97 protein-coding genes, 1 tRNA gene and 1 riboswitch (1 of these 99 running past the window's edge) are annotated in these 115,343 nt (G+C 64.9%); of the genes, 58 read left to right on the top strand and 40 right to left on the bottom strand.

The window, feature by feature from the left end:
• Positions 1-454, bottom strand: the beginning of a protein-coding gene (locus M3I56_RS05765) for an MFS transporter (RefSeq protein ID WP_254352930.1). 950 nt of this gene lie to the left of the window's left edge; 454 of the gene's 1,404 nt are visible here — the first part of the coding sequence; it begins with the start codon at positions 452-454; its stop codon lies beyond the left edge, outside the window.
• A 630-nt stretch (positions 455-1,084) separates the two neighbouring features.
• On the opposite strand from M3I56_RS05765, the gene M3I56_RS05760 reads away from it, so the two are divergent.
• The 3 genes from M3I56_RS05760 (at position 1,085) to M3I56_RS05750 (ending at position 3,125) form a co-directional block, all read left to right on the top strand.
• Entirely contained in the window at positions 1,085-1,651 is a 567-nt protein-coding gene (locus M3I56_RS05760) for an acyloxyacyl hydrolase (protein ID WP_254352929.1), read from the top strand.
• Between the two features lie 108 nt (positions 1,652-1,759).
• Entirely contained in the window at positions 1,760-2,080 is a 321-nt protein-coding gene (locus M3I56_RS05755; RefSeq protein ID WP_254352928.1) for a DUF190 domain-containing protein, read from the top strand.
• 184 nt (positions 2,081-2,264) lie between these two features.
• Positions 2,265-3,125, top strand: coding sequence for a 3-hydroxybutyryl-CoA dehydrogenase (locus M3I56_RS05750; protein ID WP_254352927.1), 861 nt, complete (start codon positions 2,265-2,267; stop codon positions 3,123-3,125).
• Positions 3,126-3,141: 16 nt separating this feature from the next.
• Here the strand turns inward: M3I56_RS05750 and M3I56_RS05745 are convergent, their stop codons facing one another.
• Together M3I56_RS05745 and M3I56_RS05740 are read right to left on the bottom strand one after the other, a co-directional pair.
• Positions 3,142-4,242 (bottom strand): aldose epimerase family protein, encoded by a 1,101-nt coding sequence (locus tag M3I56_RS05745; RefSeq protein WP_254352926.1) that lies wholly within the window; start codon positions 4,240-4,242, stop codon positions 3,142-3,144.
• A 59-nt stretch (positions 4,243-4,301) separates the two neighbouring features.
• Positions 4,302-5,513 (bottom strand): DNA-binding transcriptional regulator, encoded by a 1,212-nt coding sequence (locus tag M3I56_RS05740; protein ID WP_254352925.1) that lies wholly within the window; start codon positions 5,511-5,513, stop codon positions 4,302-4,304.
• Positions 5,514-5,823: 310 nt separating this feature from the next.
• Here M3I56_RS05740 and xylA point away from each other — a divergent pair, with 310 nt between their 5' ends.
• From xylA to M3I56_RS05715, 5 genes are all read left to right on the top strand, one after another.
• Entirely contained in the window at positions 5,824-7,146 is a 1,323-nt protein-coding gene (gene xylA, locus M3I56_RS05735; RefSeq protein WP_254352924.1) for a xylose isomerase, read from the top strand.
• A 102-nt stretch (positions 7,147-7,248) separates the two neighbouring features.
• Positions 7,249-8,739 (top strand): xylulokinase, encoded by a 1,491-nt coding sequence (xylB, locus tag M3I56_RS05730; protein WP_254352923.1) that lies wholly within the window; start codon positions 7,249-7,251, stop codon positions 8,737-8,739.
• A 195-nt stretch (positions 8,740-8,934) separates the two neighbouring features.
• The gene (xylF, locus tag M3I56_RS05725) at positions 8,935-9,963 is read left to right on the top strand and encodes a D-xylose ABC transporter substrate-binding protein (RefSeq protein WP_254352922.1); all 1,029 of its coding nucleotides are present in this window, start codon (positions 8,935-8,937) and stop codon (positions 9,961-9,963) included.
• A gap of 80 nt (positions 9,964-10,043) precedes the next feature.
• Positions 10,044-11,597: a D-xylose ABC transporter ATP-binding protein gene (gene xylG, locus M3I56_RS05720; protein ID WP_254352921.1), complete on the top strand. Its 1,554-nt coding sequence runs from the start codon at positions 10,044-10,046 to the stop codon at positions 11,595-11,597.
• Positions 11,594-12,793 (top strand): sugar ABC transporter permease, encoded by a 1,200-nt coding sequence (locus tag M3I56_RS05715; protein WP_028204236.1) that lies wholly within the window; start codon positions 11,594-11,596, stop codon positions 12,791-12,793. Before xylG ends, M3I56_RS05715 begins: the two co-directional genes overlap by 4 nt.
• A gap of 295 nt (positions 12,794-13,088) precedes the next feature.
• On the opposite strand, the gene M3I56_RS05710 is transcribed toward M3I56_RS05715, so the two are convergent.
• The gene (locus M3I56_RS05710; protein WP_154677939.1) at positions 13,089-13,283 is read right to left on the bottom strand and encodes a hypothetical protein; all 195 of its coding nucleotides are present in this window, start codon (positions 13,281-13,283) and stop codon (positions 13,089-13,091) included.
• Here M3I56_RS05710 and M3I56_RS05705 point away from each other — a divergent pair.
• On the top strand, positions 13,282-16,134 hold the full coding sequence (locus tag M3I56_RS05705; RefSeq protein WP_254352920.1) for an ATP-dependent Clp protease ATP-binding subunit: 2,853 nt from the start codon (positions 13,282-13,284) through the stop codon (positions 16,132-16,134). The two genes, M3I56_RS05710 and M3I56_RS05705, sit on opposite strands and share 2 nt — an antisense overlap.
• Positions 16,135-16,210: 76 nt before the next feature.
• Here the strand turns inward: M3I56_RS05705 and M3I56_RS05700 are convergent, their stop codons facing one another.
• Together M3I56_RS05700 and M3I56_RS05695 are read right to left on the bottom strand one after the other, a co-directional pair.
• Entirely contained in the window at positions 16,211-18,502 is a 2,292-nt protein-coding gene (locus M3I56_RS05700; protein WP_254352919.1) for an ATP-dependent DNA helicase, read from the bottom strand.
• The gene (locus M3I56_RS05695; protein WP_254352918.1) at positions 18,499-20,232 is read right to left on the bottom strand and encodes a VRR-NUC domain-containing protein; all 1,734 of its coding nucleotides are present in this window, start codon (positions 20,230-20,232) and stop codon (positions 18,499-18,501) included. The genes M3I56_RS05700 and M3I56_RS05695 overlap by 4 nt, the downstream gene beginning before the upstream one ends.
• Before the next feature lie 120 nt (positions 20,233-20,352).
• On the opposite strand from M3I56_RS05695, the gene M3I56_RS05690 reads away from it, so the two are divergent.
• Entirely contained in the window at positions 20,353-20,931 is a 579-nt protein-coding gene (locus M3I56_RS05690) for a hypothetical protein (RefSeq protein ID WP_254352917.1), read from the top strand.
• A 129-nt stretch (positions 20,932-21,060) separates the two neighbouring features.
• Here M3I56_RS05690 and M3I56_RS05685 read toward each other — a convergent pair whose 3' ends face one another.
• Complete coding sequence (locus M3I56_RS05685; RefSeq protein WP_309249131.1) at positions 21,061-21,333, bottom strand: DUF3443 family protein; 273 nt, start codon at positions 21,331-21,333, stop codon at positions 21,061-21,063.
• A gap of 364 nt (positions 21,334-21,697) precedes the next feature.
• On the opposite strand from M3I56_RS05685, the gene bamC reads away from it, so the two are divergent.
• Positions 21,698-22,942: an outer membrane protein assembly factor BamC gene (gene bamC, locus M3I56_RS05680; RefSeq protein ID WP_254352915.1), complete on the top strand. Its 1,245-nt coding sequence runs from the start codon at positions 21,698-21,700 to the stop codon at positions 22,940-22,942.
• Between the two features lie 115 nt (positions 22,943-23,057).
• On the opposite strand, the gene M3I56_RS05675 is transcribed toward bamC, so the two are convergent.
• From M3I56_RS05675 to M3I56_RS05655, 5 genes are all read right to left on the bottom strand, one after another.
• Positions 23,058-24,656, bottom strand: a complete 1,599-nt coding sequence (locus M3I56_RS05675) for an L-lactate permease (RefSeq protein ID WP_254352914.1) — start codon at positions 24,654-24,656, stop codon at positions 23,058-23,060.
• Positions 24,657-24,888: 232 nt separating this feature from the next.
• On the bottom strand, positions 24,889-25,101 hold the full coding sequence (locus M3I56_RS05670) for a hypothetical protein (RefSeq protein ID WP_254352913.1): 213 nt from the start codon (positions 25,099-25,101) through the stop codon (positions 24,889-24,891).
• 503 nt (positions 25,102-25,604) lie between these two features.
• A complete protein-coding gene (locus M3I56_RS05665; protein WP_254352912.1) occupies positions 25,605-25,826 on the bottom strand; it encodes a glycine zipper 2TM domain-containing protein in 222 nt (73 codons plus the stop codon).
• A 210-nt stretch (positions 25,827-26,036) separates the two neighbouring features.
• Positions 26,037-27,968 (bottom strand): phosphomethylpyrimidine synthase ThiC, encoded by a 1,932-nt coding sequence (gene thiC / locus M3I56_RS05660; protein WP_254352911.1) that lies wholly within the window; start codon positions 27,966-27,968, stop codon positions 26,037-26,039.
• 102 nt (positions 27,969-28,070) lie between these two features.
• Positions 28,071-28,200, bottom strand: a riboswitch (TPP riboswitch).
• Positions 28,201-28,287: 87 nt separating this feature from the next.
• The gene (locus M3I56_RS05655; protein ID WP_028204226.1) at positions 28,288-28,695 is read right to left on the bottom strand and encodes a GreA/GreB family elongation factor; all 408 of its coding nucleotides are present in this window, start codon (positions 28,693-28,695) and stop codon (positions 28,288-28,290) included.
• A 784-nt stretch (positions 28,696-29,479) separates the two neighbouring features.
• On the opposite strand from M3I56_RS05655, the gene M3I56_RS05650 reads away from it, so the two are divergent.
• Complete coding sequence (locus M3I56_RS05650) at positions 29,480-30,364, top strand: EamA family transporter (protein ID WP_254352953.1); 885 nt, start codon at positions 29,480-29,482, stop codon at positions 30,362-30,364.
• Between the two features lie 192 nt (positions 30,365-30,556).
• On the opposite strand, the gene M3I56_RS05645 is transcribed toward M3I56_RS05650, so the two are convergent.
• A complete protein-coding gene (locus M3I56_RS05645; RefSeq protein WP_042264962.1) occupies positions 30,557-30,694 on the bottom strand; it encodes an entericidin A/B family lipoprotein in 138 nt (45 codons plus the stop codon).
• Between the two features lie 174 nt (positions 30,695-30,868).
• Here M3I56_RS05645 and M3I56_RS05640 point away from each other — a divergent pair, with 174 nt between their 5' ends.
• Positions 30,869-31,030 (top strand): DUF1328 family protein, encoded by a 162-nt coding sequence (locus tag M3I56_RS05640; RefSeq protein ID WP_028204224.1) that lies wholly within the window; start codon positions 30,869-30,871, stop codon positions 31,028-31,030.
• 56 nt (positions 31,031-31,086) lie between these two features.
• Complete coding sequence (locus tag M3I56_RS05635) at positions 31,087-31,629, top strand: bacterioferritin (RefSeq protein WP_028204223.1); 543 nt, start codon at positions 31,087-31,089, stop codon at positions 31,627-31,629.
• Between the two features lie 16 nt (positions 31,630-31,645).
• Here M3I56_RS05635 and M3I56_RS05630 read toward each other — a convergent pair whose 3' ends face one another.
• From M3I56_RS05630 to M3I56_RS05600, 7 genes are all read right to left on the bottom strand, one after another.
• On the bottom strand, positions 31,646-32,860 hold the full coding sequence (locus tag M3I56_RS05630) for an MFS transporter (RefSeq protein ID WP_254352910.1): 1,215 nt from the start codon (positions 32,858-32,860) through the stop codon (positions 31,646-31,648).
• A gap of 113 nt (positions 32,861-32,973) precedes the next feature.
• A complete protein-coding gene (locus M3I56_RS05625) occupies positions 32,974-33,801 on the bottom strand; it encodes a phosphodiesterase (protein ID WP_254352909.1) in 828 nt (275 codons plus the stop codon).
• A 22-nt stretch (positions 33,802-33,823) separates the two neighbouring features.
• A complete protein-coding gene (locus tag M3I56_RS05620; RefSeq protein WP_254352908.1) occupies positions 33,824-34,864 on the bottom strand; it encodes an ABC transporter ATP-binding protein in 1,041 nt (346 codons plus the stop codon).
• Positions 34,861-35,763 carry an ABC transporter permease gene (locus M3I56_RS05615; RefSeq protein WP_254341272.1) on the bottom strand — a complete coding sequence of 301 codons (903 nt, stop codon included), beginning with the start codon at positions 35,761-35,763 and terminating at the stop codon, positions 34,861-34,863. Before M3I56_RS05615 ends, M3I56_RS05620 begins: the two co-directional genes overlap by 4 nt.
• Positions 35,764-35,833: 70 nt before the next feature.
• Complete coding sequence (locus M3I56_RS05610; protein ID WP_254352907.1) at positions 35,834-36,658, bottom strand: ABC transporter permease; 825 nt, start codon at positions 36,656-36,658, stop codon at positions 35,834-35,836.
• Positions 36,659-36,678: 20 nt separating this feature from the next.
• The gene (locus tag M3I56_RS05605; protein WP_375541683.1) at positions 36,679-37,722 is read right to left on the bottom strand and encodes an ABC transporter substrate-binding protein; all 1,044 of its coding nucleotides are present in this window, start codon (positions 37,720-37,722) and stop codon (positions 36,679-36,681) included.
• 196 nt (positions 37,723-37,918) lie between these two features.
• Positions 37,919-38,986: a LacI family DNA-binding transcriptional regulator gene (locus M3I56_RS05600; protein WP_254352906.1), complete on the bottom strand. Its 1,068-nt coding sequence runs from the start codon at positions 38,984-38,986 to the stop codon at positions 37,919-37,921.
• A 670-nt stretch (positions 38,987-39,656) separates the two neighbouring features.
• On the opposite strand from M3I56_RS05600, the gene M3I56_RS05595 reads away from it, so the two are divergent.
• The 12 genes from M3I56_RS05595 to M3I56_RS05540 all read left to right on the top strand — a co-directional run bounded on the left by M3I56_RS05595 (position 39,657) and on the right by M3I56_RS05540 (position 53,962).
• The gene (locus M3I56_RS05595) at positions 39,657-40,868 is read left to right on the top strand and encodes an integrase arm-type DNA-binding domain-containing protein (protein ID WP_254352905.1); all 1,212 of its coding nucleotides are present in this window, start codon (positions 39,657-39,659) and stop codon (positions 40,866-40,868) included.
• A 251-nt stretch (positions 40,869-41,119) separates the two neighbouring features.
• A complete protein-coding gene (locus M3I56_RS05590) occupies positions 41,120-41,332 on the top strand; it encodes an AlpA family transcriptional regulator (protein ID WP_254352904.1) in 213 nt (70 codons plus the stop codon).
• Positions 41,333-41,335: 3 nt separating this feature from the next.
• Positions 41,336-42,157, top strand: a complete 822-nt coding sequence (locus tag M3I56_RS05585; protein ID WP_254352903.1) for a hypothetical protein — start codon at positions 41,336-41,338, stop codon at positions 42,155-42,157.
• Positions 42,158-42,305: 148 nt separating this feature from the next.
• On the top strand, positions 42,306-42,500 hold the full coding sequence (locus M3I56_RS05580; protein ID WP_254352902.1) for an AlpA family transcriptional regulator: 195 nt from the start codon (positions 42,306-42,308) through the stop codon (positions 42,498-42,500).
• Positions 42,497-43,066, top strand: coding sequence for a hypothetical protein (locus tag M3I56_RS05575; protein WP_254352901.1), 570 nt, complete (start codon positions 42,497-42,499; stop codon positions 43,064-43,066). Before M3I56_RS05580 ends, M3I56_RS05575 begins: the two co-directional genes overlap by 4 nt.
• A gap of 6 nt (positions 43,067-43,072) precedes the next feature.
• Complete coding sequence (locus tag M3I56_RS05570) at positions 43,073-43,534, top strand: hypothetical protein (RefSeq protein WP_254352900.1); 462 nt, start codon at positions 43,073-43,075, stop codon at positions 43,532-43,534.
• Positions 43,535-43,606: 72 nt separating this feature from the next.
• The gene (locus M3I56_RS05565; RefSeq protein WP_254352899.1) at positions 43,607-46,114 is read left to right on the top strand and encodes a phage/plasmid primase, P4 family; all 2,508 of its coding nucleotides are present in this window, start codon (positions 43,607-43,609) and stop codon (positions 46,112-46,114) included.
• A gap of 718 nt (positions 46,115-46,832) precedes the next feature.
• Complete coding sequence (locus M3I56_RS05560; RefSeq protein ID WP_254352898.1) at positions 46,833-47,423, top strand: recombinase family protein; 591 nt, start codon at positions 46,833-46,835, stop codon at positions 47,421-47,423.
• 384 nt (positions 47,424-47,807) lie between these two features.
• Positions 47,808-49,619, top strand: a complete 1,812-nt coding sequence (locus M3I56_RS05555) for a hypothetical protein (protein ID WP_254352897.1) — start codon at positions 47,808-47,810, stop codon at positions 49,617-49,619.
• Positions 49,620-49,649: 30 nt separating this feature from the next.
• Positions 49,650-50,276: a hypothetical protein gene (locus M3I56_RS05550; protein WP_254352896.1), complete on the top strand. Its 627-nt coding sequence runs from the start codon at positions 49,650-49,652 to the stop codon at positions 50,274-50,276.
• 129 nt (positions 50,277-50,405) lie between these two features.
• Positions 50,406-51,890: a hypothetical protein gene (locus M3I56_RS05545; RefSeq protein WP_254352895.1), complete on the top strand. Its 1,485-nt coding sequence runs from the start codon at positions 50,406-50,408 to the stop codon at positions 51,888-51,890.
• Positions 51,890-53,962 (top strand): hypothetical protein, encoded by a 2,073-nt coding sequence (locus tag M3I56_RS05540; RefSeq protein ID WP_254352894.1) that lies wholly within the window; start codon positions 51,890-51,892, stop codon positions 53,960-53,962. Before M3I56_RS05545 ends, M3I56_RS05540 begins: the two co-directional genes overlap by 1 nt.
• 125 nt (positions 53,963-54,087) lie before the next feature.
• Here M3I56_RS05540 and M3I56_RS05535 read toward each other — a convergent pair whose 3' ends face one another.
• The 6 genes from M3I56_RS05535 to M3I56_RS05510 all read right to left on the bottom strand — a co-directional run bounded on the left by M3I56_RS05535 (position 54,088) and on the right by M3I56_RS05510 (position 59,038).
• Positions 54,088-55,359 carry a site-specific integrase gene (locus M3I56_RS05535; protein ID WP_254352893.1) on the bottom strand — a complete coding sequence of 424 codons (1,272 nt, stop codon included), beginning with the start codon at positions 55,357-55,359 and terminating at the stop codon, positions 54,088-54,090.
• 362 nt (positions 55,360-55,721) lie between these two features.
• Entirely contained in the window at positions 55,722-56,015 is a 294-nt protein-coding gene (locus M3I56_RS05530) for a hypothetical protein (protein ID WP_254352892.1), read from the bottom strand.
• Positions 56,008-56,181, bottom strand: coding sequence for a hypothetical protein (locus M3I56_RS05525; RefSeq protein ID WP_254352891.1), 174 nt, complete (start codon positions 56,179-56,181; stop codon positions 56,008-56,010). Before M3I56_RS05525 ends, M3I56_RS05530 begins: the two co-directional genes overlap by 8 nt.
• Before the next feature lie 334 nt (positions 56,182-56,515).
• Positions 56,516-57,526 carry a serine protease gene (locus tag M3I56_RS05520; protein WP_254352890.1) on the bottom strand — a complete coding sequence of 337 codons (1,011 nt, stop codon included), beginning with the start codon at positions 57,524-57,526 and terminating at the stop codon, positions 56,516-56,518.
• Between the two features lie 634 nt (positions 57,527-58,160).
• Positions 58,161-58,433: a hypothetical protein gene (locus M3I56_RS05515; RefSeq protein ID WP_028204216.1), complete on the bottom strand. Its 273-nt coding sequence runs from the start codon at positions 58,431-58,433 to the stop codon at positions 58,161-58,163.
• A 356-nt stretch (positions 58,434-58,789) separates the two neighbouring features.
• On the bottom strand, positions 58,790-59,038 hold the full coding sequence (locus tag M3I56_RS05510; RefSeq protein ID WP_042264780.1) for a hypothetical protein: 249 nt from the start codon (positions 59,036-59,038) through the stop codon (positions 58,790-58,792).
• Between the two features lie 433 nt (positions 59,039-59,471).
• Between M3I56_RS05510 and M3I56_RS05505 the strand changes: the two genes are divergently transcribed.
• From M3I56_RS05505 to M3I56_RS05485, 5 genes are all read left to right on the top strand, one after another.
• The gene (locus M3I56_RS05505; RefSeq protein ID WP_254352889.1) at positions 59,472-60,086 is read left to right on the top strand and encodes a glutathione S-transferase family protein; all 615 of its coding nucleotides are present in this window, start codon (positions 59,472-59,474) and stop codon (positions 60,084-60,086) included.
• Positions 60,087-60,325: 239 nt separating this feature from the next.
• Positions 60,326-60,535, top strand: coding sequence for a hypothetical protein (locus tag M3I56_RS05500; protein ID WP_254352888.1), 210 nt, complete (start codon positions 60,326-60,328; stop codon positions 60,533-60,535).
• Positions 60,536-60,875: 340 nt separating this feature from the next.
• A complete protein-coding gene (locus M3I56_RS05495) occupies positions 60,876-62,279 on the top strand; it encodes an FAD-containing oxidoreductase (protein ID WP_254352887.1) in 1,404 nt (467 codons plus the stop codon).
• A 10-nt stretch (positions 62,280-62,289) separates the two neighbouring features.
• Positions 62,290-62,664 carry a cupin domain-containing protein gene (locus M3I56_RS05490; RefSeq protein ID WP_254352886.1) on the top strand — a complete coding sequence of 125 codons (375 nt, stop codon included), beginning with the start codon at positions 62,290-62,292 and terminating at the stop codon, positions 62,662-62,664.
• A gap of 41 nt (positions 62,665-62,705) precedes the next feature.
• Positions 62,706-63,194: a metallophosphoesterase family protein gene (locus M3I56_RS05485; protein WP_254352885.1), complete on the top strand. Its 489-nt coding sequence runs from the start codon at positions 62,706-62,708 to the stop codon at positions 63,192-63,194.
• 68 nt (positions 63,195-63,262) lie between these two features.
• Here M3I56_RS05485 and proP read toward each other — a convergent pair whose 3' ends face one another.
• The 3 genes from proP to argA form a co-directional block, all read right to left on the bottom strand.
• Positions 63,263-64,720 (bottom strand): glycine betaine/L-proline transporter ProP, encoded by a 1,458-nt coding sequence (proP, locus tag M3I56_RS05480; RefSeq protein ID WP_375541681.1) that lies wholly within the window; start codon positions 64,718-64,720, stop codon positions 63,263-63,265.
• Positions 64,721-65,374: 654 nt separating this feature from the next.
• Complete coding sequence (locus M3I56_RS05475; protein WP_028204208.1) at positions 65,375-65,650, bottom strand: oxidative damage protection protein; 276 nt, start codon at positions 65,648-65,650, stop codon at positions 65,375-65,377.
• Positions 65,651-65,692: 42 nt separating this feature from the next.
• On the bottom strand, positions 65,693-67,084 hold the full coding sequence (argA, locus tag M3I56_RS05470) for an amino-acid N-acetyltransferase (RefSeq protein ID WP_254352883.1): 1,392 nt from the start codon (positions 67,082-67,084) through the stop codon (positions 65,693-65,695).
• A 23-nt stretch (positions 67,085-67,107) separates the two neighbouring features.
• On the opposite strand from argA, the gene hrpA reads away from it, so the two are divergent.
• From hrpA to M3I56_RS05445, 5 genes are all read left to right on the top strand, one after another.
• On the top strand, positions 67,108-71,682 hold the full coding sequence (gene hrpA / locus M3I56_RS05465; RefSeq protein WP_254352882.1) for an ATP-dependent RNA helicase HrpA: 4,575 nt from the start codon (positions 67,108-67,110) through the stop codon (positions 71,680-71,682).
• 145 nt (positions 71,683-71,827) lie between these two features.
• Positions 71,828-72,853: a beta-propeller fold lactonase family protein gene (locus M3I56_RS05460; protein WP_254352881.1), complete on the top strand. Its 1,026-nt coding sequence runs from the start codon at positions 71,828-71,830 to the stop codon at positions 72,851-72,853.
• A 17-nt stretch (positions 72,854-72,870) separates the two neighbouring features.
• Positions 72,871-73,929, top strand: a complete 1,059-nt coding sequence (locus M3I56_RS05455; RefSeq protein WP_254352880.1) for a sterol desaturase family protein — start codon at positions 72,871-72,873, stop codon at positions 73,927-73,929.
• A gap of 138 nt (positions 73,930-74,067) precedes the next feature.
• Positions 74,068-74,901: an EI24 domain-containing protein gene (locus M3I56_RS05450; protein WP_254352879.1), complete on the top strand. Its 834-nt coding sequence runs from the start codon at positions 74,068-74,070 to the stop codon at positions 74,899-74,901.
• Between the two features lie 34 nt (positions 74,902-74,935).
• On the top strand, positions 74,936-75,745 hold the full coding sequence (locus M3I56_RS05445; RefSeq protein ID WP_254352878.1) for a molybdopterin-binding protein: 810 nt from the start codon (positions 74,936-74,938) through the stop codon (positions 75,743-75,745).
• 154 nt (positions 75,746-75,899) lie between these two features.
• Here M3I56_RS05445 and M3I56_RS05440 read toward each other — a convergent pair whose 3' ends face one another.
• Complete coding sequence (locus M3I56_RS05440; RefSeq protein WP_254352877.1) at positions 75,900-76,364, bottom strand: rhodanese-like domain-containing protein; 465 nt, start codon at positions 76,362-76,364, stop codon at positions 75,900-75,902.
• A 465-nt stretch (positions 76,365-76,829) separates the two neighbouring features.
• Here M3I56_RS05440 and glnA point away from each other — a divergent pair, with 465 nt between their 5' ends.
• The 4 genes from glnA to M3I56_RS05420 all read left to right on the top strand — a co-directional run bounded on the left by glnA (position 76,830) and on the right by M3I56_RS05420 (position 83,471).
• The gene (gene glnA, locus M3I56_RS05435; RefSeq protein ID WP_254352876.1) at positions 76,830-78,245 is read left to right on the top strand and encodes a type I glutamate--ammonia ligase; all 1,416 of its coding nucleotides are present in this window, start codon (positions 76,830-76,832) and stop codon (positions 78,243-78,245) included.
• Positions 78,246-78,476: 231 nt separating this feature from the next.
• Complete coding sequence (gene glnL, locus M3I56_RS05430; protein ID WP_254341201.1) at positions 78,477-79,619, top strand: nitrogen regulation protein NR(II); 1,143 nt, start codon at positions 78,477-78,479, stop codon at positions 79,617-79,619.
• 66 nt (positions 79,620-79,685) lie between these two features.
• A complete protein-coding gene (gene ntrC, locus M3I56_RS05425) occupies positions 79,686-81,260 on the top strand; it encodes a nitrogen regulation protein NR(I) (RefSeq protein ID WP_254341203.1) in 1,575 nt (524 codons plus the stop codon).
• Between the two features lie 117 nt (positions 81,261-81,377).
• Positions 81,378-83,471 (top strand): prolyl oligopeptidase family protein, encoded by a 2,094-nt coding sequence (locus M3I56_RS05420; protein WP_254352875.1) that lies wholly within the window; start codon positions 81,378-81,380, stop codon positions 83,469-83,471.
• 9 nt (positions 83,472-83,480) lie between these two features.
• On the opposite strand, the gene xth is transcribed toward M3I56_RS05420, so the two are convergent.
• Together xth and M3I56_RS05410 are read right to left on the bottom strand one after the other, a co-directional pair.
• Positions 83,481-84,266, bottom strand: coding sequence for an exodeoxyribonuclease III (xth, locus tag M3I56_RS05415; RefSeq protein WP_254341206.1), 786 nt, complete (start codon positions 84,264-84,266; stop codon positions 83,481-83,483).
• An 83-nt stretch (positions 84,267-84,349) separates the two neighbouring features.
• Positions 84,350-85,078, bottom strand: a complete 729-nt coding sequence (locus tag M3I56_RS05410; RefSeq protein ID WP_254352874.1) for an SDR family oxidoreductase — start codon at positions 85,076-85,078, stop codon at positions 84,350-84,352.
• A gap of 100 nt (positions 85,079-85,178) precedes the next feature.
• Between M3I56_RS05410 and M3I56_RS05405 the strand changes: the two genes are divergently transcribed.
• Positions 85,179-85,799, top strand: coding sequence for a 2-hydroxychromene-2-carboxylate isomerase (locus tag M3I56_RS05405; protein ID WP_254352873.1), 621 nt, complete (start codon positions 85,179-85,181; stop codon positions 85,797-85,799).
• A gap of 64 nt (positions 85,800-85,863) precedes the next feature.
• Here M3I56_RS05405 and M3I56_RS05400 read toward each other — a convergent pair whose 3' ends face one another.
• Complete coding sequence (locus tag M3I56_RS05400; RefSeq protein WP_254352872.1) at positions 85,864-86,865, bottom strand: nitronate monooxygenase family protein; 1,002 nt, start codon at positions 86,863-86,865, stop codon at positions 85,864-85,866.
• A gap of 188 nt (positions 86,866-87,053) precedes the next feature.
• On the opposite strand from M3I56_RS05400, the gene M3I56_RS05395 reads away from it, so the two are divergent.
• Together M3I56_RS05395 and M3I56_RS05390 are read left to right on the top strand one after the other, a co-directional pair.
• Positions 87,054-87,596, top strand: a complete 543-nt coding sequence (locus M3I56_RS05395) for a PadR family transcriptional regulator (protein ID WP_254352871.1) — start codon at positions 87,054-87,056, stop codon at positions 87,594-87,596.
• Positions 87,597-87,734: 138 nt separating this feature from the next.
• A tRNA-Met gene (locus M3I56_RS05390) sits at positions 87,735-87,811 on the top strand.
• Between the two features lie 95 nt (positions 87,812-87,906).
• Here M3I56_RS05390 and M3I56_RS05385 read toward each other — a convergent pair.
• Positions 87,907-88,614 (bottom strand): aspartate/glutamate racemase family protein, encoded by a 708-nt coding sequence (locus M3I56_RS05385; RefSeq protein WP_254352870.1) that lies wholly within the window; start codon positions 88,612-88,614, stop codon positions 87,907-87,909.
• Positions 88,615-88,951: 337 nt separating this feature from the next.
• Between M3I56_RS05385 and dinB the strand changes: the two genes are divergently transcribed.
• Both dinB and M3I56_RS05375 read left to right on the top strand, forming a co-directional pair.
• On the top strand, positions 88,952-89,995 hold the full coding sequence (gene dinB, locus M3I56_RS05380; protein ID WP_375541680.1) for a DNA polymerase IV: 1,044 nt from the start codon (positions 88,952-88,954) through the stop codon (positions 89,993-89,995).
• A gap of 113 nt (positions 89,996-90,108) precedes the next feature.
• The gene (locus M3I56_RS05375; protein ID WP_254352868.1) at positions 90,109-91,395 is read left to right on the top strand and encodes an amidohydrolase family protein; all 1,287 of its coding nucleotides are present in this window, start codon (positions 90,109-90,111) and stop codon (positions 91,393-91,395) included.
• A gap of 81 nt (positions 91,396-91,476) precedes the next feature.
• Here M3I56_RS05375 and M3I56_RS05370 read toward each other — a convergent pair whose 3' ends face one another.
• The 4 genes from M3I56_RS05370 to fixL form a co-directional block, all read right to left on the bottom strand.
• Positions 91,477-93,576 carry a M3 family metallopeptidase gene (locus tag M3I56_RS05370; protein ID WP_254352867.1) on the bottom strand — a complete coding sequence of 700 codons (2,100 nt, stop codon included), beginning with the start codon at positions 93,574-93,576 and terminating at the stop codon, positions 91,477-91,479.
• Positions 93,577-93,821: 245 nt separating this feature from the next.
• On the bottom strand, positions 93,822-94,676 hold the full coding sequence (gene folD / locus M3I56_RS05365; protein ID WP_254352866.1) for a bifunctional methylenetetrahydrofolate dehydrogenase/methenyltetrahydrofolate cyclohydrolase FolD: 855 nt from the start codon (positions 94,674-94,676) through the stop codon (positions 93,822-93,824).
• Positions 94,677-94,900: 224 nt separating this feature from the next.
• On the bottom strand, positions 94,901-95,548 hold the full coding sequence (gene fixJ / locus M3I56_RS05360) for an oxygen response regulator transcription factor FixJ (protein WP_254315147.1): 648 nt from the start codon (positions 95,546-95,548) through the stop codon (positions 94,901-94,903).
• On the bottom strand, positions 95,545-98,058 hold the full coding sequence (gene fixL / locus M3I56_RS05355) for an oxygen sensor histidine kinase FixL (RefSeq protein WP_254352865.1): 2,514 nt from the start codon (positions 98,056-98,058) through the stop codon (positions 95,545-95,547). Before fixL ends, fixJ begins: the two co-directional genes overlap by 4 nt.
• Before the next feature lie 295 nt (positions 98,059-98,353).
• Between fixL and aceE the strand changes: the two genes are divergently transcribed.
• From aceE to lpdA, 3 genes are all read left to right on the top strand, one after another.
• A complete protein-coding gene (aceE, locus tag M3I56_RS05350; RefSeq protein WP_254352864.1) occupies positions 98,354-101,050 on the top strand; it encodes a pyruvate dehydrogenase (acetyl-transferring), homodimeric type in 2,697 nt (898 codons plus the stop codon).
• A 78-nt stretch (positions 101,051-101,128) separates the two neighbouring features.
• Positions 101,129-102,790, top strand: a complete 1,662-nt coding sequence (aceF, locus tag M3I56_RS05345) for a dihydrolipoyllysine-residue acetyltransferase (protein WP_254352863.1) — start codon at positions 101,129-101,131, stop codon at positions 102,788-102,790.
• Positions 102,791-102,885: 95 nt separating this feature from the next.
• The gene (gene lpdA, locus M3I56_RS05340) at positions 102,886-104,652 is read left to right on the top strand and encodes a dihydrolipoyl dehydrogenase (protein WP_254352862.1); all 1,767 of its coding nucleotides are present in this window, start codon (positions 102,886-102,888) and stop codon (positions 104,650-104,652) included.
• Between the two features lie 228 nt (positions 104,653-104,880).
• Here the strand turns inward: lpdA and M3I56_RS05335 are convergent, their stop codons facing one another.
• Positions 104,881-105,453, bottom strand: a complete 573-nt coding sequence (locus tag M3I56_RS05335) for a phasin family protein (protein ID WP_254352861.1) — start codon at positions 105,451-105,453, stop codon at positions 104,881-104,883.
• 713 nt (positions 105,454-106,166) lie between these two features.
• On the opposite strand from M3I56_RS05335, the gene pbpG reads away from it, so the two are divergent.
• On the top strand, positions 106,167-107,351 hold the full coding sequence (gene pbpG / locus M3I56_RS05330; RefSeq protein ID WP_254352860.1) for a D-alanyl-D-alanine endopeptidase: 1,185 nt from the start codon (positions 106,167-106,169) through the stop codon (positions 107,349-107,351).
• A 165-nt stretch (positions 107,352-107,516) separates the two neighbouring features.
• On the opposite strand, the gene M3I56_RS05325 is transcribed toward pbpG, so the two are convergent.
• Positions 107,517-108,317, bottom strand: a complete 801-nt coding sequence (locus tag M3I56_RS05325) for an IclR family transcriptional regulator (RefSeq protein ID WP_028204180.1) — start codon at positions 108,315-108,317, stop codon at positions 107,517-107,519.
• A 190-nt stretch (positions 108,318-108,507) separates the two neighbouring features.
• Here M3I56_RS05325 and M3I56_RS05320 point away from each other — a divergent pair, with 190 nt between their 5' ends.
• The 9 genes from M3I56_RS05320 (at position 108,508) to hscB (ending at position 115,341) form a co-directional block, all read left to right on the top strand.
• Positions 108,508-109,230, top strand: a complete 723-nt coding sequence (locus M3I56_RS05320) for a (Fe-S)-binding protein (RefSeq protein WP_254352859.1) — start codon at positions 108,508-108,510, stop codon at positions 109,228-109,230.
• 89 nt (positions 109,231-109,319) lie between these two features.
• Positions 109,320-110,756, top strand: a complete 1,437-nt coding sequence (locus tag M3I56_RS05315; protein WP_254352858.1) for a lactate utilization protein B — start codon at positions 109,320-109,322, stop codon at positions 110,754-110,756.
• 159 nt (positions 110,757-110,915) lie between these two features.
• Positions 110,916-111,146, top strand: a complete 231-nt coding sequence (locus M3I56_RS05310) for a hypothetical protein (protein WP_254341246.1) — start codon at positions 110,916-110,918, stop codon at positions 111,144-111,146.
• A 108-nt stretch (positions 111,147-111,254) separates the two neighbouring features.
• Positions 111,255-111,737, top strand: coding sequence for a low molecular weight protein-tyrosine-phosphatase (locus M3I56_RS05305; RefSeq protein WP_254352857.1), 483 nt, complete (start codon positions 111,255-111,257; stop codon positions 111,735-111,737).
• A gap of 154 nt (positions 111,738-111,891) precedes the next feature.
• Positions 111,892-112,425: a Fe-S cluster assembly transcriptional regulator IscR gene (gene iscR, locus M3I56_RS05300; RefSeq protein ID WP_028204175.1), complete on the top strand. Its 534-nt coding sequence runs from the start codon at positions 111,892-111,894 to the stop codon at positions 112,423-112,425.
• A gap of 80 nt (positions 112,426-112,505) precedes the next feature.
• Positions 112,506-113,729 (top strand): IscS subfamily cysteine desulfurase, encoded by a 1,224-nt coding sequence (locus M3I56_RS05295; RefSeq protein WP_254352856.1) that lies wholly within the window; start codon positions 112,506-112,508, stop codon positions 113,727-113,729.
• An 89-nt stretch (positions 113,730-113,818) separates the two neighbouring features.
• Entirely contained in the window at positions 113,819-114,223 is a 405-nt protein-coding gene (gene iscU / locus M3I56_RS05290) for a Fe-S cluster assembly scaffold IscU (RefSeq protein ID WP_254352855.1), read from the top strand.
• A 141-nt stretch (positions 114,224-114,364) separates the two neighbouring features.
• On the top strand, positions 114,365-114,688 hold the full coding sequence (gene iscA / locus M3I56_RS05285) for an iron-sulfur cluster assembly protein IscA (RefSeq protein WP_254352854.1): 324 nt from the start codon (positions 114,365-114,367) through the stop codon (positions 114,686-114,688).
• Positions 114,689-114,792: 104 nt separating this feature from the next.
• Positions 114,793-115,341 carry a Fe-S protein assembly co-chaperone HscB gene (gene hscB, locus M3I56_RS05280; protein WP_254352853.1) on the top strand — a complete coding sequence of 183 codons (549 nt, stop codon included), beginning with the start codon at positions 114,793-114,795 and terminating at the stop codon, positions 115,339-115,341.
• Positions 115,342-115,343: the final 2 nt, after the last annotated feature.

Genomic DNA, 115,343 nt, shown 5'->3' with positions numbered 1-115,343 from the left:
AGGTGAGATAGAGCAGCATGCCGGGCAGGAAGCCTGCCTCGGTCACGCCAACCAGCATGCGCAGCCAGTAGAGCGTGGTGGCGTTGGTGGCGAACATCGTTGCGGTCGAGGCGAGGCCCCACGCAATCATGATGAAGCTGATCCAGCGGCGCGCACCCACGCGTGCGAGCATGAGATTGCCAGGAATGCCGCACGCGATATAGGCGACGTAGAAGAGGGTGGTGGCGAAGCCGAACTGCGTGCTCGACAGGCCGAGATCCTTCATCATCGTCAGGCCCGCGAAGCCGATGTTGATGCGGTCGAGGAACGAGACAACGAACAGCAGGAACAGGAAGCCGAGCAAATGGCGCGAAACCTTGCGCGTGACTTGTTCAGCGGCGGCAGCACAGTTTGACTGCGCTTGCGCGGACGTTTGCGGCACGCGCGAAGCATGCCCTTTCGGGATTGGGCTCATGTGTCTCCTCCTAAGCATCGGGACGTGAGCGTGGCAAGGGTTATGACGTTGTTGTTTGCCGCGGATCACAATTCACGCGGATTATGCGAGGGGCCCACGCGCTGTCTGTCCTCAATTTGGGTACAGCGACCCAGCGCATTCCGCGATGTTCGGGAATACCCGGGTCCAAACGTCATGCCGGTTTTACGCAGAGGATTATCGGGACGGTCAGCAAACCAGAAAATCGCTATTCGCAAATTTGGATGCCCGGTAAATCGACGGTAATTGAGACGGATTCGTTAACAAGGTGAGTCCGTATTTCGTAAATTCTTCTGTAAATAATCGATCGGCACATTACCGGACTCGATTAATCGAAATTGAAAGCTGTCAGTCAGTCTTTATCAAGCCGTAGCGCCTTACAGGCGGCGGTTTGTTGGCATGCCAACGAGCGCGAGGGTTTATTCGACGCTAAACTTCGCTCTCATATGTGCGCGGGTCATTAGTGAACATTGAAGCGTGATGGTATTTGTTCTGACCACGTGACAAGCGCAGTGCATTTTGTATGGAATTTGCGCTGTTGCCGAACCTGCGCAAATCGTGGTTGTGCCCGATGTATGGCGTCATGCTGAATTGATCGAATCGGGGAAATATATGGTAAGAAGATTCGTCTGGCACGCTCATGCGGTGCGTGGGGCGCTCACCGCGCTTTGCGCCTTCGGCGCGGCCAGCGCACAAGCCGACAACACGTTCGGCGTGCAGCTCGGAGCGGGCGTAGCGGACCACGACGTGAAAAAGCTCGATCTCGGTCTCGTGTGGGATCCGGGCCTGCAGTGGTGGCACATCGGCGGGTATCACTTCACACTGGTTGGCGAGGCGCACGTCGCCTACTGGAAGCTGAACGCGCCTGATGCCGTCTACTCGCATATCTGGGAATACGGCGTGACGCCCGTTTTTCGCTTCATCAAGGACAGCGGCTGGTTCAAGCCATTCATCGAGGCGGGCGTGGGCTTTCACTTTCTCTCGCACGTCCGGCAGACGCCCGACCGCGCAACGTCGACCTCGTTCCAGTTCGTGGACATGGTGGGCGTGGGCGCGCAGTTCGGCGAGCACGGCAACTATCAGGCCGGGTTCCGTTTCCAGCATTTGTCGAATGCGGATATCAAGGAGCCGAATCCGGGTACGAACTTCAGTCAGATCTATTTCCAGTACAACTTCTAGGGCGGCAGCGGGCATCCCGGCGTGTGTCAGGCCGCGTGCTAGAATTTTTTCGCATGCCGCCTGTCGCGCGGCGCTCAATGACTGGATTTCCGACTGCATGGAGGTCCCATGCCCGCAGGCAGTCAACTCACGCTCTACACGAGCCGCAAGCAGAAGAAGGGGCACAAGTCGGCGGTCGCGTGGATCATCGACGCCGCGCGTGCCCAAGGCGTCTTCGGCATCACCGTGCTGGAAGGCTACGAAGGCCTCGATGCCCACGGAAAGATGCACGCCGCCCACTTCTTCGATCTGGCCGACGAGCCCGCCGTGGTGCTGATCGTCGCCGACGAGCCTTCCATCGATGCGCTCCTCGTCACACTCGAAGCGGGCGGCGTCGAACTCTTCTACACGCGCACGCCAATCGACTACGGCCGGCTCGGCGGCGCCTGAGAGGCAGAGTTTTCACGCTGCCGCGCAGGCACTTCGCCGCAGGCCCCCCGTCATGCGAGTTCCGGTCGACTCCCGCAACCCGTTACACTGTGGGTATTGGTGCGGTGCACCACGCGTTGCGCCGCATGACCGGCATTTTCCATAGCGACACGCCGGGGTCGCAGACAAGGAGCGAGGACGAGGCATGGCAATCGAATCGGTAGGGATCGTGGGCGCAGGCACGATGGGCAACGGCATCGCCCAGGCGGTGGCAGTGGCGGGGCTCAAGGCGGTGATGATCGATGTCACCGATGCGGCGCTCGCCAAGGGTGTCGCCACGCTCACCCATAGCCTCGAGCGACTCGTCTCGAAGGGCAAGCTCGACGCCGGCGCGCGCGACGCCGCGCTCGCACGCATCGAAACGAGCACCGACTACCCGCGACTCGTGAGCGTCGATCTCGTGATCGAGGCGGCGACCGAGAACGCCGAGCTCAAGACGCGCATTCTCAAGCAGATCGAAGCCGCGGTCCGCCCCGACGCGATCGTCGCGTCGAACACCTCGTCGATCTCGATCACGGCGCTCGCGACCACGCTCGCCGACCCGTCGCGCTTCATCGGCATGCACTTCTTCAACCCGGTGCCGATGATGCCGCTCGTCGAGGTGATCCGCGGCCTGCAGACGCGCCCGGACGTGGCGGAGTCGGTGCGCGAAATGGCGCTGCGCCTCGAGAAGACGCCGATCGCCGTGAAGAACGCGCCGGGCTTCGTGGTGAACCGCATTCTGGTGCCGATGATCAACGAAGCGTTTTTCGTGCTCGCGGAAGGCATTGCGAGCGCCGAGGAAATCGACGCCGGCATGAAGCTCGGCGCCAATCATCCGATCGGCCCGCTCGCGCTGGCGGACCTGATCGGCCTCGACGTGTGCCTTTCGGTGATGGATGTATTCCTGAAGGACTTCGGCGACTCGAAGTATCGTGCGTGCCCGCTGTTGCGCGAGATGGTCGCGGCGGGCCAGCTCGGCCGCAAGACCGGCCGCGGCGTGTATCAGTACGAGAAGGTTTCCTGAGGCAGGGCGCCCGGTTTCAGGCCAGCACGCTCACGCGGTATTGCGTGACCTGCTGATAGGTTTTGCCGGGCTGCAGTACCACTTCGTCGCAGGCGGGCGCTTCCATGTTGATCTGGTTCGGGAAGCCGCCCGCTTCGAGGCACAGCCCCGCGTAGCGCGCGCAGGTCGCGCCCCCGCGTCCCGGCTGCCCCTCCAGATAATTCCCCGTATAAAGCTGCAGACCGCGCTGGTCGGTCGAGACGGCAAGCTCGCGTCCGCTGCCCGGCTCGTAGACGCGCGCCACCGGACGCACGGGCCATCGCCCCGACGCGGCGTGCAGCGTGCCCGCCGTGCTCTCGGGCGCGCGCAGCACGTAGCAGTGGTCGAAACCGCGTGCGCGCTCGAGCTGGGCGTGCGGCCAGTCGAGCCGCGCGCCGAGCGGCGCGCCATGGCGGAAGTCGAAGGCGCTGCCCGAGACGTCGGCAATGCGCACGGGAATCAACTGCGGATCGACTTCGAGGAAGGCGTCCGCGTCGATCGTCAGCACGTGGCCCCGAATGTCCGGGCTCACCTCGCCGGAAAGGTTGAAGTAGCCGTGGCTCGTGAGATTCAGCGGCGTAGGCGCGTCGGACACGCCCTCGTATTCGAGCGTCAGCGTGCCTTCGTCGTCGAGCGTATAGCGCACCTGCACGCTCACGTTGCCCGGAAAGCCGCCGTCGCCTTCGGGCGAGTCGAGCCGCAGCACCAGCGAGCCCCGATCCTCTTCCACCTGCCACATCTGCCGATGAAAACCGTTCGCGCCGCCGTGCAGCAGATTGCCGTTCTCGTTGCGATCGAGTGGATAGTCGATGCCGTCCAGCGTGAAATGCGCACCCGCGATGCGGTTGGCCCAGCGCCCGACCAGGCCGCCCATGTACGTGGTGGCCGAGAGATAGTCCGCCGGCGTGTCGTGGCCGAGCATGATGTCCGCGAGGCGGCCGGCGCGATCGGGCGCGAGCCATGAGACGAGCGTCGCGCCGAGGTCGCTGACCGTCACCTTCATGCCCTGCGCGTTGCGCAGCGTGTAGAGCCGCACGGCGTCGCCGCCGGGCAGGGCGCCCCACGGTTCGGAGGTCAGATGGGCAGCAAGAGTGTTCATGAGGTGAAGGGAACGTATGAAGAAAGCGTGATTGTCCGGGAGGGGCCGAAGCCGCTTCATCAAGTGGACAGGCGTGGGCCCGAAGCGTTCGCGACACTGTCCTGATATTCGCGCGGCGTGCATCCCAGTTCGCGCCGGAATACGGCATACATGTACTGCAGCGATGTGAATCCGCAGCGGATCGCCACCTCCGCGCTCGAGGCGTCGCGGCTCGCGAGCATCGCCTTGGCGGCGTCGAGCTTGTGGCGCAGGATTTCCTGGTGGACCGTGCACTGCAGTTCACGCCGGAAATATTCCTCCAGCGACGAGCGCGATACGCCCACGTAGTCGGCCACCTGCTCGGTCTTGATGCCCTGGCAGGCGTACTGGCGGATGAAGTGGCGCGCACGCATGACATGCGGGCTCGACAGCGGTTCGTGCCGGGTCGATTCGAGCACATTGATGCCGACGGGCGGAACCAGAATGCGTTGGCCCGGAAAGCGTGCGCCGCGCAGCATCTGGTGCAGCAAGTGGGCGGCGGTCTTGCCCATTTCCTCCGTGCCCTGGATGACCGACGAGAGCGGAATGCGCGTGAGCGTGCGGGTGAGCGGATCGTTGTCGATGCCGATGATCGCCACCTGCTCGGGCACGGCAATGCCGTGAATCAGACACGCCTGCAACAAATGCCGCGCCCGTGCGTCGGTCACGGCGATCACGCCCACGGGCTTGGGCAGGCTATGCAGCCAGACGCTCAACTGCTCGATGGCCTGGTTCCAGGCGCTGGCGCTGGTGGCCTGGCCGCGGTAGATCGGCGCCTGTACGCCTTCTTCGCGGGCGATCGCCTCGAACGCCAGTTCGCGCTCCTGCGCCCAGCGGTTCTCCTGCGCGACGGGCAGGCTGTACATCGCGAGATTCGGCAGGCCCGCGCCGATCAGATGCGTCCACGCGAGCGAGACCAGTTTGCGGTTGTCGGTCGCGATATAGGGCACGTCGGCCGGGTAGTGGCCGGCATCTTCGAACGACGAGCCCACGGCGACCACCGGCAGCGGGCAGCCGCGCAGGGCGTCGGCCACGTCGGGGTCGTCGAAGTCGGCGATGATGCCGTCCCCGTCGAAGCGCTCGATGCCCGCCAGGCGGCAGCGGAAGTCTTCCTCGAGAAAGAGGTCCCACGCGACGCGCGTGGAGCGCAGATAGTGGCCAATCCCCGCAATGATCTCGCGGTCGTACACCTTATTCGCGTTGAAGAGCAGCGCGATGCGGTGGGGCGTCTGGGAAGCGGGGGCGCGGGTCATATCGTGTCGGCGATTGTTCGCCCGGCGCGGATCGCCGGCGGAAAACCGCCATGTCTCCAGTTCGGGCGCAGTGCGCGCCAAGGTGCACCGCGCTACGATGTCTTTGGCGCCTGCGGCGCGTCATTTTAAGCGTCCGGTTATTTTAGGCCCACATTGGGGTTCGCGGGCAGGCCGCTCGCGCCCGTCGGCAGGAAACGTTAGAGGTGTCACGCAATTTCGCAATTGCCGCGCTTTGCGCGTCGCGGGCAGTATGGCGTCACACAGAGGGATGCACGCTGCGCCGCTGCGCTGCAACAACATTGGAGACATCATGTCGTATTTCGAACATATCCCCGCCATTCGATACGAAGGCGCGCAGTCGGACAACCCGCTTGCGTACCATCACTACGACCGTACCAGGAAGGTGCTCGGCAAGACGCTCGAAGAGCATCTGCGCATTGCGGTGTGCTACTGGCATTCGTTCGTCTGGCCCGGCAACGATATCTTCGGGCAGGGCGCGTTTCACCGCCCGTGGCAGCAGCCCGGCGACGCCATGGAACGCGCGCACCAGAAGGCCGACGCGGCGTTCGAGTTTTTCTCGAAGCTAGGCACACCTTATTACACGTTCCACGACACCGATGTCGCTCCGGAAGGCAAGGACCTGAAGGACTACACGGAAAACTTCAAGCGCATGGTCGACTACCTCGGCGAGCGCCAGCAGGCGAGTGGCGTGAAGCTGCTGTGGGGCACCGCCAACCTGTTTTCGAATCCGCGCTACGCCGGCGGCGCCGCCACCAACCCCAACCCCGAAGTCTTCGCGTACGCGGCCACTCAGGTTTGTCACGCGCTCGACGCGACGCGCACGCTGGGCGGCGAGAACTACGTGCTGTGGGGCGGCCGCGAAGGCTATGACACGCTGCTCAATACCGACCTCAAGCGCGAACGCGAGCAGTTCGCACGCTTCCTTTCGATGGTGGTCGAGCACAAGCACCGCACCGGTTTCACCGGCACGCTGCTGATCGAACCGAAGCCGCAGGAGCCGACCAAGCACCAGTACGACTACGACGTTGCGACGGTGCACGGCTTCCTCACGCAATACGGTTTGCAAAACGAAATCCGCGTGAATATCGAGGCGAATCACGCGACGCTCGCTGGTCACTCGTTCCATCACGAAATCGCGACGGCGTTCGCGCTGGGCGTGTTCGGCAGCGTCGACGCGAATCGCGGCGACCCGCAAAACGGCTGGGATACGGACCAGTTCCCGAACAGCGTCGAAGAGCTGACGCTCGCGTTCTACGAGATCCTGCGCCACGGCGGCTTTACCACGGGCGGCATGAACTTCGACGCGAAGGTGCGCCGCGCGAGCAGCGATCCGGAAGACATGTTCTATGGTCACGTGGGTGCGATCGACGTGCTCGCGCTGGCGCTCGAGCGCGGTGCGGCGCTCGTGGAAAACGACCGGCTCGAGCAGTTCCGCAGTCAGCGCTATGCGGGCTGGGACAGCGAGTTTGGCCGCAAGATTCTCGCGGGCGGCTATTCGCTCTCGTCGCTCGCCGCCGACGCACTCTCGCACGGCATGAATCCGCAGCACGCGAGCGGCCACCAGGAGCGGCTCGAGAATGTCGTGAACCAGGCCATCTACGGCCAGCGCTAGCGGCGCCACGGCGCGCAAAAAAACATTAGCGCGCGCCGTCAAATTCGCAATGGCGCCGCTTGCCGTTGAAGGCAAACTGACGCAAAAAATCAGGACGGAGACATGTTCATCGGTATCGACCTCGGCACGTCGGGCGTGAAGGCGGTGCTGCTCGAGCGCGCGGGCGATGTGCTCGCCAGCGCGAGCGCGCCGCTCACCGTGAGCCGGCCGCAGCCGCGCTGGTCCGAACAGGCGCCGCAAGACTGGTGGCTTGCCACGCAGAGCGCATTGCGCGCGCTCCTCGACGAGGCGCGCGGGCGCGGCATCGAGCCGGCGCGCATCGAGGCGCTCGGCCTGACCGGCCAGATGCACGGCGCGACGCTGCTCGACGCGCAGGGCGAGGTGCTTCGTCCCGCCATTCTGTGGAACGACGGTCGTTCGGATACCGAATGTCTCGAACTGGAACGCGCGGTACCGCAGTTGCACGCCATCGCAGGCAATCTCGCGATGCCGGGCTTCACCGCGCCGAAGCTGCTGTGGGTGCGCAAGCACGAGCCGGAGATCTTCGCGCGCATCGCGCACGTACTGCTACCGAAGGACTATTTGCGCTGGCTGCTCACGGGCGTGTTGGCCACCGATCCGTCCGATGCCGCCGGCACGCTATGGCTCGATATTGCGAAGCGCGACTATAGCGACACGCTGCTTTCGGCGTGCGACCTCAGGCGCGCACAGATGCCGGACGTATTCGAAGGCAACCAGGTGACCGGCACGCTACGGCCCGAACTCGCGCGCCAATTCGGCCTGCGCGAAATTCCGGTCGTGGCGGGCGGCGGCGACAACGCAGCGGGCGCCGTGGGCGTGGGCATCGTGCGGCCCGGCGACGCGATGCTGTCGCTCGGCACTTCCGGTGTCTATTTCGCGGTCTCAGACGGCTTTCTCGCCAATCCCGATTCCGCGGTGCACAGCTTCTGCCACGCGCTGCCGCACACGTGGCACCTGATGTCTGTGATGCTCAACGCGGCCAGTTGCCTCGACTTCACGGCGCAGTTGACGGGTTACGAAAGCGTTGCCGCGTTGCTCGCCGATGCGCAAGCGAACTCGAACGCCGAGCGCGATGCGCGCCGGCCGTGGTTCTTGCCGTATTTGAGCGGCGAGCGCACGCCGCACAACAGCGTCAACGCGAAGGGCGTGTTCTACGGCATGACCCCGCAGACCTCGCGCGCCGATCTGGCCAACGCAACACTGGAAGGCGTAGGTTTCGCGCTGCTAGACGGCATGGACGCGTTGCATGCGGCGGGGCTCGTGCCGGACACGATCACCGTCATTGGCGGCGGCTCGCGCAGCGCCTGGTGGACGCAGATGCTCGCCGATATCAGCGGCCGCGCGCTGACGTTGCGCGCGGGCGGTGAAGTGGGTCCGGCGCTGGGCGCCGCACGCCTCGCGCATCTCGCACTCGAACCGGGTGCGACGCTCGACGAAGTGTGTCCACAGCCACCCGTGCTGGCAGTTCGCGAACCTGACGCCGCACGCCACGCCTGGTATCGCGAGGCGCGCCGTCCAACCTTTAGCGCGCTGTATCGCGCGCTCGAACCGGTTTTCGCCACCGGCGCCTGACTAGCGGCGCCGGCGAAGGAAAAACTGCACGGCCAGTGTAGTCGTGCAGCTGATTAGTCGTCCTACGGTTATACCGCACGCTGTGCCGTTTCGCGTGTGTTCCGCAATCACATCGGCAACAACCTGAAAACCATCGCCGCGGCGGCGACGCGTTCGCGCGCGCCCGCGCACCGGCATCAAGAGGAGTCTGGAGACATGAATTTCGCCAAACGTCGTTCGGTTCTGAGTTCGCTCGTATGCGGGGCCGTGCTCGCAAGCCTTTCGCTTGCCGCACCGCTCGCGCACGCGAGCAAGGATCATCCCGAGATCGGTTTCTGTATCGATGACCTGCGTGTCGAGCGCTGGTCGCGCGACCGCGACTACTTCGTCGCCGCCGCGGAAAAGCTGGGTGCGAAAGTATCGGTGCAGTCGGCCGACGCTAGCGAAGAACGCCAGATCTCGCAGATCGAAAACCTCATTTCGCGTGGCGTAGACGTCATCGTGATCGTGCCGTTCAACTCGAAGACGCTCGGCAATGTCGTTGCCGAAGCGAAGAAGGCGGGCATCAAGGTCGTTTCGTATGACCGCCTGATTCTCGATGCCGATATCGACGGGTACATCTCGTTCGACAACGAGAAGGTGGGCGAGCTTCAAGCGAAGGGTGTCTTCGACGCGCAGCCCAAGGGCAATTACTTCCTGCTGGGCGGCGCACCCACCGACAACAACGCGAAGATGCTGCGTGAAGGACAACTGAAGGTCCTCAAGCCTGCCATCGACCGTGGCGACATCAAGGTGGTCGGCCAGCAGTGGGTGCCGGAGTGGAGCGCTTCGACGGCGCTGCGCATCATGGAAGACGCGCTTACCGCGAACAACAACAAGATCGACGCAGTCGTCGCCTCGAACGACGGCACGGCGGGCGGCGCGATTCAGGCGCTCGCCGCGCAGCATCTCGCGGGCAAGGTGCCGGTGTCGGGCCAGGACGCAGACCTCGCGGCGGTCAAGCGCGTGGTGGCGGGCACGCAGACCATGACGGTCTACAAGCCGCTCAAGCTCATCGCGAGCGAAGCCGCGAAGCTTGCCGTCGATCTCGCGAAGGGTCAGAAGCCCGCGTACAACGCGCAGTACGACAACGGTAAGAAGAAGGTCGATACGGTGCTGCTGCAGCCAACGCTGCTCACGAAAAGCAACGTGGACGTCGTCGTGAAGGACGGCTTCTATACGCAGGCGCAACTGGCAAGCCAGTAACGCTTTTGGCCTGACGGCCCGCGCGCGCCACGAGTGTAGCCACTGCGTCGCGCGCGGGCCATCGCAGCGAGTACCAGCGTATGACCGAACCCTTGCTGACGATGCGCGGCATCGTCAAGTCCTTTGCGGGCGTGAAAGCGCTCGACGGCATCGACCTCACCGTGCGGCCCGGCGAATGCGTGGGCCTGTGCGGCGAGAACGGCGCCGGCAAATCCACGCTCATGAAAGTGCTCTCGGGTGTCTACCCGCACGGCACCTGGAGCGGCGAGATCCGATGGGAAGGCACGCCGCTCGAAGCGCAAAGCGTGCGCGACACCGAACGCGCGGGCATCGTCATCATCCATCAGGAGCTGATGCTCGTGCCTGAGCTTTCGGTGGCCGAGAACATCTTTCTCGGCAACGAAATCACGCTCCCGGGCGGCCGCATGAATTACGCGGCGATGTACCAGCGCGCGGACGAATTGCTGCGCGAGCTGAACATCGAAGCCATCAACGTGGCGCAGCCGGTGATGAATTACGGCGGCGGCCATCAACAGCTCATCGAGATCGCGAAGGCGCTGAACAAGCGCGCGAAGCTGCTGATTCTCGACGAGCCGTCGTCTTCGCTCACTGCGGCGGAAACGAAGATCCTGCTCGACATCGTGCGCGACTTGAAGCGCCGCGGCGTGGCGTGCGTCTACATCTCGCACAAGCTCGACGAGGTCGAAGCCGTGTGCGACACGGTGAGCGTGATTCGCGACGGCCGTCACGTGGCCACCGAGCCGATGGCGACGCTCACCACCGACCGCATCATCGCGATGATGGTGGGGCGTGAGATCCGCAATCTCTTTCCGCGCGAGCCGCATGACATCGGCGAGGTCGTGTTCGAGGCCCGCAACGTGACCTGCTACGACGTGACGAACCCGCGCCGCAAGCGCGTGGACGACGTCTCATTCTCGGTGCGTCGCGGCGAGATCCTGGGCGTGGCCGGGCTCGTTGGCGCGGGCCGAACGGAAACGATGCAGGCGATCTTCGGTGCGTACGCGGGCACATGCACGGCCACGGTCCTGCTCGAAGGCAAGCCGCTGAAAATCCGCTCGCCGCTCGACGCGATCAACGCGGGCATCGCCATGGTGCCCGAGGACCGCAAACGCCACGGCATCGTGCCGCAACTGGGCGTGGGCCACAACATCACGCTCTCGGTGCTGCAACGCTTTTCCCGGCACGGGCGCATCGACACGGCCGCCGAACTCGATACGATCCGCACGGAGATGCAGCGCCTTTCGGTGCGCGCGGCGAACCCCATGCTGTCGATTGCGAGCCTCTCGGGCGGCAATCAGCAGAAGGCGGTGCTCACCAAGATGCTGCTCACCGACCCGAAGGTACTGATCCTCGACGAGCCGACGCGCGGCGTGGACGTCGGCGCGAAGTACGAAATCTACAAGCTGATCTTCCAGCTGGCCAAACGCGGCGTGGCGATCGTAATGGTGTCCTCCGAACTGCCCGAAGTGCTGGGCATCAGCGACCGCGTGCTCGTGATCGGCGAAGGCGAGTTGCGCGGCGACTTCATTAACGAAGACCTCACGCAGGAAGACATCCTTGGCGCGGCGATCCAGAGCGTGCGCGCCCAACCCGATACAGCGAGTGCAGTATGACCCCCGACGTCACGACCCAGGGCGCACGCGAAGACCTGCCGCAAGGCGGTAACGGCTTCGCCATGCGCTTCCAGCAACTCTTTGCGCGCTACAAGATCCTCGCGCTGCTGCTCGCAGTGGCGGTGATCTGGCTGTTCTTTTCTGTGCTCACGCATGGCGCGTTCGTCACGCCGCGCAACGTGTCGAACCTGCTGCGGCAGATGTCGATCACCGGGATGCTCGCGTGCGGCATGGTGTTCGTCATCATCGCGGGCGAGATCGATCTTTCGGTCGGCTCGCTGCTGGGCCTGCTCGGCGGCGTCGCGGCGATTCTCGACGTCAATCGCGGCTGGCCTATCGGCGTGACCGTGCCGGTGGTGCTCGTGCTTGGCGTGCTCGTCGGACTCTTCAACGGCTGGTGGTCGACGTACCGTCGCGTACCGTCGTTCATCGTGGGTCTCGGCGGCATGCTCGCGTTTCGCGGCGTGCTGCTCGGCATCACGGGCGGCTCGACCATTGCGCCGGTGTCCGATCACTTCGTGTTTCTCGGTCAGGGCTATCTGCCGCGCGTGGCGGGCGACGTGCTCGCGCTCGCGCTGTTCGTGCTGCTCGCCGTGCTCACGGTGCGCCAACGTGCGAACCGCAGGCGCTATCAGCTGAGCGTCGTGCCGCTCTGGCAAGACGGCGTGAAGATCGTCGGTGCGGGCGCGATCCTGCTTGCCTTCGTGCTGATGCTCGACAGCTATGGCGGCATTCCGGTGCCTGTGCTGCTGCTGCTCGCGCTGCTCGGTATCTTCACATGGATCGCCACGCAAACCGTGTTCGGCCGGCGTATCTATGCGGTGGGCTCGAACCTCGAAGCCACGCGTCTTTCGGGCGTCAACACGAACCGCGTGAAGCTCGTCATCTTCGCGCTCATGGGTCTCATGTGTGCGTTCGCGGGCATCGTCAATACGGCGCGTCTCGCGGCGGGTTCGCCCTCGGCGGGCACGATGGGCGAGCTCGACGCGATCGCGGCCTGCTTTATCGGCGGCACGTCGATGCGCGGCGGTTCCGGCACCGTGTATGGCGCGCTGATCGGCGCCCTCGTGATGGCGAGCCTCGACAACGGCATGTCGATGCTCGACGTAGACGCGTATTGGCAGATGATTGTGAAGGGCGGCATTCTCGTGCTTGCCGTGTGGATCGACGTGGTGTCGGGCTCGAACCGCCGCTGAGCAACGCGTGACAGACACGATTGCAAACCTGCTGGCGCCATGAAAATCATGACCGTGTTCTTGCATCGCGCGTGACACCGCGACGTATCGCTCGCGGATGACTGCCACGCGCAGTTGCTCTCCTCGCGCGCCCCGAGCGCGCTCTCAGGGCGGGACGCATGTCCCGCCCTTTTTCTTTGCTGTGGCCGATCGAGCAGCTCGCGCTGAACGGCGCACGTTCGACGCGCCGGCGATCGTTTCCTGCCACAATCGTTCGCACCTGTGCAGGGCGGTGTACGCACGCGATGTGCGCGAGTCATTCCGCCCGCAGGGTCATCGTCAGCCACAGCACCGCTCCGTAGTGTTCCAGCGCGTGCTCGCCGATTTGTCGCTTTGCTGGTGCAACCGCTGCGAGAGCGGTCGCGTTGCACCGAATCATGCCGCGAGGTTGTGCCAGCGTTTTGCCAACTTCGGCGGCGCGATTCCGATCCTCCGGAGACAAGCCGACCATGCCCACTCTTTGCGAAATATGTAATACCCGGCCCGCAGTCGCGCGCGTGACTGTCGTGCAAAACGGGCAGCGCAAGTCCATGTCGATCTGCGACTACGACTACCGCCAACTGATGCGTCACCAAAGCATGCTCAACCCGTTCGATTCGCTGCTGGGCGGCAGCGGCCTGTCGCGCTTCTTCGGCGGACAAGGCGACGAGGACGAGCACGACGACGAGGGGCACGACCTCGCCGCCGAGGTGCCGCGCGAATCCGTCGACGCGACCGATGCGTTCAGCGAGCAGACGCTCGAAATCCTGCAGCGCGCCGCGGAAAAAGCTCATGAATTGCAACGCAATGAACTCGACACGGAACACCTCTTGTACGTGCTGGCGGACACCGATGTGTGCTCCGCACTCCTGAAGGAGTTGAAGCTCTCGCCCCAGGACATCAAAGGCTATATCGATCAGCATGCGCAAAAGGGCACGGCCTCGCCCGACGCGCCCATCGACAAGATGACGATTTCGCCGCGCCTGAAAAAAGCGTTTCAGTTCGCGTTTCAGGCATCGCGCGATCTCGGCCACTCGTACGTCGGACCCGAGCATCTGCTGATCGGCCTCGCCGCGGTGCCCGACAGCATTGCGGGCGCGCTGCTCAAGAAGTACGGCGTGACGCCGGAGGCGCTGCGCCAGAAAGTCGTGAAGGTGGTGGGCAAGGGCGCGGAAGACGGCCGTGTGGATGCGCCGACGGGCACGCCCACGCTCGACAAGTTCGGCCGCGACCTGACGGCCATGGCGCGGCAAGGCAAGCTCGATCCGGTGCTGGGCCGCGCGCAGGAAATCGAGAGCACGATCGAAGTGCTCGCGCGGCGCAAGAAGAACAACCCGGTGCTGATCGGCGAGCCGGGTGTGGGCAAGACCGCCATCGTGGAAGGGCTCGCACAGCGTATCGTCAATGGCGACGTGCCCGAGGTGCTGCGCGGCAAGCGGCTCGTGGAGGTGAACATCAATTCGATGGTCGCGGGCGCGAAATACCGCGGTGAGTTCGAGGAGCGCGCAAAGCAACTGATCGACGAGGTGACTGCAAAACACGACGAGCTGATTCTCTTCATCGACGAATTGCACACGATCGTCGGCGCGGGGCAGGGCGGCGGCGAAGGCGGGCTCGACATCGCCAATGTGCTGAAGCCCGCTCTGGCGCGCGGCGAGTTGAGTCTCATCGGCGCGACGACGCTGAACGAGTATCAAAAGTACATCGAGAAAGACGCGGCGCTCGAACGGCGCTTTCAGCCCGTGCTCGTGCCGGAGCCCACGGTCGAGCAAACCATCGTGATTCTCCGCGGCCTGCGCGACAAGCTCGAAGCCCATCATCAGGTGACCTTCGCCGACGACGCCTTCGTGGCCGCCGCCGAACTGTCGGATCGCTACATCACGTCGCGCTTTTTGCCGGACAAGGCAATCGACCTCATCGATCAGGCAGCCGCGCGCGTGCGCATCGGTTCGACCTCGCGTCCCGCCGAGATGCAGGAACTCGAAGCGGAGATTGCGCAGCTCAAGCGCGAGCAGGACTACGCGGCGTCGCGCAAGCGCTTCGACGAGGCCAAGGGTTTCGAGGAGCGCATCAACGAGAAGCAGGAAAAACTCGAAGAGCTGACCGAGGCGTGGCAGCGCAAGACGGGGTCGGAAACACTCGAAGTCACGGTGGCGTCGATTGCCGAGGTCGTGTCGCGACTCACCGGCATTCCGGTCGCGGATCTCACCCAGGAAGAGCGCCAGAAGCTGCTCAAGATGGAAGAGACGCTGCGCGAGCGCGTCGTTGGCCAGCAAGACGCCGTGGTCGCCGTGAGCGACGCCGTGCGCCTTTCGCGCGCGGGTCTCGGCCAGTCGAACCGGCCGATCGCGACCTTTCTGTTCCTCGGGCCGACCGGCGTAGGCAAGACCGAGCTTGCGAAGGCGCTGGCGGAGACCGTGTTCGGCGACGAGCAGGCCATCATCCGCATCGACATGAGCGAGTACATGGAGCGCCATGCCGTGGCGCGGCTCATTGGCGCGCCGCCAGGCTACGTGGGCTACGACGAGGGCGGTCAGCTCACTGAGCGCGTGCGGCGCCGCCCGTACAGCGTGATTCTGCTCGACGAGATCGAGAAGGCGCACGCCGACGTCTACAACGTGCTGCTGCAAGTGTTCGACGACGGGCGGCTCACCGACGGCAAAGGTCGCGTGGTCGACTTCAGCAACACGATTCTGATCGCCACGAGCAACCTGGGTGCGTCGATCATCATGGATAACCTCGAGCGCCCCGAGAAGTCGCGCCTCGACGACAAGACGATCCGTGGCGAACTCATGAAGGTGCTCAAGGGCCATTTCCGGCCCGAGTTCCTCAATCGCATCGATGAAATCATCGTGTTTCATGCGCTCTCGCGCGAGAACATCCGCTCGATCGTGCAGATCCAGCTCGAACGCGTCACGCGCACGGCGGCCGCGCAGGGCATCACGCTCTTGATGGGCCAGACGCTCGTCGATCATCTCGTGGAGGCCGGCTATCAGCCGGAGTTCGGCGCGCGCGAACTCAAGCGACAGATTCGCCAGGAAGTCGAAACGCGTCTTGCCAAAGAGATACTCGGCGACGCGCTACAGTCGGGCGATACCGTCGAGATCGGCTACGACAAGACGAACGACGAAGTCACGATCAGCAAGATTGCCGTGCCGCCCGACGTGAAGGAGAACAAGTCGGCGAAGAAGGCGAAGAAAGCGGCGGCGCCGCCGGTCGACGAAATCGCGGGTGAAATGGCGTCCGACGACATGGAAGGCGACCCACCGCCGCCGCCTCAGAAGAAGAGCGGCAGGGGCGGGGGCAGGGGGAAGCTCACTTGATCGAGTGGAGCAATAGCTGGCGCACCGCAACGCGCGCCAGCTCTTTAATGTCATGATTAATGCGCAGGAGCCCAGATTAACTGGCGGCGATACGCCACCACGTGGGCAGCAGCGCGCGTACGCCGGGCTGTGCGAAGCGGTCGTCCAGCAGATGCACGACGCCACGATCGTCCTCGGTGCGAATCACGCGCCCGGCGGCCTGCACGACCTTGCGCAGGCCCGGAATCAGGTACGTGTAGTCGAAGCCGTCGCCATAGAGCGTATCCATGCGTGCGCGCATCGCCTCGTTCACGGCGTTCACCTGCGGCATGCCAAGCGTCGCGATGAACGTGCCGATGAGGCGCGTACCGGGCAGATCGATGCCTTCGCCGAACGCGCCGCCCAGCACCGCGAAACCGATGCCGCAGCCGCCTTCCACGAAGCGCGCGACGAAGGCCTGCTGGTCCGCCTCGTCCATGGTGCGCGACTGGAGCCAGACCTCCACCTCCCGATGGCGCGCCGCAAACGCGTCGGCGGCTTGCTGCAGATAGTCGTAGCTGCTGAAAAAGCACAGATAGTTGCCTGGGCGCTCGGCATATTGCGCGGCCACGCGCCCAACCAGCGCTTCGAGCGAACGTTGGCGGTCCTTATAACGCGTCGAGATATGGCGGGCGATGTGGACTTCGAGCTGCTCGGCGCGAAACGGCGTGTCGATGTCGATACTCACCGTGTTGGCAGGCAGGCCGAGCATGTCGCTGTAGTAATGCGTGGGCGAGAGCGTCGCGGAAAAGAGCGTGATGCTGTGTGCCGTGGCGATGCGCGCACGCAGCGCATCCGCCGGCACGATGTTGCGGATCGCGAGCGTGGAACGCGGGCGGCGCGCGTTCTGATGCGCCAGTGGCGTCACGTCGAAGAGCGAATGCGTATCGAAGCGTTCGGCGATGCGCGTGAAGTGCAGGGCGTCGAAGTAGAAGCGCTCGAGTTCGGGGTCGCGCACGAGCGCGGCTTCGGCGAGCTGGTCGCCGATCGCCCCGATCACGTCGCCCAGCGCGGCGACGAGGCCTTCGGGCAAGGTCTCGCTCGCGCGCCAGGCGCCCGGCAGCACGGCGTTCTGTGCGTTCCAGTGCTTCTGCAGTCGCGCGAGCGCGCGCTTCAGTGGTGCACTCGCGGCGCGGCGCAGGGTGTCGATGCGCGTTTGCACGAGTTCCGCCGAATACATCGCGCGGGCGCGCTCGGGGAGGTTGTGGGCTTCGTCCACGAGCACGCTCGCGCGCCACTGGTTGTGCGCGGCGAGCATGAACAGCATGGCGCTCGCGTCGAACCAGTAGTTGTAGTCGCCGACGATCACGTCGCACCAGCGCGCCAGTTCCTGGCCAAGGTAGTAGGGGCACACGGCATGCTCGCTCGCCACCTCGCGCAGTGCCGCGCGATCGAGCCGCGCGCGTTCGAGCGCCGCGGCGCGCGCGGCCGGCAGACGGTCGTAAAAGCCGCGCGCAAGCGGGCATGATTCGCCATGACACGCCGCTTCGGGATGCTCACAAGACTTTTCGCGCGCAACGAGTTCGAGCACGCGCACGGGTACGTTCGTTCGTTGCGCGTCGGCGCTTGCTTCGTCTTGCGCACTTGTCAGCGTGGCCAGCGCATCGAGCGCCAACTGGCGCCCTGAGCTTTTCGCGCTCAGAAACACGACCTTGTCGATCGCCGCGCGCGGGCACGCCTTCAACTGCGGAAAGAGTGTGCCGATGGTCTTGCCGATGCCGGTGGGCGCCTGCGCGAGCAGACAGCGTCCCTGTGTCGCCGCGCGCCAGACGGCTTCGGCAAGATCGCGCTGGCCGTGCCGAAACTGCGGATGCGGCAGGCTCAGCGCGGCGAGCGCGGCGTCGCGCGCGGCGCGGTGGGCGTTTTCCTGTTCGGCCCATGCAACGAAGCGGCGGCATTGCGTTTCGAACGCGGCGCGCAATTCCGACGCGCTCGCATGCTCGACGAGCGCCGTCTCGCGCCCCGAACCGATGTCGTAGTACACGAGCGCGAGTTCGAGCGTATCGAGGCCGAGTTTTTCGCACAGGAGCGCGCCGTAGACGCGCAACTGCGCCCAGTGCAGCGCGCGCTGATTCTCGCGCATCGCATCGAGGTCGCCGCGATAGGTCTTGAATTCTTCGAGCCTGCGGCGCGCGGGGTCGTAGCCGTCGGCGCGGCCGCGCACGGTGAGCGATTCGAACGTGCCGGAGAGCGCGATCTCGGTCTCGTAGCCGGACGGGCGGCGCGCGGCGATGGCCGCGTGGCCGGCGCGGCCATCGCTGGCGTCGGGCGAGGGCGTAAAGCGCAAGTCGAGGTCGCCGCGCTTCGCGGTGAACTCGCACAGCGTGCGCACGGCGACGGTGTAGCTCATGGCGCGCGCAGCGCCTGGGCGGCGCTGTCGTTGGCTTCGTCGGGCAGGCTGGGCCAGCGCACCTGCAACACGGAAACCGGCATGCCGTGCTGCACGCAATACGCAAGCCAACGGCGCTGGTTGTCCTGCAGACGGTCGCCGGGGCCTTTCACCTCGATCAGTTCGTAGCGCCGCTCGAGCGGCGAGAAGCGCACGAGATCGGGCAGCCCCGAGCGGTTGGCAACGGGTTCGCGCAGCAGCCGCTCGAACCACAGACGTAGATGGGCGGCGGGGAAGCAGTCGAGGGCGAGCGTGAGCAGTTCGTCGCTCAGTGCGGGCCAGGCGACGAACGGTGACTGGGTGCCGGATTTTTCCGCATAGCGCCGCAGAATCGAGTCGCGGTAGGCGTGCGTTTCGAGTTCGGCGAGACAGGCTTCGAACTGCGAAGCACGGCGTGCGACGAAGTCGGCGGCGTGCAGGTCGGCGGGGCCGCGCTGGAACGGATGGAAGAACGCGCCTGGCAGCGGCGCGAACAGCGCGGGCCAGCAGAGCAGGCCGAAGAGCGCGTTGATCAGCGTGTTCTCGACATAGAACACGGGCGCTTGCGGCGTGGCGAGCGCGATGCGCGCGGCTTCCTCGACGCGCAGTGCGCGAGGCGCCGCGGGCAGCGTGAGTTCGTGCTGGGCGAACCCCGGCTCGGCGCTCGTCTTCGACTTCGCCCGCGTGCGTGCGAGACGGCCGAGCGTGCGTGCGGCGCGCTGCGCTTCCTCTTCGTTTGCGGGCGCTTCGGCAATGGTCTGTGCGAGCACCAGCGCTTCCTCGCGGCGGTTCAGTTGTTCGAGCACACGCACGCGGCGGTAGCGCGATTCAGGATGACCGCAGTCGAGATAAGCGCGCCACGCGAGTGCGGGTTCGCCCGCGCGCTCGGCGGCGAGCCCCGTGGCGTGACGCAGCTTGTCGTGGCGGGCGCGCAGCCACACATTGGCGTGCGTGCGCGCGGCCAGTGCGTCGAGCGCTTCGAGTGTTGCGGCGATGGCGGCAGCAGCGTCGAAGTTCAGGGCCTCGGCGGCGCTCTCGAGTCCGTCGCGGCAATCGCGCAGCGCCAGATACGCGTCGATGTCCTCGCGGCGCTGGAACGCGCGCGAGGCACGATCGAAGGGCACGCTTTCGTAGCGAAAGACGCCGAGGTCGGCGAGCACGAACTCCGACCAGTCCTGATGCAGGTTGCCGAAGAACATGAGGCGCAGGCGCTCGCAGAGCGGGGCGCTCGCGAACAGCAGTACGGTGTCGGGTGAGGCCGGGAACCACGCATGCCAGTCGCGCGGCTCGGGCGCGGCGGCATAGTGTGCATCGAGCGTCTCGAGCGTTGCCGCGCGCGTGGCGCGCGGTTCGGGCGCGATGCCAAGGCGCGCGGCGAGCGCCTGCAGTTCGGCTTTCGTGACGAGCGCGGCGAGCGCGTCGAGATCGAGCGCGGGCGTGTCGTCGAGCCAGCCCGCCGCGACGAGTGGTTCCGCCGCCGCGCGCGGACAGCCGATCTCGTCGTACGCGAGACGGCTCGCGCGGAAATGGGGTCCCTTGCGCATCAGCATGCGCACGAAGAGCGCGCGCGCAGCCTGCGGCAGCTGGGCGAAATCGTCGGCGAAGCGGCGCTCGGCGTCGTCGAACAGGTCGGCGCAGCGCGCATCGAGCCACGCTAGCGCACGCTCGAAGTTCGCGAGGTAGTAGAACGGATCGGGAGAGTCGGGAAGCACGCGCGGCACTGTACGGATATACAGCAGCGATGATAGCAGGGTCGCACGCGGGCGCGAGCGCCGTCAGGGATTCCCCGCCCCGTACGCTACAATTGCCGCAGCCTGAAAAACGGATGAGCGATGAACAAACGTAACGCATGCTTCGCCGGCCTCGCGGCCGCCGTCACCCTGCTCGCGGGATGCGCGGCGCAGTACCGCAACACCAGCACGTGCGAAGAGGCGATGCGTAGCCGCCTTGCCGGGACGACGCTCGGCGACCTGAAAGTCACGCATAGCGCGACGACGTATCGTGGTGCGCGCGTGGTGATCGAAGGGCGGCTCGAGAACGGCGCGGCGTCGGCCCCCGCGGCTGCCTCGGCGCCGTCGGCATCGGCGGCTTCGGCCGCATCGGCAGCGTCGTCCAACACGGCGCAGGGCGCCAACGAGGCGACCACGATCACCGCGCCGACGGTGCAGGCGGCGGCGCTGCCCGGCACGATTTCGGTTCCCACCGCTCCGGTCGCCCAGGGCGGCGCGCCGGAGGGCAAGCCGACCACGCCGGTCGCGGCGCTGGTCGCGAAACTCGGCATCAAGAAGGCCGCGGTCACGCCGGCCGCCGCGGAGTGCACCTTCAACGAGTCGGGCCTCGCGACGTTCCGCTGGCTCGCGCCGCCGAAGCTCGCGAAGACCACGCCCGACCCGAACGCCGCGAACGACTAAGGCGGGCGCACTCTGTTCGCGGTTGCGTTTCTACATCCGCTCGACATTCGCGCAACCTGCGCTCATGAAGGCCTCGCAAGAGGCCTTCGTCGTTTGTGACCGATGAGACGTTGGCGGCCGCCGGCGCGCTCAGAACGCGAAGAATGGTCTGCTTCCTGCGGGCGTGACCTGCGAGGCGATCGCCGTGAACACGCGGCGCCCGAAGAAGAACGGGAGTCCCCAGCCGAACGCGCGACCGCTGTAGCCAGCGAGATTGCCGAAGGCCCAGTTGCCGCTGGCGAGCAGCGTCGTCGAGCTCGCGACCGCGAAGGTCATGGAAGCGCCCACGCCGTCGATGCCGGCTATCGTCGCGCCGAGGCTGACAGGCGAACCCGGGCAATACCCGGGCCCGTAGCGCGTGATCGTCGAGCTCTATTGAGATTTCGAGGTGAAATTAGCGCCGGGGTCGTCCTCGCAAGCGTCTGAGGCTGGCAGGGCGGCAGAGCGCAGAGGGGCGTTTTGGCGTGGATTGGAGTTAGTGCGTTGATCCTAAAGGAAATTGACGGCGACTCAGCAGGCTTGCAGTGTCGGATCGAACTTAGATGAATGGTACGGCGAGGTCGGTTTGGGGAGTCGCGATCACGGTCCGGCGCGTGTCGCCGGGGCTGATGCGGGGCCTGGATTGCGTGCCACCCCGTGGTTTTTGCACAGCGGGCCGCCGGACCGGTAAAATGTTTGGTTGATCCACGGAAACTGGCCGTGGCGTAGCCGAAGGGATTACCCGAACATGAGTGATTTTCATCAACGTCTTGCCGCACGCGCGCTTGCGCTTCTGATGGCGGGCGGGCTGGTCGCCGGCTGCAGCTCGCCGACGCCAGGCAAGATCGATTACCGTAGTGACGCCAAGGCGAAGCAGTCGTCGCTCGCTGTGCCGCCGAACATGCTCGACGAAGCGTCCGACCAGCGCTCGCTCGCGCCGCAGGGCGGCGAGGCCTCGCTGTCCTCGCTCAAGCAGACCCAGGCCGCCGCGCCGCAGTCCGACGAGAGCCAGGTGGTCCCGCAGGTGCCGGGCATGCATATCCAGCGCGACGGCACGGAAAGCTGGCTCGTCATCGACAGCCGCGCGCCCGACCAGGTCTGGGCCCAGGTGCGCCGCTTCTGGCAGGAACAAGGCTTTCTGCTCGTGGTCGACCAGCGCGACAAGGGCGTGATGGAAACGGACTGGAACGAAACCCATCCGAAGATCAGCGACGGCCTCATCCGCAACACGCTCTCGTGGGCCACGGGCAACTCGTACGTGACCGCCGAGCGCAACAAGTACCGCACGCGCCTCGAAACGTCGCCCAGCGGCGGCACCTATGTGTTCATCAGCCAGAAGGGTCTGAGCGAACAGCTCTCGGGCACCAATAACGACACCAGCAAGTGGGTGCCGAAGCCCAACGATCCCGCGCTCGAAGCCGAGTACCTCAAGCGCCTCATGATGACGCTCGCGAACGCGAAGCCGGGCGTGCCCGACGCGCAGGTCGCGGCCGAAGCCGACGCCAAGGCCAACAGCAAGGGCACCGACGCGAAGAAGAATGCTCCGGACGCCGCTGCCGCCGCCATGGCCGCGCAGAACGTCGCTGCCGTGGGCCAGCAATCGGGCAGCGGATCGTCGAACTCGGGCGCGCAGGGCACGTCGGGCCAGTACACCTCGTCGGAACTCACGCTCGGCGAGCCGTACGACCGCGCATGGGTGCGCGTGGGCATCGCGCTCGATCGCGCGAACTTCACGGTGGACGATCGCGACCGCACGAAGGGCATCTACTATGTGCGCTACGTCGATCCGAAGGACCACAGCTCGGACGAACAGGGCTTCTGGAACCAGATCTTCCACGGCCGCAAGGAAAAGGTCGCGAAGCAGTACAAGCTCAACGTGCGCGCCGTGACCGACAACCAGACGCGCATCGCGATCGTGGACGACAGCGGCCAGATCGACGCGTCGCGCCCGGCGCAGGAGATCATGAGCCTCGTGGTCGACGAACTGCACTAAGCATCGCGCTTGAGCCGGCATTCGCTGGATTCGCTGGGCGGCCGATGTCGCAAAAGAAAACCCGCCTGCGCTTGCCTGCGCAGGCGGGTTTTTTTCATGCACGCGCTCGCCGTACTCAGTGCGGAATCATCCAGGTGAGCACGTTCTGCTGCAGCCACACGAGGATGCCGAGCAGCACCGTCAACAGGATCGAGTGCTTGAACGTCTTCGCGAACACATGACCTTCCTGGCCCTTGAGGTCCGTGGTCGCGACGCCCGTTGCGATGTTCTGCGGCGAGATCATCTTGCCCATGACGCCGCCCGACGAGTTGGTCGCCGCCATCAGGATGGGATTGAGGTTGAGCTGTTTCGCGGCCACCACCTGCAGGTTGCCGAACAGCGCGTTGCCCGAGGTGTCGCTGCCCGAGAGGAACACCGCGACCCAGCCGAGGAAGGCCGAAACGAGCGGGAAGAATGCGCCGACCGAAGCCGCCCCGAGACCCAGCGTATAGGTGAGCCCCGAATAGTTCATGAGGAACGCGAGCCCGACGATGGTCGCGACCGTGAGGATGGCAATGCGCGTCTGCACCCAGGTATCGACGATCGCGACGCCGAAATCGGCGGGCTTCAGGCGCACGACGAATGCGGTGATGATCGCCGCGACGAGAATCGCCGTGCCGGTGGCGAGCGGCTGGAAGTCCCAGATCGCGCCATAGGGCGTGTTGTAGAGCGTGATGTAGACGGCCTTGTCGAGGCCCGGCCACGGCACTTTCACCTCGCCGATCGTGAAGACCTTCGCGATGGTCCAGATGATCACGACGGCCGACACGATGATCCACGGATACCAGCCCTGCGTGCCCGACACGCTGCCGCGCGCTTCGCTCGCGCGATCGACCTTGATCGTGAAGCGCGAATCCGGGGCGGGCTTCCATACGCGCAGGAACAGGATGGTGAGGATCAGCGAGATGAGCGACGAGAGCACGTCGGTGAGGCTGTAGTTGATGAAGTTGGCGGTGACGAACTGCGTGAGGGCGAAGCTGCCGCCCGCGACGAGCAGTACCGGCCAGATGCGCAGCATGCCGCCCACGCCCGCGTAGATCGCGATGACATAGAACGGCAGCAGCAAGGCGAAAAACGGCAACTGGCGGCCGACCATCTGGCCTAGCAGATCGGCGGGCAGGTGCGTGACCGCGCCGAGCACGGTGATCGGCACGCCGAGCGCGCCGAACGCCACGGGCGCCGTGTTGAAGATAAGCGTGAAGGTCAGGGCTTCGAGCGTCGGGAAGCCGAGCATGATGAGCAGCGAGCTCGTGATGGCGATCGGCGTGCCGAAGCCGGAAATCCCTTCGAACAACGCGCCGAACGAGAAGCCAACCACGACGAGCACGATGCGCCGGTCGTTGGGCAGATTGTCGAGCAGCCACATCCGAAACGCCGCGAAGCGGCCCGAGCGCAGCGCGATGTTGTAGAGCAGGATTGCGGTGACGACGATCCACATCACCGGCCAGAGTGCGAACACCACGCCCGCGAGCACCGAGCTGATCGCGAGATTGACCGGAAACTGCCAGCCGGCGATCGCGACGACCAGACCGACCACGAGCCCCGCGAGCGAGGCTTGCCATGCGGGCCGCCGCGCCCAGCCGAGCAGGACGAGCACGGTGAGAATGGGCAGCACGGCGATCAGAAACGAAAACAGCAGCGAATTGCCGATAGGGGTCAACAGCTGGTGGAACATCACGTCTCCTTTATGCTGGTTCGTTATCGGCGCCGCAGTGCGGCAGCGTGCGCCGGGGCGCTTCGTCGGCTGTGGAGTTCAGTGCCGGGCCAGGCGGCCGAGTTAAGGCGGTGCTTCAATCCCCGCTAGCCCACTTGGAGGATAGATAACGAAACGGGAGCGTCAAGGAGGGAAAGTACGGTCCGGCACCGTTTTGCGGTGTACTTTGCCGTGTGGCTGAAGTGCGTGAGCGTCAGTGATGCCAGTGTCCGCCGCCGCCGCCCCAGTAGCCGAAGCCGAACGAGACGGCGGGCGCACCCCAGCCCCAGCCGTACGCGGGATAAGGGTAGTACGCGGGATAGGCCGCAGGGTAGGCTGCATAGGCCGGATAGGCTGGCCACGCAGGCACGGCGATCGCAACGGGAGGCGAGGGATAGAGTGGCCCCGGATACTGTGCGTCGGGCATGGCGGCCGGCGCGGGGTTCGGCGCCGTTGCACGACCGCGGCTTCCTGCTGGGTGGCCGCAACGGGCACGGTGCCGTAGTAGTAGGGCGCGTAGCCGTAGGGGGCGTAGTAGTAGCAGCCGGAAAGCGCGGGGAGCGCGCTCGCGGACGCGATCACGAACACAGACGGACGTTTCATGGCGGGCTCCGCGAATGGCGAACGGCCGCGCGGGATTATCGCCTTCAGGCCCGGGCCGTCTGATCGTTCGAGCTTACGCCGTACGAACCCGCTTTGCGTCGTGCTTCGCTTACCGAATATATTGCGTAGTCCTGCGGCTGAATGCCATCGACCCAAGCAAACGCGGCGCAGCCCGTGAGGGTCTGCGCCGCGCATCCTTCCCTGATGCACGCCTTGAATGGCGTGTTGCCTGTCGTATCGTTTCTGTTCTGTGCCGTCGCTTCGATCGTGCAACTAGTCGTGCAGCCGCATCGTCGATTCGTACTGGCGCTACCGCCTGTTTGCCACTTACTTGCCAACCTGATTGCCGATCACGCCACCCACCGCTGCGCCGCCCACGGTGGAGAGCGCATTGCCGCCAATCGCCGCGCCGGCCACGCCGCCTACGCCCGCGCCAATCACCGTATCGCGGTCGCGTGTCGACATGTTGTCGCAAGCGCCAAGACTGCCCAGCACGGCGACGAGCGTCGTCACCGTCAGGAGCGTGCGTGCACGTTTGAGCGTTTTCATTTTTCGACTCCCCACGCAGATGCGTTCGAGTGAGCGGTGAGACATGCGCTCGCGCGCACGCCGCACCTTCGATACCCTCATCCTAGCCACGCGACCCGTATCCGGGTGTGTGCGCTTGTCAGAGAGTTGTGGGAGTCGTTAGAAAATGTTTCGGCGGACGGCGTGCGCCCGCCGGGGCGAAGTAGCCCTGAGTCAGCCCGAAGTCGGCGCTTATTGGCGTTGATAGATTTCGGCGCCCTGCTTGATGAACTCGACCGCCTTCACTTCCATGCCCTTCTTCAGAGCCTCGTCGTCGCTCACGCCTTGCTTCGCAGCGAAGTCGCGCACGTCCTGGGTGATCTTCATCGAGCAGAAGTGCGGGCCGCACATCGAGCAGAAGTGCGCGACCTTGGCCGAGTCCTTCGGCAGCGTTTCGTCGTGGAATTCGCGCGCCTTGTCCGGATCGAGGCCGAGGTTGAACTGGTCTTCCCAGCGGAACTCGAAGCGCGCCTTCGACAATGCGTTGTCGCGCACCTGCGCGCCCGGATGCCCCTTCGCGAGATCGGCCGCATGCGCTGCGAGCTTGTACGTGATGATGCCTTCCTTCACGTCGTCCTTGTTCGGCAGGCCCAGGTGTTCCTTCGGCGTGACGTAGCAGAGCATGGCCGTACCAAACCAGCCGATCATCGCGGCGCCAATGCCAGAGGTGATGTGGTCGTAGCCCGGCGCGATGTCGGTGGTGAGCGGCCCGAGCGTGTAGAAGGGCGCTTCCTGGCACCAGTCGAGCTGGAGATCCATGTTCTCCTTGATGAGCTGCATCGGCACGTGGCCCGGGCCTTCGATCATCACCTGCACGTCGTGCTTCCACGCGATCTGCGTGAGCTCGCCGAGCGTCTTCAGTTCGCCGAGCTGCGCTTCGTCATTGGCGTCGTAGATCGAGCCGGGACGCAGGCCGTCGCCGAGCGAGAAGCTCACGTCGTATTCCTTCATGATTTCGCAGATCTCTTCGAAATGCTCATAAATGAAGGATTCCTTGTGATGCGCGAGGCACCACTTGGCCATGATCGAGCCGCCGCGCGAGACGATGCCCGTCATGCGGTTCGCGGTGAGCGGCACGTATTGCAGCCGCACGCCCGCGTGAATCGTGAAGTAGTCCACCCCCTGCTCAGCCTGCTCGATGAGCGTGTCGCGGAACATTTCCCACGTGAGGTCTTCGGCCTTGCCATTGACCTTTTCGAGCGCCTGGTAGATCGGCACCGTGCCGATCGGCACCGGCGAGTTGCGGATGATCCACTCGCGCGTTTCGTGAATATGCTTGCCGGTCGAGAGGTCCATGACCGTGTCGCCGCCCCAGCGGATCGCCCACGTCATCTTGTCGACTTCTTCGCCGATCGACGAGGTGACCGCCGAATTGCCGATGTTCGCGTTGATCTTCACGAGGAAGTTGCGGCCGATGATCATCGGCTCGCTTTCCGGGTGGTTGATGTTCGCGGGAATGATCGCGCGGCCGCGCGCGATTTCGTCGCGCACGAACTCGGGCGTGATTTCCTTGAGCGCGTTCTCGCCGAAGGCGGCTGCGCCGAACGCCTGGCCCGGATGCTGGCGGCCCATCATCGCGGCGAGCTTCGCGCCGTTCGGGCCGCTGGCCTTGAGACTTTCCAGATACTCGGCGCGGCGCTGGTTCTCGCGAATCGCGATGTATTCCATCTCCGGCGTGATGATGCCCTGACGTGCGTAGTGCATCTGCGTGACGTTCTTGCCGGCCTTCGCGCGGCGCGGCGTGCGGTGCAGGCCCGGGAAGCGCAGCTCGGCCGTCGCGGGGTCGGCGGCGCGCTCGCGGCCGTACTCGGAGGAAAGGCCCGGCAGCGCTTCGGTGTCGCCGCGCTTTTCGATCCAGTTCTGACGCAGCGCGGGCAAGCCTGCACGAATGTCGATCTTCGCTTCAGGGTCGGTGTACGGACCCGAGGTGTCGTAGACGTAGATCGGCGGATTCTTCTCGCCGCCGAAGCCCGTGGGCGTATCCGCCTGCGTGATCTCGCGCATCGGCACGCGGATATCGGGCTGCGAACCGGTCACGTAGATCTTGCGGGAATTGGGCAGCGGCGCGATCGCGGCTTCGTCGACGTGCGCGTTGGCGGAAATGAACTTCGGATTCGCGTTCATGCGTCTCTCTCCATGCAAAGCAAAGTGGGAACAGCGGCTTAGCAGGAGACGAGACGGAACGTGGACGGACTTCGCTGTGATGAGGTGAGGCGTTGAGCGATGTTGCGAAGTCCGGACGCTTCCCTGCGCTGGCATTATCCAGATCAGGTTCAAAGGGTATTTCTCACCCGCGAAATACGCTGCACGACTTTCGTTCGATGCGGCGCATGACGCAGGACCCCCGCGTAAGCAAGGCCAAACAATACACCGTGCTGCGACGATCTGGCAAGTGCCAACTCGCGTGCAATGTGCCAGGCGTGGTGAGTCGTGTATGCGGAACTTACAGCGTGAAATCCTTCGAGGCTTCGGGCTGAAACAGGATACGTTCGATCTTCAGCGTTTCGACCGCGCCGCCCGGCGTCGTGAAGCGCACGGCGTTGCCGCGCTTCGCGCCGAGGAGCGCGAGACCCGCGGGCGAGAACACGTTCAGGCGCCCGGCGTCGACGTTCGCCTCATGCGGATAGACGACGGTGTACGTGAGGGATGCGCCGTTGCGCTCGTCCACGAGCGTGACCTGCGAATTCATCGTCACGACGTTGGCGGCCATGTCGCGCGCCTCCACGATCACGGCGTGTTCGAGCAGCTCGTCGAGCATAGTCTGTCGCGCGGGGGAGGCGCCGGGTTCGGCGGCGCATTTTTCGAGGCGGGCAACATCGAGTTCGGTGAAGTAACGGATTTTCTTTGACATGGCAGTTCTCCTTGCGATCCAGAAAAGATTCGAGGTAGCGGTGAGGGCTGGCGGGCGAAAGCGCGCAATCGGGCGCGGGCCGCAGCGGGGCGCAACGGATCGGCCCGGAGCCCGACCGAACGGCTCCGATGGGTTGGGGGAGGCGGGTTCAGTGCGGACGCCGGGCGGCGTAGAGCGGGGCGGACAGGGACGGCAGGGCGCGCGCTCGGGTGTCGAGAGACCACGGCGTCGTTCGCTCGCGCTCTGCGCGTGAGCGCGCCGGCGCGCCGCGCGAATGGCGCGGCGGCAAGGCGGATACGGGGCGCGAAACGAGCGAAAGCATGGCGAGTGGCGTGTACGAAAACCGACTGATGAAAGTTAAACGAAAGGTTGTGTCATGCTAGCACGATCCAACCAGCGTGGCGTGACGCGGTCGGCGAACGTCGATATGGTGCGCGATCGGCCGTCCTGGCTTGCGTCGCTCCCACTGTGACGCGCACGCAACGAATCGCCGCGCATAAAGCATCCTGAAAGCCTCCGCACCGCCCGGCGTTGTTGCATAATGCGCTTCGCCCGTCCCGGGTGTCCTTCGTACCCCGTCTTTTTTCGCGTTCTTGCGCATCTGCACCATGCCGTCGAGCTTTACCCGTCCCGCCGCCTTGCCGCCGGGGCGCCGCGGTCCCCTTTCATCATACGCCGCGGTGAAATGACGATGCCTCCCCGTATGTCTTCCCGCGTGAGCACTCAATCTTTTCTCGCCGGAGCCCAGCAGGCCGCTGCCGCGCTATGGCGTTTCGCGCGCACCGTGCGGCTGCCGCAATCGCGCTCCGGGCGCGTCGCGCTCTCCCTCGCCGTCGTCTACTTCGTCTGGGGCTCGACGTATCTCGGCGTGAAGGTCGCGCTCGATTCGTTCCCGCCGCTCCTGCTCTCCGGCTTGCGCAATCTGTTCGCCGGGATCGGCCTGTTCGTCTTCGCCATGCGCCGGCGGCCCGTCATGCCTACGCTGCTCGAAGTGCGCAACGCAGGCGTGGTGGGCACGCTGCTCGTGGGCCTGTCGAGCGGCATGCTTGCCTACGGCATGCGTACCGTGGGCACCGGCAAGGCGGCCGTGATGGTCGCCACGGTGCCGCTGTTCGCGACCGTGATTTCGGCGGTCACCGGGCGGCGCGTGGCGAAGGCCGAATGGGCCGCGGTCGCGCTCGGCCTCGTCGGAATCGCCATCCTGAGCCATGGCGGCGCCGCGTCCGGGTCGGCGGGCGGCAGCCTCGCGATTCTGTGCGGCGCGCTCTTCTGGGCAATCGGCGCGCATCTGGCGGGCAAGCTCACGTTGCCGACCGATCTCTTCGTCGCGACGGCGCTGCAGATCGGCCTTGGCGGCGCCATTTCGACGGCGGTCGCGTGGATCAGCGGCGAACGCATGGGCGAGCTGCATTTCCTGCCACTCCTCGCGTTCCTCTACCTGCTGTTCATCGGCACGATGGCCGCCTATGTCGCGTATGGCTATCTGATCCGCCATACCAGCCCGCTCGTCGCGAGCAGCTGCATGTACGTGAATCCCGTGGTTGCCGTCGCGCTCGGCGCGCTGCTGCTCGGCGAGCCGGTCACGAGCGCAACCGTTGTGGCGACCGTGCTGATTCTCGGCAGCGTGGGTCTGTCGTTCCTGTTCGACGACCGCCGCCGCACTTCCTGAGTTCATCCTGACTTCGCGAGGCACCTCGCGTCAACGCCGCGTTGTGCGCGCGGCCGCTGTGCAAGTGAGGCGCACAGCGGCCGCGACTTTATGGTTCACCGGTGATCGATGCCGGCAGCGCACGTACGGGCTACGTGCGCGCTACGTGCGCGCGTTAGCCGTCACCCTGGCGCCTTTACCGTCTGCCAGACACTATTTCGCCTTTTCCGCGGAGTTCGTGAGGGCGTGGCCGCCTGCGGAAACGTCCTCGCCGGCACCCGCCATCGTGTTGCAGGCCGAGAGCGCTGCCAGCGAAGCGGTAACGAGAAAGAGGGCAATCAGGCGTTTCATGAGGAAGTCCTCCACGTAACGTATCAAGGGAAATCACTCTCCAGCATGTCCCGTGCCCGGTCATTTGTGCCGCCATGCGCCTGCGTATGTGCATGCGTCGGGTCCGCTGCTTGCGCTAGCGCTGACGCAGGCGCGACATAGCGCAGCACATCCGCCCACAATGAGGACTACGCCATGCTTCACTACGCCATCGTGTTTTTCATCATCGCGATCATTGCCGCCGTGTTCGGCTTCACGGGAATCGCTGCGGGCGCGGCCGAAATCGCCAAGATCCTGTTCTACATCTTCCTCGTGGTCTTCGTCGTCACGTTGCTGCTAGGCGTGATGCACCGATGATGCGCGCCATGCAAAGCCAACCCCACTCATGCATGCCATGTTCGAAGGAGAGTCAGATGTCGAAGACACACGCTTCGTTTGAGTTCGATCTCAAGCGCGTACGCGATGAGGCACGCCGCAATCTCGACCAGGGGCCGGTCACGCCGGACTACCCCGCGAATCGCCAGACCGTGCTCAAGCTGCTCAACGATTCGCTCGCCACGGAACTCGTGTGCGTGCTGCGTTACAAGCGGCACCATTTCATGGCGAAGGGCATCGAGTCCGAGTCGGTGGCGGCCGAGTTTCTCCAGCACGCAACCGAGGAGCAGCAGCACGCCGACATGCTCGCGGCCCGCATCGTGCAGCTAGGCGGCGAGCCCGACTTCTCGCCGGCGACGCTGGTCGAGCGCTCGCACTCGGAATACAAGGAAGGAGCCGACCTGAAGGACATGATCCGCGAGAATCTGATCGCGGAGCGCATCGCTATCGAGAGCTATCGCGCGATCATCAATTATCTCGGTCACGACGACACCACCACGCGGCGCATCTTCGAGCAGATCCTCGCAACGGAGGAAGAGCATGCCGACGACATGACCGACTTGCTGTACACGCGCAAATAGCGCTTGCCGCTAGCCCTCAGGAAGAAGTCTGCGCGCCCGCGCCCATGCGCGGGCGCGTTGCATGGTGAATCCAGCCGGCGAGCGCCGTGAATGCGATGCCCGCTCCACACACGCCGATCCAGCCGAATGCGTGCCAGGCGGTCACGCCCACAGCGGAACCGGTCGCGCCGCCAATGAAGTAGCAGACCATGAACACCGTATTCACGCGGCTGCGCGCCTCGGGGCGCAGCGCGTAGATGCGCGACTGATTCGAGATCTGCGCGGCCTGCACGCCCACGTCGAGCACGATCACGCCGATCACGAGGCCGATCAGGCTCGTGCTGGAGAAGGCGAAGATCACGAAGGCGAGCGCCATCAGCACGATCGACATCGTGATGACCGCGCGCGGCCCGCGCTTGTCGGCGGAGCGCCCCGCCATCGGCGCGGCCAGCGCGCCAGCCGCGCCGACGATGCCGAACAGGCCCGCTGCCTGTGGCCCGAGATGGAACGGCTCGCCCGCGAGCAACAGCGTGAGCACGGGCCAGAAGAGGCTGAACGCGGCGAAGAGGCACGCGCCTGTCGCCGACGCTTCACGCAGTCCGGGCAGCTCCAGCACGAGATGCCACATCGAGCCCAGCAGCTTGCCGTAGCCGAGCTTCGAGGTCGGCTGGCTCTTCGGCAGCTTCTTCACGATCACGAGCGCGAGCACGAGCAGCGCGACGATCGACGCCCCGAACACCGCGCGCCAGCCGAAGTATTGGCCGACGAAACCGGCCGCCGTACGCGCGAGCAGGATGCCGAGCAAGAGGCCGCTCATGACCGTGCCCACCGCGTGGCCGCGCGCCTCGGGCGGCGCGAGTTCCGCGGAAAACGGCACTGCCTGCTGCGCGATGGTGGCGAGGATACCGATCGCGAGGCTCGCGCCGACCAGCACGCCAAGCGATGGCGCGGTGGCCGCGACGAGCAGCGCGACGCACAGGCCGGCGGTTTGCAGCAGGATGATGCGGCGGCGGTCGTAGCGGTCGCCGAGTGGCGCGAGCAGCAGCATGCCGGCTGCGTAGCCGAGCTGGGTGCCGGCCGGCACGGCGCCGATCCACGCGGCGCCGGCTGGGAAGCTCTGGCGGAAATCGTCGAGCAGCGGCTGGTTGAAATAGATGTTCGCGACCGTGACGCCCGCGATGGTCGCGAGCAGGAGCAGCAGGCCGCGCAGCGACTGGCTTGCGCGAGCGTTTGCGGAATCAGGTGTGGACATGTGCGAATGCGGGCGGCGCCCGGTGATATGGAAGGCAGGCTTCGAGCGTGCCGATCATACCGGAGCCCGCACAATCGCGCTGGCGGTGCGGGAGCGCGCCGCCAGTCGCGCTTTCAGGCAATCAGCTCGCCCGAGGGCTCGTAGAACGGATAGGGGCCGTCGAACGTGTCCACGTAGCCATGATGCGTGACGATCCCGCCCTGCGGGTCGTAGCGATGCAGCGCGAAGGCGGGCGGCTCCAGCGTGAAGGTGGAGGGCGCGTCGGGCGCGAGGTCGAGCGTGACCTGGTGGGCCGGCGCGGGCACGGCCGCAGCGATCGTGCCGCCGAAGCGCACGAACATGGGCCGGTGCACGTGACCGCACAGCACGCGCTCGACGTTGGGGTGCTGCGCCACGAGCGCTTCGAGCGCCTGCGCGGCGCTGTCGTCGAGCCGCATCGCATCCATATGGCCGATGCCGCAGTCGAACGGCGGGTGATGCAGCGCAACGATCACGGGCTTGCCGCGCGCCGCGTCGAGCTGCTGCGCGAGCCACGCGAGGCGCGCTTCGCAGAGCGTGCCCGCGCTTTGCCCCGGCTGCATGGAGTCGAGCGCTATCACGCGTAGCGCGCCGAGGTCGACGGCGTACTGGATGAACTCGCCGCCTTCGCGCAGTTCAGGCCGCTCGGCAAACACTTCGCGCAGCGGCTCGCGCGCGTCGTGGTTGCCGATCAAGAGCCAGTACGGAATGTCGAGCGTGTCAAGCAGCGTTTTCAGGTGCCGGTATTCCTCGATCGAGCCGTGGTCGACGAGGTCGCCGGTCATGAGCACCGCGTCGGGGCGCGGCGTGAGCGCGTTCAACCGTGCGATGGTGCGTGCGAGGCTCGCGGCCGTATCGACGCGGCGATAGGCGAGCGCGCCAGGTGGCTTGATGTGCAGGTCGCTGATCTGGGCGAGCAGCATGGTAGTCCTCATTTTGTAAGAATTACGCGAGCGCGATGAGCGCTTCGGGGGCGATCGAAATGCCGACCGGTGTGCCGCGTGCCAGCTCGACGCGGCCCGCCACGTCGACGAGCAGGGCATCGGGCGCCGCGCCGCCGATCGTCAGACGCGTGCGCTCGCCGAGAAAGGTCGCCTGCTCGATCACGCCGCGTAGTTGCGCGCCGACAGGGTCGGCGAGCGTGGCGTCTTCGGGGCGGAAATACAGTTCGGCGGCTCCGGTGGTCTGGGGCGCGCTGGCCGGCACGGCGCCGCCGCTCGTGCGCAGCATGCCGCCTTGCCATTCTCCGGCGATCCGGTTGAGCGTGCCGACGAATTGCGCGACTGCACGGCTCGCAGGCTGGAAGTAGATCTCGCGCGGCGTGCCGATCTGCTCGATGCGGCCCGCGCTCATCACGACGATGCGGTCGCCCAGCTCCATCGCCTCGGCCTGATCGTGCGTGACGTAGACCGTCGTCACGCCCAGCTCGCGCAAGAGCACGTTCATCTCGCTACGCAAGGTGTCGCGCAGGCGCGCATCGAGCGCGGTGAGCGGCTCGTCCAGCAGCAATACACGCGGGCGCGGCGCCAGCGCGCGTGCGAGCGCCACGCGCTGGCGCTGGCCGCCCGAAAGCTGGTTGATGGGCTTGGCCGCGTGCGCTTCGAGACGCATCATCGCGAGCAGTTCGTCCACGCGTGCGCGCGCGTCGGCGGCGGGAACGCGCTGGATCTTCAGGCCATAGCCGATGTTGCCGCGCACATCGAGGTTCGGAAAGAGGGCATAGTTCTGGAACACCATGCCGACCTTGCGCTGCTCGATGGGCAGCGCGGTCACGTCCTCGTCGCCGAAGGCCACGCGGCCGCCGGCGTCGGGCGTTTCCAGACCCGCGATCATGCGCAGCGTGGTGGTCTTGCCGCAGCCCGAAGGGCCGAGCAGCACGAGCGTTTCGCCCGCACCGATCGCGAGATCGAGCGGTTCGAGCACGCGCGTGCCGCGAAACGTCTTTGCGCAGCGCGTGAGCGTAATCGGGATCGGTTCGAGCTTCATTCGGCATCCTTGATGTTCTTTTGCTGGCCTGCGAGGCGCTGCTTGCCAGATGGCTTTCCTGAGGAGCCAGGCACGTCCACGCCGAGCCATTGCATCGCCACGAGCAGCGGCATCGTCATGAGGAAGAAGAGGATCGTGTAGGCGCTGCCCACTTCGATGCGCAGCGACGCGTAGGTGTCCGCGAGGCCGACTGGCAGCGTTTTGGTGTCGGGCGTGTGCAACATCCACGTGAGGTTGAATTCGCCGATCGAAAGCGTGAGCACCGCGAGCGCGCCCGCCACGATGCCGGGCCGCGCATTGGGCACCACGATGGTCCTGAAGCGCTGCCAGAAGCTCGCGCCGAGGCTCGCCGCGCCTTCTTCGAGCGTGCGCAGATCCGCCGACGCGCACACGGCCGCCACGGGCCGCACCATGAACGGCAGCGTGAACACCACGTGGCCGACCACGATGAACGCCGCGCTCATGCGAAACGCGCTGAAGCCGCCGTACACCACGAGCAGGGCGAGCGCCGAAGCGAGGCCGGGCAGGGCCACGGGCAGCACGAGCAATTCCTCGATCAAACGCGAAAGGCGCGTGCGGCTGCGCGCGAGCGCATAGCCTGCGGGCACGCCGGTCACGAGCGTGATGACGAGGGTGGCGGCCGCCACTTCGAGCGAGAGGAAGACGCTCCCGTGATACTGCGTCCAGACCTGGTCGAGCCAGCGCAGCGTGAGGCCGCTGGCCACGCCGCGAAAATAATTGACGGTGAGCCCCGCGAGGATCGACATCGCCACGGGCACGACGAGAAACGCGCAGGTGGCGAGCGTGACGAGCCATTGCGCGCACGCAATCCATGCGCGCGCCGAGGGCAGCGCGAAGCGCCGCCGCGCGGCGGGCGGCTGGTCGGGCGCTTCGTGCATGTCTTGCGCCGCGGAAGCGGCGCAATTGACGGCCGAAATCATTCTGGAGTCCTCGAAAACCATAGCGTGCTCATGCCGTGGCCGCGACGGCCGCGCCCGTCACGCTGCGCGCGAGCGTGAGCACCGCCCACGTGACGAGACCGAGCACGATCGAGAGGCCGGCAGCCGTGACCATGTTCGCGTTGAGCGTGAACTCGGTATAGATCGTCATCGGCAGGACGTCGATGTCGGTGGCGAGCGTGAACGCCGTGCCGAACGCGCCCATCGCGGTCGCGAAGCAGATCGCTCCTGCGGCGACGAGGCCGGGCGCGAGCGCGGGCAGGATCACGTCGCACAGCACACGCCACGACGACGCGCCAAGCGAGCGTGCGGCCTCTTCGAGCGAGCCGTCGAGCTGGCTTGCGCATGCCATCACCGTTACGATCACGCGCGGGATCGAAAAGTACAGATAACCCACGAAGAGTCCCGCCATCGAGTACGCGAACACCCAGCGCTCGCCGGTGAGCCGCAGCGAAAGCGCGCCGATCAACCCCTGGCGGCCGGCGAGCATGATGACCATGAAGCCGACCACCACGCCCGGAAACGCCAGCGGAAACGTGAGCAACGCGACGAGCGCGCGGCGCCCCGCGAACGCGCGCCGCGCGAGCAGAAGGCCGCAGATCGTCGAGATCACGAGCGTTGCCGCGGTCACCGCGGCCGAGAGCGCGATGGTCGCGCCAAGGCTCCTCATGTAACGGCCATTCGTGAGCAGTGCGCGATAAGTTTCGACGAAGTGGCCATCGGCGCTCACCTGCACGAGCGCGATCATCGGCAACAGCCAGAATGCGAGGAACACCGCGAGCGCGGGCGCGATGAGCGCCACGCGCCAGCGCAGCGGAAAAGTGAGGTCATGCATGGAAGTGATTGGCTGGGATATCAGTGCATGATCTGCAGATAGCGCTCGCCGAACGCCTGCTGCTGCGCCGCCATCTTCGCGAAGTCCACGGGTTTTGCGCGCGCATAGTCGCTCGCGGGCAGGAACTTCGAAGCCGCTTCCGGCGAGAGCGCGCTCGCGCGCACCGGGCGCAGGTAGGCATTGGCCCAGAGCTTCTGGCCTTCGTCGGAGAGCACGAAGTCGAGCACCTTCTTGCCGTTCGCTTCGTGCGGACCGTTCTTCACGAGGCTCATCACGTAGGGCACCGAAATCGTGCCTTCCTTGGGGATCACGAACTCGACGTTCGCGTGGTCCTTGTACTTAGCGCGGTAGGCGTCGAAGTCGTAGTCGAGCAGGATCGGAATCTCACCCGAAAGCACGCGCGCGTAGGCGGTCTGCTTCGGCACGATCGGCTGGTTGGCCTTGAGCTTGCCGAACCATTCGAAAGCGGGCTGGAAGTTGTCGAGCGTGCCGCCCAACGCTAGGTTCACGGCCACCGCGCCCGCATAACCCACGAAGGCGCTCGACGGATCGAGGTAGCCGACCATGCCCTTGTACTCGGGCTTGAGAAGATCAGCCCACGAACGCGGCACCGGCTTGCCTTCGAGCGCGTCCTTGTTGACGAAGAAGCCGAGCGTGCCCGAATGGATGGCGAACCAGTAGCCTTGCGGGTCCTTCAGATCGGCGGGAATGTCGTTCCAGTGCGCGGGCTTGTACGGCGTGATCACGCCCTTGTCCTTCGCCTGGAACGCCGAAGACACGCCGAGGTAGACGACATCGGCGACCGGGCTCTTCTGCTCGGCCATCAGTTGTGCGATGGATTGGCCGGAGTTCTTGTTGTCGAACGGCACGCGAATGCCGGTCTCTTTCTGGATCGCCTGAATCTGGCTCGCCCAGTCTGCCCATTCGGGCGGGCAGTTGTAACAGATAGCGGTTTGGTCGGCCTGTGCCGCAAGTGGCGCGGCAAATCCAGCGACGAGGGCGGCGGCGCTCGCGGCGAGCGGCAGCGCACGGGAGAAGCGGGGCAAGCGGGTCACGCGCCGCACGGGCGCGGCTAGCGCGCGCAGGGCGGCGCGCGCGGGCACAAGCGAAAGCGGGCCGGCAAAGGCGAAGCGGCTGGTCACGGCAGGTCTCCAGGTCGGTTGCGAGAGCGTTCTGGTGGATGAGGGCCGCGTGCGTGCGCGGTCCGGATTATTTGGCTTGTTTGGCTGGTTCGGTTTGTTCTTCAGACGTGCCACGGACTCACGGGAGCGCGCCGCCGAGTTCGAGGTCGCGATCGATCGCGCTCCCACGCGCGCCGAGCGGCGCGTGCGCGATCGCCGCGATGGTGCCGCCCGCGCGCAAGGTGTGCGGCAGCGTATTGGCGAGCGGCCCCGCGTACTGGCCGCCGATGCGCGCCATCAGGCATTGCCACGCTTCGCGGCCGATCTCGCGGTTCGGCGTGCCGATGCTAGCAAGCGGCGGCGCGAGCAGTTCGCCCATCGCGAGGCCGTCGAAGCCGAGAATCGACATGTCCTGCGGCACGCGCAGACGGGCTCGGCGCAGTCCGCGCATCACGACCATCGCCAGCAGGTCGTTACTGCAGAAAAGGGCCGTGGGGCGCGCGGGTCCGCTCGTCAGATGCGCGAGCACCGAAGGCGCGAGTTCCTGCGCGTTGAAATCGATTTCGAGGGCTGGCGCGGGCGTGAGGCCGGCCTGCTGCATCGCGAGGGCATAGCCAGCATGGCGCTGGCGCGCGCGGTCGGAGGCGGCCAGCGTGCCGGCCAGCATGAGAATGCGGCGATGGCCGTGCGCGATGAGCATGCGCACGCCGTCGCAGGCGGCCTGGTGGTTGTCCACCGACACCGAAGGGCGGCGCTTCGTGTCGTTGTGCATCAGCACGTAGAGCGGGCCGTCCGCGTCGAGTTCGTTGAGCAGCGGGTGTGTGTCGGCGTCGGCGACGGTCAGGATCAGGCCCTCGACACGTTGCGCGCGCAACGTCTCGATCGCATGACGCTCGCGATCGGCGTCGTATTGCGTGGTCATCAGCATGAGGCGAAAGCCCTGGGCCGAGGCGAGCTCATCGATGCCCTGCAGGCACTCCGCGAACACCGGATTGGCGAGCGTGGGCAGCACCACGCCGATCAGACGCGTGCGCTCGCCGCGCAACTGGCGGCCGAGCGGGTTCGGGCGGAACTTCAGCGCGTCGATCGCTTCACGCACCCGCGCGAGCGTGATGGGGTTGACGGTGTGAGGCGCATTGATCGCGCGCGACACGGTGGCGATCGAGAATCCGGCGTGTGCGGCGACATCCTTGATGGTTGGCGTCATGCGAGCGGCCCCGGCGTCGTTTGTAAACGTTTTCGATGGGGCCGATTATGAAAAACGTGTATGACCGGCAGATGACGGATGCGGTCCCCCGTCGCGCCTTTGGGACGCGCGCCGGGCAATGGTAGAATCGCGTCCGCCCTGCCGGGGTGATGAAATTGGTAAACATAGCGGACTTAAAAAACGATTGAGTGCCCGACCGGAAACGGCCGGTGCAGAACCCCTCAAATTCGGCGAACCCCCTGGGCCTTGAAGCGCGTTGCGCGCGAGGCGCCGAGGCAACGCCGAGCCAAGCCGGCTGCCGCGCAAAGCGGCGGTCAGGAAGGTGTAGAGACTAGACGGGGGGCGCCTAAGGCCGGGCGCGGCGTGAGATACGCGGCGCTTAAGCGACGGCGAAGGCATAGTCCAGCGCACGAACGCGCGTCCATACCAGGACGCGTGGCGTCGAAAGACGTGGTGTGACGAAAATCCGCCGCCTAACGGCTTGCCGGTTCGAGTCCGGTCCCCGGCACCATGAACACTGTTCATAGCATTTCATGCCACTCCGAAACCCCGCAAAAGCGCCTGTTTTTGCGGGGTTTTTCGTTTCTGGCTGGTTCGGATCGTTTCAGAGTATTGCGAATTTTTGATGGTATATTCGTTGGTACCTGACCGAAACCTGTTGGTACCTGATATGCCGCTATCCGACACCGCCGTGCGCAACGCCAAGCCCGCCGAGAAGCCCTACAAGCTGGCGGATGGGGAGGGCATGTATTTGTTTGTGCAGCCCAACGGGGCGAAGTACTGGCGTATGGCGTACCGGCTGCACGGCAAGCAGAAGGTGCTCGCCCTCGGTGTCTATCCGGATGTGGGCCTTGCCGCCGCCCGGAAGCGACGGGGTGAGGCGCGGGAGAAGCTGGCGGCCGGCATTGACCCCAGCGAGGCCAAGAAAGTCGAAAAGCGCGTCGCGCGGCTCGCCGCGGCGAACTCCTTCAAGGCAGTCGCGCTTGGCTGGATGGACGAGCGCAAGACGATTGTGCAGATCGGACAGTACGAAAAGACATTGGCCCGCTTTGAGGCTGACGTGTTCCCCTGGCTTGGCAACCGCCCCATTACGGCGATCGACGCACCGGAGCTTCTGTCGGTGCTCAAGCGCATCGATGCGCGTGGCGCGCGGTACACCGCCCACCGCGTGCGCAGCGAGATCAGCCGCGTGTTCCGTTACGCCATCAAGGAAGGTTTCTGCAAGTCCGACCCGGCGCGGGATCTGGTCGGCGCGATTCCGGCACCGGTCGAAACGCATTTCGCAGCCATCACCGAGCCGGTCAAGGTCGGCGAGATGCTACGGGCATTCGATGGGTTTTCGGGCACGTTCGCCGTGCTGTGCGCGCTCAAGCTCTCGCCGTTGCTGTTCGTGCGCCCGGGCGAGCTACGCAAGGCTGAGTGGGCCCAGTTCGATCTCGACAAGGGGGAGTGGCGGTATCTCGCGACGAAGACGGACACGGGTCATCTCGTGCCACTGGCGGCACAGGCCGTGGCCATCCTGCGCGAGCTATACGCGCTGACGGGCGTGGGCCAGTACCTCTTCCCTGGCGCGCGCGACAAAAAGCGGCCGATGAGTGATGCCACTGTTAATGCGGCGCTGCGCCGACTCGGCTACGACACTCGCACTGAAATCACGGGCCACGGCTTTCGCGCGATGGCGCGCACGATCCTGCACGAAGAGCTCGAGCACAATCCCGAGGTGATCGAGCGTCAGCTCGCGCACTCGGTGCCTGACCGACTGGGCGACGCGTATAACCGGACACAGTTCATCAAGCAGCGCCGCGTCATGATGCAGGAGTGGGCCGACTATCTCGACAAGTTGAAGGCGGGCGCCGAGGTGCACCAGTTGCGAGCCGGCTAATCCGCCCGGTTGATTTCAGCACTTTTCAGCGATATCCACTCCGTTTCAAAATCCTTTGCGCCGTGCGAGTTGATCGCGTAGCATTCAAAGCGGGGCGCGGACCCCGTCATCAATCCGCGGCCGAGCGGCGAGCGGCTAGACTCCCGTGCGCGGTGGTACGCCAGCACCTTCACACGGCTGGGGCCCACCGGTAACGCGGCGTGGCGCCCTCATTGGTCGAGGGTAGTGTGGCGACTCGAAAGAGGTTTGCCATGCAAACACGCCGCTATCTCCGCCGACCGGACGTCGTCCAAAAAACCGGCCTCTCTGCCACCACACTTTGGCGCCTCGAGCGCGACGGGAAATTCCCCGCGCGCCGCCAGCTGTCGCCGCATTGCGTCGCCTGGGACGAAGCCGAGATCGATCACTGGCTCGAGCAGCGCGAGCGTGTTACGGGCGTCGCTGTCGCGCCTGCGGAGGCCTGAATCGTGGCTCCGCGTCTCTACGTAACGGACAACGTCATCGCGTCGGTGCGCAAGGCCCATGAGACATTTACGCACACTGTCCTCGTCTACAGTCCAGTCTCAATAAGGCCGTTCTACCTGCGCACCGACCAGCTCGACATCGAGCCTGTCCATATCTGGCTGCCCTGGAAGCGCGAAACGCTCGCCTCGCTCGAGCGCTGGCGGGCCAGGGGTGGTCTGCTCGTCTCGCGTTGCCCAGATCTCGAGGCGATCGGCTCGGCAGACGTTGTCATCTTCACAGAGAGCTCATTCGCACTCAGCAGGCTCGCTCGCGCGGTAAGCATTGCCCATGAGCACGTCGTCATCGAGCGCCCGTTCACCTGGTGCAAGCACGAAGAGACCGTCGATGTCCGCACGCCGTCTGTCGAAACGCTGCGCGCGTTGTGGGCGCATTGCCAGGGCAAGGCAATGACCGACGACGAACTGGCGCAAGCCAGCGGGATCCTCAAAACGCGGCTGCAACTCATGCGTGCGCGCCTACGGCCAGCCGAAGAGTGGCGGCTCCTTCCGCGCATTGCACCGGAATCGTCAGCGCTTCGGGCGGCATGGGACTGGATCGGCGACGGGCGCAATGCGTCGCGAAAGGCGGTCCGCCTCGCCGGGCATCAAAAAGCGGTGCAGGAGCTCGCACGTCTGGGGCATGTGGTTCTCGAGAAGCGATACGTCTATCCCGGCGTGGAGCCGAACTGGGCCGCCCTCGAGCGCAAACGGGCCGGGGCGCTGGCGAACCTCACCGCGGTGCAGGTACTTGTCAACTCGCTGCCCGGCCACTTCCTCGAAACGTGATTGCGTGATGCCGGGAAAAGAAGTGACGCTACGCGGGAACAACCCGAAACGATTTGGCCTCGCTTTGCCCATTCTGAAACGCTCTTGCGCGGGAAACGGGTCCAGTCTAGACGCTGCCTTTTCACCCGTTCACAAAGGTGCCCCGACCATGGACCCCGACCAGATCCTCCGGCCTGTTGCTGCCGCAGCCTTTCTTGGCATTGGCAAAACGACGCTGTACCGATTGGCCGCCCGCGGCCTGATCGCACCGCCAATCAAGCTCGGCGAGCGCGCAAGCGGATGGCGCCGGTCAGACCTGATTGCGTTCGTCAATGCGCGCGAGGCGCACGGAGTGCCGGCATGAACACCCTTTCGGTATCGCTCGCGGTCTACGCGCCTATAGGCAAGCTCTCTTGCCGGCTCGAACTCATGCGCGACCTGCTATTGCCTCAGGTTGTGCGCCCGGCGCCGCTCGAGCAGGGGCCGGGCGTGGCCAGGCTCATCTGGCGCGTGCACACGCTCTCCGTTCCTCCCGAAGCCGTTGCCGAGGTGATGAATGAGCATGGCGATACGCGGCGCGAACCGCTGCTCGGTGTCTGTGTGGAGATATTCGAGCTGTCCTCGAGGGACGGACGCTTTCGCAACTATCTCGCGGTACCGGCGCTGATTGGTGCTGGCGGTCCGATTCAGGACGAAGGGCGCGTTGTTACCGTCAGGGAGCCTGCCGGGTGGGGTTATTACGCCGAGGTCGCCGATGAGAACCCTGATGTGCTCCTGCGCCGTGTTCTGGCGGGCGAGCTCTACGTAGACGGGGAAGGCATCGATGACGACGAGGCGGCCGACACCCTCGATCCGGATGACGAGGACTGCAGCCCGGACGTCGACGAGCTCGTGCGCGCGGCTGGCGCATCGTTCGATCAAGGCGAGTAACCCACCATGCGCGACATCCTGCAGCGCTTCGCCGGGCTGATTGCCTCGGCGGCCTCACGCGCATACGCCTATGTCATTCCGCCTGAGGTCGAGGTTCGCACCGAGATCGACTGGCGGCATCCGCACCGGTCCATCGTGTCGGCCCCGGCAGGCACACTCGCGCTGGTCAAGGAACTGGACGATAGTCTGGCCGTCGTCGACATTTTCCTCGAGCCAGTCGCCGCGTTTGCAGTTACGCAATACCCGCAGAGAACGATACGAGTTCGCAACCCTCACGATCGCGACGTGAAGCACGGCTGGCATGTGGTCGACCCTGAGCCAATCACGGAGTCCGAGACGTTCGCGGAGGACATCGTTGCGGTCGCCCATGTGCTTCCCGACGGTTCCGCGATTTGCAACAACATCCGCTACGCGTCAATCGGCGAGATGCTCGAAAGCCGGCGCGGGCGGATCCTGACTGAGCAATAAAACGCAACAAAGAAAAGCCCGCGTCAGAGCGCGGGCTGAAATGGTTCTCGGCATACAACAGAACGGCAAACCATGGAACATAGTACTCCGATTTATTCCAATGAGCTACAGCCGTACGTCGATGCGCTCGCGCCGATCCTGATTCGCGTGCGGCGCGACGTCCACGGCGTGCGTAACACCAGTGGGAACCAGTGCAAAAAGGCTCCGCTCACCGACGAGCTGCTGCGCCAACATGTGAGCGGCGGCACGCGTCGCGGGGCTTACTTCAGTACGCCCGGATCGCCCACGGTGCAGCTTGCACTTTTCGATCTCGACTCCCACAAAGGTGAGGTGCCATGGGCCGAGATGCAGGCCGCAGCGCTCGAGGTTGTCAGGGAAGCCGAGAAGCTCGGTTTGTGCCCCATCCCGTTCCGCTCTTCGGGCGGTAGCGGCATTCACCTGCTGGTACTATGGGATTCGCCGCAGGATGCGCGCAGCGTTCGAACACGCATGCGCGAGATCCTGTCATCCGCCGGCTATGCGGACGGAACCGGAGGCGTCGCCGCTGGCCAGGTCGAGATCTTCCCGAAGCAGGATGTGTGCAGCACCTTCGGGCACATGTTTCTCCTGCCGCTTGGCGGCAAGTCGGTACCGCTCGACGCGTTCGAGCTCGAAGACATGCCGCGTGAGTACGTCCTTGGCATGGCCTGGCCCGTCAGTGAGCCAGTGCCAATCGTGCCGGCGGTAGAGCGCTCCGTGCCTGCGCTGCCCAACGTGCCGGTCAAACTGGGCCGCGTCGCTGAGTTCATCGAATGGATCCCAAATTCCGACGCATACGAACTGCCGTTCGAAAGCGGCCCGGGCGGACGCGACTATCTGTCACTCGTCATTGCCATTCATCGTTCGTGCAACGGCTCAGAAGAGGGACGCACGCTCGCACACCAGTTGGCGGCTCGCTCGGCCAAGTACGACCCGGCCGACGTGGACAAGCGTTATGACAGTGTCACGGATCGTGAAGGTGGAATCACGATAAAAACGCTCGAGGCAGCTGCACGGCACTACGGCTGGGAGCCGCCGGTTGCCGACGATTTCGAAGTGCTCGCGCGGGCTGAGGCGGCCGCGGTCGGCGGCCCGGAGAATGAAAGTCGCGCGACCGCAGTCTCACCACCGACGCAATCCTCGGGTGTCACACCGCCGCGGGCTTACCGGGCCCGCACCGAGTTCGGCAACGTGGAGCGCATGCTCGACCGGTACGGCGCGGGGCTGATGTTCGTTCCCGAGCTGCGTGCCTGGTACATCTGGACCGGGGTCTACTGGCGTGTGGCTGTCGACGTCGAGCTCGAGGCGCTCGCGAAGGAGACAATCCGCGCGCTGCCCGATGAGGCCGCCGAGATCGAAAGCGCCGAGGAACGCATTGAGTTCTTCCGGTTTTGCGCCGCCTGCCAGAAGGCCGCGATGATGTCGAACATGATCCGGCTCGCCGCATCCGATCCGCGTGTCGTTGTGCCCGTCGCCGAGCTCGACAGGCATTCGCATCTGCTCGGTTGCGCTAACGGGGTGGTCGATCTGCAAACCGGCAAGCTGCTGCCGCCCGACAAGGCGCACCGGGTCACCGTTGTCACACCGATCGCGTACGACCCGGGCGCTACTGCACCGCTGTTTGAGCAGACGGTGCGTGAGGTGTTCTTTGACGAAGCCGGCCAGATCGAATTCTTCCAGCGCCTCGTCGGGTATTCACTGATGGCTTCGCCGCGCGAGGATCTGCTCGTGATCCCCTTCGGCGCCGGCTCGAACGGGAAATCGACGGTGCTTGGCGCGATCCGCAGCGCGCTGGGTGCGCACGCGAAGTCGGCGAGCGCCGAAACGTTCCTCTCAACAAATGGGGGCAACGGGGCGGGTGGCCAGGCACGCGAGGATCTGCTGCGCCTGCGCGGCGCGCGGTTCGTCTACGTTGGCGAACCGGACGAGGGGAGCGAGCTGCGCGAAGGGCTAGTCAAATCCATGACTGGCGGCGATCCAATCCCGGCGCGCGGCATGTATGCGAAGTCGACGGTTGAGATCGTGCCGACCTGGGTTGCGTTCATGCCGACCAACCATCGGCCGATCGTGAAGGGCGACGACTACGCGATCTGGCGACGCCTGATGCTTGTGCCGTTCACACGGAACTTCGACACGGATCCGGACATCGCGAAAGATCCCGGTCGGGCCGAGCGCATCGCCGCCGAGCTGCCCGGCGTGCTCGCGTGGTGCGTGCGCGGCGCACTGGTCTATCGACAGCACGGGCTCAGGCCGACGAAGCAGGTAGCCGCCGCTCGTGAGAGCTATCGCGAGGATATGGACCTCCTAGGCGACTGGCTATCGGAGTGCTGCGAGCAGGGAGCCACGTATGCCGCAACCAACGGTGACCTGTGGATGTCGTGGCGCCATTTCGCGGAGCGTCGCGGGGAATTGCGATTTATCTCGAATTCGAGCGCGTTGTCGCGCCGACTTCAAACGCGCGGTTTTTTGCGCATTAAAGACGACTACGGAATTCGCGGGCGCGGACTTGCAGGAATTCGCGTAGTCGCAGAGGCGGATCTCGAAAGCTGCGACTTGCTGTAGGTGAGCGCGTAGATTTTTGCGGGTTCCGGGCGCGTCGGTCGGATGAGTTGCGACGATTGCGACGGAACAACCCCCATTTTGACAAACTTTCTTCGCCTATATAGACGAGAAAAGTTTATGAAAATGGGCCTCCTTTCGTCGCAATCGTCGCAAAGGCCGGAACGCGCAAAAGTTTGCAGTGAAACCGGAGCGATGCAAAACGGTGCTCTCACGCGCGTGTGCATGTAGCGTGCATGCACGGGCACACGCTCATCGGATCGCAGTTTGCGGCCTGGTGAAAAGATGGCCCGATCGGGTGTGATGGGTGGTCTAAAAATACGCACCGCGTGCCTGCGTCACCGTGGGCAGGCCGGGCCCGCGACAGTGAAACATTTCTAAACTTCTCGGCGTTGTGCCCATCCGGGCGCCGGGAAACCCCCATGAAAGCGGACGTTTTGCACATCGCTGACTCCAGCGCGCGGCTGGCGCTCAGAGAGTTCGAGCGTGCTGACGCAATGGCCCGGCAATCGGTCGCCGAGGCACGTGCCGGTGGTTGATTTCTGCCTCTTGCCTAGTACTGCTTATTCTCTTCGCCACGCTTCATCTTATTTCAGTACGTTCCGATGGGGTACACCCGTGCGAAGCGTGCGAAACCCGTCTAAATGTGTTCCATTAGGGTTGACTGTAGTTTCGGAACGCCTATAATTCGGAACATCACTTCAACGGAACGGGTCAAATCATGCGGCGGATCTACTACGGTCGGGTTTCGACGCTGGACGGTCAGACGGCGGCAAGCCAGTACGCGGACGCTGCAGCCCAGGGCATCGATCGGGATGACGTGTTCATCGACGAGGGCGTGAGCGGGTACCACGTCGCGCCGGCCGACCGCCAGCAGTGGCAGCACGTCGAGCGCGACCTGCGCAAGGGCGGTGTGCTGGTCGTGCGCTGGCTCGATCGCATCAGCCGTCGTTACGACGAGCTGCACTCGACCATGCAGCGCCTCATGTCGAAGGGCGTTCGGGTCGTGTGCACGCTCAACGGCATGGAGTTCGACGGCGCCGAGACAGACCCAACGAAGAAAGCCGTGCGTGACGCCATCCTCGCCTTCATGGCGGCCCAGGGCGAGGCGGACTACCGTAACCGCCGCGAGATGCAGGCGCGCGGCATAGAGGTCGCGAAAGCGGAGGGGCGGTACAAGGGGCGTAAGCAGGCAGTGGACTACGCCGAGGTGCGGGCGTGGAAGGCCGAGCAAGGGGCTACCGTGCGCGCCACAGCCGAGCACTTCGGGGTAGGCGTCGCCACCGTGGCACGTGCACTCGCCGAGCAGTAGGGGGCCCCGCACAGCTGCAGCTCGCGCTGGCACGGGTGTAATGTCTGCCGGGGGCGCGCTGCCCCGCGTCGCGAGCGCCGCCACCGGCGCTCCCTGCTCGACCGCTCGCGCCCCGCGACGCGCAGGCCAAACTCTGGGACCACACGGGGCCCCGACGGACGGGGGCCAAAAATTCGCAGACCGGATCTCCGAACCGCGCAGCGAAAAAACACCCAGGCCCGAACCTGCATTTTTCAACGACTTTCCGCCAATCCCGATCCACTGATCCCGCGCCCGCGTGTGCGCGTGAAGTGCGCGCGTCGCACACATACGCCACGTTCGCACACGTAAAAACCGAGGGAAACGAAAGCAGAATCAGGTGCATGACCGTGATGGGAGCTGGAAGTGCACACCACGAAAAAATTGTCCATTGCCGCATTGCTGCTGGCGCCGATGTTCGCGCTCGCGCAGAGCTATCCGTCGCCGACGTTCCACACCATGACGTTGCAGAACCCGCTGACCACCTCGAACGGCGGAACGGGCACGACAACGTCAACGGGTTCCGGATCGGTGGTGCTTTCCTCGTCGCCCACGCTGAGTACTCCTAACCTCGGTACGCCGTCGGTGGTTACACTCACGAACGGCACGGGCCTGCCAGTCTCGACGGGCGTGACGGGGCTCGGCACGGGCGTTGCCACGGGATTGTCCAACGCCGCGACCGGCACCGGCGGCCCGGTGCTCGCGACTTCGCCGACGATCGCAAGCCCGACTGTGACTGGCACGCTCAACGGCACGACCGTCTCTGCGACGTCGTTTGCGCAGAATGTCGTGCTCAACGGGACAGGCCTCGCGGGGAACTGCACGGGCACGATCCCCACCACGAATTACTGTGCCAACTATTTCCAGCTTGGCGCCGCGTCACCGTTCGACGACGCGCAGCTCACGGATCCCACTGCATTCCTGAACGGGCTCGCGATCCTGCACAACTACGGCGGACAGACGGGCGGCCGGCAAACGTTCTACGTACAGTCGACGCTGGCGCAGCCGTCCGCCGCGGGGAATTCCAACCACTACTACGTGGCCGGCGAGTTCTACGCGCAGGCGGCTTCGGGCGATGGGGGCACCGCCACCACCGGTTCGCCTGCCTCGGTCGGCGCGATCTACGCGCTAAACCCGGTCGCCGTTGCCTACGCCGGCGCCACCAATCTTCTCGAGGTCACGAGCATGGAGGCCAACATCTCCATGCATACCGGCTCGTCAGCATGGTACAAGGCGGGGCTTACCGTGACGCAGGGGCCGTCCGACCAGGTGCAGGGCTCCGTTTACGACACCGCAATCGGGCTGTCGAATCAGGCTGGCTCGCCGGGCTGGCAGGACGGCATCCTGTTCGGCCCGATGAACGGCGCGTTCCCCGTCACCTCGACCGGCTGCCTCATCTGCTCTTCGGGTTCCGCTACCGCTGCTACCGGCATCGACTTCTCGAGCCTGTCGCTCACGAATTTCCTGCATGGGCCGGGCGGCTTCTTTGTGAACGGCTCCGGTGGCATCGCGGGGAGTTCGCTGCAAACCTCGGGCCCTATCGCCGCCCGGTATTCGCAGCCGAGCATCCAGATCGGTGACACGGGATCTTCGAGTTCTTCCCTCGTGTTTGAGGACAATACGACGAACGTATGGGGGCTGGCGAACAACACATCGACGAGTCAGTTCTGCCTGAACCGGTACGTGAGCGGATCGTTCTCAGATTGTCCGATCGGTGTTGCGAACTCGACCGGTATCGTCACGTTCACAGATGGCATTGCGGGCAACACAAGCGGCAACGTGGCGACGGCCGGCAACATCGGTCAGCTTCTTACGGGCCAGACGTCGGGCACTTCGCTGACAACCGGCACGTCCACCAACGCCACCAGCATCAACCTCACGCCCGGCGACTGGGACGTGGACTGCTCTGCCGACTTTGCGCCGGGCGCCACAACGACGATCTCGAGCCTGGGCGTAAGCATCTCGACGACGTCGGCGACGTTCGGCGCGAACGGCGCGAAGTCTGTCATTGGAGGGTCGTTCACGACCGGCTTTGGCGATTCGATGGCCACGCCGGTCGTGCCGCTGAACATGTCAGCCAATACGACCGCCTACTGCGTGGTCAACGCCAGTTTCGGCACAAGCACGATGTCCGTCACCGGCACGATTCACGCGCGCAGGTCGGCCAATACGCACTGAACACGCACTACACGAACGAACGAGCGATCCATGTCGATTATCGGCAACCTTCCCGACAACCTGCAGAACGGCACGACCGCCGATGCATCGCAGGTCATGGCCGACCTGAATTTCATCGTGAATCAGGTGAATGCCAATGCCGTGCCACTCGGCACGCTGGCGGCGCCGTCCGGCACGAGCATGGCGTTCCAGCAGGCCAGTGCGCCCGCAGGATGGGTCGCGCAGACCGGCACGGCTTTTCAGGATGCATTCCTGCGCTGCAATACGCCGTCGAACTACAGCGCGACCGGTGGCTCGGTGAATGCGAGCACGCTGTTTGAAGGCCCAATCACGGGCGACGGGCACACGCTGCTTATCGCCGAAATGCCTACGCACAGCCACACGGACTCTGGCCACGGCCACGGCACCAATGAATCGCCCCACTCGCACGGGCCCGGTTCCGGCTCGGCGTTCTACACCAATGCGGCTGGCTCGGGCAACTTCGGTGGTGGTGGAACCGCAATTAATACGGTCAACTCGACCGCCGGCGCGGTGACGGGCCTGTCGATCCAGACCGGCAACGCCAACATCCAGAACAACGGCGGCGGCGGTGCCCACAGCCATACCCTGACGGCGAACTGCAAGTACGTCGACCAGATCATCGCGACCAAGTCATGAGGGTGGCGGCCTGGGAACTCGTACGGATTGACATTGAGGTGAGCTATGGCCGGACTCTCGGGACTCCCTTACTTCCTGCAGTACCAGGCGCAGGCACAGCAGCAGGCCTACCAGCGTCAGGCGCAGGCGATGCAGCTCGCGCAGTGGCAGCAGGAACAGCAGAGCCGCCAGCGCCAGCAGGCCGCGCTCGAGGCGGCAGGCAATGCGCTGCCCGCGCTGCTCGCAGGCCAAGGGCAGGCCGCGCAGATGCCGCCCCCACCGCAGACACCGAATCCCGGTCAGCCGTCGCGGCCACAAGCGCAGTCTGTGCCTCCGGGCATGATCGCTTCCCCACCCTCGATGCGTGCGCAACAGCCTGTTTCGGCCACTGGTGCCGCGGCGCCATTGCCTTCCGGCCCGATGCCGGCGCAGATCGGGATGCCACCGCTGCCCGCGTCGATGCGCATTGCGCGCGGGCAGCAGGGCATTGCGCCATTCCGGCCACTTCCGTCCGGAGGCTCGCCCGCCGAAGGCGTGGCGCCGCAGATTTCCGCACCGCCATCTGCGTCGGGGGACTCCACGCAGGCGCCCAGCGGACCGCTCACGCTGGAAAACGCCATCAAGGTGCTCAAGGATCAAGGCCTGTCTGGCGCGGATCTCATGGCCGGGCTACAGCAGTTGACCCCGGTGCTCGATGCTCAGGCGAAGGCACAGACGGCTCAGCTCGAGCAGCAGTTCAACCGCGAGATGAAGCTCTCGGATCTCCAGTATCGCTACGATGCGTTGCGCCAGCGTGCGGACGATAACGCGCTGAATCGCGCCGATCGCGAGCAGGCACATGCGGACTCGATGGCGATCCGTGGCGCGATGCTGTCGCTGCAGCGTGAAAAATTCTCGGCAAGCAACGGTGGCGGAGCGGCGCCCGCATCTGATATTGGACCCGATTCCGCGGGTAACTTGCCGCCAGCAACAGCGGTCGGCGGATACAGCGGTGATGCCATCGACGCGATGGCGCGGGCATACGCGCAAGGGAATACGGGCATCGTTTCGGGACTCGGGCGCAACAAGGCCGACCGGGATGTGCGAGCGCAGGTGATCAGTCGTGGCGCCGCATACCAGAAAGGGCAAGGCGGCGATTTTGCGTCCTCGCCGATCGAATACAAGGCGAACGCCCGCGGCGCCATCGTGAACGCCCAGCAGGCCGCGAAGGTGGATGCCGCCGCAAATGCGCTCGTGCAGCAGGGCGGCATCGGTGACCAGTATCAGGAATCCATCGACGCGCTCGACCGGACACGGGTGCCGATCGCGAATGAAGCGCAGATGGCAGCTTTGCGCGCCGCGCGGGACCCGCGCGTGGCGACTTACGACACTGCCAAAAACGGCGTGGTGTCAGAAGCTGCGCAGATCCTCGGTCGCGGGACACTCACCGTCAATTCGATGGAAGAAGCGCGCAAGGTCGTGGACGGCTGGACGACGTCTGAGCAGGCACGAGCCGGTATCGCGCAGCTTAAGCGCGAAGCCGGGACGACGGTCAAGGCGTCGCGTGCAGAAGTGAAGCGCTCGGCTGGCGGTGCAAGCAACTCCGGTGCTGGCAGCAGTGCCGGGGGCGTCGTCGATTGGGGAGACCTTAAGTAATGGACGTTCGACTTCCAGACGGCACTGTCGTCAAGAACGTGCCAGACGGCACGACCAGAGCGCAGCTCGCGACAAAGCTGCAGGCCAATGGCAGGAACGTGCCGAAGGAATGGCTGGGTCAGGACGCGGCCCCATCGAAGCCGGCCGCGCAGGCTCAGTCGCCGCAGAGCATGGCCGGCTTCGTCGCTGGGAATCTGGGCAAGGGTGTCGCGCAAACCGTCGGCCCGATCGCGGAGAAGGCGCAGGAGCTCGTCGATATGCCCGCGCGCGCATTCAATCGCGCGCTCGATTTTGTGACCGGCAACAAGGGCAAACCGTCGAGCGTTCTGCCGACAACTGCCAGCCGCATGCCTGTCGACGAGGGCGCGCTGCAGGACACGTTGAAGAAAACCGGTGTTATCGGCCCGTCGGCGGAGCCGCGTACGACCGCGCAGCGCTATGGTGCCGCCGCGCTTCAGGCGTTGCCCGCGGCCGCGCTGCCAGGAGCGGGTGAGGGCGTGCTCGGTCGCGTGCTTCCGCAGGTCGGCGGCGCGCTCGGCGGTCAGGCCGGGCAGGATCTCGGCGGCGCACCGGGGCGCTTTGTGGGCACTTTGCTCGGCGGCGGTGCTGGCGGCCTGGCGTCGACACGCCCAAGCCAGATCGCACCTCCTCCAGTCAGCGAAGCGGCGCGCGCGTCGCAGTCGTCGGGTATCCCGCTCACGCTCGGGCAGGAAACCGGAAGCGCGTCGCTGAGATTCCTCGAGAACCGACTGCGCGAGCTCTTCCCGTCAAAGGGCACCGCAAACGTGGACGAGGCGCGTCAGGTCACTGCCGGCGCGCACCGCGTGAACGAGCTGGCGGACCAGTTGAGCACGCAAAGCGTCGCGGATCCGGAGGCAATTGGCAACCGGTTGCGGACCGCCTACAACGACACTGTCGGCAAGATTGCGACGCAACGCGAAACGCAAGCTGCGACGGACTATGGTCGGGTGCGCGAGCTGGCGGGCAACAAGCCCGTGATCCGCTACTCGAACACCGTGGGCGAACTGAAAAAGATCATCGCCGAGAACAAGGACGTGCCGGCCGGCGACGCAAAGAAGATTGCGAAGCAAGCGCAAGGCATGCTGGACGCGCTCACCGAAACGGCCCCGGGCAATGCCGCATCACGGATCGTGCTCCCATCGGGACAGCCCGCGCGCATGCCGACGCCGCCGACGCCCACGGCGATGACCGGCACCGTTTCTAGTGCGATGAAAACGCGCTCGGCGTGGGGGAAAGCGGCGCAGCGCAATGGGAACGTCTTCAGCGACATCGATCCGAACGCGAATCAGCTGCTTGCGCGGCGCCTGTTCGGCGCGATCAACAAGGACTTCGATGCCGCAAGCACCGACAGCACGCCGATCGCCAAGGCGCTGCGCGACGCTAACCAGAACTACGCGAAGGCCTCGAAATCAATCGAGTTCATAGAGCAGTCGGCGCTGGGTAAGCTGCTCGGCAAGGATGTGACGGACGCCGCGTTCACGGGCGAGACCTACTCGACGAAAGCGCCCGAGCTCATCGCGCGTCGTTACCTGACGATGCAGCCCAGCCAGGCGGCGCAGGTGACAGCGATCTTGCGCGAGCACGCGCCTCAGGTCCTTCAGGACGCCAAGTCGTACGTGCTGCGCAACGGCCTCGAGCAGGCGGCGAACACCGCGCCTGGCGCATCGGGCATCTCGTTCGCGAAGTTCCGGCGCGAGATCGGCCGCGTGCAGCCGAAGCTCGAGGAGATGGGCTTCACGGCGAAGGAGATCCGCGACATCGGGGACGTGACGGACACGATGGCACGTGCGGGTGACCGCACCGGCGCGAACCCCTCGGGCACGTCGGCCGCCGGTCACCTGATCGGCACGGCGGCGATCGCGTTGGCGCACCCGGTCGCCGCAGTTGCGTCCGTCATTACGCCGTACATCGCGTCGAAAGCACTGCTCACGCAGCAGGGGCGCGACCTGCTGAGACAGGCATACGCCGTGGGCAAGCCGGCTGCGAGCAACGCTGCACTCGGTTCGCTGCGTGCGTTGTACGGGCAGGGGCTGACAGACGTCGGGCGCTGATCAGAGTTTGATGAAGATGCTGAACAGGATGATGCCGACCATCGCGAGATCGAAGTGCGTCCACATGTTCACCTCCCAGTGTTGAGACAACCTTAGCAGGCCCGGTAGCGGGAATTCTAGCGAGCCTACGCCGAGCGCAATAGCGGCTCCGGCGAACGCGCAACGATCTCGCCAACGGCTTCCACATTACCGCGCCCTGCGGGACCCTGCCCGGCGCTTGCCAAGCCGTCCTGCGCCCATATCGTGACCGCCTCAGCGTGCGGCGCGAGGTGGTCGGGCGCCAGGTGCGCGTACCGTAAAACGTTCTCGTATTTCGACCAGCCGCCCAGCTCCATCAGCCGCGGCAACGGCGTGCCGCCCTGCACGTGCCACGACGCCCACGTGTGCCGGACATCGTGGAAGCGAAAGTGCTCGATGCCGGCGCGCTCCACTGCGCGGTTCCACTGCCCGATGTCCCACTTCGCGATCGGTTCGCCCTTGCGCACAAACACAAACGTGTTGTGCTTCCCGAGCTGGCGGCGGATCACTTCGACGGCTTCGCTGTTCAGCGGCACGCCGATTGGCCGCCGTGCCTTGGCCTGGTCCGGATGAATCCATGCCCTGCGCTTCACGAGATCGACCTGCGACCATTCCAGACCCAGCAGATTCGCCTGCCGCAGCCCCGTCGCGAAGCCCAGCATCGCCACATCGCGCATCCAGTCCGATGCGATTGCGTCGAGCAACCGTTGCGCTTCCTCGCGCGTGATCCAGCGGATGCGTTTCACGTTTCCCGGAATTGCTGGCAGGCTAGGCACGCGCTCGATCCACTCCCAATCCTTGAGGGCCGTGTTGAGCATGACGCGGATCGTCGAGAGATAAAGGTTTCGTGTCGTCTTCGAAACGGGCCGAGGCTCGCGCGTGCGCTGGTTGACCGTGGGCAACGCCGTGAAAATCTCATCGCGCGTGAGCGTCTCGAGCTTCCGGCCGGCGAAGTGCTGGCGGAAGTGCCGGATGTGTAACGCCTTGTTCACGTAGCCCGGTTCCCCTGCACTCTCCTGCAGGAACCGCAACGCCGCCTCGTCGAACGCGTGCGACGGCTTTTCGCCGAATTTCGCGAAGCGCCAGAGCTCGTGTTTCAGCTTGTCGTGGAGTTCCTGCGCTTCCGGCTTGTCGGTTGTGCCAGTAGTTTGTCTAATTCTCTTGCCGCCTGGCGTGCGGACATCGATGTACCAGACGTCGGAGCCATTTCGCCTGTAGATGGGCATGGCTTGATCTCCTCTTCGGTGGGCGTCGGTTGGAGGTTCTTGCTCGGCGAGGTCGCTTCGCGCAGTTTGTCCGGCCATACCCGCCAGGCCGACCCCACCTGAAAGAAGCCGAGCTTGTCGCGGTGCTCGTAGACGGTGCGGCGGGAAAGGCAAAGCAGGTCCGCAGCTTCCTGCAGGTTGAGGGCGCGCTGGTTCATATCTGGCCTGCGAGGCGGACTCTCGGGCACTGCAGGGGTACCCGGCGGATCCCCTCCTTCAGAAGGCTCATCAGGTGCCGGCTCGGGCGTCGCGGCGCGCGTCGCAGCCCGCTTGACCGGCACCGCCTTAGCAGTTGGCAGTGTGGCGGGGCTATGTGGCTCTCCGCCTTCGTGCTGAAGGCGCTCGAGAGCGTCGGCGGCCTGCCAGTCGAGCGATTCCTCCCGGCCGCGGCTGCGCGATGCGCGATGGCGGAGGCGCCTTACTACGTCATCGAGGTCATCCATGCTGCGCCTTCCGCATCGTTGCTCCTTTCTCGGTCACTCGTCGGGGGAAGCGCGATAACGCTGCGCATCGTCGGCGCGCTCCACTTCGTAATACATGGCGACTGCGACCAGCTCAAGCGCGTCAAGCAGTCCGCTTTGCGACTTGCGGCTGAGCGCGACCGGCTCGTCGTTGCCCTCTTCGAGAATGCTGTTGTTGATGAGCCTCGCGATCGTCTCGACGGCAGAAGACGCCCGACGCAGCGTGACGGATAGCCGGTTCTTCGACTCGATTGCATGCGGATCCCAGTCGAGAATCGTGGCGACATCGGGGAAGGTTACGTCAGCCATGATGCACCTCGGCGCGTGCGAGGTCCGCCAGCTGGCGCAGCGCTTCGCCGGTCACGTCGAGCGCGTCATAGACGGTCGGCGCCGTTGCGGCTTCGTGCAGGGCTTTGCGGATGATTTCGAGGGGAAGCTGAGTGTGCTCGGAACGAGCGGATGCGTTGCGACTCATGGTTTGGACTCCTGTGTTTTACAAGAGCCCGCCGCCGCTGCTAAACGGGTGGGCAGGCACATGGCAGGGTTAGCAGACCGGAACACAGGTACCGGCAGGCGCGAGCGCCTCCCCACCATGGCCCACCCGTAAAACTGGGCGCGCAATGATACTACGGACGAAAAAATACCGCCTGGCGGCGGCGGTCTGTCCGCCTGTGTTTCGCGGGCTGCTAAACCCGGTCGCTGTTGTCTCAGCGACGATTACAGAATAGGGCCGCATTCTGCGGAGGTCAAGCCGAACACGCGATTTTCTGCGACTTGTGGACGCTGCCGCACGTGCCAGAAAATTGCGGTCACTGCTGTGAAAAATACTGCTCGACGAGTTTCTTTATCTTGCCTGCCGGCTCGACGACGCCAATGCTGCCGATATTCAGAACTTCTGCGTAGACCGGCGAAACCTCGCCGGTCTTTGGGTCGGTGACCGTTATGTCGTGATCTTGCGCCCGGATCTTGGCCCGTTCACCTGAGTCCTGGACGACGATGCCAAGGAGCGAAGCCCCGCTGCTGACCACCAGCCCGCCTTGGCGGTTGAATCCCTGTGCGAGGTGAAAAACAGGACCGCCGCTATTGCCGTTGTATACGTTTGCGTCGATCAGGAATCGCTTTCCCAACGGGTCGATTGGGTCCGTCCACGACACGATCCCGGCACGTGCGAGTGGAGTAGTCAAATACTCTTCGCCAGCAATGGCGGGATAGCCGAGCACGATGACGTTACCCCCTTGATAGAGATCATCCTGGGTAGCGAAGTCTGAGAGCAGCACTGCGTGCACGGGTTGGTATTGCGACAGATCCGGCAGGGGAACAAGCGCTATGTCGCTCCCGTCCGGCAGTGATTGCCAAAGGTTCCTGCCATTCGAAACCAGCGGCACTCTCGCTCCGAAATCCGACGCGCCGGCAGAGTCGCCATGCGGGATGCGGATGTACATCTGACTTGGCACGTAGCCGCTTTTCGGATCAAACACGACATGCTTTGCTGTGATCAAGACACCGTGCTCGCTGTCGGCCGCGACGATGACAGCAGACCCGACGGTCATGAATCTCTCATGGCCACCATCGTTTACCACCTGGCCAACAGAGACAGTCGCGCGGCGAAAATGATCGAGGTAGTCGGGAGTTGCAACGCGCGTTGTCTGATTCGCATTGCCGGCTGGTGCCGTCGGCGTTTGCGCGGTGGCGCTGCCGCAGAGTGACAGGAAAGTAAGGCAAACCCCCGCTAACCTGCGCATATCGCCCCCGTAGAAGGTAAATTGACGCATCCGCGCCACACACGCTTCACGAAATTTAGCACGGCGAATGCGGTTCATCGCGGCCCGCGCGCCATCGAGATTCTTTGTTGGTATTTTTGTTGGTATGGCGGTCGTTGCCCGACAATGAATCCAGTCAGGACAAGAGTTTCCGGGATTTATTCGAGTCCGGTCCCCGCACCAGATGTTGTTCCAGTGGTTGTTCCAGCGAATTCCGCTGGATACCGGAAACCCGCGATGACTTGACGCTTCGCGGGTTTTTTATTGGCATGGCTTAATCCGTGCGGGCACACGAAGGGATCTGGCTACGGCGAAGGGGACAGCGGCAGAGGGCGGGAAAAACCCGGAGCAGCCGCGCAAAATGGCGGCGCGAGGATCGGTCGGGCGCTGCGCCGCAATAAGGCGCTTGCGCACTCAACGATTACCGATCTTTCCGGTCAGAGGATTGATCAGCCTTGCGAATCCGAACAAGGCCGCGATGCCAAAGGGGCAGGCGATGAAGAATGCGGTCAACATGACTCGGCCCTAAACGTAACAAAATGTATCGTCAGTCTAGCGCGGTCATGCGGTTTGGGTATCGGGGTGAACGACAACAAACTATTGCGCTAACGCGAGCAATTTGGTCTGCAACAGGGCGCTAACGGGCTGCAACGCCCGGTTGACGCGGATGAGCGAGAAGACTGTGCGGCCCCCATCAGATGCAGTCGAAGATTACTTCTACTGTCTGGGACGTCACGCCGCGCAGGCCTTCGCTGTGGATCTCGACCGTGTGCAACTGCTTCTTCTGTTTTTCGCAGTAGTCTTCGGCTTCGCTGAGCCCGGCTGCGCGCACGTGGTTCCACGAGACCAGATCCCAGCGCGCGCGGCTCGTGACGGTGAGATGCCCATCCTGTCTCGAATTGACGGCCGTCACCGATGTGCACGCCGCCAGCATGCTGACTCCAAACAACAGGATGCAACCTTTCATAGATTCTCCGTGGTCCGCGAGCATTCTCGCCGCCAACCCGGGGAATTGGCAACCGGCAGCGGTGCGCTTCGGCGCGCCAGGCGTGTTTGATGCAGTGGAACGCTGCCGTGCCGTAGGGCGCCTTCACGAACGGCCGCACGCGCAGCGCGGCCTCCGAATCGATCAGTGGACCGCGTCGACTCAGCAGACGGCGTGTGAATTTACCGGTGCCAGCGCCCAGGTCGACGACCGCACCCGAGGCGAAGGCCGGGGGCGTCGCGCAGCGAGGCGTTCACTTCGGGTAGGTAATCGGGACGGCCGCGGCCAACGTGGCCCGCGCCGCGAAACGCGTCTGGCGGTCGCGGCGCGCAGGGCGCTCAGTCGTGGGCGATCAGGTCGCCGACTTGACCCTGGCCCGAAACCAGACAGGAAGAGAGGAAGTTTTCGCTCTGGGCGCTCGCGCCGCGTTCGCCGAATCCGCGCACGAGTGCTTCGGCCTTGACGAGTGCGGAGCCCTGGGCACAGGTAAGCGAGCCAGCCTCGTGAGCCTGCACACGTGTCATGGCACGATTCGCGAGGAGGAGGGCGAGGACGATGACAACACCAACATTGAATGCCTGTCTCATGATTTCGTCTCCTTGTGCATTGAGACTATCTCAGCCGTTCGGCGTCCGAATCCAGGAGTTTCCCGGCGATGCACTGCAGCACATGTGGCGCGCAAAAACCCGCTTTCATGCAGTCTGCGTAATGCTTCGACATCCTTCGCTTGCACCCCACGCGCCGCTGCGCCTTGAGCAGCGCGGCACGGTAAAAAAGCGCCCGTACGCAGGATGGGGCGCTGCGTCGCAACAATGCCGCGACGCGTCAGATCCGACGTCTGCTAACAAATGTAGCCCCGTTGTGCGGCGAGCCGGACGTGGCACATCGACACGGTGTGTTTTTGCACAACGAGCCGTCTTGGCAGGGCGCCGATCCGGTTGTGCTCAACTCGTCTTGAAATGCGCCAGGGCTTCCTGCAAGATCGACGTCCGATCCCTTTTTTCTGTGCGAGGTGAACCCATGCAGTTGATCGGCATGATGGACTCCCCCTATGTGCGCCGCGTCGCGATTTCGCTCCATGTGCTGGGGCTTGAGTTCGAGCACCGCAGCATTTCGGTATTTCGGCAGTACGACGAATTTGCTCAGATCAATCCCGTCGTGAAGGCGCCGACCTTCATCGACGACGACGGCACCCAGTTGATCGACTCGACGCTGATCCTCGACTATCTGGATCGCAAAGTGCCCGCCGCGCAGCGGCTCATGCCGGAGGAGACGCAGGAGCGGACCTTCGCGCTGCGCGTGAACGGTTTCGCGCTCGCGGCCATGGAAAAGACGGTGCAGCAGGTCTATGAGCGCCAGTTGCGCCCGGCCGAGCGCCAGCACGAGCCGTGGTTCGAGCGCGTGAACGCCCAGATGCACGCGGCCTGGGCCGTGCTCGACCAGCTCGTGGCGGGCCGCGACGGCTGGCTGTGCGCGGGCCGCATCACGCAAGCGGACATCACCGCGGCCGTCGCGTGGCGTTTCAACCAGTACATGCTGCCCGGCTGCGCTGATCCCGCCCGATATCCGGCGATCGCCGCGCTTTCCGCGCATGCCGAGACGCTGCCGGAATTCGTTGCCACGCCCCTCGACTGAAGCGCGTCCGCACGGCCGGGATTCGCGCAAAGCACCGTTTGGCGCGGTAGCGCGCAATGACCGGCCGGCACGGCGGGCGCGCCGCCGGCCCTCCGCCTCCGCACTTGCTTCGATTGTTTGCGATTTTCGACAAGTGACTTCGCGGACGGCCCATTTATCGGCGCACGCTGCATTCCTAAAATGACAACCATTGAATGACCTTGCGTCAGTAGAACGCGGGGCATGCAGCGGGAGCGGTCATGAAATCCTTTATCGAACGACAGTTGTATCAGCCGGCATTGGTCCTCCCGATGGTGGACCTGATGCAGCTGATGGTGTCGCACGACTTCAACATGGGACAAGTCGGGCTGATGATGGCGACGCGCGGCGCGCGCGCCGCCTTCCTGCGCTCGCGCGAACTCTGGAGCGCGGGCCACGGAGAATGTGCGCCCACCGATTGCGTGCACTGATCGTGTGCTGATTGCAAGCAGATGGTTCCCCAAACTCTTTAACGACTGGATCTCCAGCTACAGATCGAACGCCTGACGCAAGCGCACCCGGCGTTCGCCGATCCCCCTGACGCGCAACGGCTTCGCCCGTTTGCTGTTGTGACGTCACCCTGTGAGCCGCCTCAACGTGTGAGGCGGCTCTTTTTTTGCGCCTGCGCTCTCCATCGCAATACACGCCGATACGGACCCGATACGCTGAACCACGCTGCGCGCGGTGGCCATTCGTCGCGCGTAAGATGGCGCGATCGGCCGCCTTTCGCGACTCGCGGCTCAATTCGCGTCAACGGCAAAGGAGAGCGGCATGGCACAACGTTTCGATGCGATCGTGATCGGCACGGGGCAGAGCGGCCCGCCTCTCGCGGTGCGGCTTGGCAAGAGCGGCCGCAAGACTGCGGTGATCGAGCGCGCGTCATTCGGCGGGACCTGCGTGAACGTGGGTTGCACGCCGACCAAGGCGTATGTCGCCTGCGCGCGTGCTGCCCACGTTGCGCGCCATGCGGCGGACTTCGGCGTGCAAATCGGCAAGGGCGCGCAGCCGGGTGACGTTCGCGTCGATCTTGCGTTCGTGAAGGCTCGCAAGGAGCGCATCATCGCGGCGTCGCGCGATGGCGTCGAGCAGTGGTTGCGCCATGCGCCGAACGTCACCGTGCTCAAGGGTCACGCGCGCTTCACGGGCGCGCATACGGTGCGCGTGGCCGCGCACGACGGCGCGCAGGTCGATCTCGAAGCGCCCGAGATCTTCATCAACACGGGCACGCGCGCGCTGATTCCCGCCATTCCCGGCGTCGAAACGATCCGCTACGAAACCAATTCGACGCTGCTTGCGCTGGATGAACTGCCCGAGCATCTGGCGATCTGCGGCGGCAGCTACGTGGCGCTCGAATTCGCGCAGATGTTCCGCCGCTTCGGCAGCCGCGTGACGGTGCTCGTGCGCGGGCAGCGCGTGCTCGCGCGCGAGGACGAGGATCATTCGCGCGCGGTCCAGGACGTGCTCGCACGCGAAGGCGTGGAATTTCGCTTCGGCGCAGAGCCGCGCAGCGTCGCGCCGCTGGATGGCCAGGCGGGCGTGCGTATCGTGCTCGACAGCGGTCCGCTCGACGTTTCGCATCTGCTCTTCGCGACCGGCCGCCTGCCGAACACGGACGATCTGGGGCTGGACGCCGCGGGCATCGAGCGCGACGCCCACGGGCTCATCGCAGTGGACGGCCAGTTGCGCACGCGCGCGCAGGGCATCTGGGCGCTCGGCGACGTGAATGGCCGCGGCGCGTTCACGCACACGTCATACGACGACTATCAGATCGTCGCGGCGAATCTGCTGGACGGCAAAGTGCGCAGCGCCGACACACGTATTCCCGCCTACGCGGTGTACGTCGACCCGCCGCTCGCGCGCGTCGGCATGAGCGAGCGCGAAGTGCGCGCGCTTGGCAAACCCGCGCTCATCGCCACGATGCCGATGTCGCGCGTGGGTCGCGCGCGCGAACGCGGCGAGACGGACGGCTTCATGAAGGCCCTGGTGGACCCGCAGACGCAGCGGATTCTCGGCGCGGCGATCTTTGGCATCGAGGGCGACGAGGCGATCCACACGTTCATCGACACGATGACGGCCGACGCGCCCTATACGACGTTGCAATACGCGATGCACATCCACCCGACCGTGAGCGAGCTGGTGCCGACCTTGCTCGACGGTCTGAAACCACTTCAATGAGCGCTTTTGCATGAACGAATCGAACACGGCCGCATTCGGCAATCTCTTCGCAGGCATTCATCACGACGCCAATGATGAGCGCACCGACACGCTCGTTTCGCGCGGCGAGGTGCTGATCGAGCGCATCGTCTCCACGGGCCAGGCGAGCCCGCCGGGTTTCTGGTACGACGACGCGCGCGAGGAGTGGGTGGCGCTTCTCGCCGGCGCGGCGACGCTGGAATTCGAGGACCCGGCAGCGCCGCCGCGACGCCTGCTGCCCGGCGACTACGTGCACATCCCGGCGCACTGCCGTCATCGTGTGTCATGGACCGATCCGACCGTGCCGAGCGTGTGGCTCGCGGTCTATGTGGGCGCGGCGCCAGGGGAGGGCGACGGCGAGGCATGAGCGCGGCGATAATCGGCAGTGTTCAACCAAAAAGCAACGGCATGTCCGCGAAACATCCGCCGCTTCCGCTACGTATTGCCCTGGTTTCCGACACGCACAATCTGCTGCGTCCGGAACTGCTCGCCTTCGTCGAGGGCGCGGACGCCATCGTGCATGCGGGCGACATCTGCGATCAACGCGTGCTCGACACGCTCGCGGCCATCGCGCCGCTCACCGCCGTGCGCGGCAACAACGATCATGGCGCGTGGGCCGAGGCGTTGCCGGTGCAGACCATCGTCGCGTTGGGTGGGGTTCGGCTTGCGGTGGTCCACGAACTGCCCGATCTGCAGGGCGATCCTGCAGCCGATGGCATTGCTGTGGTCGTGAGCGGGCATTCGCACCAGCCCGCGCTCGAAACGCGCGCGGGCGTGCTGTACGTGAACCCTGGCAGCGCGGGGCCGCGCCGCTTCAAGTTGCCGATCTCGGCGGCGATGCTGACGATCGGCAGCAAGGGCGCACTGGAGGTCGAGCACGTCAATCTCGTCGAATAGCACTAAGCGAGCGCGCAAGAAAAAAGGCCAGCACGAAGCTGGCCTTTTTGCGTTTCAGCGGTGCCGTATCAGGCGCGCACGGCGTTGGCGACGGCGTATTCCTCGTCGAGTTCGCGCGCGAGACGCACCCCGCGCAGTACCGCGTGCGCTTCCGCCCTGGTGCTCACGCTCGGCGCCGAGCCCGGCAGCGGGCGGCGCGCCGTTTCATGCAGCGCCAGCACCGAAATGATGCCGATCACCGCCGCGCCCATCAGGTAGTACGCGGGCATCATGAGGTTCTGCGTGTGTTCGACGAGCCATGCCGCCACGAGCGGCGTGGTACCGCCGAACAGCGACACCGACACGTTGAAGCCGATGGCGAGCGCGCCATAGCGGATCGCGGTCGGGAACAGCGCCGGCAGCGCCGAGGGCATCACGCCCGTGAAGCACGAGAGCAGCGCGCCGAGAATCAGGAGACCGAAAAACACCGGCACGAGCGCGCCCGTCTGGATCAGCGTGAGCGACGGGATCGACAGCAGGATCAGGCCCACGCAGCCCGCGAGCATCACGGGCTTGCGGCCCACGGCGTCGGACAGGCGGCCGAACGCGAGCGTCATCGGCATCATCAGCACCATCACGATCAGCACGAGGAAGAGGCCGTGCGTCTCGTTGAAGTGCAGCGTTGCCGAGAGGTAGCTCGGCAGGTACGACAGCGCCATGTAGTCGGTCACGTTGAAGATCAGCACGAGACCCACGCAGAGCAGGAAGGGGCGCAGATGCTGCGTGAGGAGCGAATGCAGCGTGAGCTTCGGGCGCGTGTGCTCTTCGGCTTCGCGCAGTTCCGCTTCGCGCTTGAACGCGGGCGTTTCTTCGAGCTTCGTGCGGATATAGAGACCCACGAGGCCGAGCGGACCCGCGATCATGAACGGCACGCGCCAGCCCCAGTCGAGCAGCTGCTGGTGCGAGAGCGCGGCGGTCAGCACGGCAACCGTGCCCGCGCCGAACACATAGCCGATCAGCGTGCCGAACTCGAGGAAGCTGCCCATGAAGCCGCGGCGCTTGTCGGTGGCGAATTCGGCGATGAAGGTCGCCGCGCCGCCGTATTCGCCGCCGGTCGAGAAGCCCTGCACCAGGCGCGCCACGAGCAGTAGCGCGGGCGCGGCAATGCCGATCGACTTGTACGAGGGAATCAGGCCGATGGCGAAGGTGCCGCAGGCCATCATGATCATCGTCATCGCGAGCACGCGCTGGCGGCCGATGCGGTCGCCGAGCGGCCCGAACACCATGCCGCCGATCGGGCGCACGACGAACGCGGCCGCGAACGTGCCGAACGTGGCGATGAGCTGCGCCGAAGGGCTGCTCGACGGGAAGAACACCTGGCCGAGCGTGACGGCGATGTAGCTGTACACGCCGAAGTCGAACCATTCCATGGCGTTGCCGAGCGCCATGGCGCCGACGGCGCGTTTGAGGAGGCTTTTATCGACGATCGTGATGTCGTCGAGGGTAAGGTCGGTCTGGGCCGACGAGCCGGAAGTGGAAGCGGTCAAGGTCTGCATCTCCAATGACTGCGACGAACCCACGAGGGCTCGCCACGGTTGCCGGAGAGTACCGTTTCGCGATAGCGGCGACATTTCGCGCACGGCTCGCCGCGTGACGTCAGAGACGAGGGCGGGCCGATGGTGCATCGCACAAGGCGAGCGGCGCACGAAAGCAATGCTGAAGTGTCGCGAAACGACACTCGGACGAATTGTGTTTAACGTTGCGCCTGCGTGGCCGTGGAAGGGGGGCAGGACGCATGAGGACGCTGGACCGGCACGAGGTGCCTGGGGTTGCCTGGTCAAAGCGCCGCTGAAACGAAAAAGAAGCCCGCGTGGCGGAGCGTTCCTTTTGTCATATGCGCATTCGGGATAATGGCGTTTTGGGGCGCCGTGCCAAATGCAATTGATGGCTAATGCCTGTTGAACGAGGCCACATGGTAGCACGATAACGGAAGATCGCGCAAACCTCGGCATCTGCGGGGATTCGGGGCGCGGGCTGGAAGGCCCATGTGGCGGGGGATTGCGCCGTTTTGATGGAACCGTTCCGCGGCCTGGAAAGCGCATGAAGCGCATAAAAAAACCGCGCCGGGGGCGCGGTTTTTGCGGAGCATTATGCTGCGTTTGTGCGGCTCGGGGACAAATCCCGGCGCGCAACGGAAGGCCTTAGCCTTCGGTCGGCGGCACGTAGCCCGAAGCCTGGTCGGCGCCTTCGCCGAAGAAGAACTTCTCGGTCTGCTTCATCAGGTACTGGCGCGCGCGCGGATCGGCCATGTTCAGCCGGTTTTCGTTGATCAGCATGGTCTGCTGCTTGAGCCACTGCTGCCATGCCTCTTTCGAGACGTTTTCGTAGATGCGCTTGCCGAGCTCGCCCGGCAGCGGAGGAAAGTCGAGGCCTTCGGCTTCCTTGCCGAGCTTCGCGCATTGGATCATACGGGCCATGCTGTGCTTCTCCTGTAGTCGTATGTGTGGGTGGCAGCGCGCTCAGAGCTGTTTCATCAGCACGAGCGATTTGCGCTGCCAGTTATAGAGGCGGCGGCGGTCTTCGGGCAGGTCGTCCACTGTAACCTTGACGAAGCCGCGCTTCAGGAACCAGTGTTCGGTGCGCGTGGTGAGCACGAAAATGCGCGTGAGGCCGCGCGCCCGCGCGCGCTGCTCGATGCGGCGCAAGAGGCGTTCGCCGTCGCCGGAGCCCTGTGCTTCGGGCGAGACCGTGAGGCACGCCATTTCGCCGATACGCTCCTGCGAATACGCGTAAAGCGCCGCGCAGCCGAACAGCACGCCATCGTGCTCGATCACCGAGAAGTGGTCGATGTCGCGCTCGATCTGGTGACGCCCGCGCCGCACGAGCGTGCCGTCAGTTTCGAGCGGCTCGATCAGCGTGAGAATGCCGCCGACGTCGTCAGGCGTAGCTTCGCGCAGGCTTTCCAGATTCTCGTAAGAGATCATGGTGCCCACGCCGTCGTGCAGGAACAGTTCGAGCAGCAAGCCGCCGTCGAGCGCGTAGGGAATGATGTGCGCACGGCCCACGCCGCCGCGGCAGGCGCGAATGGAGTGCTTCAGATAGAAGCCTTCGTCGCCGAGCACCGTGCCGCCTTCTTGCAGCTTGTAGGCGTCGTCGAGTGACATTTCGCGGATCAGCTCGCCTTCCTCGTCGATCAGGCCTTGCGTTTCCGTGAGGAAAACGATCTTGTCGGCGCGCAGCGCGATGGCCGCCGCCGAGGCGACGTCCTCCATCGACAGATTGAACGCCTCGCCCGTGGGCGAAAAACCGAGCGGCGAGAGCAGCACGAGCTTGCGGCTCGCGAGCGAGTGGCGGATCGAATCGGCGTCGATCTTGCGCACGACGCCCGTATGCTGGAAGTCCACGCCGTCGAGAATGCCGACCGGCCGCGCTGTCACGAAGTTGCCCGACACGACGCTGATGTGCGCATGCGCCATCGGCGTGTTCGGCAGACCCTGGCTGATCGCGGCCTCGATATCGAGACGCACTTCGCCGGCGGCTTCCTTCGCGGATTCGAGCGCGCGGGCATTGGTGATGCGCATGCCATGCGAGAACTCGGATTCGACGCCGTGCAGGCTCATCTGCTCCTCGACCTGCGGGCGCGAACCGTGCACGAGTACGATCTGGATGCCCATGGCCTGCAAAAGCGCGATGTCGGCGACGAGCGCGTTGAGCAGGTTCTGGTGCACGACCTCGCCGCCGAAACCGACGACGAAAGTCTTCCCCTGGAACGCGTGGATGTAGGGCGCGACCGATCGCATCCAGTCGACGAACTGCGCGTGCTGCGCGACGAGCTGCGAAGCGGAATCCGCAGCGGCCGTGGATGCCGGCGTGCTGCCGGTGGCGGGGACGAGGTCGGTTTGGGAATTCATGCCCGGGATTATAATGCGCCCCCATGTCGAATGTACCCAAAAGACCTGCCTCGGCGCAGGGCAGCAACACCCCGGCCGGGAAGGAAACGGCGCAGGACGGCGCGAAAGCGAAAAGCGCGTCGCAGAAGTATGGCGACGGGCAAAAGCTCGCGTCGACGGACAAGCTTGGCGCGCTGGTGGGCGGCGCGCGCGTGCAGGACAAGCGCGCGGAGCAGACGCAACCGCAGACGCAGCAGCAGACGCCGCCGCGCGCGGAGCAGCGCCCGGATCAGCGCCCTGAGCAGGGAAGCGAAACGAAGGCCGCGCCGCAGTCACAATCTCCATCGCGAGGTGAACCGCGTACGGAGCGCAGCGCCGCGCAGCCGGCCAGGCCACGCGAGGTGCGCGACGATCGACGCCCGGCGCAGCGAAACGCGCCGCGAGACCGCTCCGGCGAATCGCGCGAGGCGCGCGCCGAGGCGCCGCGCAATCAACCGCCGCGCGCGCAGCAACCCCCGAAGCAGGCGAAGCCGCAGAACCCACCGAATCCGCAGCGACCCACAAAGCCGAAATCGGAACATGCGCCGCGCCCCGGCAACGAAGACGAACGTGAACGTGAACGTGATCGCGCGCCGCGCGCTGAACGCCAGGAGCGTCCGCCGCGTGCACCACGCACGAGCGTCGAGCCGAACAAGGTGCCGCCCATCACGTTCCCCGAAGCGCTGCCGGTCTCCGGCCGACGTGAGGAAATCGCGCGTGCGATTGCGCAGAATCAGGTCGTGATCGTGAGCGGCGAAACGGGCTCGGGCAAGACCACACAGTTGCCGAAGATCGCGCTCGCGCTGGGCCGCGGCCTCGGCGCGGGCGGCACGGGATTGATCGGCCATACGCAGCCGCGCCGGATCGCGGCTTCAGCCACGGCGCGACGCATCGCCGACGAACTTAATACGCCGTTCGGCGAAGTGGTCGGCTATAAGGTGCGCTTCACCGACAATCTCTCGCCGGGCGCCTCGGTCAAGCTCATGACCGACGGCATTTTGCTCGCAGAGACGCAAACCGATCCGCTGCTCAAGGCCTACGACACCATCATCATCGACGAGGCGCACGAGCGCAGCCTGAACATCGACTTCCTGCTCGGCTATCTGAAGGAGATTCTGCCGCGCCGGCCCGACCTCAAGCTGATCGTGACTTCGGCGACCATCGACGCCGATCGCTTCGCGCGCCACTTCGGCAGCGAGGAAAAGCCCGCACCGGTCATCGAGGTGAGCGGGCGGCTGTATCCCGTCGAGGTGCGCTATCGCCCGGTGCAGGAAGACAGCCCGGCGGTGAAGAACGCGCAGGGCACGACGGGTCGCGAAAAAGGCGCGAAGTCGCAACGCGATACCGATCGCGACCTGATGGAAGCGATCGTCGATGCCGTCGACGAACTCTGCCGCGAAGGCTCGGGCGACGTGCTCGTGTTCCTGCCCGGCGAGCGCGAAATCCGCGACGCGGCAGAGGCGCTGCGCAAGCATCATCCGCCGCACACGGAAATCCTGCCGCTGTTCGCGCGGCTTTCCGCGCAGGAGCAGGAACGCGTATTCAAGCCGTCGAACGCGCGCCGCATCGTGCTCGCGACCAATGTGGCCGAAACGTCGCTTACGGTGCCGGGCATCCGCTACGTGGTCGATACGGGCCTCGCGCGCGTGAAGCGCTACTCGTACCGCAACAAGGTCGAGCAGTTGCAGATCGAGTCGATTGCACAGGCGGCGGCGAGCCAGCGCGCGGGCCGTTGCGGGCGTGTCGCGGACGGCATCTGCATCCGGCTTTACGAGGAAGCGGATTTCATCGCGCGGCCGCGCTTTTCCGATCCGGAAATCCTGCGCTCGTCGCTCGCCGCCGTGATTCTGCGCATGAAGTCGCTGCATCTCACGGCGATCGAGACGTTCCCGTTCATCGAGCCGCCGCCGGGCCGCGCGATCGCCGACGGCTATCAGCTGCTCAACGAGCTCGGCGCCGTGGACGACGACAACGCGCTCACGCCGCTCGGCCGCGAACTCGCGCGCCTGCCGCTCGATCCGCGCGTGGGCCGCATGATTCTCGGCGCACGCGACGAGCAGGCGCTGCGCGAAGTGCTCATCATCGCGAGCGCGCTTTCGGTGCAGGATCCGCGCGAGCGGCCGATCGAGGCGCAGGAGCAGGCGGACCAGGCGCATCGCCGTTTTGCCGACGAGCGCTCCGAGTTTCTCCAGTGGCTCAAGATCTGGGCCTGGTTCGAAGAGGCCGTCGCGCACAAGAAGTCCAACCGGCAACTGCTCGATGCCTGCCGCGCGAATTTCCTCTCGCACCTGCGTCTGCGCGAATGGCGCGACGTGCATTCGCAATTGCTGACGGTGGTGCGCGAGCATGGCTGGCGCATCAACGAAGCGGATGCAACCTACGAGCAGATCCATCACGCGCTGCTCACGGGCCTGCTCGGCAATATCGGCCTGAAGGCCGACGACGAGCCGCATTACCTCGGCGCGCGCGGCATCAAATTCCATCTGTGGCCGGGCTCGGCGCTAGTGAAGAAGGCGGGGCGCTGGGTGGTGGCGGCCGAACTCGTCGAAACGAGCCGCCTCTACGCGCGCTGCATCGCGAAGATCGAGCCCGAGTGGCTGGAGAAGGTCGGCGCGCATTTGCTGAAGAAGTCGCTCTCCGAGCCGCATTGGGAAAAACGCGCGGCGCAGGTGAGCGCGTTCGAGCGCGGGGTGCTGTATGGCTTGACGGTGTATCAACGCCGGCGCGTGGCGTTCGGCAAGCAGGACCCGGCGCGTGCGCGCGAACTCTTTATTCGCGGCGCGTTCGTGGAAGGCGAATTCGACACGAAGCTCGCGTTCTTCGCGCACAACCGCAAGCTGCTCGCCGATATCGAGCAGCTGGAACACAAGTCGCGCCGCCAGGACGTGCTGGTCGACGATGAGCTGATCTACGGCTTTTACGATCAGGCGATTCCCGAAGGCATTTACTCGGGGGCGTCGTTCGAGCGCTGGTATCGCGACGAGGTGAGGAAGGGCGGCCAGCACGAGGACAAGCTGCGTCTTTTGTACCTCTCTCGCGACGACCTGATGCGCCACGAAGCAGCGGGCGTGACGACCGAGCTGTTCCCGAAGCGCATGACGATGTCGGGCGTGGCGATGGCGCTCACGTATCACTTCGAGCCGGGCTCGCCGCGCGACGGCGTGACGCTCGCGGTGCCGCTCTACGCGCTCAACCAGGTGGATGCGCGCCGCTGCGAATGGCTCGTGCCGGGTATGCTCAAGGAGAAGGCGCAACTGCTCCTGAAGTCGCTGCCGCAGAAGCTGCGCCGCCACTGCGTGCCGCTGCCCGAGTACGCGGCCGGCTTCGCGGAGCGCGTGGGCGGCGAGCGTTTCGGTGCGGGCGGGCTCATGGAAGCGCTGATCGCCGACGTGCGCGAGCAAAAGCAGATCGCCCTGAAGTCCGCCGACTTCAAGCTGGAGACGCTGCCCGCGCACCTCTTCATGAACTTCAAGGTGATCGACGAGCACGGTCGCCAGCTCGCGATGGGCCGCAACCTCGCGCAACTGCGCGCCGAACTCGGCGCGCAGGCGCAGCAGCAATTCCAGAAGCTTGCGAGCGCGACGGCGCTCGCCGCGCTGGAAACGCATGCGCAGGGCGGTGAGGCACCGCAGAACGCTCCGGTCGAGCGCGCCGCAAACCACCACGCGCCGCAAAAGAGCAATGCGCCTCATACGCCCGCGACGGGCGACGCAACGCCCGCCACGGCGCTCTACGAAAACCTCTCGACGTGGAATTTCGGCAAGCTGCCCGAGCTGCTGGAAATCCGCCGGGGCGGACAGACGCTGTTCGGCTATCCGGCGCTCGTCGATCGCGGTACGCACTGCGACGTCGAGGTGTTCGATTCGCCGGAGGAGGCCGCGCGCATCCATCGCGCGGGGCTGCGCCGGCTCTTCGCGCTGCAGCTGCGCGAGCCGATCCGCTACCTGGAGAGGAACCTGCCGGGTCTGCGCGAGATGGCGATGCAGTTCATGGCGCGCGCCACGCAGGAAGAGCTGCGCGACCAGCTGGTCGAACTCGCGCTCGATCGCGCCTGCCTGCAAGACCCGCTGCCCGACGACGACGCGAGCTTCCACGCGCGCAAGGACGAAGGCCGCGGACGTCTTTCGCTGCTCGCGCAGGAAATCGCGCGTCTGGTGGGGCAGATTCTCGCGGAATACGCGTCGTTGGCCAAAAAACTCGTGCAGGCCAAGGCCTTCGGCGCGCCGGGGGCGGACATGCAGGCGCAGGTCGACGCGCTCATCGGCAAGCGCTTCATTCTGGAGACGCCCTATGCGCAGCTCGTGCATTTCCCGCGCTACTTGAAGGGCGTCGCGCTGCGTATCGACAAGCTGCGCGCCGACCCCGCGCGCGACGCGCGCCAGGCCGCCGAATTCCAGCCGCTCGCGCAGCAGTATCAGCGCGCGCTCTCGCAGCGCGGCGGCGTGTTCGATCCGCGTCTTTCGGAGTTCCGCTGGCTGCTCGAAGAGCTGCGCATCTCGCTCTTCGCGCAGGAATTGCGCACGCCGATGCCGGTTTCGGTCAAACGCCTCCACAAGGTATGGGAATCGATGCAGCGATAAGGCGCATTACGGGCCATAACAGTTGTTCGACTTGTTCGAAAAAGGGGCGCTTAATTGCGCCCCTTGCATATTTCAAGGGCCCTACGTCAACCTTGCGTGCGGGTAGACGTTCTACAATCACGAATCTGCCCGGGAACGATTCTTCATGCCGAACAACAACACCTTTAGCCGCGTCGCCGCCAAGGCCGCAACGTTTGCGCTCGCTTGCGCAGCGACGCTTGCCACCTTCGCCTCTACAGCCGCCTACGCGAACAACATCATCGTCCTGAATTCGGGCGAAGCGACGCTGAGCCTCATCGACGACAAGACGCACGAAGTCGTCGGCACCGTGCCCACGGGCAAGGAACCGCACCACCTCTTTCCCACGCCGGACAACACCTCGCTGATCGTCGCGAACTCGGTGTCGAACAACCTCCTGTTCGTCGATCCGAAAACCGGCAAGCCGCAGCGCTGGGTCGAAAACGTCGAAGACCCGTATCAGCTCGGCTTCTCGCCCGACCGCAAGTGGTTCGTCACTACGGGCCTGCGCCTCGACCGCCTCGACATCTACAACTACGCGGGCGGCAGCAACATCACGCTCGCCAAACGCCTGCCGCTCTCGGCCATGCCGAGCCACCTGGCGTTCACGAACGACAGCCGCACCGTGTTCGTTTCCCTGCAGGTCTCGGGCGAAATCGCCGCGGTCGATCTGCCGACGCAGAAGCTGCTCTGGAAGATGAAGGTCGGTGCCGCACCGGCAGGCCTGTGGCTCACGCCCGGCGACAAGTACCTGCTCATCGGCATGACGGGCGCCGACTACGTGGCGGTGGTGGACTGGCGCAACCAGAAGATCGTCAAGACGATCCAGGTGGGCAAGGCCGCGCACAACTTCCGCTCGCTCGTGGACGGCCGCCACGTGCTGGTGTCGAGCCGCGTGGCGAACGTCATCAGCATCATCGACGAGGACACGCTCGAAAAGACCGGCGAGATCAGCGGCCTGATGCCCGGCCCCGACGACATGGAGCTGACCGCCGACAAGCGCTACCTGTGGGTGACGTTCCGTTTCGCGAAGCACATCGGCCTCATCGACATGCAAACCCGGAAGCTCATCAAGACCATCGCCGTGGGCCGCTCGCCGCACGGCATCTACTTCTACGATCGCGCGCCCGTCACGGCGCCGAACGGGGCTTAAAGCAACGGGGCGCGCGCATGGATACGGTGGCGTCGTTGCTGGCTTTCATCGCGCACGCGGGGCAGTCGGTGGTCGCGTCGGCAGACGACCTCGTCTCCTGGCTGCAAACGCTCCTCTACATCAACGTCATTCAGCCGCTGCTCTTCCGCGTCGGCATGATGAACGTGGACGAAGACACCTACGACGCGCTGTACTGGGTGATCGTGGGCCTGCTCGAAGTGGGCCTGATGTACGCGCTGCTGCGCCCGCTCGAAGCGCTCGTTCCCGCGGAAAAGTGGCGCGACCGCAAGGGCGTGGGCGTCGATGCGCTCTACACGTGGGCCACGCGCCTCGGCATTCTGAACCTGCTGTTCTTCTTCACGATGCAGCCGTTCTTCGACCGTGCACAGAGCGCGCTGCGGCTCATGGGCGTGAAGACGGTGGATCTCGACAACCTCTGGCCGGGCGTCACCACGCAGCCGCTCGTGGCGTTCGCGATCTACCTCGTGGTGCTCGACTTCTTCAGCTACTGGTATCACCGGCTTTCGCATCGTTACGGCATCTGGTGGGAGCTGCACGCCGTGCATCACAGCCAGCGCAAGATGTCGCTCTGGTGCGACGACCGCAACCACTTGCTCGACGTGATCGGGCAGTCGTGCATGTTCGCCGCCGTGGCGCTCGTCATCGGCGTGCCGCCCGCGCAATTCGTGGTGCTCGTCGCGCTCACGAACTTCGTGCAGAGCGTGCAGCATGCCAATATTCGCGTGCATTTCGGCTGGCTCGGCGAGCGGCTCGTGGTGAGCCCGCGTTTTCACCGCCGGCATCACTCCATCGGCTATGGCCACGAAGGCACCCACTATGGCTGCAACTTCGGCGTGCTGTTCCCCTGGTGGGACATGATGTTCGGCAGCGCGTCGTTTAATCGCGAGATCGAGCCCACGGGCATTCGCGACCAGCTCGAAGGCGCGCGCTATGGCGAGGGATTCTGGGCGCAGCAGGGTTATGCGTTCACCCGCATCGCGCGGCGCCTGCGTTCGCGCGCCCGCGCCGCCACTGCCGTGCAGTCCGAGGCGCGCGACGACGCCACCGTGACCTGAGCGCCGGCGCGGCGTCCTTGCCCTTCCTCGCACCCGTCTTACCCGCCGTGCGCGCGGTGGTTTATGCTGTCGGCTTGGTCGCACCGATTTCGCCGACACCGTGTTCTCTACCTGTCCTTTTCGCCGTATTCCGCTCGCATGAATGACCTGTTGCGCTCGTTCGGACGCGCGCTCGCGAGCGTGTTCCATCCCGCCATGCTGCTCCTCACCTTCGTGCCATTTCTCGTGGCGGCGGCGGTGTGGGGCGCCGTGCTCTATGTGTTCTGGCAGCCGCTGCTCGACCTCATGCGCGGCGCGCTCGCGAACTGGTCGTCGACGGCCTACCTCTATCATCTATTCGACGCGCTCGGCTTCGGCTGGCTGCGTGCGACGATCGCGCCGTTTCTGGTCATCATCCTGACGATTCCGCTCATCGTGATCACGGTGCTGCTGCTGATCGTCGCGATCGCGATGCCGCGCGTGATCCGCCATCTTTCGAAGCGCCAGTACGGCATGATTGAGATGCGGCGCGGCGGCAGTTGGTACGGCAGCCTGTTCTATTCGCTTGTCACGACCCTCGTCTGCCTGATCGCGATGATCGTGACACTGCCGTTGTGGCTCATTCCACCGTTCTTCGCGCTCATTCCGCCGCTGTTGTGGGGCTGGCTCACGTATCGGGTGATGACCTACGATGCGCTCGCACTGCACGCAAGCGTGGAGGAGCGCCGCGCGCTGGTGCGCAGCCACCGCCTGCCGCTGCTCGTGATTGGCGTGGTCAGCGGACTGCTGGGCTCGCTGCCCACGGCGATCTGGGCCGTGTCAGCGTGGCTGCTGCTGTTCTTCCCGGTGCTGGCGGCGGTGACCATCTGGATCTATGCGTTCATTCTGGTGTTCACGGCGCTCTGGTTCGGGCACTACTGCCTGCGCGCGCTTCAGCGCATGCGCGCGCACGAGGCGCAGCAGGCGTCCGGTGACGTGACGATCGTGCACTAACGCTTAATCATCAAGACTATCAACGAGGCGACCCATGGCATTTGGCGTCATCATCATCGGCGACGAGATTCTCTCGGGGCGCCGCTCCGACAAGCATCTGCCGAAGGTCATCGAACTGCTCGGCGCGCGCGGCCTTTCGCTCGAGTGGGCCCAGTACGTGGGCGACGACCCCGAGCGCATCACCGAGACGTTGCGGCGCTCGTTCGCTTCGGGCGACATCGTGTTCTCGACGGGCGGCATCGGCGCGACGCCGGACGACCACACTCGCCAGTGCGCCGCAGCGGCGCTGGGCGTGCCGCTCGCGTTGCACCCCGACGCCGAAGCGGCGATCCGCGAGCGCATCCGCGACATGCACACGGGCGCCGATCCCGTGAACTACCAGTCACCCGAGAACCTGCACCGCTTCCAGATGGGCACGTTCCCGCAGGGCTGCGAGATCATCCCGAACGGCTACAACAAGATTCCGGGCTTTTCGATTCGCGATCATTACTTCGTGCCCGGTTTCCCCGTGATGGCCTGGCCGATGATCGAGTGGGTGCTCGACACGAAGTACGCACACCTGCATCACCAGACGCCGCACGCCGAGAAGTCGCTGCTCGTGTTCGAGCTGCCGGAGTCGACGCTCACGCCGCTCATGGAGCGCATCGAGCGCGATTTTCCGGGCGTGCGGGTGTTCAGCCTGCCGAGCGTGGGCGATACGGAGCGCGGCGGTATTTATGCGCGCCGGCACATCGATCTGGGCGTGAAGGGCGAGCCCGAAGCCGTGGCGGCGGCATTCGTGAAGCTGCGCGAAGGCGTGCACGAGCTGGGCGGCGATGTGGTCGAGCCGGCGGCGCCGGGCTAAGGCTCGCCCGATCGCGAGCGCCGCAGTGGGCCGCGCGCCGGTTTTTGAATCAGCGTGTGAAGGTGCGCCGCGTACGCCTGTAGGGCAGGCGGCGCATCATCGGCGTGTCACACCGGGCGCTCAGAGTGGCCCGTCAGGTTGGAGCGCAGCGGTCTTAGGCGCCGATCCACGGCAGGCCTCGGAAGCACCAGCCGGTGACGGTCTTGCGGTGCCCCTGGCCGTCCTTGTCGCCTTCGAAACCTTCGAGCAGGTCATAGGCCTTCGTGAAGCCGGCCTTTGCGGCCTCGATGGCGGCGAGCTTGGAGCGCGCGGCGCTGCGGCAGAGGAACAGCACGGGTGCGTCGGCATCCACGGCGCTCTTGAGCTGGGTGAGGAACTCGGCGTTGGGCACGCCGCCCGGATAGCGGGTCCATTCGACGTGCGAGTATTGGCCGTCGCCCACGACGGGACGGCCGACCCAGTCGAGTTCAGCGCGCGTGCGCACGTCGACGAGGCGCGCGCGCGGGTCGAGCTGGAGAAGCTCGAATGCCTCTGCGGGCGATACCGCGCCCGCGTAGGGCAGCTGGTTCTCGACGCGGCGCTTCTCCGCTTGGGCGTACAACTGTTCGAGCGTACTCATGACAACGGATCTCCTGTTTCGCGTTGGACCAAAAAACCATTCTAGCGCGCGGGGACGGGGCGGGTAGGACGGTGCGGACAAGGCGAAACCGTATCTGCGCGATGCTTTGGGCCGATACAAAGGGTTGGATGCATTGAAGTGGTGCATGAGAGGTGTTTTGCACCATAATTAAGAGAGATTCGCGCGCCAAATTCGGGATTGCACGAATTTGGTGCCGATGAGCCGCCACGCTGGCGGCTCCACAAAAGCGCGGCGCACGATTTTTGACTCCAAGTGCGTGCCGCGTAAGGGTTTTGCGCCACGTTGGCGCATGCATGGCATGGAAGCTGCTTTATATGTCTCGATCGATCGCAGCCGGCCAGTCGAGGTCAGCAGGACAGACCTGGGAAGGAGGCGGCCGGCGGGGATCAACAAGATTGGGACGGCGGCAGCGTTCGCCGAAATCGTTAATCAGGAGAATAGGTTATGAGTAAATCCGTGGCCGACGTCATGCAACTCGTCAAGGACGAAGACGTCAAGTTTGTCGACTTCCGCTTTACCGACACGCGTGGCAAGGAGCAGCACGTTTCGGTTCCGCTGTCGGCATTCGACGAAGACAAGTTCGAGTCGGGTCATGCGTTTGACGGTTCGTCGATCGCCGGCTGGAAGGGCATCGAAGCCTCGGACATGCTGCTCGTGCCGGACCCGAACACGGCCTTCATCGACCCGTTCTACGAAGAATCGACGCTCGTGCTGACCTGCGACGTGGTCGAGCCGGCCGACGGCAAGGGCTACGAGCGCGATCCGCGCTCGCTCGCCAAGCGCGCTGAAGCCTACCTGAAGAGCACGGGCCTGGGCGACACCGCCTTCTTCGGTCCGGAGCCGGAATTCTTCATTTTCGACTCGGTCCAGTGGAGCGCTGACCAGTCGGGCTGCTTCGTCAAGATCGGCTCGGAAGAAGCACCGTGGTCATCGGGCAAGGAATTCGAAGGCGGCAACACGGGTCACCGTCCGGGCACGAAGGGCGGCTACTTCCCGGTTGCGCCGGTCGACTCGTTCCAGGACATCCGCTCGGAAATGTGTCTGCTGCTCGAGCAGATCGGCATTCCGGTCGAAGTGCACCACCACGAAGTGGCGGGCCAGGGCCAGAACGAAATCGGCACGAAGTTCTCGACCCTGGTTCAGCGCGCGGACTGGACGCAGCAACTGAAGTACATCGTCCACAACGTCGCGCACACGTACGGCAAGACGGCAACGTTCATGCCGAAGCCGGTCGTTGGCGACAACGGTTCGGGCATGCACGTTCACCAGTCGATCTGGAAGGACGGCCAGAACCTGTTCGCGGGTAATGGCTACGCAGGTCTGTCGGAATTCGCGCTGTTCTACATCGGCGGCATCATCAAGCACGCTCGCGCGCTGAACGCCATCACGAACCCGGGTACGAACTCGTACAAGCGTCTCGTGCCGCACTTCGAAGCGCCGGTCAAGCTCGCTTACTCGGCACGCAACCGTTCGGCATCGATCCGTATTCCGCACGTGTCGAACCCGAAGGGCCGCCGTATCGAAACGCGCTTCCCGGATCCGCTCGCTAACCCGTACCTGTGCTTCTCGGCACTGATGATGGCGGGTCTGGACGGCGTGCAGAACAAGATCCACCCGGGCGAAGCCGCCGACAAGAACCTGTACGACCTGCCGCCGGAAGAGGATGCAAAGATCCCGACCGTTTGCGCCGGCCTCGACCAGGCTCTCGACGCGCTCGACAAGGATCGCGAGTTCCTGACGCGCGGTGGTGTGTTCACCGACGGCATGATCGACGCGTACCTCGCGCTGAAGGAAAGCGAACTGCAACGCGTGCGTATGACCACGCACCCGGTCGAGTTCGAACTGTACTACTCGCTGTAATTGGCGATGGCGCTTCGCTGCACGCTACACAGCGAAGCGCCGGTTCAGTTTCTTCGACTCGCAGGACGCGTGGGCGTTGGGTCTCCCAGGGACGGCGGCGCCGTCCCTTTTTCGTTGGGCCGCTTTGTCGCTTGTCGACGAGGCGTATTGACCCGCTTGTTGACCAGCGTAGTGACCAGAATTAACGACCAGGACCGTTGCTGGTGCGCCGTGTGGCGGCCGGCCTGAAACATGGTGCTCAAGAATCTGATCAAGGCAAGAAAGGGCCACGCCGAACCGCTCTCCGACGACGCGCCGCTCGTCGAGTCGGGCCTGTTGCCCGGCTTCGAGGCGTTGCCCACTGTCGTGCTCGTGCTCGACAAGCGCACACTGCGTGTCGCCTTCGCGAATCCTTCTGCGGAGGCGATGCTCGATCTCTCGCGCCGTCAGCTCGCGCAGATGGCGTGGTCCGATCTCTTCTCGAATGCGGACGAGCTGCTTTCGACGATTGCGTCGATCGCCGAGCATCGCTTTCACGCGACGCGGCTCGACGCTTCGCTGGAACGCCCCGGACGCGAACCGCTGAACGTACATGTGGTCGTGGGTTTTCTCGAAAGCGCGCCCGATTACGTGCTGCTCGAACTCTTCGAGAACGAGCGGCACCTGCGCAGCGACCGAGAGGAGCGCATTCACGACCTCACGGCGGTGAACAAGCATCTGATCCGCAATCTCGCGCACGAGATCAAGAACCCGCTCGGCGGTATTCGCGGCGCGGCGCAGTTGCTCGAATTCGAACTCGGCGCGCTGGAGCGCGACGAACTGCGCGAGTACACGCAGGTGATCATCAAGGAGTCGGACCGCCTGCAGACGCTCGTCGACCGGCTGCTGGAGCCGCACCGGCATCCGCATATCGTCGGCGACGTGAATATTCACGAAGTGTGCGAGCGCGTGCGCGCCGTGATCCTCGCGGAATTCCCGCGCGGCCTCACCATCGAGCGCGACTACGACGTGAGCGTGCCCGACCTGCGCGGCGACAAGGAGCAATTGATCCAGGCACTGCTGAACATCGTGCGCAACGCGGCGCAGGCGTTGCGCGAACGCATTTCGCAGGGCGACGCGCGCATTGAATTGCGCACGCGCATTGCGCGCAAGGTCACGATTTCCAAACGATTATGCAAGCTGGCATTGGACTTGCATATCACTGACAACGGACCCGGCATTCCCGAGGATATTCGCGACCGCATCTTCTATCCGCTCGTCTCCGGGCGCGAGGATGGCAGCGGTCTCGGCCTCACGCTCGCGCAGACGTTCGTCCAGCAGCACGACGGACTGATCGAAGTGGATAGCCGGCCGGGCCACACCGAGTTTCAGATATTGCTGCCGCTTGATAGTTGAATCGATAGCTAAACCTGAATTTAGATTTACCGATACCGCACGCCACCAGGACTTCTGACCGATCTTATGAAGCCGATCTGGATAGTAGACGACGACCAATCGATACGCTGGGTGCTCGAAAAGGCCCTTGCCCGCGAGAACTTCGCCACCCGCAGCTTTTCGAACGTGCGCGAAGCCGCGAGCGCGCTCGATCACGACAGCCCGCAGGTGCTCGTCTCCGACATCCGCATGCCGGGCGGCTCGGGCCTCGAGCTGCTGCAAACCGTGCGTGAGCGCGTGCCGGGGTTGCCCGTCATCATCATGACGGCGTTCTCCGACCTTGACAGCGCGGTCGCCGCGTTTCAGGGCGGCGCGTTCGAGTATCTCGCCAAGCCGTTCGATGTCGACAAGGCCGTCGAGCTGATTCGCCGCGCCGTGGACGAAAGCATGCGTGGCGAGCAGCAGTGGGACGAGCGTCCCGCCGAAGCGCCCGAGATGCTCGGTCAGGCGTCGGCCATGCAGGACATGTTCCGCGCCATCGGGCGGCTTTCGCATTCGGCGGCGACCGTGCTCATCACCGGCGAGTCTGGCACCGGAAAGGAGCTTGTCGCGCGCGCTTTGCACCGACATAGCCCACGCGCGAACGGGCCGTTCATCGCGCTGAACACTGCGGCGATCCCGAAGGATCTTCTGGAATCCGAACTGTTCGGCCACGAACGCGGCGCGTTTACCGGCGCGCAGGCCATGCGCCAGGGCCGCTTCGAGCAGGCCGAGAACGGCACGCTTTTCCTCGACGAAATCGGCGACATGCCGTTCGACCTGCAAACGCGTCTCTTGCGTGTGCTCTCTGATGGGCAGTTCTACCGCGTGGGCGGGCACAACCCGCTGCGTGCGAACGTGCGCGTGATCGCCGCGACGCACCAGAACCTCGAAACGCGCGTGCGCCAGGGGCTGTTCCGCGAGGACTTGTATCACCGGCTCAACGTGATTCGCCTGCGTTTGCCTGCGCTGCGCGAGCGCAGCGAGGACATTCCGCTGCTCGCGCGCCACTTCCTCCAGAAAAGCGCGCGCGAGCTGGGCGTGGAGCCCAAGCGCGTGTCGGACGAGGCGCTTGCGTGGATGTCGTCGCTGCCGTTTCCGGGCAATGTGCGCCAGCTCGAGAATCTCGCGAACTGGCTCACCGTGATGGCGCCCGCGCAGACGATCGAGATCAAGGATCTGCCACCTGACCTCGTGCCTGCGCACGGCTCGGCGGGAGCGGCGGTGCATCTCGCTGAGGCTTCGGCCGCTTCCGAAGCGGGCGCGGGGACCAATGGCGCAGGCGGCATATCGCCGGTTGCGGGTGCCGTGGCGGGCGCGGGCTTGCTCGGCGGCGTCTCGGGCGGCGTGGTGTTCGGGACGCCGGCGTTCGGCGCGTCCAACGGCACCGCTGCCGCTGTCTCGCCGCTGAGCGTGTGGGAGAGCGGTCTGCGCACGGAAGTCGCGCGTCTCTTGCGCGAAAACAGCGCCGACGTCATGGACGAACTCTCGCGCCGCTTCGAAGCCGCCGTGATCCGCGAGGCGCTCGACTTCACGCGCGGGCGCAAGGTCGAGGCGGCCGAGCGTCTTGGCATCGGCCGCAACACCATCACGCGCAAGATCCAGGAACTCAATCTGGAATGAGTGTGTATTAGCATGTGGCATCGGGCCGGCCTCGCGCAACGCGAGCCGGCCCGGCGCGCAGTGCACCGGCGCGCACACAGGGCATAATCGACGCTGTTTTCCTGTCGACGACCGATCATGCCTGTGACTTCTCCCTGGCCCACCGAGGCCGATCCGTTCCTTTCGCTCGAATCGCTCGACGACCCCGCCGTCATGGCCTGGGTCGAATCGCAGAACACGCGCACGCGCGCCGCGTGGCAGGGCGGTGCGCGTTTCGAGGCGCTCGAAAAGCGCCTCGCACAGGCCTATTTGCCGCGCGAGCGGCCCGTGATTCCGAGCCGCTGGCAGGAGTGGGCCTACGACCTCTGGGAGGACGAGGACAATCCCAAGGGCCTGTGGCGCCGCGCGCTCTGGGCCGACTGGCGCGCCCACAAGCCGCAGTGGCAAACGCTCATCGACTTCGACGCGCTCGGCGCGAAAGAGGGCATGCCATGGGTGTGCGCGGGCATCGACATCCTCTATCCGGACGGCGACCGCGCGCTGATCCAGCTTTCCGATGGCGGCTCCGACGCGGTCATTGTGCGCGAATTCGACATTGTGAAGCGCGCGTTCGTCGACGATGGTTTCGCCATTGTGAAGGAAGGCAAGCACATCATTTCGTGGATCGATCGCGATACCGTGTACCTGGGATGGGACGCGGGCGGCAAGAGTGGCAAGAAGATGCTCACGCGCTCCGGCTATCCGCGCGAGGTGCGCCGCTGGACGCGCGGCACCGCGCTCGCCGACGCGCCCGTGGTGTTCAGCGGCGAATTCGACGACATCAGCGTGGAGGGCGACTACGATCCGGTCGAGAAGCGCCACGACCTGGTGCGCAGCGTCGACTTCTTCGATTCATACACCTATCGTCTCGATGAGCGCGGCGACTGGCAGGTGTATGACCTGCCTACGCATGTCTCGGTGGGCGCGTGGCATGGCTGGCTGCTGCTCGAGCCGCGGCTCGACTGGGCCGTTTCGGGCGTAACGTACAAGGGCGGTGCGTTGCTCGTGATCCGCGAAGATGCTTTCCTCACGGGTGATCGCGCGTTCACGACGCTCTTCACGCCCACGCCCGTTACGTCGGCGTGCGACTGGACCAATACGCAAAACGTCTTGATCGTCTCCTGGCTCGACGATGTGGAGAGCCGCACGATGCTCTGGCTGCCGCAGCAGGAAGATGGCGCGTGGCGCTGGGAGTCGCGGGTGTTTCCCACGCGTACGAGTTCACAGGTGGATGTCTCGCCCATCGAAGACACGCTCAACGACGAGGTATTCGTCGACGTCGACGATTACCTTCTGCCGCCCGAATACTGGCTCGCCGATCTCGCGCAAACCGATCTCCAGCAGTGGGAATTGCTCGACCGCTGGCCCACGCAGTTCGATTCCGGCCCGCTCACGGTCATCCGCTCGCACGCGCGCTCGGCGGATGGTACGAGCGTACCGTTCACCGTGATCGGCCCGAAGGCCGTACTCGAAGGCGAGTCACGCAAGGCGTCGCCGTGCCTGCTCACGGGCTATGGCGGCTTCGCAATCGCGCTCACGCCGCAATATCTCGTGGGCTCGGGCATCGGCTGGCTGGAGCAGGGCGGCGTGGTGGCGATCGCGCACATTCGCGGCGGCGGCGAGTACGGCACCGCCTGGCACGTCGAGGCGCAGCGCGAGCATCGTCAGCGCTCGTTCGATGACTTCATCGCGGTGGCCGAACAGTTGATCGCCGATGGCTATACGAGCGCCGTGCAGCTGGGCATCAAGGGTGGCAGCAACGGCGGGCTGCTCGTGGGCGCGTGCATGGTGCAGCGTCCCGAGCTGTTTGGCGCCGTGGTGTGCGAGGTGCCGTTGCTCGACATGCAGCGCTACCCGGTGCTGCATGCGGGTGCGTCATGGATAGACGAATATGGCGATCCTGAGGATGCCGAAGAATCGCGCGCGCTTGCCGCCTATTCGCCTTACCACCATGTGAAGCCAGGTGTTGTGTATCCGCCGTCGCTGTTCACGACTTCGACGAGCGACGACCGCGTGCATCCCTCGCACGCGCGCAAGATGGTCGCGCGCATGGAGCAGCAGGGGCACGCGAATGTCTGGTATCTGGAGAACACGGAAGGCGGTCACGGCCCCGGCAGCGATTCGCTCGAGCGCGCGGAGTATGACGCGCTCGTTTATCGCTTTCTGTGGACCACGCTCGCGGGGAACTGGTAAGGCGCGCGTTCAGCCCGCAATATCGAGCGTGGCGATCACCGGCGTGTGATCGGACGGCTGTTCCCACTTGCGTGGGACCTTGTCCACTTCGCACGCGGTGAGGTGCCCGGCAAGCGCGGGCGCGAGCAGGATATGGTCGATGCGCAAGCCCGCGTTGCGGCGAAACGCGAACATGCGATAGTCCCACCACGTGAAGAGTTTTTCGGGCTGCTCGAACTGGCGGAACGCATCGACGAAACCCAGTTCGATCAGGCGGCGAAACTGCGCGCGCTCTTCGGGCGAGACGAGGTTCTGGCCTTCCCAGGCCTTCGGGTCGTGCACGTCGCGGTCTTCGGGCGCGATATTGTAGTCGCCGAGCAGCGCGAGCTTCGGGTAGCGCTGCATTTCCTGCGCGAGCCAGTCGTGCATGGCGTCGAGCCATTGCAGCTTGTACGCGAACTTCTCGGTGCCGGGCGCCTGGCCGTTCGGGAAGTACGCGCTCACCACGCGCACGTCACCAATGGTCGTGGCGATCACGCGCTGCTGCGGATCTTCGAAGCCCGGAATGTTGCGCACGACCGTGGCTTCGTCGACGAACAGGCCTTCGCGCACGAGGATGCCCACGCCGTTATAGGTCTTCTGGCCCGCGAACCAGCTGCGATAGCCGTGTGCCTCGAGATCGGCGCGCGGGAACTTGTCGTCGGTGAGCTTGAGTTCCTGGAGACAGAGCACGTCGGTCTTGCTCTCGTTGAGCCAGTCGATGACGTGCTGCAGACGGACCTTGAGGGAGTTGACGTTCCAGGTGGCGATTTTCATGTGAGGCTCGATAGGGTGACGGTGTGCATTCGGTGCACTTCGGCGCCATTATCGCCTGCTTCGCAAAGCGGGCAACAGTTCCCTCACCATGGTTCCAGCCACGGCCGCAGATCGAGTTCGTGCGTCCAGGCATCGCGCGGCTGCTGGTGCAGTGTCCAGTAGGCGTCGGCGATGTGCTCGGGGTTCAGGATGCCGTCGCGTTCCTTGAGCTTGTAGCGCTCGGGAAAATTCTCGCGGATGAACTCGGTGTCGATCGCGCCATCGACAATGATCTGCCCGACATGAATGCCCTGCGGCCCGAGTTCGCGCGCCATCGACTGGGCGAGGGCGCGCAGCGCGTGTTTCGCCCCCGCGAACGCCGCGAAGCCCTCGCGCCCGCGCAGGCTCGCGGTCGCGCCCGTGAAGAAGATCGAACCGCGCTCGCGCGGTAGCATGACTTTGGCGGCTTCGCGGCCCATCAGGAACCCGGCGAAGCAGGCCATTTCCCAGACCTTGTGATAGACGCGCGCCGTGGTTTCGGTAATGCCGAAGCGCACATTAGCGCCGATATTGAAGATCGCCACCTCGATGGGCGCGATGCGCGTCTCGATGTCCGCGAACAGCGCGATCACGTCCTCTTCCTTGCGCGCGTCCGAGCCGAAGGCGTGCGCTTCGCCGCCCTCGGCTTCGATCTGCGCGACGAGCGGCGCGAGTTTGTCGGCATTGCGGCGCGTCACGCATGCAATGTAGCCCTCGCGTGCGAAGCGGCGCGCGATGGCGCCTCCGGTGGCGTCGCCTGCGCCGATTACCAGTACGGCTTTCTTTTGCGTCATGGTGCTTGTCTCACTGTCGATTACAGCGGCCCGGTTTCAGGTATCTTAGGACGTCGGCGCGCCCGGGCAAAGGCGCGCGTATTCACATAAGGGAGACACGATGGCTGACATCAAGGTGCAGTTTCTGTTCGACTTCGGTAGTCCTAACGCTTACCTGTGCCACAAGGTGATCGGTGGCATCGAAGCGCGCCAGCAGGTGCGTTTCGAGTATGTGCCGATCCTGCTTGGCGGCCTTTTCAAGTTGAGCGGCAATCGCTCGCCGGCCGAGGCGTTCGCGGACATCGAGAACAAGCGCAAGTTCATGATGCTGGAGATGCGGCGCTTCATCGAGCGGCATGGGCTGACGGCCTATCGGCACAATCCGCACTTCCCCGTGAACACGTTGCAGATCATGCGCGGCGCAATTGCGGCGCGGCGCTTCGGCACGTTCGAGCGCTACGTGGACCGCATGTTCGCGCACATGTGGGAAGAGGGCCTCAAGATGGACGACCCCGCCGTGATCCGCGCGGCGCTCGAGGCGGACGGCCTCGACGCCTCGGCGTTCGAAACGGCGATTCAGGACGCCGATGTGAAAGCCGCGCTGCTTGCGAACACGCAGTCGGCGTTCGAGCGCGGCGCGTTCGGTTCGCCGACATTCTTCGTCGGCGAGGAAATGTACTTCGGCAAGGATCAGTTGCGCGATGTCGAAGAGGAAATCGCGCGCGTGAAGTCGCGCGCATAAAACACGGCGGTTCATCACGAGGCGAGGCGGACGCGGCATGATCGCTCCCGCCTCGCGCCGCGCATCAAAGCGCGGCTTGTTCCGCCGTTTGTTCCTCGGCTTGCGGCGCGGCGACCACGCCCAGACGCACGCGCGCCGCCTCGTATTCGCGCTTCAAACGCGCGATGAGTTCAGCTGCCGGCACGATGCTCTTCACCGCGCCAATGCCCTGGCCCGAGCCCCAGATGTCCTTCCACGGCTTCACGCGCGTCGAGCCGAAATTCATCGCCGACGGATCCGACTGCGGCAGCGCCTCCGGATCGAGACCGCTCGCCACGATGCTCTGGCGCAGATAGTTGCCGTGCACGCCCGTGAAGAGATTCGAGTACACGATATCGCCCGCGCCGCCCTCGACGATCATTTGCTTGTACGCGTCGATGGCATTCGCTTCATGCGTGGCGATGAACGCCGAGCCGATATAGGCGAGATCGGCGCCGGCCGCCTGCGCCGCGAGAATCGCGTTGCCATTGCCGATCGCGCCCGACAGCAGCAGGGGGCCGTCGAACCATTCGCGAATTTCGTGGATGAGGGCGAACGGCGAGAGCGTGCCCGCGTGGCCGCCCGCGCCGGCAGCCACGGCGATCAGGCCGTCCGCGCCTTTCTCGATGGCCTTCTTCGCGAAGGTGTTGTTGATGACGTCGTGCAGCACGATGCCGCCCCATGCGTGGATCGCGTGGTTGACTTCTTCGCGCGCGCCGAGCGACGTGATGACGATCGGCACCTTGTATTGGGCGCACACGCCAAGGTCGTGCTCGAGGCGGTCGTTCGACTTGTGCACGATCTGGTTGACGGCGAAGGGCGCCGCCGGGGCGTCCGGGTGCTTCGCGTTGTACTCGGCGAGTTCGGTGGTGATGCGGTCGAGCCATTCACCGAGCACGTGTTCAGGGCGCGCATTGAGCGCGGGGAACGAGCCGACGACACCCGCCTTGCACTGGGCGATCACGAGATCGGGATTCGAAATGATGAAAAGGGGCGAGCCGACGACCGGAATCGACAGGCCGCGGCGCAGCACGGCGGGCAGGGACATCCATATCTCCTTGACTGGGGCAGCCGCCGGGTGCGGCTACCCTCGCGTGGTTCGATGCGCCGGCGTGCGCGCCGGCTGGCAGGCTCAAACATAGCAAACCCGTCTAAACTATGCAACCAGTTGCATAGTGGAAAAATTCGATCCGCAACAGATCGGGCATCGGGTGGGGCGTGGTTTAGAATCGCCGCATGTCGACGCCGCATGCCATCCTCATCGCCTTGCTGGAAAAGCCTTCGTCGGGCTACGACCTCGCGCGCCGCTTCGATCGCGCGATCGGCTACTTCTGGCACGCCACCCATCAGCAGATCTATCGCGAACTGGGCCGCATGGTCGAGGCGGGGTGGGTGTCGGTCATCGAGGACGAGACGGCCGCCGCGTCGCGCAAGAAGGTGTATTGCGTGTTGCCTGTGGGGCGAGTTGAAGTGGCGCGCTGGGTGCGCGAGACCGCGCTCGACCTCGACTCGCGCAACGTGTTTCTGCTCAAGCTACGGGCCGATGCGGTGATCGGGCCGCTCGGCCTCGCCGAGGAACTCACGCGGCTCATCGAAGAAAATCGCGCGCGGCTCGCGACCTATCGGGAGATCGAGCAGCGCGATTTCGGCGCGGCATCGCTCACGCGCGGGCAGCAGTTGCAGTACGCGATCCTCAAGGCGGGCATCCATACGCAAGAGATGTGGCTTGCCTGGGCGGAAGAAGTGCGGGCGCTGGTGGAACCCACGCAGGCGTGGTGAAATTTGCCAGGGTGTCCGAAATAATTCTCGTGTCGCGATTGCCTGCCCGACGGTGTCCGAGCGCGCGATGTTTCGATCGTGTGAAAAAGACCCTTGACGGAGTGATCCCGGCACCCTATAATTCTTTTCTCTGACGGACGCGGGGTGGAGCAGTCTGGCAGCTCGTCGGGCTCATAACCCGAAGGTCGTAGGTTCAAATCCTACCCCCGCAACCAAACGTATTAAGCAGCAAGGCCTCGTGCCAATCAATCAACCCGCTATCAGCGGGTTTTTTGTTTTCTGCGCTTCGAAACTGCAACGAGCGCCATCGCTAGGCGCCGGCTTCGCTTCCAATCGCCCAATCCACCGCAGCCTGCGCGTGCAACGCGGTGGTGTCGAACACGGGCAGTGCCGAGTCGGTTTGTCCGATTAGCAGCGTGATTTCCGTGCAGCCGAGAATGACCGCCTGCGCGCCGCGTGCCGCGAGGTCTTCGATCACGCGCTGATACACGCGCCGCGACTCTCCATCCACGTTGCCGTGACATAGCTCGTCGTAGATGATCCGATGCACGTCCGCGCGATCGTGTTCGTTCGGCACGATCGCTTCGATGCCATGCGCCTCGCGCAATCGTCCCACGTAAAAGTCCTGCTCCATCGTGTAGCGCGTGCCGAGCAGGCCCGCTCGCGTGAAGTCCGCGGCGCGCAGCGCCTGGCCAGTCGGGTCCGCGATATGCAGGAAGGGGATCGAGATCGTTGCCTCGATCGCCGCGCGCACGCGGTGCATCGTGTTCGTCGCGAGCAGCACGATATCGGCGCCCCCGCGTTCGAGCTGTTGCGCGGCCTCGGCCATCTGCACGCCTAGCGCGTCCCAGTCGCCCGCGCGCTGGAGCGCTTCGACCTGCGCGAAGTCCACGGTCACCATCAGGCTGCGCGCGTTGTGATGGCCGCCCAGACGCGCCTTCGCGTGGCGGTTCAGCAGCCGGTAATACTCGGCCGACGATTCCCAGCTCATCCCCCCAATCACGCCGATCGTTTTCATCGATTCGTTCCTTACTCTCGTGGCCTGTTCAGTCCGCACGAGTATAGGCCTGCGCAGCCAGCAGTCCAGAGACGGTCTGGCCGATCCGAAGCGGTACGGGAGCCGATAAAGGGCGCGGACAGTTGTCTTGAAAATAGCACTGTGTTTTTGTACAGTATCGAGACTGTGAACGCGCCTTCTTCCGACCTCGCGCCGCCGCCTGCGCCCGACCCGGGGCGCTCCGCCGCCGCACTTGCCGCCGCCTGCGCCCGACCCGGGGCGCTCCGCCGCCGCACTTGCCGCCGCCGCTCGCAAGATCATCCATTGCGACTGCGACTGCTTCTATGCGTCTGTCGAAATGCGCGACGACCCCTCATTGCGCGGCCGTCCGCTCGCGGTGGGCGGCCGGCCCGACCAGCGTGGCGTGATCGCCACCTGCAACTACGAGGCGCGGCGCTTCGGCATTCATTCGGCGATGTCGTCGGCGCTCGCGATGCGCAAGTGTCCCGAACTGCTGATCCTGCCCACGGCGATGGAGAAGTACCGCACCGCCTCGCGCGAGATCATGGCGATCTACCGCGACTACACCGCCGACGTCGAACCGATCTCGCTCGACGAAGCCTATCTCGACGTCACGCGCGCCCCGCGCTGCAAGGGCAGCGCCACGCTGATCGCCGAGGAAATTCGCGCGCGCGTGCGCGAAACCGTGGGCGTGACGGTATCGGCCGGCGTGGCGCCGAACAAGTTCATCGCCAAGATCGCCTCGGACTGGAACAAGCCCGATGGCCTCTTCGTCGTGCGTCCGCCTGAAGTCGATGCCTTCGTCGCTGCGCTGCCCGTGCGCAAGATCCACGGCGTCGGCAAAGTCACGGCGGCGAAGCTCGAAAACCTCGGGCTCACCACCTGCGCGCAACTGCGCACGTGGTCGCTGTTCGATCTGCACCGGCATTTCGGCGTGTTCGGCAAGCGGCTCTACGAACTCGCGCGCGGTATGGACGACCGGCCCGTGCGCGCCGATCAGGAGCGCAAGTCGGTGAGCGTCGAGACGACCTATGTGAACGATCTGCTCACGCTCGAAGCGTGCAGCGAGGAGCTCAAGCGGCTTGCGGTGCTGCTCGACGCGCGCATCGAACGCGCGGGTTGCGCGCACGCGGTGCGCAAGCTCTTCGTGAAGATCCGCTTCGCCGACTTTCAGCGTACGACGGTCGAGTGCGTGGCCGATGCCACCGATGTGCGTACCCTCCTGCTGATGCTCGAAAAAGGGCTCGCGCGGCGCAAGCTGGCGGTGCGGCTGCTCGGCGTGGGCGTGCGGCTCGAAGAGGAGAATCCGGCGCTGCGCGGGCAGTTCGCGCTCTTCGACGACGATCCCGCGGAAGATGACGGACTGGTCGCGCTCGTCTGACGCCTTCGCGTGGAGGCGGGCCACGCCGCTGGCGGCGTCATTCTGGCGCCGATAGAATCGACGCGAGTCAAAACGAAAGCGCCACGCCGCCACGCCAGAACAAGGAGCCGCAGATGGACCTGATCATTCGCCGCGCGGTGCTCGCGCATGCGCATCCCGCTGGGTATCCCACGGTGGATATCGGCATCGAGGGCGGGCGCGTTACCGCGGTAGAGCCGCATCTCACGACGGCGGCGCGCGAGGAGATCGATGCCGCGGGTGCGCTCGTGAGCGCGCCGTTCGTCGATGCGCATTTCCACATGGACGCCACGCTCTCGTATGGCCTGCCGCGCGTGAATGCGTCGGGCACGCTGCTGGAGGGCATCGCGCTGTGGGGCGAGCTCAAACCGCATCTCACGCAGGAGGCGCTCGTCGAACGCGCGCTGCAGTACTGCGACTGGGCCGTCGCGCGCGGGCTCCTTGCGATTCGCTCTCACGTCGATGTGTGCGACGCGCGGCTGCTCGCGGTCGAGGCGCTGCTCGAGGTGAAGCGCCGTGTCGCGCCGTATCTCAATCTCCAGCTTGTGGCGTTTCCGCAGGATGGCGTGTTGCGCAGCCCCGGTGCGTTCGACAATCTCAAGCGCGCGATCGCGATGGGCGTGGACGTGGTGGGCGGCATTCCCCACTTCGAGCGCACGATGGCTGACGGCGCCGAATCGGTGCGTCTGCTCTGCGAGTTCGCCGCCGAAAAGGGCCTGCGCGTGGACATGCATTGCGATGAATCCGACGACCCGCTCTCGCGCCACATCGAAACGCTCGCGGCGCAAACGCATCGGCTGAGCATGCATGGGCGCGTGGCCGGGTCGCATCTCACGTCGATGCATTCGATGGACAACTACTATGTGAGCAAGCTGATACCGCTCATGCGCGAGTCGGGTGTCGCGGCGATTGCGAATCCGCTCATCAATATCACGCTGCAAGGGCGCTCCGATACCTACCCGAAGCGCCGCGGCATGACGCGCGTGCCCGAGTTGATGGCGGCAGGCGTGACCGTCGCGTTCGGCCACGACTGCGTGATGGACCCGTGGTACAGCTTCGGTTCGGGCGACATGCTCGAAGTCGCGCACATGGGCCTGCATGTGGCGCAAATGACGGGCACCGAGGCCTCGCGCGCCTGCTTCGACGCAGTGACCGCGAATGCCGCGACGATCCTCGGCCTCGAAGGCTACGGCGTGGCGCCCGGTTGCGCGGCGAACCTCGTGGTGCTCGACGCACGCGATCCCATCGAGGCGATCCGGCTGCGCGCGGCGCGGCTCGCGGTCGTGAGCCGGGGCAGGGTGGTGAGCCGGCAACCCGCGCAACGCGCGGCGCTTGCGCTCGAAGGACGACCGCAAAGCGTCGACTTCAGGCTGCATCGATAACATGCGAGCAATAAAAAACCGCGCATGGGTCGCAACCCATGCGCGGTTTTAGTTCGGATCGCTTACGAGCGAGTCACGTGTTCACTGCTGTGCCGGCGGCTGCTCCATGCCGTTGTGGCGCAGCAGCGCGTCGATGTTCGGCTCGCGGCCGCGGAAGGCCTTGAACGACTCCATCGCCGGGCGGCTGCCGCCCACTTCCAGAATTTCCTTGCGGTAGCGCGTGCCGGTCGCTTCGTCGAGCACGCTCGACTTCGCGGCTTGCGCGGCTTCCTCGAAGGCGGCATAGGCATCGGCGGAAAGCACTTCGGCCCACTTGTAGCTGTAGTAGCCGGCCGCGTAGCCGCCCGCGAAGATGTGGCTGAACGTGTTCGGCCAGCGCGAGAACGGCGCCTGTGGAATGACGTGGTAGCGCTCGTTGATCTCGCGTGCCAGGTCGTTCGCGCTCTTGCCCTTCGAAGCGTCGAAGTCCACGTGCAGCGCCATGTCGAACATCGAGAACACGATCTGGCGCAGCGTGCCAAGACCGCTCTGGAAGTTCTTCGCGGCGAGCATCTTGTCGAAGAGTTCGCGCGGCAGCGGCTTGGCCGTCTCGACATGCGAGCTCATTTCGCGCACCACGTCCCATTCCCAGCAGAAGTTTTCCATGAACTGCGAGGGCAGTTCGACGGCATCCCACTCCACGCCGTTGATGCCCGACACGCCCAGTTCGTCCACACGCGTGAGCATGTGGTGCAGGCCGTGGCCGAACTCGTGGAAGAGCGTAATGACTTCGTCGTGCGTAAAGCACGCAGGGCGGCCGCCCACCGGGGCCGAGAAGTTGCACGTGAGATACGCGACCGGCGTTTGCACGTCATTGCCTTCGAGCTTGCGGCGCGAGCGGGCGTCGTCCATCCATGCGCCGCCGCGCTTGCCTTCACGTGCATAGAGGTCGAGATAGAACTGCGCGACGAGCGTGCCGTCCGCGTTTTCCACGCGGAAGAAACGCACATCGGGATTCCACACCGGCGCGCTGTCCGGGAGGATGCGCACGCCAAAGAGCGTTTCCGTGACCTTGAACAGGCCCTGCAGCACGAAGTCTTCCGGGAAGTACTGCTTCACTTCGTTTTCCGAGAACGAGTAGCGCTTCTGGCGCAGACGCTCGGCGGCGAACGCCATGTCCCACGGCTCGATCTGCGTGAGGCCCAGTTCGCTCGCGGCGAATTCGCGCAGCTCTTCCCAGTCCTTTTCGGCGTGCGGGCGCGCGCGCGTGGCGAGGTCTTCGAGGAAGCTCATCACCTGAGCCGGCGTTTCCGCCATCTTCGGCGTGAGCGAGACTTCGGCGAAGTTGTTGTAGCCGAGCATCTTCGCTTCTTCGGCGCGCAGCTTCAGTTGCTCCTCGATGATCGCTGTGTTGTCCCATTCGGCCTTGCCGCTGCCGTAGACGGGGCCAAGTTCGGACGCGCGCGTGACGTAGGCACGGTACATCGTCTCGCGCATCGCGCGGTTTTCCGAGTACTGCAGGACCGGGAAGTACGAGGGGAAGTGCAGCGTGAACTTCCAGCCTTCCTTGTTCTCGCGCTCGGCGGCTTCGCGTGCGGCGGCGATCACGTCCTCGGGCAGGCCCGCGAGATCGGCTTCACTGGTGGCGTAGAATGCGTAGCCGTTGGTCGCGTCGAGCACGTGGTCGGAGAAGGCTTTGGCGAGCGCGGCCTGGCGCTCCTGCAGTTCGGCGAAGCGCGGCTTCTGGTCTTCGGGCAATTCCGCCCCGGAGAGGCGGAAGTCGCGCAGCGAATTGTCGAGGATCTTCTTGCGCTCGCCCGAGAGCAGCTCGAACGAGTTGTGATTCGTGATGGCCTTGTACTTCTTGAAAAGCTCCAGATTCTGGCCGACGCTCGACCAGAATTCGGTCACGCGCGGCAGGTTCTCGCCGTGGGCGGCGCGCAGTTCCGGCGTGTCGGCGACGGCGTTCAGGTGGCCGACCACGCCCCAGGCGCGCGAAAGCGGCTCGCTGGCGCGCTCGACCGGCTCGACCACGTCGCTCCATTGCGCGGGCGTCATGGGTTGCGCGGCACGGTCGACCGCGGCCTTCGCGTTCGCGAGCAGGACGTCGAGCGCGGGCGTCACGTGCTCGGGGCGGATTTCGCCAAAGCGCGGCAGTCCGGTGAAGTCGAGGAGCGGATTGTCGGAGGGGGTAGTAGCCATGATGCTTCCTGTTCCTGTCTGTCGCGGGTTAGGGGGCCGGGGCGCGGCACGCGCGCCCGATAGCCAGAGTATTGGGGCGCCAGGCGCGCTTTCCAACCGGGTTATCCGAGCAAATTAACAGATGTCGGGAGGCGGTGGCGCAATCGCGGCTGTCGCCGTGCGAGCGGGCGGCGCCGCAAAAAAGAAAGCGGCCCGTGATGGGCCGCTTCGGGAACGTCATGCTGTGACGCGTCGTCGCGTGTTGCTTACGCGCCTGCCGCGCGCTCCGCCGCTTCGATCGTGTTCATGAGCAGCATCGTGATGGTCATCGGGCCGACGCCCCCCGGCACCGGCGTGATGAAGCCGGCCACGTCCTTCAGGCCCGCAAAATCGACGTCGCCGCAGAGCTTGCCGTTGTCGTCGCGGTTCATGCCCACGTCGATCACGGTCGCGCCGGGCTTCACCATGTCGGCGGTCAGGACGTTGCGCTTGCCCACCGCGGCGACCACGATATCGGCGTCGCGCGTGTGCTTCGCGAGGTCGCGCGTCTTGCTGTGGCAGATCGTGACGGTCGCACCCTTTTCGAGCAGCAGGAGCGCCATCGGCTTGCCGACGATGTTCGAGCGGCCGATCACCACGGCGTTCGCGCCTTCGAGCGGGATCCTGTATTCCTCGAACATCTTCATCACGCCATAGGGCGTGCAGGGGCGAAAGAGCGGCTGGCCCGTCATGAGCGCGCCCGCGTTGGCGACGTGAAAGCCGTCCACGTCCTTCTCGGGCGCGATGGCCTCGATCACCTTGTGGCTGTCGATGTGCTTCGGCAGCGGCAACTGCACGAGAATGCCGTTGATCTTCGTGTCGCGGTTCAACTCGTCGATGCGCTTGAGCAGGTCGGCTTCGGAAAGCGACTCGCGATAGCGGTCGTACGACGAGTAGAGGCCGTTGTCTTCGCAGGCCTTGATCTTGTTGCGCACGTAGACTTCGCTCGCCGGATTGTCGCCGACCAGCACGACGGCAAGTCCCGGCTGATGGCCGCGGGCAGTGAGGGCGGCGGCGCGCGTGGCGACTTGCGCGCGCAGTTTCTTGGAGAGGGCGTTGCCGTCGATGATAGTGGCAGTCATGGTCGGTCGGGGTCGAGAGTGGGCAATGCGGGCTCGAGTGCGCTCGTGCGGGCGCGAGCGCTGGCGCGCGTGGGGCGGGCGCCATTCGAAGGGCGACATTATACCCGCGCGGCGGGCATGCTCCGGCCAGAACGGACGATGGGCGAGGGAAGAGAGTCGCGGCGAGACGCCGCCGGCAGCATTCGCGCGCTGTGGCGCGCGAATGCTGCCGGAGAAAGACGCGCTTACTGCTGCGCCTGTTGCGGCTTGTTGGAGAGCGCGAGACGCAGCAGGTCGGCGACCGTGTTGACGTTGAGCTTCTCCATGATGTTGGCGCGATGCGCCTCCACCGTCTTGATGCTGATCCCGAGGTCGTCGGCGATCTGCTTGTTCAGGCGCCCCGCGATGATGCGCTCGAGCACCTGGTGCTCGCGCGCCGTGAGCTTGCCGAGACGTTCGGCGGCCGCGCGCTGTTGCTGCACGTTGCTGCTTTCGTTGCGCGCCTTGTCGAGCATGCGCTCCACCAGCTTGCGCAGTTCGGCTTCGTCGAAGGGCTTCTCGATGAAATCCATCGCACCCTTCTTCATGGTCGAGACGGCCATCGGCACGTCGCCGTGGCCCGTCACGAAGATGATCGGCAGCGAGGCGTTTTCCGCGATCAGGCGTTCCTGCAGTTCGAGGCCGCTCATGCCCTGCATGCGCACGTCCAGAATCATGCACGCGATCTGGCCGGCCTGTTGCGCCGGCTGGTATGCCTCGAGGAACTCCTCCGCGCTATTGAAACACTGGACGCGGTAGCCGTTCGCTTCGAGGAGCCAACGCAGGGAGTCTCGTACTGCCTCGTCGTCATCGACAACAAAGACGGTTTCCTGGGTGGTGACTGGGCTGTTCATGACTCTCCCGTAACGGTTTGTGGAGTCGGTTCGTCGGCGTTCCGCGAGAGGGTGTCCGATTCGCCGATAGGCAGACTGCAATGGAACGTTGCGCCGCTGATGTGGCCGTCGGATTCGACGTTGTTGACCACCCAGAGACGCCCGCGGTGCGATTCGATAATGGAGCGGCAGATGTTCAGGCCCATGCCCATGCCGTCCGATTTGGTGCTGTAAAAAGGCTCGAAGAGGCGCTCGGCCGTGGCTTCGTCGACGCCGGGGCCCTGATCGACCACGCTGATGCATACGTTGCCGCCTTCACGCTTCACGATCACGCGGATCACCGGGTCGATCGCATTCGGGCGCGCTTCGGCCATGGCTTCCGCGGCGTTCTTCAAGAGATTGACGAGCACCTGTTCGATCAGCACCGGATCGACATAGATCACGGGCATGCGCGAGCGCATGTCGGTCACGATGCGGATGCGGCGCTTGCGAGCCTCGATCTCGGCGAGGCCGACCGCGTCGGCGACGATGTCGGCCACGCGTGTGGCCTGGCGCTTGGGCTCGCTGCGCTTCACGAATTCGCGGATGCGCTTGATGATCATGCCCGCGCGCACGGCCTGCTGGGCTGTTTTCTCGAGCACGGGCAGCAGGTTGTCGGGCGCGGCGCGGCCCGACTTCACGAGCGCGACGGTGCCCGAGGCATAGTTGTTGATCGCGGCGAGCGGCTGGTTCAGCTCGTGCGCAAGCGACGAGGCCATTTCGCCCATCGTCATCAGGCGGCTCGTGAACTGGAGCTTCTCGTCCTGCTGGCGGGCCAGTTCCTGCGCCTGCTTGCGCGTGGTGATGTCGGTCGCGATCTGCATCTGCGCGAGGTGGCCGTCCACCCACTGGATGTACTGGCGGCGCACTTCGAACCACTTCTGGATGCTCTCGACGTAGACCTCCTGCGCGTCCGCCGTGCTCTCGGTGAGCGCGGTGGCGGGCAGGCCGGCGAAGGCGTCGACCATGTCGATCGAATCCGAGGAGGCGCTCGCCGAATCGAAGCCGCCGCCGCCCGCGAGTTCCAGATGGCCGTCCGGGCGGATGCCGAAGAGATGGCGGTAGTAGCGGTTCGCAAACAACAGTTCGGCTTCGTCGGCGGCGAGCACCGAGACGGCGGCGTCGAGGCTTTCGAGCACGGTGGTGAAGCGCTCGTGCGCGGCGGCGAGTTCTTCGCGTGCGCGCTTGGGCTCGGTGATGTCGGTCATCGACGACATCCAGCCAGTCTGGCGGCCCGAGCTGTCGATCAGCGGCGAGACATAGAGCCGCGCGTGGAACTGCGAGCCGTCCTTGCGGCGCACGCGCAGTTCGAACCCCGAGGAGGGCGCCTTGCCGCGCAGCGTCATGTCGAGCTGGCGCTGCATTTCGGGGTAGGCGTCGCGCGGCCAGTAGGGGAACGGTGCGTTCTTGCCCACGAGGTCGCTTTCGTCCCAGCCGGTCATGCGGCAGAACGCCGGGTTCACGTGCGTGATGCGGCCGTGCATGTCGAGCACGCGCATGCCGATCAGCACCGAGTTTTCCATCGCGCGGCGGAAGAACGCCTCCGCGTAGAGCGCCTGCTGTGCCTCGAAGCGCTGGCGCGTGTGCTTCCAGAGGCTCCAGAGGCTCCACAGCACGAAGCACGACAGCCCCGCGACCAGCCACACGAGCGTGTTGTTCGTGAAGTTGGTCATCTGCGGATACGAGTACACGCGTACCGAAACGCCCTGGCCGGGCGGGTCGAGCGGCAGGTCGTAATAGACGTCGCGCGGCAGGCGCGGACGCGTCGAGGTGGTGGCGAGCTCGCGGTTGTTCGCGTCGAGAATCGAAATCTTGTACTTGGCCGACAGCTCGGGCGGGATGTCGTGCTTCAGGATGCCTTCGACCGAGAACACGGCCGCGATCGAACCAAGAAATTCCCGATCGCGGTATACCGGCGTTTGCAGCGTGATGTAGCCGTTACCGACGTCGTCGTAAATAAGCGGCGAATACACCTGGCGGCGCGTGGCGCGCGCCTCGGCGAAAGCGGCCTTCACGGCCTCGTCCATTTGCGCGTCGTTGGGCTTCGCGAGGCGCTGGCCGAAGACCGGCATCGCCGTGTTGGGCCAGCGCGGCTCCTCCTGGCTCGTGTACCAGTTCAGATAGAGGATCTCCGGATGGCCCTGCATGATGTCCGTGGTGGACGTCTGGAAAAACTGCGGATCGCTGTGGCCTGCGGCGAGGTCGCGAGCGAGCGCCTGCAGCTGTTCCTGCGCGCCTGTCATGGAAAGCCGGATCTGCTGCTGGGCCCATGCGACGTTGCGGTAGAGCGTGTCTTCCTGCTGTTGTTGCTCGCGGCGGTTCAGGCTCCACAAGATCAGGCTCATGACGATCAGGAACACGAGGATCGACAGGAGCGGCGTCAGCAAATAGGAATTCGACCACCAGGGTCCGTGGTGCCAGCGAGATGGCGACGACTCGCCGGGCGTTCCGGGCGGCCGCGCCGAGCGTGCGAAAAGCCGTTCGGTCAACATGGCAAGGATTGTAGCTCAGCGTAAGACACGGAAATGCCGCGAAAAAAGCCGTAAATCGCCGATAAACGGGTGCAAACTGGCCGTTATCGGCTCAAGGGCGCGAACGATTAAGCGTGCGCTGCAGCAATTTTTCGCATTATAAAATCGCATCTCGCAATTCGAAAATTTTGTTGCGCGATGGTCGGGGGGGTCATTACAATCGCCCCGAAGCTGCTGCGGTTGGCCCGGTCACGTCTTAAGCGTCGCCGCCCGCATGGTCCGATCAACAGCGTTCCCCTAAATCCAGGAGACGAGCATGTCCGCTGTACCCGACGAAGTCCTCAAGTACGTTGCCGCCGACAAGGACGAGGATCCCCAGGAAACCGCCGAATGGCTCGAAGCGCTGGACGGCGTCATTTCGACTGTCGGTCCTGATCGCGCCCACTACCTGATCGAAAAGCAGATCGAATTCGCCCGCGTGCACGGCGAGCATCTGCCGTTCTCGGCGAACACGCCGTACATCAACACGATCCCCGTCGCCAACCAGGCGAGGAACCCGGGCGACCAGGACATCGAACACCGCATCCGCTCGTACACGCGCTGGAACGCCATGGCCATGGTGCTGCGCGCGGGCAAGCATACGAACGTGGGCGGCCATATCGCTTCGTTCGCGTCGGCGGCCACGCTGTATGACGTCGGCTACAACCACTTCTGGCGCGCCCCGTCGGCCGACCATGGCGGCGACCTCGTTTTCGTGCAGGGCCACTCGTCGCCGGGCGTCTACTCGCGCGCGTTCCTGCTCGGCCGCCTGACCGAAAAGCAGCTCGACAACTTCCGCCAGGAAGTGGGCGGCGAGGGCATCTCGTCGTACCCCCACCCGTGGCTGATGCCGGACTTCTGGCAGTTCCCGACCGTCTCGATGGGTCTCGGCCCGATCATGGCGATCTACCAGGCGCGCTTCATGAAGTACCTGCAGGCGCGCGGCATTGCCAAGACCGACGGCCGCAAGGTCTGGGCCTTCCTCGGCGACGGCGAAACGGACGAGCCGGAATCGCTCGGCGCGATTGGCATGGCCGGGCGCGAGCGTCTGGACAACCTCGTGTTCGTCATCAACTGCAACCTGCAGCGCCTCGACGGTCCGGTGCGCGGTAACGGCAAGATCATCCAGGAACTCGAAAGCGAGTTCCGCGGCGCCGGCTGGAACGTCGTCAAGGTCATCTGGGGCAGCCGCTGGGACGCACTCTTCGCACGCGACAAGTCGGGCGCGCTAATGCGCCGCATGATGGAAGTGGTCGACGGCGAGTACCAGACGTACAAGTCGGAGTCGGGCGCGTTCGTGCGCGAGCACTTCTTCAACACGCCTGAACTGAAGGCGCTGGTCGCCGACTGGTCCGACGACGACATCTGGAACCTGAACCGCGGCGGCCACGACCCGCACAAGATCTACGCGGCGTTCCACGAGGCTTCGAACTCGAAGGGCCAGCCGACCGTCATCCTCGCGAAGACGATCAAGGGCTATGGCATGGGCGAAGCCGGCCAGGCCATGAACATCACCCACCAGCAGAAGAAGATGCAGGTGGATCAGCTCAAGAAGTTCCGCGACCAGTTCCGCTTGCCGATTACGGACGAGCAGATCGTCGACGTGCCGTACCTCACGTTCGAGGAAGGCTCGAAGGAACTCGAGTACATGCGCCAGAAGCGCATGGACCTCGGCGGTTACCTCCCGGCTCGCCGCCAGAAGGCCGAGTCGCTGCCGGTGCCGGCGCTCGACGCATTCGAGCCGCTGCTCAAGGGCACGGGCGAAGGCCGCGAGATCTCCACGACGATGGCGTTCGTGCGGATCCTGAACATCCTGTTGAAGGACAAGGCGCTCGGCAAGCGCGTCGTGCCGATCGTGCCGGACGAGTCGCGTACCTTCGGTATGGAAGGCCTGTTCCGCCAGATCGGTATCTGGAATCAGCAAGGCCAGAAGTACGTGCCGGAAGATTCCGACCAGCTGATGTTCTACAAGGAATCGGAAACCGGTCAGATCCTGCAGGAAGGCATCAACGAAGCCGGCGGCATGTCGGACTGGATCGCAGCTGCGACGTCGTACTCGACGCACGGCGAGATCATGATCCCGTTCTACATCTTCTACTCGATGTTCGGCTTCCAGCGTATCGGCGACCTGGCCTGGGCCGCGGGCGACATGCGTTCGCGCGGCTTCCTGCTGGGCGGCACGGCGGGCCGCACGACGCTCAACGGCGAAGGTCTGCAGCACGAAGACGGCCACTCGCTCCTGTGGGCGGCTTCGGTGCCGAACTGCGTGAGCTACGACCCGACGTTCGGCTATGAACTCGCGGTCATCATGCAAGACGGTCTGCGCCGCATGGTGCAGGACCAGGAAGACGTGTTCTATTACGTCACGGTGATGAACGAGAACTACGAGCACCCGGCGATTCCGCAGGGCGAGAGCGTGGCGGCCGACATCATCAAGGGCATGTACTCGTTCAAGAAGGCCGATGCGAACGCCAAGGCGCCGCGCGTTCAGCTCATGGGCGCGGGCACGATCTTCAACGAAGTGATCGCCGCCGCCGACCTGCTGAAGAACGACTGGGGCGTCGAAGCCGACCTCTGGAGCGTGCCGAGCTTCACCGAACTCGCGCGCGAAGGTCACGAAGTCGAGCGCTGGAACCTGCTGCACCCGAGCGAGCCGCGCCGCGAATCGCACGTCGAGAAGCTGCTGAAGGACACGCAAGGTCCGATCATCGCTTCGACCGACTACGTGCGAGCGCTGGTCGACCAGATCCGCGGTCTGGTGCCGCGCAAGTTCGTGGTGCTCGGCACCGACGGCTTCGGCCGTTCGGACACGCGTGAGAAGCTGCGTCACTTCTTCGAAGTCGATCGTTACTGGACCACGGTTGCGGCGCTCAATGCGCTCGCGGACGAAGGCAAGATCGAGCGCAAGGTGGTTGGCGAGGCGATCGCCAAGTACAACCTCGATTCGTCCAAACCCAACCCGATGACCGTCTAACCCATCACCCCTGTGCATGGCATGCGCGCCTCCCCGAAGCGGGGAGGCGCGTCGTATGCGGCCCCGGAGACACTAACAATGAGTCAAGCGATCGAAGTCAAGGTGCCGGACATCGGCGATTACAAGGACATTCCTGTGATCGAGGTGCTGGTGAAGGCGGGCGATACCGTCGAAAAAGAGCAGTCCCTCGTCACGCTCGAGTCGGACAAGGCGACCATGGACGTGCCGAGCCCGGCGTCGGGCACGGTCAAGGAAGTGAAGGTCAAGGTCGGCGATAACGTGTCGGAAGGCTCGCTCGTGCTGGTGCTCGACGGCGCCGGCGCAGGCGCCGCTCCCGCGCCCGCTGCGAAGGCAGAGAAGGCCGCTCCTGCCGCCGCGCCCGCGCAAGCGGCTGCGCCGGCGCCCGCTGCAGCGCCCGCCGCGAGCGGCGGCGCGCAGTCGGTCAAGGTCCCCGACATCGGCGACTACAAGGACGTGCCGGTCATCGAGATCGGCGTGAAGGTCGGCGACCGCGTCGAGAAGGAGCAGTCGCTCGTCACGCTGGAATCGGACAAGGCGACCATGGACGTGCCGAGCCCGGTGGCCGGCGTCGTGAAGGAAATCAAGGTCAAGGTCGGCGATAACGTGTCGGAAGGCACCGAGATCGTCGTCGTCGAAGCGGAAGGCGCCGCGGCTCCCACCGCCGCACCGGCTGCGAAGCACGTCGAAGAGCCGGCGGATGCGCCCCAGCAAGCACCCGCCAGGCCCGCTGCCGCCGCGCCGTCCGCACTCGCGCAAGCGCCGATCATTCCGGCAGGCGAAGGCGGCACGCGCCGTCCGAGCCACGCCTCGCCGTCCGTGCGCAAGTTCGCGCGCGAACTCGGCGTGGACGTTGCCCGCGTTGCGGGTACGGGTCCGAAGGGCCGCATCACCCAGGACGACGTCACCGCGTTCGTGAAGGGCGTGATGACGGGCGCGCTGGCCGCTCCGGCTGGCGCTGCCGCCGCACCGGCCGCCGGCGGCGCGGGTCTGAACCTGCTGCCCTGGCCGAAGGTCGATTTCACGAAGTTCGGTCCGATCGACACGCAGCCGCTTTCGCGCATCAAGAAGATTTCCGGCGCGAACCTGCACCGCAACTGGGTCATGATCCCGCACGTCACGAATAACGACGAAGCGGACATCACCGACCTCGAAGCGCTGCGCGTGCAGCTGAACAAGGAAAACGAGAAGGCGGGCGTGAAGTTCACGATGCTCGCGTTCGTCATCAAGGCCTGCGTCGCGGCACTGAAGAAGTTCCCGACGTTCAACGCGAGCCTCGACGGCGACAACCTCGTCTTCAAGCAGTACTACCACATCGGTTTTGCGGCCGACACGCCGAACGGCCTCGTCGTTCCGGTGATCCGCGACGCGGACAAGAAGGGTCTCGTCGACATCGCGAAGGAAATGGCCGAGCTCTCGAAGCTCGCGCGCGAAGGCAAGCTCAAGCCGGACCAGATGCAAGGCGGCTGCTTCTCGATCTCTTCGCTCGGCGGCATCGGCGGCACGCATTTCACGCCGATCATCAACGCACCGGAAGTGGCGATCCTCGGCCTGTCGAAGAGCGCAATGAAGCCGGTGTGGGACGGCAAGCAGTTCGTGCCGCGCCTCACGCTGCCGCTGTCGCTCTCGTACGATCACCGCGTGATCGACGGTGCGGCTGCCGCGCGCTTCAACGCGTACCTCGCTTCGATCCTCGGCGATTTCCGCCGCGTGATTCTGTAAAACCGATCTGACCGGCTCGCGCCGCCGCGCCGCACGCTATTGGCGTGCGCGCCGCGGCAGGCGCGGCCGGTCATCCTTTAGGGGTAGGGGACACCATGAGTCTCGTCGAAGTGAAAGTGCCGGATATCGGCGACTTCAAGGACATCGACGTCATCGAAGTCAACATCAAGGCCGGTGATGTGATCGAGAAGGAGCAGACGCTGCTCTCGCTCGAGTCGGACAAGGCCACGATGGAAGTGCCCAGCGACGTCGCGGGCACCGTCAAGGAAGTGAAGATCAAGGCTGGCGACAAGGCTTCGCAGGGCACGGTGATCGCACTGGTCGAAGCGTCGGAAGCGGCGGCCGCGCCGGCTCCGAAGGCTGAAGCGCCCAAAGCTGCGGAAGCGCCCAAGGCCGCCGAAGCACCGAAGGCCACAGCACCGGCGCCGCAAGCCGGCAGCTTCAGCGGCAGCGCCGACGTCGAATGCGACATGCTCGTGCTCGGCGCAGGCCCCGGCGGCTACTCGGCGGCGTTCCGCTCCGCCGACCTCGGTATGAAGACCGTGCTGGTCGAGCGTTATTCGACGCTCGGCGGCGTGTGCCTGAATGTGGGCTGCATTCCGTCGAAGGCGTTGCTGCACACGGCGCTCGTAATCGACGAAGCTGAAGCGCTCGGCTCGCACGGCATCACGTTCGGCAAGCCGCAGATCGATCTCGACAAGTTGCGCGACTTCAAGTCGGGCGTCGTCAAGAAGCTCACGGGCGGCCTGGCCGGCATGGCGAAGGCGCGCAAGGTCGAAGTCGTGACGGGCGTCGGCACGTTCCTCGATCCGAACCATATGGAAGTGGCGGGCGAGAACGGCAAGAAGATCGTCAAGTTCAAGCAGGCGATCATCGCTTCGGGCTCGCAGGCCGTGAAGCTGCCGTTCATGCCGGAAGATCCGCGCGTGGTCGATTCGACCGGCGCGCTGGAACTGCGCCAGATTCCGCAGAAGATGCTCGTGATCGGCGGCGGCATCATCGGTCTGGAAATGGCCACCGTCTACGCGACGCTCGGCGCGCAGATCGACGTCGTGGAAATGCTCGACGGCCTGATGGCCGGCGCGGACCGCGACCTCGTGAAGGTCTGGGAGAAGTACAACGCGAAGCGCTTCGCGAACGTCATGCTCAAGACCAGGACCACGAAGGCCGAGGCGAAGGACGACGGCATCTACGTCTCGTTCGAGGGCGAAAAGGCGCCGGCGGAAGCACAGCGCTACGACCTCGTGCTGGTCGCCGTGGGCCGCTCGCCCAACGGCAAGACGATCGGTGCGGACAAGGCTGGCGTGGCGGTGACGGATCGCGGCTTCATCGAAGTCGACAAGCAGATGCGCACCAACGTGCCGCACATCTTCGCGATCGGCGACGTGGTCGGCCAGCCGATGCTCGCACACAAGGCGGTGCATGAAGGCCACGTGGCGGCGGAAGCGGCGCACGGCGAGAAGGCGTACTTCGACGCGCTGCAGATTCCTTCGGTGGCCTACACCGATCCGGAAGTGGCGTGGGCCGGCAAGACCGAAGACCAGTGCAAGGCCGAGGGCATCAAGTACGGCAAGGCGGTGTTCCCGTGGGCCGCTTCGGGCCGCGCGATCGCCAACGGCCGCGACGAGGGTTTCACGAAGCTGATCTTCGACGAAGAGACGCATCGCGTGATCGGCGGCGGCATCGTCGGCCTGAACGCGGGCGACCTCATCAGCGAAGTCTGCCTCGCGGTGGAAATGGGCGCGGATGCGGCCGACATCGGCAAGACGATTCACCCGCACCCGACGCTGGGCGAGTCGATCGGCATGGCCGCCGAGCTGTACGAAGGCGTGTGTACCGACCTGCCGCCGCAGAAGAAGTAAGTTCGTGGCGCGCCGCTCGTTTCGGCGCGCATGAAGAAACGGCGCACGCCTTGAGGGGTGCGCCGTTTGCTTTTGGATCCTGCGGTATGTACTGCGAGAGGCGCCGGAGCGTAAAAAGATTCCCGGTCGGCGACCGGGCAAGCGACATGCCGGGCGGCATGCCGGAGCGTTCAGGTTCGGCGCCCGGTGCGCCGCTGCTTCAGCGCACGCACCGGTTCAATACAACTTTCAGACAGGCTTCTTGGCCGAAGCGGCGGCCGAGCGCGACGCCTGAGCGGCGGCCTTGCTCGCAGCAGCGGTGGCGGCGTTGAAGTTGCTTTCCGCCATCTCCACGGCTTGCTTCGTCGCCTTGTGGACCGTTTCGTAGGTCGTGTTCGCGGCGTTGATGGCCGACTTGATCACGGCGACTGCGGTTTCCGAGCCGGCCGGCGCATTCTTCGCGACGTTGTCGACGAGCGATTGAACCTTGCGGTTCTGCTCTTCGTAATGGGCTTCGGCGACCTTTGCGAACTCAGCCTGGGTGGCCGAGGCGATTTCATACACATGACGGCCATACGACAGCAGCTTTTCGGTCAGCGGCTGGGCATAGCTCGTTTGCAGGGCCAGCAATTCCTGCGCGTCCTTCACCGACAGTGCGCGCTGGGCGTGTTCCTGCGATTCCGCCAGATTCGAGCGGACGGCCTGAAGGTTCAATTCGACGAGCTTTTCCACGCCTTCGAATGCCTTGCCGGTGAGGCCGAACAGGGTTTCGAGGTTGGCTTTCTGGGCAGCGGCGAATTGCTCAGGGGTCAGCAGACTCATGTTTACGCTCCTGGATGTCGGCGGCCTTCGTGGGTCGCCTGAAGTAAGTGGCACGGCGCTGGTGCTCTGTCGTTCGCTTTGTGCGTCGCAACATTGATTCGATTTTAGGATGCTCCAGAAGAAAGTCAAGGCCTTTTGGTGCGTCGCACAATGTCGATAATTTATTATTAAACAATCACTTATGCCCGGCGCATGGCGCAACCGCGACAACACGCCATTGCCCCATTGCGCGGGGCTCGCGGCGAGTTGAAGGAGGCGGCGCGCAGGGTGGGGCAAGCGCGCAAACGCGGCTTCTGGCAAGATGCGGCATGGATCGCATGAACGCGTCTATGGGATTTCACCTGGGTGCGTCCACCGAATTCGTACATGGAACGTTAATGATCCATTGCGGTCGAACGCGCGTCGCGCGGTACGGCGGCACTGGTAGTCAGACAAATCTCACCCGTTTTTTCCCAGTTCAAGTTCCTGCGACGAACGCCGTTAACGCAGCAAGCGCATCTTGCGTGTGCCGCAAACGTTATCAGCAAGCGGCGTCGCGGCGAAAGGAGTGGCTTGGCAATTGTCTGACTCCATCGAATGCGGGAAGTGCATTGGCCAGCTCAATCGGAGGTCATACTTCGGTTTAATGAGCGCCTATAAGTGCTTCAATTTGCGAATTTTTCGTGGTTTTACTACACTTGGCGAACGATCCCGCCGCTCCATCAAGAACACCAATGAAATCCGACAAGCTCCTGTCGTTCTCACTGATGCCGTCGTCGGTTATCAGCACCGTGTTGTCGGTTGCTGTTTCCGTCGCGATCAGTGCGACGCTCGTGGCGCCTGAGGGCGCCTTTGCTGCGTCGCAAGACGCTGCACCGGCCAAAACGGCCAAGGCGAAAAAAGCCACCAAGAAGGTTGCGAAGGCCGAGCCGGAAACGGCCAAGGCCAGCAAGACGGCGGCCGCAACCCGTACCGTCGCCGCCAAGGACGACGATGCGCGTCCGGTGGCCAAAAAACGCCGCGTCAGTTATACGATGAACGGCCGCCATCACTCGGCGGTGCGCCGTGTCGCGTTCGAACCGCGCCAGCCGACCGTTGGTCAGGCGTTCGGTCTGCACGAGACGCCCGACTCGCTGATGCTGCGCTCGGGCGTGGCGTACGTGGTCGACCAGAACACGCTCGAGCCGCTGTTCGACAAGAACTCGCGCGCCGTCGTGCCGATCGCCTCGATCTCGAAGCTCATGACCGCGATGGTCGTGCTCGACTCGAAGGCGTCGCTCTCGGAGCCGATCGAAGTCACGGACGAAGACCGCGACTACGAGAAGAACACGGGCTCGCGTCTTTCGGTGGGCTCGGTGCTCTCGCGCGAGGACATGCTGCACATCGCGTTGATGGCGTCGGAAAACCGCGCGGCGGCGGCGCTCTCGCGCTATTACCCGGGCGGCCGTCCGGCGTTCATCGCGGCGATGAACGCGAAGGCGAAGCAACTCGGCATGACCGATACGCACTTCGAGAACTCGACGGGGCTCACGAGCCACAACGTGTCGACCGCGCGTGACCTCGTGAAGATGGTGAACGCGGCCTACCAGTACTCGATGATTCGCGAGTTCTCGACCGACCGCAGCTACGACGTGTTCACGGGCAAGCGCAATCTCGCCTACAACAGCACGAATGCGTTGGTCCGCAATGCGTCGTGGGACATCGGCCTGCAGAAGACGGGCTTCATCAACGAAGCGGGTGAGTGCCTCGTCATGCAGACGACGATTCACAATCGTCCGGTGATCATGGTCCTGCTCGATTCGAGCGGCAAGTACTCGCGCTTCGCGGATGCAACGCGCGTGCGCACGTGGCTCGACAATGGCGGCGCCGACCAGCAGCCGCGCATTACGAGCGCCGACGCAGGCGGCGCTGGGACCTGATCTCAGCCTTTTCGGATTCACCCGACAAACGCCCCGCAACCGCGGGGCGTTTTGCTTTCTGGTGCGTGCCGTTCGTCCTATGACGATCGGTATGAGGCACGCGGCGAGCCCAAAAAAAAGCGGAGGGCACGCCTCCGCTCTTCTCGATGTTGCTTCGCCCTGACTTCAGGCGGGCTGCACGTTGCCTTCAGCGGGCTCCGGGTGATAGCCCAGCGACTCCGAAATCGTGAGCGCCGTCTTGCTCAACTGGCCGAGCCACGAATCCTGCAGGCGGTCCGCGGGCGCCGAGAGCGAAAGGCCCGCCACGAGTTTGCCGGTGTCGTCGTAGATGCCGGCGGCGATGCAGCGCACGCCCAGTTCGAGCTCTTCGTTATCACGTGCGCAGAATTGCTGGCGTACGTGAGCGAGTTCGCGCTCGAGGCGTCCGAGGTCGGTAATGCTGTTGCGCGTATGGCCCGACAGGCCGGTGCGCGTGGCGTACGCGCGCACGCGGTTCGCTTCGTCGGCGGCCAGAAAGAGCTTGCCGACCGAAGTGAGGTGCAGCGGGGCCCGGCCGCCAATGGCGCGCACCACCTGCATGCCCGAGCGCTCCGAATAGGCGCGTTCGATATAGACGATTTCGTCGCCCTGGCGCACGGAAAGGTTGACGGTCTGGCCCGTGAGACGGTGCAGTTCGCGCATCGGCGTGAGCGCCGCGTCACGCACCGAAAGCCGCGCCTTCACGAGATTGCCGAGTTCGAGCAATCGCATGCCAAGCCGGTAGGTGCCCGGATCGGAGCGGTCGACGAGACGGCAACTCACCATATCGTTCAGGATGCGGTGTGCAGTCGAAGGATGCAGTTCGGTGCGCTGCGCAAGCTCCTTCAGGCTGACAGGGTCGCTGTGCGCGGCCAGCGCGTCCAGCAGGCGCATCATGCGCTCGATCACCTGAATCGAGGTCTTCGGATCTGGATGGGTGTCGCTCATGAGTTCAGATTCGTTTGACACGTGAGGCGGAAAATGCATTGTATCTCGTATTGTGAAAAAAGTAAGCGCCAGGACCGAGATTCGCGCTGCGCTGCGGCATCGCGCGCGACCGGTGAGGGCGATGCAGACCGGCGTTGGTCATGGCGGCGAAACAGCGGATAATCGGGGACGGTATTAACGAGGAGTCCCCATGCGAGTCGGTTTGTTCGTCACGTGCCTCATCGACACGATGCGTCCGGAAATTGGCTTTTCGACGCTCAAATTGCTCGAAGAGGCGGGCTATGAAGTCGTTGTGCCGACTGCGCAAACCTGCTGCGGCCAGCCGGCCTACAACTCCGGCGAGCGCGCCATCGCGCGTGATCTCGCGGAAAAGACGCTGCGCGAATTCGAGCAGTTCGACTATCTGGTCGTCCCTTCGGGTTCTTGCGGCGGCATGATCCGCGTGCACTACGGCGATCTGTTTCGCGACGATCCGGAATTGATGGCGCGTTACGGCAAGTTGCGCGAGCGCGTCTACGAACTCACGGATTTCCTCGTGAACGTCGCAAAGGTCACGCTGCCGCAAGGGGCGTTCAGCGGGCCGGTGACGTATCACGACTCGTGTTCGGGCCTGCGTGAACTTGGGGTCAAGGCGCAGCCGCGTGCGTTGCTCGCCCAGCGCGGCGTCGAAGTGCGCGAGATGAAGGACTGCGAGCACTGCTGCGGCTTCGGCGGCACCTTCGCGGTGAAGTACGGCGACATCTCGACGGCCATTGCGGACGAAAAATGCGCGAACGTTCAGGCGAGCGGCACGGGCGCGGTGGTGCTCGGCGACCTCGGCTGCATCTTGAATATCGAGGGGCGTTTGCGCCGCATCGGCGACACCGCCACGCGCGTGCTGCACATTGCGCAGGTGCTGGCCGGCGACGTGTGATGCGCCGCCGGCTGCCGCCGCTCCTTTCGCGCGGAATGCGCGCATAGCCCCAGACCTCGCCGAACACCGCTCAACCTCGCCCTCACGCCATGCAAGTCCAATCGATGCAGTTCAAGGCGCGCGCCGGTCAGAAGCTGGCCGATCAGCGTCTGCAGCACAACCTCAAGAAACTTTCGACCAAGTTCGTCTCGGCGCGCGCCGAGGCCATCACCGCGATCGATTTCCCCGCCACGCGCGCGGCGCTCAAGGCGCGCCGCAACCGGGCGCTGGAAAATCTCGACGTCTGGCTCGAGCAGTTCGAGACCGAGGCGGCGCGGCGCGGCGTGACCGTGCTCTACGCGGAAACGGCGCAAGACGCCGCGAAGCTGGTCGCGGACATCGCGCGGCGCCACGACGTGCACAAGGTCATCAAGACCAAGTCGATGGTCTCGGAGGAGATGCAGCTCAATGCGGTGCTCGCGGAAATGGGCGTGCAGTCCATCGAGACCGATCTGGGCGAGTACATCCTGCAGATCAACGATAACGAGCCGCCGAGCCACATCATTGCGCCCGTCGTCCACAAGGACAAAGACGAGATCGCCGATCTCTTCGCGAAAACGCACGACAAGCCGCGCCTGACAGAAATCCCCGACATGACCCGCGAGGCGCGCGAAGTCCTGCGCCCGCATTTTCTCTCTGCGGACATGGGCGTGACGGGCGGCAACTTCCTCGTCGCGGAAACGGGCTCGGTCGTGCTGGTGACCAACGAGGGCAACGAGGGTATGTGCACCGTGATGCCGCGCGTGCACGTGGCGGTGACGGGCATCGAGAAGGTGCTGCCTACGCTCGAGGACCTCGCCACCGCCATGCGTCTGTTGCCGCGGTCGGCGACAGGGCAGGCCACGTCGAACTACTTCTCGGTTCTGACGGGCCCGCGCGGACCCGAGGACCAGGACGGCCCCGAGCACATGTACGTCGTGCTCGTGGACGGCGGCCGCACCGGCCTGATCGGCGGCGAATTCCAGGAGATGCTGCGCTGCATCCGTTGTGGGGCGTGCATGAACCACTGCCCGGTCTATCAGAAGGTGGGCGGCCATGCGTACGGCTGGGTCTATCCGGGACCGATGGGCTCTGTGCTCACGCCAAGCTACGTCGGCATCGAAAAGACGCTCGATCTGCCGCAGGCCGCAACGCTGTGCGGCGAGTGCAACAGCGTCTGCCCGGTGGGCATTCCGCTTTCGGACTTGCTGCGCAAACTGCGCGAGAAGCAGACGGAGCGCCATCTGCGCCCGTGGCGCGAGCGCGCGGCGCTCGCAGCGTGGGGCTGGCTCGCGCTTCACCCAACGGCCTACGCGCTGCTCACCAAACTCGGCGTGCGGATACTCGAGCGCATGGGCGGGCAGGGCAGGCTCATTCGCAAGCTGCCATTTGCGCGCGGCTGGACCAACGGGCGCGACATGCCGGCGCCGGTCGGCCGCACGTTCCGCGAGTTGTACGCGGCGCGGCTCACGCATCTGGACACGACGAAGCGCCCCGAACAGGCCTGACGCGCGCGCATCGGTCAAGTCCAGGTTGCCGACTATTTAAGCTGGCGCAACAGTGTGTTCGTCCGGACCGGGTTTTTCCTGATTGCGACTCTCTATATCATCTCGACTGGCGATAGTGCGTCCGCACCTGTCGCTTCACAGTCGATAGAGAGTCACATCATGAGAAAGAAAATAACGGTGTACTGGCCGCTGGCGCTGATCCTGCCGCTCGCGGTGATCGCATGGGTCCATGCATGGAAAACCGCCGAGCAGCAAATGCCGCTCGCCGCCGATCAGGTCACGGCAGAACTGGCGCGTGCCGTGTCGTATGGCCTAGTGGGCAGCGAAGGCAAGACGCCGGTGAAGGCGATGAACGGCATCGCGACGCTCCCGCGCTCGAACGCGATCTGACAATTGCGTTGGCGCTAACGCGCCGCGCAGCGCGCATTTCGTGTGCTTTGTATAATTTGAGATTCGCCGCCGCGCGCTGAACGCTGTCCGCTGCTCCAGCCCCCACGAATGAAAAAGGTTTCCGTCTGCTTCGTTTGTCTTGGCAATATCTGCCGCTCGCCCACGGCCGAGGCCGTGATGCTGCGTCTCATCGACGAGGCGGGGTTGGCGGAGCGCGTCGAGATCGATTCGGCGGGCACGGGTGACTGGCACATCGGCGAGGCGCCCGACGAGCGCGCCCAGCGTGCGGGCGGCCTGCGCGGCTACGAGCTCGCGGCGTTGCGCGCCCGGCAGATCGCCGCCGAAGATTTTCGCCGTTTCGACCTGATCGTGGCGATGGACGACGCCAACGTCGCCGCGCTTCAGGGCGTCTGCCCGGCGAGCGAGCGCGACAAGATCCGCCTGCTGATGGAATTCGCGCCGCAAGCCGAAACGCGGGTGGTGGTCGATCCCTATTTCGGTGGCGATGCGGGCTTCGAAACGGTGCTCGATCAATGCGAGGCCGCCTGCGCGGGTCTGCTCGCCGCATTGCGTCCGCAACTGGCGGATTGAGATGAGCGGCGCGAATCTGCTGGACGCAGAAATCGCGCCATTTTTGCGATTCGCCGCGCGCCTGATAACCCAAATCGCGACGTTGATACTTGACTAAACTAGTCATGTATTTATACTTGACGAAAATTGTCGAGAATTGCGGTTCCCATACATCATGAGACTCACCACCAAAGGCCGTTTCGCCGTCACGGCGATGATTGACCTGGCACTGCGCCAGGAGCAGGGCCCGGTGACGCTTGCGGGTATCAGCCAGCGGCAGCACATCTCGCTGTCGTACCTCGAACAGCTGTTCGGCAAGCTGCGCCGTCATGAAATCGTCGAATCGGTCCGTGGGCCGGGCGGCGGGTACAACCTCGCGCGCCGCGCGGAGGACGTCACGGTCGCGGACATCATCATCGCCGTGGACGAGCCGCTCGACGCCACCCAGTGCGGCGGCAAGGGCGCCTGCGAGGGCACCAAGCAGCACGACGGCCACTGCATGACGCACGAACTCTGGTCGACGCTGAACCAGAAAATGGTCGAGTACCTCGATTCGGTGTCGCTCAAGGATCTGGTGGACAAGCAGCGCGCCCGCGAAGGCGCCGCGCCCGCCGTCCTGCGCGACCGCCGCGCCGAGGCGCCGGCGGTGGAGCCGGTCAGGACGATGCCGCTGGGTCCGAACTCGATCTTCAACATGGCGGGCTCGTAACGCCTTCGAGCGCCGCGAGCACGCCGCAGTTGGCAAAACAGACAGTACAGCGCAGCACACAAGATTCCCCGGAGCGATAGATGAATAACGACATTCCCCACCTGCCCATTTACATGGACTACAGCGCGACGACCCCCGTCGACCCGCGCGTGGTGGACAAGATGATTCCGTATCTGCGCGAGCAGTTCGGCAATCCGGCGTCGCGCAGCCACGCCTATGGCTGGGATGCGGAGCGCGCCGTCGAGGAAGCGCGCGAGCAGGTCGCTGCGCTCGTCAACGCCGACCCGCGCGAAATCATCTGGACCTCCGGCGCAACCGAATCGGACAACCTCGCGATCAAGGGCGCTGCGCACTTCTACAAGAGCAAGGGTAAGCACATCATCACGGCGAAGACCGAGCACAAGGCCGTGCTCGACACCTGCCGCGAACTCGAGCGCGAAGGCTACGAAGTCACGTATCTGGACGTCAAGGACGACGGTCTGATCGACCTCGAAGCGTTCAAGGCCGCGCTGCGTCCCGACACGATCCTCGTTTCCGTCATGCACGTGAACAACGAGATCGGCGTGATCCAGGACATCGCGACGATCGGCGAAATCTGCCGTGAGAAGGGCATCATTTTCCACGTCGACGCTGCGCAATCCACGGGCAAGGCGCCCATCGACCTGCAAAAGCTCAAGGTCGACCTGATGTCGTTCTCGGCGCACAAGACCTACGGCCCGAAGGGCATCGGCGCGCTGTACGTGCGCCGCAAGCCGCGCGTGCGCATCGAAGCGCAGATGCACGGCGGCGGCCACGAGCGCGGCATGCGCTCGGGCACGCTGGCCACGCACCAGATCGTCGGCATGGGCGAAGCGTTCCGCATCGCGCGTGAAGAGATGGCCACGGAAAACGAGCGCGTGCGCATGCTGCGCGACAAGCTCCTGCGCGGCCTGAAGGAAATCGAGGAAACCTACGTGAACGGCGACATGGAACAGCGTGTGCCGCACAACCTGAACATCAGCTTCAACTTCGTCGAAGGCGAGTCGCTGATCATGGCGGTGAAGGACGTGGCGGTGTCGTCGGGTTCGGCGTGCACGTCCGCATCGCTCGAGCCGTCGTACGTGCTGCGCGCGCTCGGCCGCAACGACGAGCTGGCGCACAGCTCGATCCGCTTCACGGTGGGCCGCTTCACGACGGAACAGGACGTGGACTACGTGATCAACCTGCTGAAGACGAAGATCGCCAAGCTGCGCGAGCTTTCGCCGCTGTGGGAAATGCATCAGGACGGCATCGATCTGTCGACCATCCAGTGGGCAGCGCACTAAGCCAGGCGGCACAGTTAGCAGCGAACAACGACCCAGCCGCAGCGCAACTCACGTGCAGCGCGGCAAACACGAATTGAAGGAGTGTGATCATGGCATATAGCGACAAGGTTCTGGACCACTACGAAAACCCGCGCAACGTCGGCTCGTTCGCGAAGGACGACGACGCAGTGGGCACCGGCATGGTCGGGGCGCCGGCGTGCGGCGACGTGATGAAGCTGCAGATCCGCGTGGGCGCGGACGGCGTGATCGAAGACGCGAAGTTCAAGACCTACGGCTGCGGCTCGGCGATCGCTTCGAGCTCGCTCGTGACCGAGTGGGTGAAGGGCAAGACGCTCGACCAGGCGCTCGACATCAAGAACACGCATATCGCCGAAGAACTGGCGCTGCCGCCGGTGAAGATCCACTGCTCGATTCTCGCGGAAGACGCGATCAAGGCAGCGGTAGCGGACTATCGCCAGCGTCACACGACCGAAGCGAAGGCCGACGCGGTATAAAGCGCAGCAGCGGATGCAGGACGGCGCCGGACCCACAGGTGCGGCGCTTTGGGACTAACGATTCTGGATGCAGCAGGCTTGCATCGCGACGCAAGGGACGGCGAAAGCCCAACCGGCGGCGCGAGGCGCGGCGAAGATGCTATGGCAATTACGTTGACTGAAAAAGCGGCACAGCACGTGCAAAAGTACCTGAGCCGTCGCGGCAAGGGCGTGGGCCTGCGTCTTGGCGTGCGCACGACGGGCTGCTCGGGCCTCGCGTACAAGCTCGAGTACGTTGACGATCTCGCGCCCGAGGACAACGTCTTCGAGAGCCACGGCGTGAAGGTCATCGTCGACCCGAAGAGTCTCGCCTATATCGACGGCACGCAGCTGGACTTCGTGCGCGAAGGCCTGAACGAAGGATTCCGGTTCAACAACCCGAATGTGAAGGACGAGTGCGGCTGCGGCGAGTCCTTCCGCGTTTGAGCCCGCGTAGAGCGGTGAAAAGGCGGCCTGTGCCGCCTTTTTGATTTTGATGGCCGCTGGTTAGTCCCTCAGCCCCTCATAGCCCCACAAGAACGTTCCAGCCGATGAGCACGCCTTCCACGCCTTCCCGGTCGCTCTCCGACAGCCACTTCGTGCTGTTCGGCCTGCCCGAGCAGTTCGCAATCGACGCGAACGCGCTCGACCATGCCTACCGCACGGTGCAGGCGCAGGTGCATCCCGACCGCTTCGCCGCGGCCGGCGAGGCGCAAAAGCGCATCGCCATGCAATGGGCCACGCGCACGAACGAGGCGTATCAGACGCTGCGCGATCCGCTCAAGCGCGCGAAGTATCTGCTGCATCTGCGCGGCATCGACGTCGGGGCGGAGAACAACACGGCGATGGATCCCGCGTTCCTCATGCAGCAGATGGAGTGGCGCGAGGCGATCGAAGACGCGGTCGCCGCGAAGAATATCGATGCACTCGATGCACTGGCGGGCGAGCTGCGCGACGACGAACGCGTGCGCTTCACGAAGCTCGCGGCGCTGCTCGACAGCAGCTCGAACCAGCCCGCGGCCGAGGCGGTGCGCCAGCTCATGTTCATCGAGCGCGTGGCGGGCGAAATCGCCTCGCAGATCGAGCGGCTCGAAGGCTGAGC

The organism is Paraburkholderia sp. CNPSo 3281, from assembly GCF_024206515.1.
Lineage (GTDB): Bacteria > Pseudomonadota > Gammaproteobacteria > Burkholderiales > Burkholderiaceae > Paraburkholderia > Paraburkholderia nodosa.
Note: the sequence above shows the minus strand (reverse complement) of the source record. Positions and strands in the feature narration are given on the sequence as shown.

Bases quoted from the DNA above. Each gene is read 5' to 3' on its own strand.
- M3I56_RS05335 (WP_254352861.1), bottom strand. From the start codon at position 105,453: ATGAGTCTGCTGACCCCTGAGCAATTCGCCGCTGCCCAGAAAGCCAAC.
- xylB (WP_254352923.1), top strand. From the start codon at position 7,249: ATGTTCATCGGTATCGACCTCGGCACGTCGGGCGTGAAGGCGGTGCTG.
- M3I56_RS05625 (WP_254352909.1), bottom strand. From the start codon at position 33,801: ATGCTGCTCGCCCAGATCAGCGACCTGCACATCAAGCCACCTGGCGCG.
- M3I56_RS05305 (WP_254352857.1), top strand. From the start codon at position 111,255: ATGAAAAAGGTTTCCGTCTGCTTCGTTTGTCTTGGCAATATCTGCCGC.
- M3I56_RS05705 (WP_254352920.1), top strand. From the start codon at position 13,282: ATGCCCACTCTTTGCGAAATATGTAATACCCGGCCCGCAGTCGCGCGC.
- ntrC (WP_254341203.1), top strand. From the start codon at position 79,686: ATGAAGCCGATCTGGATAGTAGACGACGACCAATCGATACGCTGGGTG.
- M3I56_RS05320 (WP_254352859.1), top strand. From the start codon at position 108,508: ATGCGAGTCGGTTTGTTCGTCACGTGCCTCATCGACACGATGCGTCCG.
- M3I56_RS05485 (WP_254352885.1), top strand. From the start codon at position 62,706: ATGTCCGCGAAACATCCGCCGCTTCCGCTACGTATTGCCCTGGTTTCC.
- thiC (WP_254352911.1), bottom strand. From the start codon at position 27,968: ATGAACGCGAATCCGAAGTTCATTTCCGCCAACGCGCACGTCGACGAA.
- lpdA (WP_254352862.1), top strand. From the start codon at position 102,886: ATGAGTCTCGTCGAAGTGAAAGTGCCGGATATCGGCGACTTCAAGGAC.
- iscR (WP_028204175.1), top strand. From the start codon at position 111,892: ATGAGACTCACCACCAAAGGCCGTTTCGCCGTCACGGCGATGATTGAC.
- M3I56_RS05540 (WP_254352894.1), top strand. From the start codon at position 51,890: ATGGACGTTCGACTTCCAGACGGCACTGTCGTCAAGAACGTGCCAGAC.
- fixJ (WP_254315147.1), bottom strand. From the start codon at position 95,548: ATGAACAGCCCAGTCACCACCCAGGAAACCGTCTTTGTTGTCGATGAC.
- M3I56_RS05490 (WP_254352886.1), top strand. From the start codon at position 62,290: ATGAACGAATCGAACACGGCCGCATTCGGCAATCTCTTCGCAGGCATT.
- M3I56_RS05670 (WP_254352913.1), bottom strand. From the start codon at position 25,101: ATGCCCGACGCACAGTATCCGGGGCCACTCTATCCCTCGCCTCCCGTT.
- M3I56_RS05445 (WP_254352878.1), top strand. From the start codon at position 74,936: ATGGCATTTGGCGTCATCATCATCGGCGACGAGATTCTCTCGGGGCGC.
- M3I56_RS05700 (WP_254352919.1), bottom strand. From the start codon at position 18,502: ATGAGCTACACCGTCGCCGTGCGCACGCTGTGCGAGTTCACCGCGAAG.
- fixL (WP_254352865.1), bottom strand. From the start codon at position 98,058: ATGTTGACCGAACGGCTTTTCGCACGCTCGGCGCGGCCGCCCGGAACG.
- aceE (WP_254352864.1), top strand. From the start codon at position 98,354: ATGTCCGCTGTACCCGACGAAGTCCTCAAGTACGTTGCCGCCGACAAG.
- M3I56_RS05450 (WP_254352879.1), top strand. From the start codon at position 74,068: ATGAATGACCTGTTGCGCTCGTTCGGACGCGCGCTCGCGAGCGTGTTC.
- M3I56_RS05710 (WP_154677939.1), bottom strand. From the start codon at position 13,283: ATGGTCGGCTTGTCTCCGGAGGATCGGAATCGCGCCGCCGAAGTTGGC.
- M3I56_RS05635 (WP_028204223.1), top strand. From the start codon at position 31,087: ATGTCGAAGACACACGCTTCGTTTGAGTTCGATCTCAAGCGCGTACGC.
- M3I56_RS05325 (WP_028204180.1), bottom strand. From the start codon at position 108,317: ATGAGCGACACCCATCCAGATCCGAAGACCTCGATTCAGGTGATCGAG.
- xylA (WP_254352924.1), top strand. From the start codon at position 5,824: ATGTCGTATTTCGAACATATCCCCGCCATTCGATACGAAGGCGCGCAG.
- glnA (WP_254352876.1), top strand. From the start codon at position 76,830: ATGAGTAAATCCGTGGCCGACGTCATGCAACTCGTCAAGGACGAAGAC.
- M3I56_RS05455 (WP_254352880.1), top strand. From the start codon at position 72,871: ATGGATACGGTGGCGTCGTTGCTGGCTTTCATCGCGCACGCGGGGCAG.
- folD (WP_254352866.1), bottom strand. From the start codon at position 94,676: ATGACTGCCACTATCATCGACGGCAACGCCCTCTCCAAGAAACTGCGC.
- M3I56_RS05510 (WP_042264780.1), bottom strand. From the start codon at position 59,038: ATGAGACAGGCATTCAATGTTGGTGTTGTCATCGTCCTCGCCCTCCTC.
- M3I56_RS05375 (WP_254352868.1), top strand. From the start codon at position 90,109: ATGGACCTGATCATTCGCCGCGCGGTGCTCGCGCATGCGCATCCCGCT.
- M3I56_RS05400 (WP_254352872.1), bottom strand. From the start codon at position 86,865: ATGTCCCTGCCCGCCGTGCTGCGCCGCGGCCTGTCGATTCCGGTCGTC.
- M3I56_RS05525 (WP_254352891.1), bottom strand. From the start codon at position 56,181: ATGAGTCGCAACGCATCCGCTCGTTCCGAGCACACTCAGCTTCCCCTC.
- M3I56_RS05295 (WP_254352856.1), top strand. From the start codon at position 112,506: ATGAATAACGACATTCCCCACCTGCCCATTTACATGGACTACAGCGCG.
- M3I56_RS05630 (WP_254352910.1), bottom strand. From the start codon at position 32,860: ATGTCCACACCTGATTCCGCAAACGCTCGCGCAAGCCAGTCGCTGCGC.
- iscU (WP_254352855.1), top strand. From the start codon at position 113,819: ATGGCATATAGCGACAAGGTTCTGGACCACTACGAAAACCCGCGCAAC.
- M3I56_RS05440 (WP_254352877.1), bottom strand. From the start codon at position 76,364: ATGAGTACGCTCGAACAGTTGTACGCCCAAGCGGAGAAGCGCCGCGTC.
- hscB (WP_254352853.1), top strand. From the start codon at position 114,793: ATGAGCACGCCTTCCACGCCTTCCCGGTCGCTCTCCGACAGCCACTTC.
- M3I56_RS05545 (WP_254352895.1), top strand. From the start codon at position 50,406: ATGCAGCTCGCGCAGTGGCAGCAGGAACAGCAGAGCCGCCAGCGCCAG.
- M3I56_RS05315 (WP_254352858.1), top strand. From the start codon at position 109,320: ATGCAAGTCCAATCGATGCAGTTCAAGGCGCGCGCCGGTCAGAAGCTG.
- xth (WP_254341206.1), bottom strand. From the start codon at position 84,266: ATGAAAATCGCCACCTGGAACGTCAACTCCCTCAAGGTCCGTCTGCAG.
- M3I56_RS05640 (WP_028204224.1), top strand. From the start codon at position 30,869: ATGCTTCACTACGCCATCGTGTTTTTCATCATCGCGATCATTGCCGCC.
- M3I56_RS05610 (WP_254352907.1), bottom strand. From the start codon at position 36,658: ATGCATGACCTCACTTTTCCGCTGCGCTGGCGCGTGGCGCTCATCGCG.
- dinB (WP_375541680.1), top strand. From the start codon at position 88,952: ATGCGCGACGACCCCTCATTGCGCGGCCGTCCGCTCGCGGTGGGCGGC.
- M3I56_RS05500 (WP_254352888.1), top strand. From the start codon at position 60,326: ATGAAATCCTTTATCGAACGACAGTTGTATCAGCCGGCATTGGTCCTC.
- hrpA (WP_254352882.1), top strand. From the start codon at position 67,108: ATGTCGAATGTACCCAAAAGACCTGCCTCGGCGCAGGGCAGCAACACC.
- M3I56_RS05475 (WP_028204208.1), bottom strand. From the start codon at position 65,650: ATGGCCCGTATGATCCAATGCGCGAAGCTCGGCAAGGAAGCCGAAGGC.
- M3I56_RS05520 (WP_254352890.1), bottom strand. From the start codon at position 57,526: ATGAACCGCATTCGCCGTGCTAAATTTCGTGAAGCGTGTGTGGCGCGG.
- M3I56_RS05370 (WP_254352867.1), bottom strand. From the start codon at position 93,576: ATGGCTACTACCCCCTCCGACAATCCGCTCCTCGACTTCACCGGACTG.
- M3I56_RS05565 (WP_254352899.1), top strand. From the start codon at position 43,607: ATGGAACATAGTACTCCGATTTATTCCAATGAGCTACAGCCGTACGTC.
- M3I56_RS05385 (WP_254352870.1), bottom strand. From the start codon at position 88,614: ATGAAAACGATCGGCGTGATTGGGGGGATGAGCTGGGAATCGTCGGCC.
- M3I56_RS05410 (WP_254352874.1), bottom strand. From the start codon at position 85,078: ATGACGCAAAAGAAAGCCGTACTGGTAATCGGCGCAGGCGACGCCACC.
- M3I56_RS05570 (WP_254352900.1), top strand. From the start codon at position 43,073: ATGCGCGACATCCTGCAGCGCTTCGCCGGGCTGATTGCCTCGGCGGCC.
- M3I56_RS05420 (WP_254352875.1), top strand. From the start codon at position 81,378: ATGCCTGTGACTTCTCCCTGGCCCACCGAGGCCGATCCGTTCCTTTCG.
- M3I56_RS05600 (WP_254352906.1), bottom strand. From the start codon at position 38,986: ATGACGCCAACCATCAAGGATGTCGCCGCACACGCCGGATTCTCGATC.
- M3I56_RS05550 (WP_254352896.1), top strand. From the start codon at position 49,650: ATGTCGATTATCGGCAACCTTCCCGACAACCTGCAGAACGGCACGACC.
- M3I56_RS05620 (WP_254352908.1), bottom strand. From the start codon at position 34,864: ATGAAGCTCGAACCGATCCCGATTACGCTCACGCGCTGCGCAAAGACG.
- M3I56_RS05645 (WP_042264962.1), bottom strand. From the start codon at position 30,694: ATGAAACGCCTGATTGCCCTCTTTCTCGTTACCGCTTCGCTGGCAGCG.
- M3I56_RS05310 (WP_254341246.1), top strand. From the start codon at position 110,916: ATGAGAAAGAAAATAACGGTGTACTGGCCGCTGGCGCTGATCCTGCCG.
- iscA (WP_254352854.1), top strand. From the start codon at position 114,365: ATGGCAATTACGTTGACTGAAAAAGCGGCACAGCACGTGCAAAAGTAC.
- M3I56_RS05530 (WP_254352892.1), bottom strand. From the start codon at position 56,015: ATGGCTGACGTAACCTTCCCCGATGTCGCCACGATTCTCGACTGGGAT.
- M3I56_RS05395 (WP_254352871.1), top strand. From the start codon at position 87,054: ATGTCGACGCCGCATGCCATCCTCATCGCCTTGCTGGAAAAGCCTTCG.
- M3I56_RS05755 (WP_254352928.1), top strand. From the start codon at position 1,760: ATGCCCGCAGGCAGTCAACTCACGCTCTACACGAGCCGCAAGCAGAAG.
- M3I56_RS05655 (WP_028204226.1), bottom strand. From the start codon at position 28,695: ATGTCAAAGAAAATCCGTTACTTCACCGAACTCGATGTTGCCCGCCTC.
- M3I56_RS05665 (WP_254352912.1), bottom strand. From the start codon at position 25,826: ATGAAAACGCTCAAACGTGCACGCACGCTCCTGACGGTGACGACGCTC.
- M3I56_RS05560 (WP_254352898.1), top strand. From the start codon at position 46,833: ATGCGGCGGATCTACTACGGTCGGGTTTCGACGCTGGACGGTCAGACG.
- M3I56_RS05495 (WP_254352887.1), top strand. From the start codon at position 60,876: ATGGCACAACGTTTCGATGCGATCGTGATCGGCACGGGGCAGAGCGGC.
- M3I56_RS05690 (WP_254352917.1), top strand. From the start codon at position 20,353: ATGAACAAACGTAACGCATGCTTCGCCGGCCTCGCGGCCGCCGTCACC.
- M3I56_RS05405 (WP_254352873.1), top strand. From the start codon at position 85,179: ATGGCTGACATCAAGGTGCAGTTTCTGTTCGACTTCGGTAGTCCTAAC.
- M3I56_RS05750 (WP_254352927.1), top strand. From the start codon at position 2,265: ATGGCAATCGAATCGGTAGGGATCGTGGGCGCAGGCACGATGGGCAAC.
- M3I56_RS05745 (WP_254352926.1), bottom strand. From the start codon at position 4,242: ATGAACACTCTTGCTGCCCATCTGACCTCCGAACCGTGGGGCGCCCTG.
- xylF (WP_254352922.1), top strand. From the start codon at position 8,935: ATGAATTTCGCCAAACGTCGTTCGGTTCTGAGTTCGCTCGTATGCGGG.
- glnL (WP_254341201.1), top strand. From the start codon at position 78,477: ATGGTGCTCAAGAATCTGATCAAGGCAAGAAAGGGCCACGCCGAACCG.
- xylG (WP_254352921.1), top strand. From the start codon at position 10,044: ATGACCGAACCCTTGCTGACGATGCGCGGCATCGTCAAGTCCTTTGCG.
- pbpG (WP_254352860.1), top strand. From the start codon at position 106,167: ATGAAATCCGACAAGCTCCTGTCGTTCTCACTGATGCCGTCGTCGGTT.
- aceF (WP_254352863.1), top strand. From the start codon at position 101,129: ATGAGTCAAGCGATCGAAGTCAAGGTGCCGGACATCGGCGATTACAAG.
- M3I56_RS05760 (WP_254352929.1), top strand. From the start codon at position 1,085: ATGGTAAGAAGATTCGTCTGGCACGCTCATGCGGTGCGTGGGGCGCTC.
- M3I56_RS05515 (WP_028204216.1), bottom strand. From the start codon at position 58,433: ATGAAAGGTTGCATCCTGTTGTTTGGAGTCAGCATGCTGGCGGCGTGC.
- M3I56_RS05575 (WP_254352901.1), top strand. From the start codon at position 42,497: ATGAACACCCTTTCGGTATCGCTCGCGGTCTACGCGCCTATAGGCAAG.
- M3I56_RS05595 (WP_254352905.1), top strand. From the start codon at position 39,657: ATGCCGCTATCCGACACCGCCGTGCGCAACGCCAAGCCCGCCGAGAAG.
- M3I56_RS05580 (WP_254352902.1), top strand. From the start codon at position 42,306: ATGGACCCCGACCAGATCCTCCGGCCTGTTGCTGCCGCAGCCTTTCTT.
- M3I56_RS05505 (WP_254352889.1), top strand. From the start codon at position 59,472: ATGCAGTTGATCGGCATGATGGACTCCCCCTATGTGCGCCGCGTCGCG.
- M3I56_RS05740 (WP_254352925.1), bottom strand. From the start codon at position 5,513: ATGACCCGCGCCCCCGCTTCCCAGACGCCCCACCGCATCGCGCTGCTC.
- M3I56_RS05715 (WP_028204236.1), top strand. From the start codon at position 11,594: ATGACCCCCGACGTCACGACCCAGGGCGCACGCGAAGACCTGCCGCAA.
- bamC (WP_254352915.1), top strand. From the start codon at position 21,698: ATGAGTGATTTTCATCAACGTCTTGCCGCACGCGCGCTTGCGCTTCTG.
- M3I56_RS05460 (WP_254352881.1), top strand. From the start codon at position 71,828: ATGCCGAACAACAACACCTTTAGCCGCGTCGCCGCCAAGGCCGCAACG.
- M3I56_RS05675 (WP_254352914.1), bottom strand. From the start codon at position 24,656: ATGTTCCACCAGCTGTTGACCCCTATCGGCAATTCGCTGCTGTTTTCG.
- argA (WP_254352883.1), bottom strand. From the start codon at position 67,084: ATGAATTCCCAAACCGACCTCGTCCCCGCCACCGGCAGCACGCCGGCA.
- M3I56_RS05590 (WP_254352904.1), top strand. From the start codon at position 41,120: ATGCAAACACGCCGCTATCTCCGCCGACCGGACGTCGTCCAAAAAACC.
- M3I56_RS05615 (WP_254341272.1), bottom strand. From the start codon at position 35,763: ATGCACGAAGCGCCCGACCAGCCGCCCGCCGCGCGGCGGCGCTTCGCG.